The 112875-nt window shown below is 59.6% G+C and carries 108 protein-coding genes and 1 tRNA gene (1 of these 109 only partly in view); 52 read left to right on the top strand and 57 right to left on the bottom strand.

Features of this window, described 5'->3' with window-relative positions:
• Nucleotides 1–310, top strand: the 3' portion of a protein-coding gene (locus U8U01_RS07750) for a ParA family protein (protein ID WP_322173126.1). Its footprint begins 176 nt before the window's first position; 310 of the gene's 486 nt are visible here — the last part of the coding sequence; its start codon lies beyond the left edge, outside the window; it ends in the stop codon at nt 308–310.
• 137 nt (nt 311–447) lie between these two features.
• Here U8U01_RS07750 and U8U01_RS07745 read toward each other — a convergent pair whose 3' ends face one another.
• Nucleotides 448–1485, bottom strand: coding sequence for a lipid II:glycine glycyltransferase FemX (locus U8U01_RS07745; RefSeq protein ID WP_322173107.1), 1038 nt, complete (start codon nt 1483–1485; stop codon nt 448–450).
• A gap of 180 nt (nt 1486–1665) precedes the next feature.
• Entirely contained in the window at nt 1666–2532 is an 867-nt protein-coding gene (locus U8U01_RS07740) for a helix-turn-helix transcriptional regulator (protein ID WP_322173105.1), read from the bottom strand.
• Between the two features lie 109 nt (nt 2533–2641).
• Here U8U01_RS07740 and U8U01_RS07735 point away from each other — a divergent pair, with 109 nt between their 5' ends.
• Nucleotides 2642–4888: a pyruvate formate lyase family protein gene (locus U8U01_RS07735; RefSeq protein ID WP_322173104.1), complete on the top strand. Its 2247-nt coding sequence runs from the start codon at nt 2642–2644 to the stop codon at nt 4886–4888.
• Nucleotides 4878–5771 carry a glycyl-radical enzyme activating protein gene (locus tag U8U01_RS07730; protein ID WP_322173103.1) on the top strand — a complete coding sequence of 298 codons (894 nt, stop codon included), beginning with the start codon at nt 4878–4880 and terminating at the stop codon, nt 5769–5771. The genes U8U01_RS07735 and U8U01_RS07730 overlap by 11 nt, the downstream gene beginning before the upstream one ends.
• An 85-nt stretch (nt 5772–5856) precedes the next feature.
• Here U8U01_RS07730 and U8U01_RS07725 read toward each other — a convergent pair whose 3' ends face one another.
• The 4 genes from U8U01_RS07725 to U8U01_RS07710 form a co-directional block, all read right to left on the bottom strand.
• On the bottom strand, nt 5857–6456 hold the full coding sequence (locus U8U01_RS07725; protein ID WP_322173124.1) for a DUF3502 domain-containing protein: 600 nt from the start codon (nt 6454–6456) through the stop codon (nt 5857–5859).
• Between the two features lie 6 nt (nt 6457–6462).
• Nucleotides 6463–7530 (bottom strand): ABC transporter substrate-binding protein, encoded by a 1068-nt coding sequence (locus U8U01_RS07720; RefSeq protein WP_322173101.1) that lies wholly within the window; start codon nt 7528–7530, stop codon nt 6463–6465.
• A 320-nt stretch (nt 7531–7850) separates the two neighbouring features.
• On the bottom strand, nt 7851–8765 hold the full coding sequence (locus U8U01_RS07715; RefSeq protein WP_322173099.1) for a carbohydrate ABC transporter permease: 915 nt from the start codon (nt 8763–8765) through the stop codon (nt 7851–7853).
• A 171-nt stretch (nt 8766–8936) separates the two neighbouring features.
• A complete protein-coding gene (locus tag U8U01_RS07710; RefSeq protein ID WP_322173097.1) occupies nt 8937–9881 on the bottom strand; it encodes an ABC transporter permease in 945 nt (314 codons plus the stop codon).
• A gap of 411 nt (nt 9882–10292) precedes the next feature.
• Here U8U01_RS07710 and U8U01_RS07705 point away from each other — a divergent pair, with 411 nt between their 5' ends.
• Nucleotides 10293–12593: a helix-turn-helix domain-containing protein gene (locus tag U8U01_RS07705; protein ID WP_322173095.1), complete on the top strand. Its 2301-nt coding sequence runs from the start codon at nt 10293–10295 to the stop codon at nt 12591–12593.
• A 240-nt stretch (nt 12594–12833) separates the two neighbouring features.
• Here U8U01_RS07705 and U8U01_RS07700 read toward each other — a convergent pair whose 3' ends face one another.
• The 7 genes from U8U01_RS07700 to acpP all read right to left on the bottom strand — a co-directional run bounded on the left by U8U01_RS07700 (nt 12834) and on the right by acpP (nt 20917).
• A complete protein-coding gene (locus U8U01_RS07700) occupies nt 12834–13859 on the bottom strand; it encodes an NAD(P)H-dependent amine dehydrogenase family protein (protein WP_322173094.1) in 1026 nt (341 codons plus the stop codon).
• A gap of 226 nt (nt 13860–14085) precedes the next feature.
• Complete coding sequence (locus U8U01_RS07695) at nt 14086–14400, bottom strand: RNA polymerase sigma factor (protein WP_322173092.1); 315 nt, start codon at nt 14398–14400, stop codon at nt 14086–14088.
• Nucleotides 14401–14558: 158 nt separating this feature from the next.
• Nucleotides 14559–16163 carry a peptide ABC transporter substrate-binding protein gene (locus U8U01_RS07690; protein ID WP_322173090.1) on the bottom strand — a complete coding sequence of 535 codons (1605 nt, stop codon included), beginning with the start codon at nt 16161–16163 and terminating at the stop codon, nt 14559–14561.
• Between the two features lie 180 nt (nt 16164–16343).
• Nucleotides 16344–17195, bottom strand: coding sequence for a sugar phosphate isomerase/epimerase family protein (locus U8U01_RS07685; RefSeq protein WP_322173088.1), 852 nt, complete (start codon nt 17193–17195; stop codon nt 16344–16346).
• 21 nt (nt 17196–17216) lie between these two features.
• Nucleotides 17217–18335 (bottom strand): Gfo/Idh/MocA family protein, encoded by a 1119-nt coding sequence (locus U8U01_RS07680; RefSeq protein WP_322173086.1) that lies wholly within the window; start codon nt 18333–18335, stop codon nt 17217–17219.
• Between the two features lie 724 nt (nt 18336–19059).
• Nucleotides 19060–20514, bottom strand: a complete 1455-nt coding sequence (proS, locus tag U8U01_RS07675) for a proline--tRNA ligase (protein WP_322173084.1) — start codon at nt 20512–20514, stop codon at nt 19060–19062.
• 169 nt (nt 20515–20683) lie between these two features.
• Entirely contained in the window at nt 20684–20917 is a 234-nt protein-coding gene (acpP, locus tag U8U01_RS07670) for an acyl carrier protein (RefSeq protein ID WP_322173082.1), read from the bottom strand.
• 227 nt (nt 20918–21144) lie between these two features.
• On the opposite strand from acpP, the gene U8U01_RS07665 reads away from it, so the two are divergent.
• The 9 genes from U8U01_RS07665 to U8U01_RS07625 all read left to right on the top strand — a co-directional run bounded on the left by U8U01_RS07665 (nt 21145) and on the right by U8U01_RS07625 (nt 30652).
• Nucleotides 21145–22026: a shikimate dehydrogenase family protein gene (locus U8U01_RS07665; protein WP_322173080.1), complete on the top strand. Its 882-nt coding sequence runs from the start codon at nt 21145–21147 to the stop codon at nt 22024–22026.
• Nucleotides 22023–22541 (top strand): shikimate kinase, encoded by a 519-nt coding sequence (locus tag U8U01_RS07660; protein ID WP_322173078.1) that lies wholly within the window; start codon nt 22023–22025, stop codon nt 22539–22541. Before U8U01_RS07665 ends, U8U01_RS07660 begins: the two co-directional genes overlap by 4 nt.
• A 584-nt stretch (nt 22542–23125) precedes the next feature.
• Nucleotides 23126–24139 carry a 3-deoxy-7-phosphoheptulonate synthase gene (aroF, locus tag U8U01_RS07655; protein ID WP_322173076.1) on the top strand — a complete coding sequence of 338 codons (1014 nt, stop codon included), beginning with the start codon at nt 23126–23128 and terminating at the stop codon, nt 24137–24139.
• A complete protein-coding gene (locus U8U01_RS07650) occupies nt 24136–24975 on the top strand; it encodes a prephenate dehydrogenase (protein WP_322173074.1) in 840 nt (279 codons plus the stop codon). The genes aroF and U8U01_RS07650 overlap by 4 nt, the downstream gene beginning before the upstream one ends.
• Nucleotides 24976–25657: 682 nt before the next feature.
• On the top strand, nt 25658–26704 hold the full coding sequence (aroB, locus tag U8U01_RS07645; RefSeq protein WP_322173072.1) for a 3-dehydroquinate synthase: 1047 nt from the start codon (nt 25658–25660) through the stop codon (nt 26702–26704).
• A 12-nt stretch (nt 26705–26716) separates the two neighbouring features.
• Nucleotides 26717–27406: a response regulator transcription factor gene (locus tag U8U01_RS07640; protein ID WP_322173071.1), complete on the top strand. Its 690-nt coding sequence runs from the start codon at nt 26717–26719 to the stop codon at nt 27404–27406.
• Between the two features lie 300 nt (nt 27407–27706).
• Nucleotides 27707–28633, top strand: coding sequence for an ATP-binding cassette domain-containing protein (locus U8U01_RS07635; protein ID WP_322173069.1), 927 nt, complete (start codon nt 27707–27709; stop codon nt 28631–28633).
• Nucleotides 28626–29540 carry an ABC transporter permease gene (locus tag U8U01_RS07630; RefSeq protein WP_322173067.1) on the top strand — a complete coding sequence of 305 codons (915 nt, stop codon included), beginning with the start codon at nt 28626–28628 and terminating at the stop codon, nt 29538–29540. Before U8U01_RS07635 ends, U8U01_RS07630 begins: the two co-directional genes overlap by 8 nt.
• A gap of 203 nt (nt 29541–29743) precedes the next feature.
• Entirely contained in the window at nt 29744–30652 is a 909-nt protein-coding gene (locus U8U01_RS07625; protein WP_322173065.1) for a sensor histidine kinase, read from the top strand.
• 203 nt (nt 30653–30855) lie between these two features.
• On the opposite strand, the gene U8U01_RS07620 is transcribed toward U8U01_RS07625, so the two are convergent.
• The 18 genes from U8U01_RS07620 to nusB form a co-directional block, all read right to left on the bottom strand.
• Nucleotides 30856–33729, bottom strand: coding sequence for an InlB B-repeat-containing protein (locus U8U01_RS07620; RefSeq protein ID WP_322173064.1), 2874 nt, complete (start codon nt 33727–33729; stop codon nt 30856–30858).
• Between the two features lie 111 nt (nt 33730–33840).
• Nucleotides 33841–35040, bottom strand: a complete 1200-nt coding sequence (locus U8U01_RS07615) for an ATP-binding protein (protein ID WP_322173062.1) — start codon at nt 35038–35040, stop codon at nt 33841–33843.
• On the bottom strand, nt 35040–36695 hold the full coding sequence (ilvD, locus tag U8U01_RS07610) for a dihydroxy-acid dehydratase (protein ID WP_322173060.1): 1656 nt from the start codon (nt 36693–36695) through the stop codon (nt 35040–35042). Before ilvD ends, U8U01_RS07615 begins: the two co-directional genes overlap by 1 nt.
• An 83-nt stretch (nt 36696–36778) precedes the next feature.
• Nucleotides 36779–37462, bottom strand: a complete 684-nt coding sequence (locus tag U8U01_RS07605; protein WP_322173058.1) for a hypothetical protein — start codon at nt 37460–37462, stop codon at nt 36779–36781.
• A 16-nt stretch (nt 37463–37478) separates the two neighbouring features.
• Nucleotides 37479–38498, bottom strand: a complete 1020-nt coding sequence (ilvC, locus tag U8U01_RS07600) for a ketol-acid reductoisomerase (RefSeq protein WP_322173123.1) — start codon at nt 38496–38498, stop codon at nt 37479–37481.
• Nucleotides 38499–38526: 28 nt separating this feature from the next.
• Nucleotides 38527–39042 (bottom strand): GNAT family N-acetyltransferase, encoded by a 516-nt coding sequence (locus U8U01_RS07595; RefSeq protein ID WP_322173056.1) that lies wholly within the window; start codon nt 39040–39042, stop codon nt 38527–38529.
• Entirely contained in the window at nt 39042–39656 is a 615-nt protein-coding gene (locus U8U01_RS07590) for an MBL fold metallo-hydrolase (protein WP_322173055.1), read from the bottom strand. Before U8U01_RS07590 ends, U8U01_RS07595 begins: the two co-directional genes overlap by 1 nt.
• A gap of 268 nt (nt 39657–39924) precedes the next feature.
• Complete coding sequence (gene ilvN / locus U8U01_RS07585; protein ID WP_322173053.1) at nt 39925–40434, bottom strand: acetolactate synthase small subunit; 510 nt, start codon at nt 40432–40434, stop codon at nt 39925–39927.
• A gap of 1 nt (nt 40435) precedes the next feature.
• Entirely contained in the window at nt 40436–42103 is a 1668-nt protein-coding gene (gene ilvB, locus U8U01_RS07580) for a biosynthetic-type acetolactate synthase large subunit (protein WP_322173051.1), read from the bottom strand.
• Nucleotides 42100–42774: a GNAT family N-acetyltransferase gene (locus U8U01_RS07575; RefSeq protein ID WP_322173049.1), complete on the bottom strand. Its 675-nt coding sequence runs from the start codon at nt 42772–42774 to the stop codon at nt 42100–42102. Before U8U01_RS07575 ends, ilvB begins: the two co-directional genes overlap by 4 nt.
• 40 nt (nt 42775–42814) lie before the next feature.
• Nucleotides 42815–44038, bottom strand: a complete 1224-nt coding sequence (gene ilvA, locus U8U01_RS07570) for a threonine ammonia-lyase (protein WP_322173048.1) — start codon at nt 44036–44038, stop codon at nt 42815–42817.
• Nucleotides 44039–44265: 227 nt separating this feature from the next.
• Nucleotides 44266–45138, bottom strand: a complete 873-nt coding sequence (locus U8U01_RS07565) for a zinc dependent phospholipase C family protein (RefSeq protein ID WP_322173046.1) — start codon at nt 45136–45138, stop codon at nt 44266–44268.
• Nucleotides 45139–45215: 77 nt separating this feature from the next.
• Nucleotides 45216–46115, bottom strand: a complete 900-nt coding sequence (locus U8U01_RS07560) for an RluA family pseudouridine synthase (RefSeq protein ID WP_322173044.1) — start codon at nt 46113–46115, stop codon at nt 45216–45218.
• 4 nt (nt 46116–46119) lie between these two features.
• On the bottom strand, nt 46120–46986 hold the full coding sequence (locus U8U01_RS07555; RefSeq protein ID WP_322173042.1) for a polyprenyl synthetase family protein: 867 nt from the start codon (nt 46984–46986) through the stop codon (nt 46120–46122).
• Complete coding sequence (gene xseB / locus U8U01_RS07550; RefSeq protein ID WP_322173040.1) at nt 46979–47212, bottom strand: exodeoxyribonuclease VII small subunit; 234 nt, start codon at nt 47210–47212, stop codon at nt 46979–46981. The genes U8U01_RS07555 and xseB overlap by 8 nt, the downstream gene beginning before the upstream one ends.
• A 74-nt stretch (nt 47213–47286) precedes the next feature.
• On the bottom strand, nt 47287–48477 hold the full coding sequence (gene xseA, locus U8U01_RS07545) for an exodeoxyribonuclease VII large subunit (RefSeq protein ID WP_322173038.1): 1191 nt from the start codon (nt 48475–48477) through the stop codon (nt 47287–47289).
• Nucleotides 48478–48583: 106 nt separating this feature from the next.
• Nucleotides 48584–49537, bottom strand: coding sequence for a Kae1-like domain-containing protein (locus tag U8U01_RS07540; protein WP_322173036.1), 954 nt, complete (start codon nt 49535–49537; stop codon nt 48584–48586).
• Nucleotides 49534–49977, bottom strand: coding sequence for a transcription antitermination factor NusB (gene nusB, locus U8U01_RS07535; protein ID WP_322173034.1), 444 nt, complete (start codon nt 49975–49977; stop codon nt 49534–49536). The genes U8U01_RS07540 and nusB overlap by 4 nt, the downstream gene beginning before the upstream one ends.
• Before the next feature lie 242 nt (nt 49978–50219).
• On the opposite strand from nusB, the gene U8U01_RS07530 reads away from it, so the two are divergent.
• Complete coding sequence (locus tag U8U01_RS07530; protein ID WP_322173032.1) at nt 50220–50399, top strand: hypothetical protein; 180 nt, start codon at nt 50220–50222, stop codon at nt 50397–50399.
• 67 nt (nt 50400–50466) lie between these two features.
• Here U8U01_RS07530 and U8U01_RS07525 read toward each other — a convergent pair whose 3' ends face one another.
• On the bottom strand, nt 50467–51237 hold the full coding sequence (locus U8U01_RS07525; protein WP_322173030.1) for a type III pantothenate kinase: 771 nt from the start codon (nt 51235–51237) through the stop codon (nt 50467–50469).
• A gap of 88 nt (nt 51238–51325) precedes the next feature.
• Complete coding sequence (locus tag U8U01_RS07520) at nt 51326–52000, bottom strand: ECF transporter S component (protein WP_322173028.1); 675 nt, start codon at nt 51998–52000, stop codon at nt 51326–51328.
• A 267-nt stretch (nt 52001–52267) separates the two neighbouring features.
• Here U8U01_RS07520 and coaBC point away from each other — a divergent pair, with 267 nt between their 5' ends.
• The 7 genes from coaBC (at nt 52268) to U8U01_RS07485 (ending at nt 57796) form a co-directional block, all read left to right on the top strand.
• Nucleotides 52268–53482 carry a bifunctional phosphopantothenoylcysteine decarboxylase/phosphopantothenate--cysteine ligase CoaBC gene (coaBC, locus tag U8U01_RS07515; protein ID WP_322173026.1) on the top strand — a complete coding sequence of 405 codons (1215 nt, stop codon included), beginning with the start codon at nt 52268–52270 and terminating at the stop codon, nt 53480–53482.
• A gap of 2 nt (nt 53483–53484) precedes the next feature.
• The gene (locus U8U01_RS07510) at nt 53485–53916 is read left to right on the top strand and encodes a hypothetical protein (RefSeq protein ID WP_322173024.1); all 432 of its coding nucleotides are present in this window, start codon (nt 53485–53487) and stop codon (nt 53914–53916) included.
• Between the two features lie 76 nt (nt 53917–53992).
• Entirely contained in the window at nt 53993–55249 is a 1257-nt protein-coding gene (gene glyA / locus U8U01_RS07505) for a serine hydroxymethyltransferase (RefSeq protein ID WP_322173022.1), read from the top strand.
• Between the two features lie 122 nt (nt 55250–55371).
• A complete protein-coding gene (locus U8U01_RS07500) occupies nt 55372–56073 on the top strand; it encodes a flavin reductase (protein WP_322173021.1) in 702 nt (233 codons plus the stop codon).
• Nucleotides 56074–56088: 15 nt separating this feature from the next.
• Entirely contained in the window at nt 56089–56265 is a 177-nt protein-coding gene (locus tag U8U01_RS07495; RefSeq protein ID WP_322173020.1) for a hypothetical protein, read from the top strand.
• An 8-nt stretch (nt 56266–56273) separates the two neighbouring features.
• Nucleotides 56274–56978: a tRNA threonylcarbamoyladenosine dehydratase gene (locus U8U01_RS07490; protein WP_437124386.1), complete on the top strand. Its 705-nt coding sequence runs from the start codon at nt 56274–56276 to the stop codon at nt 56976–56978.
• Nucleotides 56978–57796: a tRNA 2-thiocytidine biosynthesis TtcA family protein gene (locus tag U8U01_RS07485; RefSeq protein ID WP_322173017.1), complete on the top strand. Its 819-nt coding sequence runs from the start codon at nt 56978–56980 to the stop codon at nt 57794–57796. The genes U8U01_RS07490 and U8U01_RS07485 overlap by 1 nt, the downstream gene beginning before the upstream one ends.
• 61 nt (nt 57797–57857) lie before the next feature.
• On the opposite strand, the gene U8U01_RS07480 is transcribed toward U8U01_RS07485, so the two are convergent.
• Nucleotides 57858–58439, bottom strand: coding sequence for a TetR/AcrR family transcriptional regulator (locus tag U8U01_RS07480; RefSeq protein WP_322173015.1), 582 nt, complete (start codon nt 58437–58439; stop codon nt 57858–57860).
• A gap of 193 nt (nt 58440–58632) precedes the next feature.
• Between U8U01_RS07480 and U8U01_RS07475 the strand changes: the two genes are divergently transcribed.
• The 7 genes from U8U01_RS07475 (at nt 58633) to U8U01_RS07445 (ending at nt 66098) form a co-directional block, all read left to right on the top strand.
• Entirely contained in the window at nt 58633–59994 is a 1362-nt protein-coding gene (locus U8U01_RS07475) for an MATE family efflux transporter (protein WP_322173013.1), read from the top strand.
• 237 nt (nt 59995–60231) lie between these two features.
• Nucleotides 60232–60897 (top strand): redox-sensing transcriptional repressor Rex, encoded by a 666-nt coding sequence (locus U8U01_RS07470; RefSeq protein ID WP_322173011.1) that lies wholly within the window; start codon nt 60232–60234, stop codon nt 60895–60897.
• Nucleotides 60898–60952: 55 nt separating this feature from the next.
• Nucleotides 60953–63553: a bifunctional acetaldehyde-CoA/alcohol dehydrogenase gene (adhE, locus tag U8U01_RS07465; protein ID WP_322173009.1), complete on the top strand. Its 2601-nt coding sequence runs from the start codon at nt 60953–60955 to the stop codon at nt 63551–63553.
• 18 nt (nt 63554–63571) lie between these two features.
• A complete protein-coding gene (locus U8U01_RS07460; protein ID WP_322173008.1) occupies nt 63572–64327 on the top strand; it encodes a phosphotransferase family protein in 756 nt (251 codons plus the stop codon).
• 96 nt (nt 64328–64423) lie between these two features.
• Complete coding sequence (locus U8U01_RS07455; RefSeq protein WP_322173007.1) at nt 64424–64819, top strand: SdpI family protein; 396 nt, start codon at nt 64424–64426, stop codon at nt 64817–64819.
• Between the two features lie 4 nt (nt 64820–64823).
• Nucleotides 64824–65837: a zinc-dependent alcohol dehydrogenase family protein gene (locus tag U8U01_RS07450; RefSeq protein WP_322173005.1), complete on the top strand. Its 1014-nt coding sequence runs from the start codon at nt 64824–64826 to the stop codon at nt 65835–65837.
• 3 nt (nt 65838–65840) lie between these two features.
• Nucleotides 65841–66098: a Smr/MutS family protein gene (locus tag U8U01_RS07445; protein WP_322173003.1), complete on the top strand. Its 258-nt coding sequence runs from the start codon at nt 65841–65843 to the stop codon at nt 66096–66098.
• A 39-nt stretch (nt 66099–66137) separates the two neighbouring features.
• Here the strand turns inward: U8U01_RS07445 and U8U01_RS07440 are convergent, their stop codons facing one another.
• The 3 genes from U8U01_RS07440 to U8U01_RS07430 form a co-directional block, all read right to left on the bottom strand.
• Entirely contained in the window at nt 66138–66653 is a 516-nt protein-coding gene (locus tag U8U01_RS07440) for an SLOG family protein (RefSeq protein ID WP_322173001.1), read from the bottom strand.
• 252 nt (nt 66654–66905) lie between these two features.
• Nucleotides 66906–67424, bottom strand: coding sequence for a spore maturation protein (locus U8U01_RS07435; protein WP_322172999.1), 519 nt, complete (start codon nt 67422–67424; stop codon nt 66906–66908).
• Nucleotides 67412–68029 carry a nucleoside recognition domain-containing protein gene (locus U8U01_RS07430; RefSeq protein ID WP_322172998.1) on the bottom strand — a complete coding sequence of 206 codons (618 nt, stop codon included), beginning with the start codon at nt 68027–68029 and terminating at the stop codon, nt 67412–67414. Before U8U01_RS07430 ends, U8U01_RS07435 begins: the two co-directional genes overlap by 13 nt.
• Nucleotides 68030–68973: 944 nt before the next feature.
• Here U8U01_RS07430 and U8U01_RS07425 point away from each other — a divergent pair.
• Nucleotides 68974–70350, top strand: a complete 1377-nt coding sequence (locus U8U01_RS07425; protein ID WP_322172997.1) for a Sapep family Mn(2+)-dependent dipeptidase — start codon at nt 68974–68976, stop codon at nt 70348–70350.
• Between the two features lie 208 nt (nt 70351–70558).
• On the opposite strand, the gene U8U01_RS07420 is transcribed toward U8U01_RS07425, so the two are convergent.
• The 6 genes from U8U01_RS07420 to U8U01_RS07395 all read right to left on the bottom strand — a co-directional run bounded on the left by U8U01_RS07420 (nt 70559) and on the right by U8U01_RS07395 (nt 77043).
• The gene (locus tag U8U01_RS07420; RefSeq protein WP_322172996.1) at nt 70559–71401 is read right to left on the bottom strand and encodes a MurR/RpiR family transcriptional regulator; all 843 of its coding nucleotides are present in this window, start codon (nt 71399–71401) and stop codon (nt 70559–70561) included.
• Nucleotides 71402–72029: 628 nt separating this feature from the next.
• A complete protein-coding gene (locus tag U8U01_RS07415) occupies nt 72030–72422 on the bottom strand; it encodes a DUF2752 domain-containing protein (protein ID WP_322172995.1) in 393 nt (130 codons plus the stop codon).
• On the bottom strand, nt 72419–73255 hold the full coding sequence (locus tag U8U01_RS07410; protein ID WP_322172993.1) for a DegV family protein: 837 nt from the start codon (nt 73253–73255) through the stop codon (nt 72419–72421). The genes U8U01_RS07415 and U8U01_RS07410 overlap by 4 nt, the downstream gene beginning before the upstream one ends.
• A gap of 191 nt (nt 73256–73446) precedes the next feature.
• The gene (locus U8U01_RS07405; protein WP_322172992.1) at nt 73447–74115 is read right to left on the bottom strand and encodes a hypothetical protein; all 669 of its coding nucleotides are present in this window, start codon (nt 74113–74115) and stop codon (nt 73447–73449) included.
• Nucleotides 74116–74191: 76 nt separating this feature from the next.
• The gene (locus U8U01_RS07400) at nt 74192–74818 is read right to left on the bottom strand and encodes a hypothetical protein (RefSeq protein ID WP_322172990.1); all 627 of its coding nucleotides are present in this window, start codon (nt 74816–74818) and stop codon (nt 74192–74194) included.
• Complete coding sequence (locus tag U8U01_RS07395; RefSeq protein ID WP_322172988.1) at nt 74815–77043, bottom strand: glycoside hydrolase family 3 protein; 2229 nt, start codon at nt 77041–77043, stop codon at nt 74815–74817. Before U8U01_RS07395 ends, U8U01_RS07400 begins: the two co-directional genes overlap by 4 nt.
• A 286-nt stretch (nt 77044–77329) precedes the next feature.
• Between U8U01_RS07395 and U8U01_RS07390 the strand changes: the two genes are divergently transcribed.
• Together U8U01_RS07390 and U8U01_RS07385 are read left to right on the top strand one after the other, a co-directional pair.
• Entirely contained in the window at nt 77330–79342 is a 2013-nt protein-coding gene (locus tag U8U01_RS07390) for a DUF5054 domain-containing protein (RefSeq protein WP_322172986.1), read from the top strand.
• Nucleotides 79343–79395: 53 nt separating this feature from the next.
• A complete protein-coding gene (locus tag U8U01_RS07385; protein ID WP_322172984.1) occupies nt 79396–81024 on the top strand; it encodes a DUF4091 domain-containing protein in 1629 nt (542 codons plus the stop codon).
• Between the two features lie 83 nt (nt 81025–81107).
• Here the strand turns inward: U8U01_RS07385 and U8U01_RS07380 are convergent, their stop codons facing one another.
• Nucleotides 81108–82040, bottom strand: coding sequence for a DNA-processing protein DprA (locus tag U8U01_RS07380; protein WP_322172982.1), 933 nt, complete (start codon nt 82038–82040; stop codon nt 81108–81110).
• A gap of 221 nt (nt 82041–82261) precedes the next feature.
• Between U8U01_RS07380 and U8U01_RS07375 the strand changes: the two genes are divergently transcribed.
• The 4 genes from U8U01_RS07375 (at nt 82262) to U8U01_RS07360 (ending at nt 86409) form a co-directional block, all read left to right on the top strand.
• A complete protein-coding gene (locus tag U8U01_RS07375) occupies nt 82262–84529 on the top strand; it encodes a glycoside hydrolase family 3 C-terminal domain-containing protein (protein ID WP_322172980.1) in 2268 nt (755 codons plus the stop codon).
• A gap of 40 nt (nt 84530–84569) precedes the next feature.
• The gene (locus U8U01_RS07370) at nt 84570–85031 is read left to right on the top strand and encodes an S-ribosylhomocysteine lyase (protein ID WP_322172978.1); all 462 of its coding nucleotides are present in this window, start codon (nt 84570–84572) and stop codon (nt 85029–85031) included.
• A 270-nt stretch (nt 85032–85301) separates the two neighbouring features.
• Entirely contained in the window at nt 85302–85991 is a 690-nt protein-coding gene (locus U8U01_RS07365; protein WP_322172976.1) for a cell wall hydrolase, read from the top strand.
• 226 nt (nt 85992–86217) lie between these two features.
• The gene (locus tag U8U01_RS07360) at nt 86218–86409 is read left to right on the top strand and encodes an alpha/beta-type small acid-soluble spore protein (RefSeq protein ID WP_322172974.1); all 192 of its coding nucleotides are present in this window, start codon (nt 86218–86220) and stop codon (nt 86407–86409) included.
• A 78-nt stretch (nt 86410–86487) separates the two neighbouring features.
• Here U8U01_RS07360 and U8U01_RS07355 read toward each other — a convergent pair whose 3' ends face one another.
• Nucleotides 86488–86907, bottom strand: coding sequence for a hypothetical protein (locus tag U8U01_RS07355; protein ID WP_322172972.1), 420 nt, complete (start codon nt 86905–86907; stop codon nt 86488–86490).
• An 85-nt stretch (nt 86908–86992) separates the two neighbouring features.
• On the opposite strand from U8U01_RS07355, the gene U8U01_RS07350 reads away from it, so the two are divergent.
• The 7 genes from U8U01_RS07350 to U8U01_RS07320 all read left to right on the top strand — a co-directional run bounded on the left by U8U01_RS07350 (nt 86993) and on the right by U8U01_RS07320 (nt 93839).
• The gene (locus U8U01_RS07350) at nt 86993–89545 is read left to right on the top strand and encodes a transglycosylase domain-containing protein (RefSeq protein WP_322172970.1); all 2553 of its coding nucleotides are present in this window, start codon (nt 86993–86995) and stop codon (nt 89543–89545) included.
• Between the two features lie 131 nt (nt 89546–89676).
• Nucleotides 89677–90924, top strand: coding sequence for a homoserine dehydrogenase (locus U8U01_RS07345; RefSeq protein ID WP_322172969.1), 1248 nt, complete (start codon nt 89677–89679; stop codon nt 90922–90924).
• A 72-nt stretch (nt 90925–90996) separates the two neighbouring features.
• Entirely contained in the window at nt 90997–91893 is an 897-nt protein-coding gene (gene thrB, locus U8U01_RS07340; protein WP_322172968.1) for a homoserine kinase, read from the top strand.
• Between the two features lie 88 nt (nt 91894–91981).
• Nucleotides 91982–93190, top strand: coding sequence for an aspartate kinase (locus tag U8U01_RS07335; protein WP_322172966.1), 1209 nt, complete (start codon nt 91982–91984; stop codon nt 93188–93190).
• 97 nt (nt 93191–93287) lie between these two features.
• A complete protein-coding gene (locus U8U01_RS07330; RefSeq protein WP_322172964.1) occupies nt 93288–93431 on the top strand; it encodes a hypothetical protein in 144 nt (47 codons plus the stop codon).
• 16 nt (nt 93432–93447) lie between these two features.
• Nucleotides 93448–93642: a hypothetical protein gene (locus U8U01_RS07325; protein WP_322172962.1), complete on the top strand. Its 195-nt coding sequence runs from the start codon at nt 93448–93450 to the stop codon at nt 93640–93642.
• 121 nt (nt 93643–93763) lie between these two features.
• Nucleotides 93764–93839: transfer RNA gene (locus U8U01_RS07320), tRNA-Pro, on the top strand.
• 226 nt (nt 93840–94065) lie between these two features.
• Here the strand turns inward: U8U01_RS07320 and U8U01_RS07315 are convergent.
• Both U8U01_RS07315 and U8U01_RS07310 read right to left on the bottom strand, forming a co-directional pair.
• Entirely contained in the window at nt 94066–94212 is a 147-nt protein-coding gene (locus U8U01_RS07315; RefSeq protein ID WP_322172960.1) for a hypothetical protein, read from the bottom strand.
• 324 nt (nt 94213–94536) lie between these two features.
• The gene (locus U8U01_RS07310; protein ID WP_322172958.1) at nt 94537–94965 is read right to left on the bottom strand and encodes a BlaI/MecI/CopY family transcriptional regulator; all 429 of its coding nucleotides are present in this window, start codon (nt 94963–94965) and stop codon (nt 94537–94539) included.
• A gap of 214 nt (nt 94966–95179) precedes the next feature.
• On the opposite strand from U8U01_RS07310, the gene U8U01_RS07305 reads away from it, so the two are divergent.
• The 4 genes from U8U01_RS07305 (at nt 95180) to U8U01_RS07290 (ending at nt 99617) form a co-directional block, all read left to right on the top strand.
• Nucleotides 95180–95860: an ABC transporter ATP-binding protein gene (locus U8U01_RS07305; RefSeq protein ID WP_322172957.1), complete on the top strand. Its 681-nt coding sequence runs from the start codon at nt 95180–95182 to the stop codon at nt 95858–95860.
• Nucleotides 95854–97059, top strand: a complete 1206-nt coding sequence (locus U8U01_RS07300) for a hypothetical protein (RefSeq protein ID WP_322172955.1) — start codon at nt 95854–95856, stop codon at nt 97057–97059. The genes U8U01_RS07305 and U8U01_RS07300 overlap by 7 nt, the downstream gene beginning before the upstream one ends.
• Nucleotides 97060–97069: 10 nt before the next feature.
• Nucleotides 97070–99001: an FtsX-like permease family protein gene (locus U8U01_RS07295; RefSeq protein ID WP_322172954.1), complete on the top strand. Its 1932-nt coding sequence runs from the start codon at nt 97070–97072 to the stop codon at nt 98999–99001.
• Nucleotides 99002–99146: 145 nt separating this feature from the next.
• Entirely contained in the window at nt 99147–99617 is a 471-nt protein-coding gene (locus U8U01_RS07290; RefSeq protein WP_322172952.1) for a DUF3879 family protein, read from the top strand.
• 144 nt (nt 99618–99761) lie between these two features.
• On the opposite strand, the gene U8U01_RS07285 is transcribed toward U8U01_RS07290, so the two are convergent.
• Both U8U01_RS07285 and U8U01_RS07280 read right to left on the bottom strand, forming a co-directional pair.
• Nucleotides 99762–100613, bottom strand: coding sequence for an AraC family transcriptional regulator (locus U8U01_RS07285; protein WP_322172950.1), 852 nt, complete (start codon nt 100611–100613; stop codon nt 99762–99764).
• Nucleotides 100614–100839: 226 nt separating this feature from the next.
• Complete coding sequence (locus tag U8U01_RS07280) at nt 100840–101544, bottom strand: AraC family transcriptional regulator (RefSeq protein ID WP_322172949.1); 705 nt, start codon at nt 101542–101544, stop codon at nt 100840–100842.
• 103 nt (nt 101545–101647) lie between these two features.
• Here U8U01_RS07280 and U8U01_RS07275 point away from each other — a divergent pair, with 103 nt between their 5' ends.
• The 6 genes from U8U01_RS07275 (at nt 101648) to U8U01_RS07250 (ending at nt 107514) form a co-directional block, all read left to right on the top strand.
• Nucleotides 101648–102967 carry a glycoside hydrolase family 1 protein gene (locus U8U01_RS07275; RefSeq protein ID WP_322172947.1) on the top strand — a complete coding sequence of 440 codons (1320 nt, stop codon included), beginning with the start codon at nt 101648–101650 and terminating at the stop codon, nt 102965–102967.
• On the top strand, nt 102960–103901 hold the full coding sequence (locus tag U8U01_RS07270; RefSeq protein WP_322172946.1) for an ROK family protein: 942 nt from the start codon (nt 102960–102962) through the stop codon (nt 103899–103901). The genes U8U01_RS07275 and U8U01_RS07270 overlap by 8 nt, the downstream gene beginning before the upstream one ends.
• A 725-nt stretch (nt 103902–104626) precedes the next feature.
• On the top strand, nt 104627–105091 hold the full coding sequence (locus tag U8U01_RS07265; protein WP_322172944.1) for a hypothetical protein: 465 nt from the start codon (nt 104627–104629) through the stop codon (nt 105089–105091).
• A 16-nt stretch (nt 105092–105107) separates the two neighbouring features.
• Nucleotides 105108–105800 (top strand): sugar transferase, encoded by a 693-nt coding sequence (locus U8U01_RS07260; RefSeq protein WP_322172942.1) that lies wholly within the window; start codon nt 105108–105110, stop codon nt 105798–105800.
• Between the two features lie 39 nt (nt 105801–105839).
• Nucleotides 105840–106739: a metallophosphoesterase gene (locus U8U01_RS07255; RefSeq protein ID WP_322172940.1), complete on the top strand. Its 900-nt coding sequence runs from the start codon at nt 105840–105842 to the stop codon at nt 106737–106739.
• A 25-nt stretch (nt 106740–106764) separates the two neighbouring features.
• Complete coding sequence (locus U8U01_RS07250) at nt 106765–107514, top strand: YveK family protein (RefSeq protein ID WP_322172939.1); 750 nt, start codon at nt 106765–106767, stop codon at nt 107512–107514.
• Here U8U01_RS07250 and U8U01_RS17440 read toward each other — a convergent pair.
• The 8 genes from U8U01_RS17440 to U8U01_RS07210 form a co-directional block, all read right to left on the bottom strand.
• On the bottom strand, nt 107397–108098 hold the full coding sequence (locus tag U8U01_RS17440; RefSeq protein ID WP_367575609.1) for a hypothetical protein: 702 nt from the start codon (nt 108096–108098) through the stop codon (nt 107397–107399). The genes U8U01_RS07250 and U8U01_RS17440 overlap by 118 nt on opposite strands.
• Nucleotides 108099–108124: 26 nt before the next feature.
• Complete coding sequence (locus U8U01_RS07240; RefSeq protein WP_322172937.1) at nt 108125–109603, bottom strand: DNA cytosine methyltransferase; 1479 nt, start codon at nt 109601–109603, stop codon at nt 108125–108127.
• Nucleotides 109600–109869, bottom strand: a complete 270-nt coding sequence (locus U8U01_RS07235; RefSeq protein ID WP_322172935.1) for a hypothetical protein — start codon at nt 109867–109869, stop codon at nt 109600–109602. The genes U8U01_RS07240 and U8U01_RS07235 overlap by 4 nt, the downstream gene beginning before the upstream one ends.
• A gap of 8 nt (nt 109870–109877) precedes the next feature.
• Entirely contained in the window at nt 109878–110129 is a 252-nt protein-coding gene (locus U8U01_RS07230) for a hypothetical protein (RefSeq protein WP_322172933.1), read from the bottom strand.
• On the bottom strand, nt 110126–110320 hold the full coding sequence (locus U8U01_RS07225; protein ID WP_322172931.1) for a hypothetical protein: 195 nt from the start codon (nt 110318–110320) through the stop codon (nt 110126–110128). Before U8U01_RS07225 ends, U8U01_RS07230 begins: the two co-directional genes overlap by 4 nt.
• A gap of 72 nt (nt 110321–110392) precedes the next feature.
• Nucleotides 110393–110902: a hypothetical protein gene (locus U8U01_RS07220; protein WP_322172929.1), complete on the bottom strand. Its 510-nt coding sequence runs from the start codon at nt 110900–110902 to the stop codon at nt 110393–110395.
• On the bottom strand, nt 110886–111824 hold the full coding sequence (locus U8U01_RS07215; RefSeq protein ID WP_322172927.1) for a ParB/RepB/Spo0J family partition protein: 939 nt from the start codon (nt 111822–111824) through the stop codon (nt 110886–110888). The genes U8U01_RS07220 and U8U01_RS07215 overlap by 17 nt, the downstream gene beginning before the upstream one ends.
• Nucleotides 111821–112597, bottom strand: a complete 777-nt coding sequence (locus tag U8U01_RS07210; RefSeq protein ID WP_322172925.1) for a ParA family protein — start codon at nt 112595–112597, stop codon at nt 111821–111823. The genes U8U01_RS07215 and U8U01_RS07210 overlap by 4 nt, the downstream gene beginning before the upstream one ends.
• Nucleotides 112598–112875 lie beyond the last annotated feature (278 nt).

The raw sequence follows: 112875 nt of genomic DNA, 5'->3' as shown, positions 1-112875 counted from the left end.
TGATGTGATTCTTCTGGACTGCTGCCCCTCGTTGGGGATGCTTACCATCAATGCCCTGTCTGCGGCAGATGAAGTCCTGATACCCATGCAGGCCCACTTCTTGTCATTGAAAGGCATGGAACAGCTCATGGGAACGATCGGGAGAGTGAAACGGCAGATCAACCCCACTCTCACGATCAGTAGTATTTTAATCACCATGGCGGATATGAGAACCACCTATTCGCAAGGAATCTTGGAACTGCTGCGGGGTACATACGGCGATCGGCTAAGAATTTTCGACACCACTATCCCTCGCTCCATTTGCGCTTAATAGTTAACGATACTATGATATCGTTAACTATAAAACCAGCGCCGAGGACTGCAACCAAAATGGCCGGCGCTTGCTTAATCAGCGCACCGGCCCTTTTCATAATATGCTTTTTCCAACAAGAAAACCCACATAGCCCATTATACCAACTTCTGATACCCTACGCACTTAAGCGCCCGGTCAAACGCGGCCTTATACCGCTGATGGTATACCTGGGTGAATTCCCCGGCATAGATAGCCAGACGGCCGTTGAACCCGGTTTTGAACCGGTAAACCCCGTAGTTGGGGTGGTTGGCGTCATACCAATAGGGCACGCCCTGGAAGTCGTAAATGCTGCACCCAGACTGCACAGCCCAGCGGATCATCTCCCACTGCATCAGGTAGTTGGGCATGACCTCCCGGTGGGCAGAGGTAGAGGCCCCATACACATAGCAGGTGCGGCCTCCATACTGCACGCATATGGCCCCGGATAGGGGCTGGCCCTGGTACTCGCACAGGTACAGGCGGCAATGGTCCCCCAGTGCGTCCATCATACGGGCAAAGTATTCCCGCTTGCGCCCCTGGAAACCGTCGCGGATATGGGTTTCCTCCATAAGCCGCTGAAAATCGCCCAGACGCTCTTTGCCGTAAGCCCGGCAAGTAACGCCCTTGCGCTGGGCCAGCCGGATATTATACCGGCACTTGCTCTTAAAGGACTGCATCAGTTCATCTTCGCTGCGGCCACCTAGTTCCAAAATATAGTTGCTCCGGCACTGGATGGTCAGGTCGTCCGGCTGCCAGGGGATGAACTGTAGCCCGGCCCTGCGCATGGCGAACACTTTTCCGCTTTCCGATTCCTCTACCATAGGATCCAGCTTGCAGGAGTAGGCGTGGTATTTCTTTGCCAACTCCTCCAGCCCTGCCAGGATGTCCTGGAGGACATAGGGATCGCTATAGTCGCACACAGGCCCACGGGGCGCGTATAGGAAAGACTTGAACGGTGGCGGGAACTTTTTCACCAGTACCAGGGCGGTGCCCTGTATTTCTCCCCGGCCGTCCCGGGAAATAATGGCCTCATGGTACCAGCCCCGTTTTACGCCACACCACCGTACCGACTGGGTAAAGTTGCCGCCATGGCTTTCCACAAATCTTTCATATTCATAAACCGCCGTCAGGTTCGTAAAATCTAAGAATTCCATCGTATCACCCTTTCGCTGTTCTGCCTATTAGACGGGCTCCCCTGCGAAAAGGTAAGCTGCCGGGAAATTTTTTTAATCCCGGCAACAGATATCAATATAGTAGAAATACTGGTCAAAAGAAGGGTAGAAATAGAGGCCCACAGGCGTATATAATGGTATATAGCGGGGCCCCCGGTAAGGCTATACGCCGTCCCGGAAGGTCTGTCGGAAAGCTTTGGGCGGGCAGCCATACCGTTGGGTGAACAGCCGGTAAAACAGGCTGGGGCTGTTGAAACCGCACAGGGCGCTCACTTCCAGCACAGGGATGTCCTGGGCCAGCAGCAGGTCTACCGCATGGCTTAAGCGCTTGGCATTGACAAACGCCGTGGGCGTAACCCCCAGGTACCGCCGGAAGGAACGGTTCAAGTGCTCTTGGGAGAGGTTGGCCAGCGCCAGCATCCGGGGCAGGCCGGGCACAAAATTTTCTGGCCGGTCCATCTGGTCCAGCAGTTGGGACAGCCACTGGGGCAGGCGTTGCTCTTCCTCCGGCATGGCCAGGAACAGCCCTACCAGATAGGGAAATACGCTCAGCATATGCAGGTAAGAGATGTCCGGGTTGGCAATGCTTTGGTTTTCCAGCAGCTTTCTCCGGGCGTCCCGCAGGGCACTGCCGGAGAGCACCCGTAGCGGGGACACCGGCGGCGCGTCAAAGGGCTGGGGGCTAACCCCCAGGTACTGGCACAGGCGCAGAAACACCGGGTAGGGTATGCCGATGTTAATGATCTCAAAGTCACTGTCATTGAGCAGTTCGTACTTGTGGGCATCGCTGGGGCGTATCAGTGCCAAAGAGCCTTCTGTCAGCAGTTGGGTCTGGCCGTTTACCACATGGACAGCGCTACCCTGGGGAACCAGGAACAGTTCATAAAAGTCATGGGTGTGCAGCCGGTAGGTAGAGTGTACCCCAAACTGGTGCAGGGCCTTGCCCCCTGCCTGGCGCATATCCTCCTCGGTTTGACGCAATAGGACGGGTTCGTCGGGTAGGGGCTGTAGATCGGCTGGGAGCGGCATGGTGGGGCCTCCTTCTTTCAGGATGCGGGAGCGGCTTATGCCCCCATTATACGGTCAACAGGGCTAAAGCGCAAGAGGTAATATCAATAAAAAAGAAAGGGAGAGTACGATGGCAAGAACCGATATAGAGAAACTGCGGGAAGTACTGGAGTTCACCCGCATTTACAGGGAGAACGAGGACATCTGCCTGCGGGAGGCCAGATGCCTTGGCTACCAGTTGGCGCATATCATGGTGCCTATGGATGAAACGGACGGTATTGCCGGCCGGTACGAGCACGGTTTTGTGGGGTTTAGTTCCCAGGCCGGAGGCTACTCGGCCTTAGGGGCAGGGTATACCTATTACTTCAAAGACTTCGAGTTTGTCAACGCTATGCAGCATTGTGCCGGGGAATTGACCGCCGCTGAGAATGCGGACCTGCAAGCGGCCCAACTTTTCTGGCGGGAGGAGAACACCTCCCGTAAGCTGGACCTGGCCTTTGCCCACCGGCACGGCTATGTCCCGGCCAAAGGCTACCCTGCCCCCGGCGTGGGTAACTGTGATTGCCGGGTAGCAGGTACCAACCTGGATTTTGAAAAGCTGATCACCCTGGGCTTTGACGGCCTGGAGGAGGAAATTGACGGGAAGGTGGCGGAGAATGGGCCCTCTACCTTTTACCAGGCGCTGAAAATGTGGATAGAAAGCCTGCGCCAGGTCTGTGCCCGCTACCGCCGCCAAGCCCTGGAGTTAGCGGCCCACAGCAGTTCTGGGGAGGCCCGGCGGCGGTTCCTGGCTTTGGCCGATGCCCTGGAGCATATCCAGCACCAGCCCCCGCAGACCTTCTTGGAGGGCGTACAGTTGATGTGGATCTACTCTGTCTGCTGCGACCTGATGAACTATGGCCGCATGGATGACTACCTGGGCCCCCTGTACGCTGCCGGGCTGGACAAAGGCACCCTGACAGAGGAGGAAGGCATTGCCATCATCCTGGCCCTATATAAGCATTTCCGAGAAATCAACAAAATCCACGACTGCCGGGTGATCATCGGCGGCGTAGGCCGTAAGCACCCCCAGGCAGCCGACCGGCTGGCAATGGCTATTATGGAGGCTACCCGGCGTTTCCGGGAAGCGGTACCCCAGCTAACCCTGCGCTACTATACCGGCATGGACGAGGCGGTTTTTGAAAAGGCAATGCAGGTCAACGCCGAGGGGGTCACTTTCCCCATCCTCTACTCGGACGACACCAATGTGCCCGCTGTGCAACAGGTGTATGGCGTTACCCTGGAGGAGGCCCAGCAGTACGTGCCCTTTGGCTGCGGCGAGTATGTGTTGGCCGGGTACAGCGTGGGCACCCCCAATAACGGCATCAACGCGCTGAAAGCTTTGGACCTGGCCCTGCACAATGGGCGCGATTCCTTCCACAACGTGGCCTGCGGCCCCCATACAGGAGAGTTGGCCGGGCTGGACAGCTTTGAAAAGCTGTACCAGGCGGTATTGGATCAGCTACAGCCCGTGATAGAGCGGTTTGCAGAGCATAAGTTCCTGAACTACCAGGTGGCGGGGGAGAACGCCCCCTACCTGCACCTGAGCCTGCTGCTCAACGATTGTGTGGGGCGGGGCAAGCCGGTATTCCAGGGGGGCGTGCGGTACCTTAATGCCTCCAGCGAAACCTTTGGGGTTATTAGCTGCGCGGACAGCCTCACCGCCATACAGGAACTGGTGTTCCGGCAGGGCCGGTTGACGCTGGAGGAGCTGGTGCAGGCTTTGGACAGTAATTTTGAGGGCTATGAAGAAGTACACCGCCTTTGCCTGGACGCGCCCAAATACGGGAACGACAATGACCTGGCGGACGGCATGGCCCAGCGGCTGTTCAACGATATGGCCCGCATGACCATAGAGGCCGGGGAAAAGGCAGGGTTGCACCGCTATAACATCGTCAGCGTCAACAACTCCATGAGCGCGGAGTGGGGGAATTTCTGTGCAGCCTCAGCCTGTGGGCGCAAAAAAGGCAGCCCAATGGCCAATGCCAACGGCCCCTCTCTGGGCGCCGATAAGTGCGGTATTACCGCCCTGCTGAACTCCATGTCCAAGTTTGACAACACCTGCCATGTGGGGGTTATCAACAATGTGCGCTTTACCAAAGAACTCTTTGCACAGGCCGGGGATAAGGTCGCGGCGATACTGAAGGCTTTCTTCCAGAATGGCGGTGTGCAGGCCAACCTGTGTGTGGTGGGGCGTGAGGATTTAGAAAACGCCATGGTACACCCGGAGAACTACCAGAACCTGATGGTGCGCATCGGCGGGTTCAGTGCCCGGTTTGTCACTCTGAGCCCCATTGTGCAGCGGGAGATTTTGGAGAGGACCACCTATGACGCATAAGGACAACGCCCTGATTTTTGATATCCAGCGCTTTTGCGTGTACGATGGGCCGGGTATCCGCAGTACGGTGTTCTTTAAGGGCTGCAATATGCGCTGTGCCTGGTGCCATAACCCGGAGAGTTTTTCCGACCAGCCGGAACTGCTGTTCCGCCGGGAAAAATGCACCCTTTGCGGCGCCTGTACTGTGTGCCCAAACGGCGCCCAGCAGGTGCAGGGCTCGCAGCGGCATTTCCTGCGGGAAAACTGCACGGCCTGTGGCCAGTGCGCTGCCCGCTGCCCAAACGGGGCACTGGAACTTTCCGGCCAGGAGATGACAGTGGAGCAGGTCATGGAGGTTTTACGGAAGGATGCGAAGTATTACGTCTCCTCCGGGGGCGGCATCACCCTTTCCGGCGGCGAGGCCTCCCTTTGGTTTGATTTTGTTTGCCGGCTGCTGTCTGTCTGCCGGGAGGAAGGGTTCCATACGGCCCTAGAAACCAACGGGCTTATCCCACCCCAGCGGTTGCAGGCCCTGATCCCCCTGACCGGGCTGTTCCTCTTTGACTGCAAGCATACAGACCCCCAGCAACACCGCCGCTGGACTGGCGCGCCCTTGGAACCGGTACTGGAAACCCTGAACGCCCTGGATGCCGCGGGGGCACAGGTTATCCTGCGCTGCCCCATCATCCCCGGCGTAAATGACACCCATGCCCATTTTGATGCCTTGCGGGCCCTGCGGGGCCGGCACCCCTGCATCCGGCAGGCGGAGGTCATGGCCTACCATGACATTGGCAAAAGCAAATGGGAAGCTTTAGGCAAGCCCTACTCCTTGGAGGAGTTAAAGACTGTCCCCCCGGATCAGAAACGCCGGTGGCAGGCACAGTTGGACAGTGAAGGAACATAGAAAAGGTATAGCAAAGGGCAGGACCCCTGATACTTTCAGGGGTCCTGCCCTTTTTGGTAGCCAGCTAAATAGCGGCTATTGCCATTTATTTGGTGCTGCCCTTAGCAATTTCCATTACATCGGGGTTCTCTTCCAGATACTTGGCAAACTGGGTACGGTACTCTTCCAGGTACTTATCCAGGCCGGCGGCCTTCAGTTTCTCAATGGCCGCGTCAATGTTCTCCTCGTAGGGGATCATGCCGATCTTGATGGGGTAGATGGAGGCAATGATCTCGGTCTGCAAGTTGGTCAACTCGGTGGTCACATTGCTGGAGTCAAACAGGAACCCGGCAATGGGGGAAACCACATAGTTGTCAGCCTTGTAGTTCATGTAGTCCAGGTACTCGTCGGTAGCAACGGCCGAGTCATAACGCATATAGGGCATATAGCCGGTCATCCAGGTATCCAGTTGGTACAGGGCGTCACCGTTCTCGTTCTTCATCTCGTCAGAGCGGGAGAACATACCGGTGCCCTCATCCGTAAAGTATACGCCCTCGGTGCCCAGGTGGAACAGGTCATGGTTCTCCTGGCTGGCATACAGCCAATCCAGGAACTTCAGGCCAGATTCCGGGTTCTCGGAGGTAGCGGAGATAGCGTTCAGGTTCTGCACAAAGGTGTAGACCATTTCGGGCTTGTCAGGGCACATCTTCACTCAGTCGGCGGTAACGTCCTTCAGGTCGGTGTTCTGCATGATGATCTTGGACTCAGAGGGGTCGAAGGTCTGGGAGGGCAGGAAAGCGCCCAGCTTGGCCTCGTCATACATGGCAGAGTGGTCGATGTTCAGCACGTCGGGGTTCACCAGGCCGTCCTGGTACATCTTGTAGTAAGTTTCGCAGTCCTTCTTGAACTCCTCGCTCTCGTAGAAGGAGTCGATGGTGCCGTCCTGCCGGGCGATAATCAGGCCCAGGCTGTTCTCCACGTAGAAGGGGTAGGTGTCATAGGTCCTGTGCAGCCAGTGGGCGGTATCCTGGTTCTGGTGGAACCAGTTGTAGGCCTTAATGCCGGTTTCCTCCAGGATGTAGTCCTGGCTCTTCTTCATCAGGTCCAGCACATCGTCCACGCTCTCGGCGGGGAACTCTTCATAGCCTACCGCCTTCATGACGTCGGTACGCAGGTTCATGTAGGACATGGTGTTGTCAAAACTCCGCCAGGAGCAGGGCACGGCATAGTGGTCGCCGGCATAAACAGCGCCCAGCCACTCGTTTTCGGTGAAACGGCCCACCAGGTCGGGGTATTTCTCCAGCAGGTCATCCAGGGGGATAATGGCCCCCATGCCGGCAATAGAGGACAGGTTCTTTACGTCCTGCATCACGTGCAGCAGCTCGAATTCCTCACCGGTGGTCAGCATCAGGTTCAGTTTCTCGGCATAGGAATCCCAGGGGATACGCTGCACGGAAACCTCAATGTTCACACCGTCAGCCTGCAGCTTTTCGTTAACGGCTGCGATACCCTGCTCGTACTCGTCAGGCAGGTTGCCGGGCTGCACAATGCGCATGGGGTGGATCTCCCCGTCGTCCCCGTCTGTGCCAGCCTCGGAACTCTCCGGGGACTCTTCCGAACTGTCCGGGGTGCTCTCGCTACTGCCGGAACTTTCCGGCGCAGAGCTGGTAGAACTGCCACTGTCATTGCCGCAGGCAGCGAACAGGGACAGAACCAGGGCCATCGCCAGCAGCAGGGCGGCGATCTTCTTCACGTTCTTCATAGCTTTCGTCTCCTTCATATAGGATAGTATATTGTTTCAACAGGCCAACGCCTGGTAAAACCAAAGGGATATTACGTCAGGGTAAGGGGCGGCCGTTTCACGGCCGAGGATAACTCTGTGGCTTGGCCCAAAGGGCCAACGTGCCGCCAGGGCAGGAGTTATCCGATACGCCTGCGCAGCAGGTGGCGGCCGTTTCACGGCCGAGGAAAACTCCGTGACTTGGCCCAAAGGGCCAACGTGCCGCCAGGGCAGGAGTTTTCCGATACGCCTGCGCAGAAGGCGGCGGCCGTTTTACGGCCGAGGAAAACTCCATGACTTGGCCCAAAGGGCCAATGTCATCAGCCCTTTACCGCGCCAATCACCATACCCTTCACAAAGTATTTTTGTAGGAAGGGGTACAGCAAAATGATGGGCCCCATGGTGATGACCGAGGTGGCCATCTTAAAGCTTTCCTTAGGGGGCGCACTCCGGGTAGCGCCCTGGGCCACCTTCTGCATAGCGGTGATCTCCGACTGGATCTTCAAGAGCATCATTTGCAGGTTGTAGTACTTCTGGTCATTGATAAGCATGACGCAGTTAAAGTAGTTGTTCCAGTAGCCTATGGCGTAAAACAGGGCGATGGTGGCCAACACAGGCATACACAGGGGCAGGTAGATCGTAAAGGCGATGCGTACCTCCCCGGCCCCGTCGATACGGGCAGATTCATTCAGGGCGTCCGGGATGCCCCGCACAAAGTTGCGCACCAGGAACATATTAAAGGGGGAGAATAGCAACGAGGGCACGATCAGGGCCCATATATTGTCATAACAGCCCACCATCTTAGAGATCATATACCAGGGCACCATGCCCGCGGAGAACACCATGGTGATGTAGAAGTAAAGGGCCAGCCCGTTGCGGTAGCGGCACTGCTTGTTGGCCAGGGTATACCCCGCGCCAAAGGTGACAAGCGACGCGATCAGGGTGCCTACCACCGTGGCAAAGCCTGTTACTTGGTAGGCCCTGGGCACATTGGAGGACTTGGAAAACAGGCGCTGGTAGGCGTCAAGGGACCACTGGGCAGGGAAGAAGGAATAGCCGTTGATGGTGATGGACTTCTCCTCGGTGAAGGACACAATGATAACGAGGATGAAGGGGACCAGGCAGGCCAGGGCGAACAGTACCACAAAAAAGTAGATGAGGAACTGGCCCAGCTTTTCCCCGTTGCTGGTCTGTATTTTATTCCGGGTTTTTGCACCGGCCGGATTGGCAGACATAGGGCAAAACTCCTTTCAAAGTTTCCGTTTTTATGCAGATAGGGGGGCTTGTTTTGGCGTTTCGGCATGGTTGGTGGCGCTACCGGTAGCGCCACACAGGGAAACCGTACGGTTTCCCTTATGCTTTCCTGATGGGCAGAAAGATAGCCTGTTGGCAGGGCCGTAGAGGGCTTAGAACAGCGCCCCGTCCGGAAAATGCCTGCGCACGATCCAGTTAGAGGTGAACACCAAAATAAAGCCCACAATGGACTGGTACAGCCCTACAGCCATAGAGAGGCTGGGATCGCCGGTGTTTTTAAAGGTGCGGTACACATAGGTGTCAATGACCTCGGCAATGGGCATCAGGGAACTGTTGTCCCGGATGATGGCGTACATCATGCCAAAGTCCCCGTAGAAGATACGGCCCACAGACATCAAGGTTAAAATGCAGATGGTGGGCATCAGCAAGGGCAGGGTAATGTAGCGGATCCGTTTCCAGCGGGTGGCCCCGTCGATGTAAGCCGCCTCATACAGCCCTTCATCAATGCCGGTGATAGCCGCCAGGTAAACAATGGCGTTGTAGCCGGTGGTTTTCCAGATGTTCAAAATCAACAGGATAGGGTACCAGTAGCCTGGATCGGCGTAGAAGTTGATCTTCTGCCCGCCCATGCTAATGATGATGTTGTTGATGAGCCCGTTGTCTGTGCCCAAAATGCCCTGCAACATATAGCTGACAATGACCCAGGAAATAAAGTAAGGGAACAGCATAAAGGACTGGGAGGTCTTTAGCAGCTTTTTGGCGTGTACCTCGTTCAGGGCAATAGCCAGGGCCACGGCGCAGACAGTGCCCACAGCCAAAAACAGCACGTTGATGACCAGCGTGTTGCGGGTGATGGTCCAGGCCCAACTGGATTTGAAGAAGTACTCAAAATTCCGTAGGCCCACAAAGGGGCTGCAAATGCCGGTCTTGTAGTTGAACTTCTCAAAAGCAATGGCCATGTAGGGCAGGGACATATACGAGAAGATGAAGGTGTATATCATCGCGGGCAAGACCAGCAGATAGAGGAATTTGTTCCTCCACAGTTCTTTTAGCGGGTTGACCCGCCGGTGCGGCGCGGCCGCCGGTTTTTTGCTCATGGCTCCTTATCATCCTTTCCTGTCAGCCGGGCCCCCCAAGCGGTGTGTAAACCACCGCTTGGCAGATATCCGGCCGGCACTTTTGACTGCTTATTTTATAACACAAAAATATAGCTAATGTAAACTTTTACTATTTGCTTTTTCTCCACTTTTTTCGGTTATGAGTAAAAATTGCAGTTTTTCACTACTCAATTTTGGAGCAAAAACTCCACTTTTTTGCACAAACGCCTTTTTAGAGTATAAAAATTGTTCCGATTCGAAAAAAACGGGCATAAAGTTCTTGCCGCAGGAGGCGCGCTGCTACAGAAGGGTTGACTTTTTTTGAAATGCTGATATACTGACTAATATATGCTATAGGGGCCTATCGTATGGCCAAGACCATGAGGCCTGCCGTCTGAGGGGGTAGATGGGATGAAAGTGAAACTGCAAAGGAAAGAGATGCTCAGCCGGACCTACCTGTGGTCCTTTTTTGCACTGGTTATTATAATCGACTCCCTGATTACCGTGGCCCTGTTTTCTGTTTACAGTGCAGCCCAGCTCTCTACGGCCACCAACAACTCTGTTGGCCAACTGGAGCAGGTATGTACCTCCACGGACATCCTGTTCGAGTCAATGGAGGCCGTGGTCAACCAGTTGGCGAATGATTCGGACACAGCCACGTTCCTGCTGGATTCTTCGACCAACCGCCTGCGGGAAGCGGCGGTAGGGCAGAAGATACGCACCATCTGCACGGCAAACCCCTATTTGCGGTATATTACCCTATATAATGATACCAGCAAGCGCTTTGTTTCCAGCGCTTACGCGGGGGATGACATCAAACTGAACGCCCAGGAGTTCTACGCGCACCTGGGCGATCAAGCCTATGCCTGTTATTTTAGGCCCATTGGCGATTCTTATAATGTGCAGCCTAACAAAAACGCGATGGCCTATACCTTTGTATTCCGCATCCGGCTTAAGCCCAATAACACCTCCTCGGATCTGGTGATCATCGACGTGAACGACAGCTACTTCAGCAATGCGCTGGCGCCTATCCGCATGGAAGAGCAGGAGCAAAGGGTGCTGCTACAGGGCGCCCAGGGGAACTATGTGGCGGAAATGTCCGCAGCCCCGGCCCAGCGGCTGTTCTCTGTAAAGGCCGGCAGCCAGGAGGTGGATTTCCCCGGCGCCAGCGGGGCGGGTACTTCCGGCTCGCTGACATACCGTTCGGCGGGGCGCTACTGGTTTACCACCTATGTGCGCAGCGAGAAGGTGGGCTGGACTTTCTACAATATTCTACCCTATCAGACAGTGCTGGCGGGGTTGGTAACGCCCGCGGTCCTTACCCTCACCATGACACTTTTGACCCTGGCTTTTGGCTATATGCTCTCCTGCAAGCTTAGCGCCCATCTCTATCAGCCGATTAAGGCCCTGTATGAGGACTTTGTAGACGGCACCAGTGGCAAGAAAGGCAACGAGCTGGAACTGCTGAGCCGGGCTTTCTCCGAGATGTACTCAAAGGTAGATGAACTGGAACGGGGCCTGATTGCCTCATTCCACGAGTCAAAAAACCTTTATTTACGGGCCCTGCTCCATGGCGAAGAGGAGCGGGTGCGGGCGGCCGGGCCGGCCTACCAGCGGTTGGGTATTGATTTGCAGTCGCCCTATTATGGGGTGGTTTGCCTGGAGTGCGTGCCCCAACAGGCTGCCGCCGAAGAGGAAGGACGGAAGGAGAACCTGTTTATCTCCTACTACGCGCTGGAAAACATTACCCGGGAGCTGATGGCCCCGGCGAAGGGCATTGAGTTTTTGCGTACCGGCGAAAACCACTTTGCCGTGCTCCTTTTTTTGCAGGAAAACCAACTCAATGCCCAGTTGCACAAGGGGTTGGACACCATTGCCGAACTGATGCCCAGGGAGTTCCATATTGACGTGAGTATTTGTGTGGGGCAGGTGGTGGATTCCTGGACGGACATTAACCTGGTGTATGAGCAGGAGCAGATTGCCCTGCACGCCCGGACAGCCAGCCACTATGGGCGGGTATTCTCTACCTGGGATGTGCCGGAGGCCATGAGCAGCAACCTATATGATAGCAGCCTGCACGCCCGCCTGGCTGACCATGTGCGAAGTGGCGACATGGATGCCTGCGCAGGGGAGTTTGACCAGGCGCTGGCAGCCATGAAAGAGATCAGTTTTAAGTCGGCGCGCACCTATTTCCGCCATGTGCTTATGTCCGTGCTGGATGTGTTTTTTGCCGCCCTGGAGCGGGATGACGGGCTTTTTACCCAAATGATGGAGCGCCTGGACAGCCTGGATGGATGCGAGAATGTGCGGGCCCTGCGTACGGTCTTTCTGGGGCTGCTGTCCTCGCTGAGCCACCAGCTATCTGTAGAGCGGAAAAACAGCAACCAGGACGCTGCCCTGCGGGCAAAAGAGTACATTGACCACCACTTTGCCGACCCAAGCCTTTCCCTGCGTATGCTGGCAGAGTATGTCCAGCTCTCCCCGGCCTACTTGGGCAAGGTGTTTGCTGCCGTGACCACCTTTACCTTCAATGATTATGTCAACCACATACGCCTGACCAAAGCCGCGCAGATGTTGCAAGAAACCCGGCTACCGGTAGGGAAAATCAGCGAAGAAGTGGGCATATTGAACACCAATTATTTCTATGCCCTGTTCAAAAAGCGCTATGGGATGACGCCCTCCGCGTACCGCAAGGCGGGGCCGGGCACTTAAACCGGGGGGCTGGAGCAAAAGGAAAAAGTCTTCTGTCCCAATCGGAAACTTGTTTGAAAATGAGAGAAAATGACGGAAATTGCCCATAATTGGCCAAATTTTGAGGGAGATTCCCGTCAACCTGACGGTTGACAGGGGTTTTCCACACAGAAGATGGCCAATTATAGGCAAAAAACGCGTTCTCAGTTTTTCAAGTAAGCGTGGGGGCGGAGGGCTTTTCATCTGCCCGGAAGGGCTGGCTCAGCAGTAGAATTCCATAGGATAGGTGGGGAATTGGAGGGGTTCCAGGGCATCGACCGTAACAAGCCCTGCCGGGGCCAGCAGCACGCTGGGGATGCGGTTGACCACGGTGGCACAGGTATGCTCTACGGTGGCGGGCTTGACTACGTGGAATTCGGTGGCGGGCTCACCGGTGATGGTCCAGTCGCACATATCGCCGTCGCCGGGAGCGTAGACTTTGCCGATGCACTGGGTTTCGATCACCGGGCCCTGGAAGGTTTCGGTGGTGACGACGGCGGCCATGCCGATGCAGTTGCCTTTGGGGATGGTGGCGCCCATAGTAGTTGAGTACAAGTCGCTGTGGTGGAAATAGGGCACGCATTTCTGGGTTTGGCGCTTGATGGTCCAGCCCAGTTTGGCGGCGAGGGCCTCGTTGGAGTTCCAGACGTAAGAGGGCTCCAGCACCTGGGGGTGGGCGATCTGCGCCTCGAACTCGCCGGGGGTGAGCATGACGCCGTGGGCCTTGGCCAGGGCCAGGCCGTAGTCCTCCACATTATAGCTGACCGCACCCTGGATTTTGTGGATATGGTGGCAACTGGCCGCTACCAACCCCACCATATTGACCCAGAAGGTATCCTCCATGCCGCTGCCCACCAGGGTGCAGTTATGGGCTTTGGCCAGCACATCCAGGGCGTTGGCGCGCACCGGGTCGGTGGTCCAGCAGTAGGTGGCCTCTTCACAGGTGGTGATTACGTTGATGCCCCGTGAGAGGCACTTGACATAGTGGTCATAGCAGTCGCTAACCAGGCTGAACAGGGTGACAATGGCCACGTCCGCGTCGCAACTGTCCAGCACCGCGTCGGCATCGCTGCTGATGAGCACCCCGGTTTTCATGCCCAGGCCGGCATAGTCGCCTATGTCCATGCCCACGATGTTGGGGTCTACGTCAATAGCCCCCACAATTTGTACCCCGTGCTCATACATATAGCGCAGGGTGAACTTGCTCATTTTGCCGCAGCCGTACTGTACGGCCCTGATCTTTTCCATACGAATAGACCTCCTGTCGTCCGGTTATTGCCCCCCCCCTGTGCATGAGGGCCCGGCGGGCCCTACCCCTAGTATGGGACGGGCAGGGGGGAATCATGCACAGGGGGCCGGAAAAGAGGGGACCGGGCGGGAGGCCGCTTTTGGGCGGGAAAATACCTGTATATAGGCGCGGAAGGTGGAAAATCAACCAAATACGGTGGTTTTGGCGTGTGGTAAGCAGCGGCCGTTACGGCAGCCGGGCCTGCTCTTGGAGGGCCTGGGCGTACTGAAGGGCCCGGCGGATGCGCCCGGCGGCCTTTTGCAGGTGCTTGTAAACGGTGGATTTGCCGATGCCCAGTTTTTCCCCTACCTGCTCCATGGTCAGGCCCTCAAAAAAGTAGGATTGTACACATTCCCGCTGCCGGGGCGTAAGGTCCTGCTGGATGGCCAGGCGGACAACAGCCTGGGCTGCCTGCAAATTTGGGCGGTTGCCGGCGGGGTTTTGGGGCTGGCTGCCCAGGTAATTTTGGGCCTCTTCGATACTGAGAATGTGGGTGCGCATGGGTTTCAACTCCTTAAAACGGGCAAAATACAGGCAGATACCAAGGGGGTTAGGGGCAACTATTAGGGGGATAGGAGGGGGATATTGGAAGGGTTAGGCGGGGGTAATGGGCAGGTAGGAACAGCAGTATTTTTCCAAATCAGAAAAAAGAGGGGTGCCTACTCTTTTTTCTTTGCCTGGGAAAAGTCAATGCTCAGGTCCGGGGCGGCGGTGATGCCCTGACTGTTGGGGCTGGTGACGTAATAGGTTTTATCGCTGAACAGGGGGTAGAAGATGTGGCGGTTTAAAAGGTAGGTTTCCAGGTTGCGGTACTCGGACAGGCCGAACTGGATGGAGTGGAGCAGGTTGTCGTATTCGGCGTCATTGAGCAGGGTGGGGGAGGAGGTGCTTTCGAATGCCTTGAGCACCTGGTAGGGGGTGGTGCCCCCGGCCCGCAGGGTGTACAGGGCGGCCTGGAAGTTTCCGGAGGCGATACGGCTTTGGAATTCCTCGTCGGACAGGGGGGAGATGTTGAAGGCGTTGTTCAGCTTGCTGTTCCAGGAAACCAGCAGGCCGTTGGCAATGTTGATGGACTCCTCGTCATTGGGGCAGATGACGGTGATCTCCGGCAGGCGGTCGGTTTCCAGCTCTGTCAGCAGGGCGGGCAGGAGGCTTTGCAGCACCCCGTCATCCTGGCTGGGGAACATGGTGGCCCCGTCGTCATAATACCCGCCGCCACCCCAGCGGACACAGTTGGCCATGATGCCCATGGCCTCGGTGCTGTTTTTGTCCGTGCGGCGGTCCAGCAGGCTCTGGCGGTCCAGGGTGCGGACGAATATCTCCCGTGCCTGGGGATACTTGAGCACGCCGGCCTCCGGGTTCAGCAGCAGGCCGGTAACGGCATCGTCCAGCATCTGGATGCCGCAGCCCTGCTCGGCCGCGGCTTTAGCGGCGGTTTCCGGCAGGGTGGTGATGTCGATGCTGCCGCTGGCCAGGGCGGCTACAGGCTCTTTGGCCAGGGCTTCGTCGTAATCGACCAGATAGGTCAGCTTGCCGGGGGTGACTTCATCGGCCCGGTGGTACAGGCTGGAGGGGGAGAGCTCTACCTTGCGGCTGCCGTAGTCGGTGTTCCAACTGTAGACGGTGGACAGGGTAAAGGGGCCGTTGGTGATCAGGTACTCGCCGGACAGGCCGTAGTGGCCGGAGCAGCTCTCAAAATAGGCCCGGTTACAGGGCATATAGTGGGTGCCAGCGGTGAGGGCGGGGAAATCGGCATAGCTGCGCTCTAACTGGACCACCAGGGTGTGGGCATCCTGCGCCCACACGCCTAGCTGGTCCTCGGTGGCCTCGCCCTTATAGATGGCCCGTGCCCCCTGGATGATGAACAGGTCATCCACCGAGGGGGTGGCGGTTTCGGGGCGGAGGGCGCGCTGGATGGCGAACAGGAAGTCATCGGCGGTGACAGGGTCGCCGTTGCTCCACTGGGCCTCTGGGTAGAGGTGGAAGGTGAAACGGGTGTCGTTATCGGCGGACTCCCACTTGCGGGCCGCGCCGGGGAGGACATCGCCCTGGGGACCGATACGGCAGAGCCCCTCGAACACAGAGGCGATGACCTGGTAGGAGGACTGGTTGGCGGCGGTTTGGGGGTCCAGGCTGTCGATATTTTGGGGCAGGGCGTAGGTGAACGCCATGCCGTCTGCGTAGCCGCTGCCGCAGCCGGAAAGGGTGGCGGGCAGGAGCAGAATGAGGACAGCGCACAGGGCGCGGGCAATGGCTGGTTTCATGGTGGGCCTCCTGGGGGGGGGAACTGAGGGCGCCGGGGCACCCCCGCTCTTTTAAGTATACACAGGGGGACGGGGGATATAATTCCTTTGGAGAAATTCATAAAGCTTTAATAAGCCATGGGAAAAGGCCCCCCGCCGGTGCGGAGGGCCTTTCTATTCGCCTTGGGAATGGGCGTGGTTTTAGACGTTGGCCTTCAGCCAGGCGACATCTTCTTTCAGGCAGTCGATGCGGCTTTTGCCGCCGTAGCTGGCTTCGCGCTCTACCACATAGATGACGCCGTCCCGCTGGGCGTCTGCGGCGGCTTTGACGGCTTTCCAGTCGACAATGCCGCTGCCGGTAGGTACATTCAGCTTGTCCCGCTCCTGCATCTTGGCGATGAACTCAGGGGGGAAGATGGGCTTGCCGTTTTCGTCCAGCTCGAACTTAGGCCACTTCGGCGGGTTCTTCCGGGAAGAGGCCGGGTCCGGGCCGATGACCGCGCCGTTCTCTTTGATATGGATAGCGGCGATGCGGCCGGCGTGCTGGTTGATGTAGGCCACCGGGTCAATGCCCGCAGCAGAGGCCCAACCGCAGTCGATCTCAAAGGCCACGGTTTCGGGGTCGGTGTTCTCGATGACCCAGTCAAAGAGGTACTTGTCCTGGTCCTTGTTGAACTCCTGGGTGTGGTTGTGGTAGCCGATGGTGATGCCGTACTGTTTGGCCTCGGCACCCCACTTGTTCAACTCGGCGGCCACCTCTTTGGCCTCTTCCACATCGCAGAAGGAGGTCATGGGGCAGGCCACGAACTTGACGCCCAGTTGGGCCAGGTAGGGCAGGTGCTCGCCCATCATCTCAAAGGGCACATGGGCGGAAACGGCCTTTACGCCGGCCTCCTCCAGGGCCTTTTTGATGTCCTCGACGGGCACGTCTTTATAGTCTTGGGCAAACTCTACCCCGGCATAACCCATCTCGCCGGCTGTTTTGATCTTCTCTCCACAGCGGAGAGGGGGCTCATGGCCAAAGGAGTACAGTTGCAGATTGATGTTTTCCATGATTTTTACCTCGTGCCGGCCTTAAAACTTGATGGCTTGGCCGGTCTTGGAGGACTGGTAGATGGCATCCAGGATCTTGGTGACTACGAAAGCCTGGTCAGCGGTGACGAACAGCTCGCCCTCGCCGCGCAGAGCCTTGACCCAGATGTCATGCTCTTTGGAGATGGGGGCGGGGCCGGTGCTGAAACCGGGGATGTAGCCCATGATCTTGTCGCCGACCCAGGAGATGGTCTGCTCGTTGGCCACAATGTGGTTCAGGCGGACACGGCCCTCCAGGGTGTCCAGGCCGCCCTTGGTGCCGCACAGCAGGGTGTGGGCCTGGTTGTCGCAGCCGGCCTTCTCGGCCATGTTCAAGGCCCAGGAGGCGCGCAGGTTGATAACGGCACCGTTCTTCATCTTGATCTGGCCGACAGCGGAATCTTCCACGTCATAGGTTTCGTTGTTCCAGTGGTCGGGGTCGCCCATCCAGTTGTTCTGGCCCTGTACATCGGGGGTGAGCAGGCGGCCCAGCTTCTCGAAGGAAGTGCCGACTACGTAGTCCACGTCGTAATTGTTCATCAGGAACAGGGTGTTGTCCAGAGCATGGGTGCCGATGTCGATCAGCGGGCCGCCACCCTGCTTGGATTTGTCGGTGAACACACCCCAGGTGGGCACGCCACGGCGGCGCAGATAGGTGGCCTCGGCGTAGTAGATATCGCCCAGCCAGCCGTCGGCTACAACCTTGCGGGCCACGGCGTTCTCATGGAAATGGCGGTACTGGTAGCCGATGGTCAGCATCTTGCCGGTGCGGTCCCGTGCGTCCAGCATCTTCTGGGCATCCTCCGGGGTAGCAGCCATGGGCTTTTCGCACAGGACGTGCTTGCCGGCCTCCAGCGCGGCCACGGTGATCTCGCAGTGGGCGATGTTGGGGGTCAGCACGTGCACGGCATCGATGGTGGGGTCGGCCAGCAGCTCGTGGTAGTCGGTGTAAACTTTCGCGTCAGGGGTGCCGTACTCTTTGGCGGCTTTCTCGGCGCGCTCGGGGATCAGGTCGCAGAATGCGCACAGATCAACATACTCGGTCTGCTGGGACATACCGGGCAGGTGTTTCTGGTTGGCAATGCCGCCGCAGCCAATAAAACCAATCTTTAACTTAGCCATGGGAATCATCCTCCTAATAATATATGCCGCCTACCGGCGCGAAAACACGCCAGCGGTTTTGCATATGGATTACAACCCTATTGTACCGCAAGTGGAAGAAAATGTAAAGGGCTTTTTTATGAATTTTATAGAAATAAATTTATTGACAACCTGAATTATTGGAAATATAGCTTGTACTCCGCTTTTTTCTACAGTCAGTTTACATAAAGCCCGGAAAGGCCGTGGGGCGCTGCCCCACACCCTGCCAGAGAAACTTTTTGTAAAAAGTTTCTCTGGACTCTTCCAAAACTTTTACGGGGGCCGGGGCAATGCGCAGGGGGGGGCGGGAGGGGGAGAAGAGGCTTTGGGTAGGGACTTTTTTTCTTTTTTGGGAAGGGCCGGGGCAATCAGGCTGAAAAAACGGGGTAAAGAAATTATAAAAAATTATAAAAATTTTTTGTTATGGATTGTAAACGGCGCGGGCAGTACCTGCAAGAAAGCACTGCCCGAAACGCGAAACGAAAAGTTTTGGTCCACCTTTTTTAAAAGGTGGCAGGGGTGTGGGGACAGCGTCCCCACGGCCTGGGAGAGGGTAAGGAAGAGAGGGGGAAACGGCGCGGGCAGTGCCTGCAAGAAAGCACTGCCCGAAACGCGAAACGAAAAGTTTTGGTCCACCTTTTTTAAAAGGTGGCAGGGGTGTGGGGACGGTGTCCCCACGGCCTTAGGGGGGAGAGAAGGGGGGAGCTTAGTACTGGCGGCCCCAATAGACCATGTGCTTGGCGGGCTTGCCGCAGCAGGCGCAGACGCCGGAGAGCTGCTCCTCCTCAAAGGGGATGCAGCGGGACTTGACGCCGCCGGTTTCCTCCTTTAGGCGGTCTTCGCAGGCGCTGCCGCCACACCACATGGCCTTGATAAAGCCGGGCTTGTTTTGGGCGATATCCAAAAACTCCGCATGGTTGTGGGCCACGTAGGTTTTGGACCGGAGGTTCTCTTGGGCTTTGTGGAGCATACTGTCGTGGATGACATCCAGCATACCCTTTATTAGCTGGGACAGGCTGTGCCCGCCGTCCCCTGCCAGGGGCATGGGGCATTTCTCTCCGGTGTCGCGGCGGACGAACATACACTGGCCCTGCTCGATGTCTTTGGGGCCCAACTCGATGCGCAGGGGCACGCCCTGCATCTCGTACTGGGCGAACTTCCAGCCGGGGGAATTGTCGCTCTCGTCCAGCTTGACCCGGAAGTCCTGGCTGAGGCTTTCCGCCAGCGCCTGGGCCTTTTCCAGCACGCCGGGCTTGTGCTGGGCGATGGGCACGATGACCACCTGGGTGGGGGCGATGCGGGGGGGCAGCACCAGGCCGTTGTCATCGCCGTGGACCATGATGACCGCGCCGATGAGCCGGGTGCTCATGCCCCAGGAGGTTTGGAAGGGGGCGTGTAGCTGGTTGTCCCGGCCGGTGAAGGTGATGCCGAAGGCGTTGGCGAAACCATCGCCAAAGAAATGGGTGGTGCCGCCTTGCAGGGCCACGCCGTTGTGCATCATGGGCTCCAGCGTATAGGTGGCCACGGCACCGGCGAACTTCTCTTTCTCGGTTTTTTTGCCCACTACCGGGGGGATGGCCAAAGCGTCCCGGTAGACTTCCTCGTAGACGCGCAGCATTTTCAGGGTGAATGCCTCGGCCTCCTGGGCGGTTTCGTGCATGGTGTGGCCCTCTTGCCACAGGAACTCCATGCCCCGCAGGAAGGGGCGGGTGGTTTTTTCCCAGCGCACCACGGAGCACCACTGGTTATACAGCTTGGGAAGGTCCCGGTAGGAGTGGATCTTTTTCTGGTAGTGCTCGCAGAAGAGCACCTCGCTGGTGGGGCGGATGTAGAGCTTTTCGGCCAGGGCCTCGCCGCCGCCCTGGGTGACGACCGCGCACTCGGGGGCAAAGCCGTCGATGTGGTCTTTCTCCTTTTGCAGCAGGCTTTCGGGGATGAGCATGGGCATGGCCACGTTTTGTACCCCCAGCTTTTTGAAACGGGTATCCATCTCCCGCTGGATGTTCTCCCAGATGGCGTAGCCGTAGGGCTCGTACACGATGCAGCCCTTTACGCTGGAATAATCGGCCAATTCGGCCTTTTTTACCACGTCGGTGTACCATTGGGCGAAGTCTACGTCCATGGAGGTGATGGCCTCCACCGCTTTTTTCTGTTGCGCCATAGTGATATCGTCCTCTCCTTTTGACTTTCCCCTTATTATAGCGGCATTGGGCGGTTTTTGCAAGGAATTTGCGGAAAAAAACAGGCGCCGGGGGCAAATGGCGCCTTGGCTGGCCGGCCGCAAACAAAAAGCCCGGGCAGGGGGCCTGCCGCAGGCTTAAAAGCTTGCCTTACTCCTGAGAGTGGCTTTCGATGTACTCTACCAGAGCGCCGACGGTTTTGATGTTCTCCACTTCCTCGTCCGGGATCTCTACCTCGAAGTCATCCTCAATGGTCATCAGCAGGTCGACCACGTCCAGGGAGTCGGCCCCCAGGTCGTCCTCCAGCAGGGTATCGGGGGTGATGCTGTCCGCCTCTACGCTGAATTGTTCACTGAGTATGCCTTTGATTTTTTCCAGTACCATCTTTAACAGCCTCCTAAAAAATTTCAGTTTTCGCCTTCCGAAAAGCCCGCGCCTTCGGATATGGACAAAGCCGGCCCGGATGTGTTATAATAATAGCCCGGCGAACAGCGTGGGCCAAAAAGGGCTGGCCGGATCCTTCCCTTTCATTGTATTGACTGGGCCCCGCTTTGTCAACTATGAAATGAAAAAAACTTGCCAAACCTGCTAAAAAAAGGAGTAGACCCCCTATGAGAACCCAAAAAGCAGCCGTGATCGGCCACCCCCTTGGCCACACCATGTCCCCGTTTATTCAGGAAAGGCTATTTAGGCTAGCGGGCATACCCATGGAGTACCAGGTGCTGGACCTGCCCGGCCTGGAAGAGGCCCTGCCCGCCCTGCGGCAACTGGACTGCTTTAACGTAACGATCCCCTATAAAACGGCGATCATCCCCTACCTGGAGGACCTGTGCGGCCAGGCCAGGCGGTGCGGCTCGGTGAACACCGTAAAGGTGGCGGACGGGAAACTGTACGGCTACACCACCGACGGCCCCGGTGCGGCGGTGGCCCTGGCCATCCACGGCCTGCACTTTGCCGGGGAGGTGCTGATTTTGGGCAACGGCGGCGCGGCCAAGGCCATTGCCTTTCAGGCGGCGGAGCAGCAGCGGGATTTTCACATCACCCTGGCACACCGGGAGGGATCCCAGGAAAAGGCCATGGCGCTGGCCGAAAGGCTGGGGGCCTTTGGCCGGGAGCGGGGGGACCGGGGGTTTTTGGTGACGGTGCGCAGCTACCGGGAACTGGAGGACTGCCGGGACAGGTTTGACCTGCTGGTGAACGCCACCAGCGTGGGGATGTACCCCCACCCGGACGCCTGCCCGGTGGGCGAGGGGGTTATTGCCCGGTGCGGCGCCGTGTTTGACGCGGTGTACAACCCGACGGACACCCGGCTGCTGCAGACGGCCCGGCGGCTGGGGATCCGGACGGTGGAAGGCATGGGTATGCTGGTGTGCCAGGCGGCCTACTCGCACAAAATATGGTATGATACGGAGTTTCCGCAGGAGGGTTTGCACCGGTTGACCGCGGACGCCCAGGCGGAGATGGAACGGTTGTTCGGGGGGCGGGGGCAATGAGGGGGAACATTGTCCTTTGCGGGTTTATGGGCTGCGGGAAAACCAGCGTAGGCCGGCGGGCTGCCCGGCTGCTGGAACGGGAACTTTGCGACCTGGACCAGTACATTGAGGGCAAAGAGGGGCTGACGGTGGCGGAGATCTTTGCCCGGTACGGGGAGGTGGGGTTCCGGCAGCGGGAGGCCCAGGCTGTGCGGGAGGTGGCGGCGCGGCCGGGGCTGATTATTGCAAGCGGCGGGGGCACGGTGCTGAGCGGGGACAATGTGCGGGCCTTCCACGAGGGCGGCGGGGTGATCGTGTTTTTGGACACGCCCCTGGCCGCTTTGCAGGAGCGGCTGAAAAACGACCGGCGGCGGCCGCTGTTGCAGGTGCCTGACCGGCGGCGGGTGATTGCCGAACTGTATAAAAAGCGCTGCCCCCTGTACCGGGCGGCGGCGGACATTACCGTGGACGCGGGCGCGCCCCCGCTGGCTGTGGCGCACCGGATTGTGAAAGCGGTGGAGGGGAACCAGGCATAGAGGCGCGCCAAGGATGGGGTTCCAAAGGGCCGGTGGCACTTTGGCGGGGATCCTGAAGGGGCGGGGCCCCTTTGGCCGCCGGAGGCCAGAAATATCCCCCCAAAAAGATATAAGCAAATAGCCCGGCCGGGGGAAGAGGGCCGGAACCATGCACAAAGGCGGGAAAAGTTGGGTTTCCAAAGGGCCGGTGGCACTTTGGCGGGGATCCTGAAGGGGCGGGGCCCCTTTGGCGGCCGGAGGCCAAGGGGAAGGGCACGGCGGAAAAAAGACTTGACAGCACGGGGAGAAAAGGGTAAAATAGACGCAAACCAGCGAATTAGGAGCGTATAACATGAAAGCCGACCACGCGCAGCAATTTTATTACTGCTTTAGCCTGCGATTTACGACGCGGGCTTTTTCCGCGTGGGAGGACAGGGATGGCTGCGCTTTTTCACCGGCCCGGCGGGGGTGTGCCCCTGGGGGCAGGTGAATGGGGTTTGCGCGGGGATACCCGCGGAAGGGAGCGGAGCCGGAGGGCTCCGTTTTTTGTGCTTATTTGGCCCCCTGATGGGGGGAAAATCAACCGAAAGAGAGGACGAGATAGCATGATCATTGTACTGAAACCCTGCCAGGAACCGGAGCGGGTGGAGCGTTTTATCAGCAAACTGACGGACAACTACGACGTGAAGGTGAACACCTGGGTGGGCGCCCACAGCACGGTGCTGGGCCTGCTGGGGGACACCACGGCCATTGACGAGGAGTATATCGCGGCCCAGGACGTGGTGGAGTCTGTGCGGCGGGTGCAGGAGCCCTATAAGAAGGCCAACCGGAAGTTCCACCCGGAGGACACGGTGGTTATGCTGCCGGGTGGGCAGCAGATTGGCGGGGGGAAACTGGCGCTGATCGCCGGGCCCTGCTCGGTGGAGAGCGAGGGGCAGATCTGCCAGGTGGCCCAGTGTGTGAAACAGGCGGGGGCGGCGTTTTTGCGGGGGGGCGCCTTTAAGCCCCGGACATCGCCCTATGCTTTTCAGGGCATGAAGGCGGAGGGGCTGGCGCTGCTGGCACAGGCCAAGAAAAAGACGGGGTTGCCGGTGGTTACGGAGATTATGAGCGTGGAGCATCTGCCGCTGTTTGAGGATGTGGACATTATACAGGTGGGGGCCAGGAATATGCAGAACTTTGAACTGCTGAAACGCCTGGGCAAGGTGGACAAGCCTATTTTGCTGAAACGGGGGCTGGCAAACACCATTGAGGAGCTGCTGATGAGCGCCGAATATATTATGGCCGGGGGCAACGAGCGGGTGATTTTGTGCGAGCGGGGCATACGCACCTATGAAACCATGACCCGCAACACCCTGGATATCTCGGCGGTGCCGGTGATCAAAAAGCTGTCCCATCTGCCGGTGGTGGTGGACCCCAGCCATGCCAGCGGCATCAACTGGCTGATAGAGCCCCTGGCCATTGCCGCGGCGGCGGTGGGGGCCGACGGGCTGATCATTGAGGTGCACAACGACCCGCCCCACGCCCTGTGCGACGGCGCCCAGTCCATTACCCCGGAGCAGTTTGCGGCTTTGGCCCGGAAGGTGGCCCACGTGCACGACACGGTGCAGGCCCTATGACCGGCGGGAAAAAGGTGGTCGTGGTAGGGCTGGGGCTGATTGGGGGATCGATTGCCAAGGCCCTTAAGCAGAACACCGGGCATCAGGTGCTGGGGATGGACCGGGATGAGGACGCGCTGCTGGACGCCTGCTCTTGCGGGGCCATTGACGGGAAGGCGGGCCGGGACGACCTGTGCGGCGCGGATGTGGTGTACCTGTGCGTGTACCCGGAAGGGGCTTTGGCCTTTGCCAGGGAATACGGGCCTTTGTTGCAGGAGGGCTGCGTTTTGACCGACACCTGCGGGGTGAAGGCCGGGCTGTGCCGGGGCATGGAGGCGCTGCGGGGGACGGGCCGGTATGCCTTTGTGGCCGGGCACCCTATGGCGGGCAAGGAACGCAGCGGCTTTGCCGCCAGCGACCCCAGCATCTTTGTGGGGGCCTCTTATATTCTGGTGGAAACAGGGGCCCCGGCGGAGGCGGTGGACCTGGTGGAAAGCCTGGCCCGGAGCATGGGCTTTGGGCGGATCGTCCGCACCACGCCGGAGCGGCATGACCAACTGATCGCTTTTACCTCGCAACTGCCCCACGCGTTGGCCTGCGCCTATGTGCTGAGCCCCCGGTGCCGGGAGCACCAGGGGTTTTCGGCGGGGAGTTACCGGGATGTGTCCAGGGTGGCGAACATCAACGACACCCTGTGGAGCCGGCTTTTTTTGGACAACCGGGAGGCGCTGGTGGCGGAACTGGACGAACTGGGGCGCAACCTGCGGCTGATACGGGACGCGGTGGGGCAAGGGGATGAACCGGCCCTGGGGGCCCTGCTGCGGGAGGCGGCGCGGATTAAGGGGGAAGTGGGTTAATGGGGGCAAACGTATAGGCAAACGCTTGTGGGCATCGCCAACAGAAAGAAAGAAACGCGCCCAACCGCCGGTTGAGCGAATGGCCCGATTTTCTGAGCGCGGCGGTGGACGGCACGAAAGTCTTTGGGGGATCCTTAACCCCCTTTCTACAGAAAGAGGTTTAAGCGGATAGTCGCCGAAAGGAAAAAAGAGAAAAGGAGAAACAGCCCCGCGCCGGGCTGGCGGTCGAGCGAATGGCCCGATTTTCAGAGCGCGGCGGTGGACGGCACGAAAGTCTTTGGGGATTCTTAAACCCCTTTCTATAGAAAGGGGTTTAAGCGGATAGTCGCCGAAAGAGAATAAAGAAAAAAGGAAAAACAGCCCTGCGCCGGGCTGGCGGTCGAGCGAATGGCCCGATTTTCTGAGCGCGGCGGTGGACGGCACGAAAGTCTTTGGGGGATCCTTAAACCCCTTTCTACAGAAAGAGGTTTAAGCGGATAGTCGCCGAAAGAGAATAAAGAAAAAAGGAAAAACAGCCCTGCGCCGGGCTGGCGGTCGAGCGGATGGCCCGATTTTCTGAGCGCGGCGGTGGACGGCACGAAAGTCTTTGGGGATTCTTAAACCCCTTTCTACAGAAAGGGGTTTAAGCCGCCGGAGGCAAACCGGATAGAACGCAATAGAACGAAAAAAAGGAGGAAAGCAAATGGAGATCCAAGTAAACACGACGGCTCCCTACACGGTTACGGTGGAGCGGGGGGCGATGGGCCGGGTGGGGGAGATACTCGGCCAGAGGAAAAAGCCGGGGGCCAGGGTGATGGTGATCAGCGACAGCCATGTGGCGCCCCTGTATGGGCCTTTGGTGCGGGCCTCGCTGGAGGGGGCGGGGTTCCGGGTGAGCGGGTACACCTTTCCGGCCGGGGAGGAACACAAGCTGATGGACACGGTTTGCGGGATGTACCAGGCTTTGGCCGAGGAGGGCTTTACCCGCACGGACCTGGTGGTTACGCTGGGGGGCGGCGTGGCCGGGGACATGGGGGGCTTTGCGGCGGCTACCTTTTTGCGGGGGATGGACTTTGCCCAGGTACCCACCAGCCTGGTGGCGCAGGCCGATGCCAGCGTGGGGGGCAAGACCGGGGTGGACTTGCCCTTTGGCAAAAACCTGGTGGGGGCGTTCCATCAGCCGGTGGCGGTGATTACCGACCCGGACGCCCTGGGCACCCTGCCCCGGCACTATTTTAACGACGGGCTGGGGGAGGTTATTAAGCACGGCTGCATTGCCGACCCGGCGCTTTTTGCGGCGCTGGAGCAGGGGGCCGCCCTGGCGGACATGGAGCAGGTGGTGGGACGGTCCATCGCCATAAAACGGGATTTTGTGGAGGCCGATACCAGGGACACCGGGCGGCGGATGATCTTGAACTTTGGCCACACTTGCGGGCACGCCCTGGAAAAGCTGCACCGGTTTAAGGGGCTATCCCACGGGGAGGCGGTGGGCATTGGCATGGTGCTGGCCTGCCGGGCCGGGGAAAAGCTGGGCATCACCAAACCGGGCACGGGGGCGCGGGTGGCCGCCGTGCTCAGGCAATACGGCCTGCCGGACACCACGGGCTTTACCCCGGAGGAGATTGTGGCGGCTACGGCTTTGGACAAAAAAAGCGACGGGGACAGCCTGCGGTTTATCTTTATAAAGGACGTGGGCGAGAGCGTGATTTACCCCATGGGCCGGCAGGAACTTTTGCAGGCGCTTTTGTAAGGGGGCGGGGACTTGTACAGCATACTGGTGGTGGAGGACGACCTGCCTATTGGCAACCTGCTGGAAGAGATACTGGGACAGGCCGGGTACCGGGTGGAGCGGGCTTATTCCGGCACGGAGGCGCTGTTGCGGCTGGACAGCGCCCAGCCGGACCTGGTGCTGCTGGACCTGATGCTGCCGGGGCTTTCCGGGGAAGAACTGCTGCCGCGTATGGACGGGGCGCCGGTGATTGTGCTGAGCGCGAAGGCAGGGGTGGACAGTAAGGTGGAACTGCTGATGGCCGGCGCGGCGGACTATGTGACCAAACCCTTTGACATCCAGGAACTGTTGGCCAGGGTGGCCGTGCAACTGCGGGGCGGGGCCCGGCGGGAGAAGGGGCGGCTCTCTTATGGGGGGTTGGCGCTGCATACGGACGCCCACTGCGCGTTTGTGGGGGCGGTGCAGGTACACCTGACCCCCACGGAGTACGCGGTTTTGTGGCAACTGATGCGCAACCCCAATCAGGTGGTGACCAAGTCGCAGCTACTGGACCGGATTGCGCGGGACACGCCGGACTGCACGGAGAGCTCGCTGAAAACCCACATGAGCAACCTGCGGAAAAAGCTGCGGGCCGCCGGGGGCCGGGAGTATGTGGAGGCGGTGTGGGGCATTGGGTTTAAGATGGCGGGGCCCGGCCCGGACCATGCCGGTAGGAAACCCTAGCGTCTGTTTTAAAACCGGAGAAATGGGGGAGTTTTTGTCCAAAAGTGAGGGCTTTCAAGGGAAAAACCAAGAAAAGCTTGCCACCTTTCGAGGATTTTTGACGCGGAAAGCGCTGTTTGGGGGCAAAATAGACGGCGTTCCGGCGTTATAAAGCGGGCTTAAGGGCAGTGGAAACGGCACCGCCTGGCGCGGGGGCTTGGCCGGGGGGAATCTTGACAAAATCTTAACTGTTTTCTTAACCGCTCTCTTAACCTTTATGGGTTATACTGTCCGTATCCCAACAGAAAGGACAGATTGCGCATGGAATATGTGTTGCAGACCAGCGCCCTTGGCAAGAGCTACCGCCACTGTAAGGCGCTGGAGAATTTTAACATCGCGGTACCCAAGGGGGCTATTTACGGCATTGTGGGCAAAAACGGGGCGGGCAAGACCACCCTGCTGCGGCTGATTTGCGGCTTGCAGATGCCAAGCTACGGGACCTACTCCCTTTACGGCGTCAACAACGAGAGCCCGGACATCAGCCGGGCACGCCGCCGGATGGGCGCGGTGGTGGAAACGCCCTCGATTGCCCTGGATATGACGGCCGAGGACAACCTAAAACAGCAGTGCCGGATACTGGGGCTGCCGGATTTTTCCTGTGTGGGGGAGCTTTTGGAACTGGTGGGGCTGCCCGGCACAGGGAAGAAGAAGGCCAGGAACTTTTCGCTGGGGATGCGCCAGCGGCTGGGCATTGCCGTGGCCCTGTGCGGCGACCCGGATTTCTTGGTGCTGGATGAGCCGGTTAACGGCCTGGACCCACAGGGGATTGTGGAGATACGGGAACTGATTTTGCAACTGAACCGGGAGCGGGATATTACCGTGCTGATCTCCAGCCATATTTTGGAGGAGATGCACAAGCTGGCGACCCACTATGGGTTTATTGACGGCGGGCGGATGCTGCGGGAGGTCAGCGCCGGGGAACTGGAGGCCACCTGCCGCAAGTGCGTGCGGGCCGATGTTTCTGACACCCAGGCAACGGCCCTGGCTCTGGACGGCATGGGGCTGGAATACCGGATTTTGGACGGCAAGCAGGTGGATATTTACGACGCGGTGAACATCAGCAAGCTGGTTAAGGCCCTTTCGGACAAGGGCTGCGAGGTATACAATGTGCAGAACCATGACGAGAGCCTGGAAAGCTACTTCCTGAGCCTGGTGGGTACCGGGAAAGGGGGTGAGGGCCATGCGTAAGCTGCTTTCGGCCAATTTCTTCGCGCTGTCCCACTCCAAGCGGTTTTGGCTGGGGGGCGCCGTCCTAGTGGTGGCGGCCGCCCTGGATGTGCTGGGCCTGTACAAGATGCAGGCCCATGGCGAGGCGGTATCGCTGGACAATACCATTGTGAGCTGCGCGCCCTGGCAGTTTATCCTGCTGCCCTGCCTGTGCGGCCTGTTCATCAACACCGACTATAACGACGGCACCATCCGCAATAAGCTGGCCGTAGGGCACAGCCGGACGGCGGTGTATATGAGCAACTTTATCACGGTTTACGCCATGGAACTGTTCTATATGGCCCTGGCCCTTTCCACCATCTTCCTGGTGGGGATAGGGCTGCCGGTGGATGAACCCGGACACGTGGCCCAGGGGCTGGGGGTGCTTTTGCTGTCCATTTTGGCGCTGACGGCTATTTCGGTGTTTTTGGCCACGCTGATTGCCAACCGCTCGGCACTGGTGGTGTGCGCGATGGTGGGCCTGGCGTTGATGTTTGGGGGGCAGATAATCAACGGGATACTGGAAAACCCCAAGATGGTCGCGGACTATGGCGGGGTGGTCTTTGTCACCGATGAGGAGGGGGAGCAGAAAATGCAGTACCTGGACCGGGAGGGGAACCCCATTGACGCGGAGGACATCCCCATGGTCCGCAACCCCCATTATGTGGAAGAACCCCAGCGCACCATGCTGCGGCAGTTTAACGAGATGCATCCAGGTGGGCAGCTATGGGAAATTATGTGGAATGGCCACCGGGAGTATAACGAGGACGGCAGCGAGGCGATTGTGGTGCAGACCCCCCGCTGGCTGCTGGCAACCTATGCCCTGGCGGTAACGGCCCTGTTTACGGGGGCGGGGATCCTGCTGTTTAGGCGCAAAGACCTAAAGTAAGGAGCGGCCAATCCTGGACACCGGCAAAAAAAGAACCAGGGACAAGAAAGAGGGAAAACGCTGGATAACCACTGTGCTGCCGGTAGAGTAAACAGTATAGGCCGGTAGTAAAGGGCACAAAAGTTTTTGAAGAGTGCAGGGAAACTTTTTTTAAAAAGTTTCCCTGCCCGCCGGAGGCGGCCTTAAAAAAGGAGGCACAAGGGGTGGAGGTCACATGGCTGGCCCTGACGGGAGGAATAGCCCTGATGGGAGGAATGGCGCTGGTAATAGCCGCGCTGGGGATAAAAATATACCTGATGCGCAAAGCGGCGGGGGAGATTGCCAGGGGTTTTGCGGAAAAGTTGCAGACGGACACCAACACGCTGGTGGATATCTCCAGCCGGGACAGGGCCATGCGGGCGCTGGCCGGGGAGATCAACCGGGAACTGCGCCGCCTGCGGGCCCAGCGGCGGCGGTATCAGCAGGGGGACCTGGAACTGAAGGCGGCTGTTACCAATATCTCCCACGACCTGCGCACGCCCCTGACGGCTATATGCGGCTATCTGGACTTGCTGGGGCAACAGGAGAATACCTCCCAGGCCAGGGAATACCTGGGCATTATGGAGGAGCGGACGGTGCTTTTGCGCCAGTTGACAGAGGAGCTGTTCCGCTACTGCGTGGTGCTTAGCGACCCGGGGGGGCTGGGGGCGGAGGAGATCGCCCTGAACACGGTGCTGGAGGGGAGTTTGGCGGCTTTTTATACCGAACTGACCGGCCGGGGTATACGCCCGCAGGTTACGATGCCGGAGGAGGTGGTGGTGCGCAGGGTGGACAGGGCGGCGCTTTCCAGGGTGTTTTCGAACCTGCTGAGCAACGCGGTGAAGTACAGCAGCGGCGACCTGACGGTGGAACTGGCCACCGACGGTAGGGTTATCTTTACCAACCACTGCCGCGGCCTTTCGGAGGTGGAGGTGGAAAAGCTGTTTGACCGGTTCTATACCGTGGAGGCGGCCAGGAAGTCTACGGGACTGGGGCTGTCCATTGCCAGGGCGCTGGCGGAACGGATGGGCGGCGGGCTGACCGCCGAATTCTCGGACGGGCAGCTTAGGGTGACGGCTTTTTTCCCTGGGTAGGGGGAGTTGCCGGGGACCCTTCGCCCCTTTTAAGAACCCCCGCCAGCGCTATGGCCGCGCCGGCGGGGGTGGGGTTCATCATGAAGTGAAAAAGGCAGACCCCATGGTTGTGTGGGGGCTGCCTTTTTTGTTTGGGTTTACCTTTTATAGGGGGAGAACCTTTGCCTATAGGGGGCGTAAAACCCTTTGGGCGGGACAGGGGCTTAGGAGAAAGCCTCGGCGTAGGCCATCATGACCTGGGCGACCTGGGCGCGGGTGGCGTAGCCTTTGGGGCTGAGCATATTGTTGCCCATGCCGGAGATGAGGTTGTTCTCGGTGGCCCAGACCATGGCGTTGCGGGCATAGCCGCTGACGTTCCAACTGTCAAAGAAGGGCAGGCGGTTGGAGGAGGGGGCTGGCTGGCCGGCGTAGTTCCACAGCATGAACACCATCTGTTCACGGGTGATGAGGTCTTTGGGGCCGTAGTTGCCGTTGGTGTAGCCGCTGACAATGCCGGATTTGGCCGCCCAGGTGACCGCCTTATAGTACCAGGCTTTGGGGGATACATCTTTAAAGGGGCGGTCTACGGAGCCGACACCTACCAGGTCAGGGCAGCCCTCCCGCTGCCAGAGGACGGTGGCGAAGGTGCTGCGGTCGGCATAGGCATTGGGGGTGTAGGTGCCGTTGCCATTGCCGTTCATGATGACCTCATCCAGGCAATAGTGCACGGCGTCATGGTACCAGGCGGTGGTGCTCAGATCCCGGAACTTGGCCAGGGGGCAGTCATACCCGTGGCTACAGGTGAGGTAGGAGGCGGGGGGGATGGGCCGGAACACCGCGTGGATGGTGTGGTCCTCGACCAGGTCGCGGAAGGTGTAGCTTTCCATAGAATAGCAACTGACGCCGTCCACGATCAGGTCTTCCAGCTCATAGCCGTAGTGGGGGCGGGCCACAAAGGTCACGTCTGAGCCCCGGTCCAGGGTGACGTCATTGCTGGCGCCGCTGGTAGTGGTGAGGGAGCCGCCGGTGGAGCAAGTGGCGTAGATGTGCACCGGGGCCTCTTTCCAGATGGCATAGAGGGTGGTGTTGCGGTTGATGGACACCCGGACACCCGCAGGCTGCTGCTCGCCCCGCAGGGTACCGATGGCCCAGCGGTGGAAGGAGAGGCCGTCCGGGGCGGTGAACTCGCACTCGGGCAGGACAAAGTCTTCGCCCACAATGGCGGTGGCGTCGTCCATATCGCCAAAGCCGGAACCGGGCTCAAAGCTGATCTTAAAGCCCCAGCGGGCGTAGAGGGTGTGGTGGTCTGGGGTGGTAAGGAGGGTATCACGGGTGACCTGGGTGCCGCCGGAAGCCTCGGTGTACCAGCCAAGGAAGGTGTGTCCGGCCCAGAAAGCGTTGGTGGGCAGGGTGCCGTAGGCCTCGCCAAAGGTGATGGGCTTGGGGTCCCGGCTGCCGGAGCCGCCGTTATAGTTGAAGGTGACGGTGTACTTATTGGCCACCCAGCGGGCGTACAGGCGGGTGGGTACATACTCGCCTACCGCGGTGCCGGAACTGACCTGGGTGCCGTCGGTTTCGGCCGTGTACCAGCCAAGGAAGGTGTAGCCGGGCCGGGTGATGGTGCCGTTGACATCGGTGGGCAGGGTGGGGTACTGGCCACCGGCGCTGGCGACGATGCTGTTGGGTACATTTTTGCCGAAGGTGCCGCCGTTGGGCTCCAGGGAAACGGTGCCGCTGGCCACCCAGTGGGCGTAGAGGGTGACGGGGTTTGTCACCTTGTTGGAGCCGGTAACCAGAGATGAGTTGTCATCCTGATCGGCCGTAAAGTACCAGCCCAGGAAGGTGTACCCGGCCCGTGTAGGCTCCGGGCTGGGGAGGACGGAGTTGAGGGCAGTGTTATGGGCGGCCTTTACCGGCTTGGGGTCGGCGGGGGCATTGGGGTAATTCAGCTTGAAGGTGACGGTGTACTTTTCGGGCTCCCAAACGGCGTAGAGGGTGTGGTCGGCTTTTACCTCGGTGGTAAGGGGCACGGGGTCGGCGCCGGCGGCGGGGCTGGCTGTGGTGTACCAGCCTTTGAAAACATAGCCGGGTTGGGTGGGGGTGGGCAGCTTGGGGGTGCAGTCCCCGTAGGTTTTATAGGTGGTGACTGTGCTGCCCGTGCTTGTATCGACGGTTTCGATGGGGCAGAGGACATGGGCGGGGCGGTTGCTGTCACTGTCATTGCCGGGGGTGGTGATGCTGCCGTAGTCCAGGGTGACTACGTAGTTTTCCCGCGTCCACTGGGCGTAGAGGGTGTGGTTGGAAACGGATGAAACCTTTGTGTTGGCATCAACGGTATCTTTGCCGTCGCTTTGCTTGTTAGAAGTCCACTGGTCAAACTGATAGCCCAAGGGCGAAACGGCCCTTTGAGGGGCGGTAAGGCCGGTGTAGGTGCCGTCGTATTGGACAGACAGGGTGGGGTTGGGGTCGGGCGCAGGCGTGTCCGGCAGGGTGGGCAGGATGTATTTGTCTGGGTAGTTGTAGTCCAGGGTGACGGTTAGGGTGAGAGGGGTCCAGTGGGCGTATAGGGTGGCGGCCGCAGTGATTTTGACGGTATCGGAAGTGGTGATCTTATCGCCGTCGGTTGCCTCTGTATACCAGCCGTCAAAGGTATAGCCGTCACGGGAAACGGTGGGGAGGTCGGCGTACTTGCCGTCGTAGGTAACGCTAATTGCAGCAGGGGCAGAAGGAGCAGACGAATAGTTGAGGTTAAAAGAAACTGTATATGTGTTTGCTGTCCAGTGGGCGGTCAGGGTTTGCTTATCATATGAGGATAGTGGTGAACTATCAGCAACCTGTGCGGAAGATACATTAAACCAACCTGCGAAGGTATAGCCTTCACGTGTTGGGTCAAGGTTGAGGCTGGCAATGGTTTCTGTAGGTGCCACAGTTTTTTTGAGCGGGGCCGTGGTTGTGGCAGGCGTTCCGCCGGTAGAGATGCTACCGCCTTTCGGGTCAAATGTAACGGTAACATCAGGGGCGGCCGCCCAGGCGGGCACGCAGGTGCCCAGTACTAGAATAACACCCAGCAGGAGGCTGAGTAGACGTTTGCGCATCATAAATTCTGCCCTCCGTTTGATTGATAATATATACCACAATTATAGCGGGATTGGATGGGAAAGTCAACCAGAAAAGGGCGGTGGAAAAAATTTCCATCGCCCTTTGGGTGGCTATTCGGCCTGGGAGAGCAGCTCGTCGATATACTGCCGGGCGGCCCGGGCGGAACGGCTACTGCGGCCCAGGGCAAAGCGTTCGGCCCCAGCGCACAGGGCCTCGTCCTCCAGGGGGAGGGAGCAACCGGCGGCCAGTTGCCGCACGATGCTGAGATAGGTGGCTTTGTCCGGCCGCTGGAAGGTGACCCGCAGGCCGAAACGCTCGGAAAGAGAGATGATCTCCTGCATGGCGTCCTGCCGGTGCACCTCGTCGCCCTCCCGGTCGGAGAATTTCTCCTTGACCAGGTGGCGGCGGTTGCTGGTGGCGTAAATGGCCACGTTCCGGCTTTTGGCGGACACCGAGCCCTCCAGCATGGCTTTGAGGGCGCTGAAATCGTCGTCATCCTGCTGGAAACTCAGGTCGTCGATAAAGAGGATGAACTTGAGGGGGTTCTCGTTAAGCTGGCCCAGCACGGCGGGCAGCAGGTGCAACTGCTCTTTGCGTACCTCCAGAATGCGCAGGCCCTGCTGCCAGAGCTCGTTGGCCACGGCCTTTACCGTGGAGGATTTGCCGGTGCCGGCGTCGCCGGTAAGGAGCATATTGGCGGCGGGCTTGCCCTTAAGCAGGGCCAGGGTGTTGCCCATGATGGCCGCTTTTTCCCGCTGGTAGCCGGCCAGGGAGGAGAGCCGCACCGGGTCCGGGGACTGGACCGGCCGGATGTGCCCGGCGCTATCCAGGCAGAACATGGGGTGGCCGGCGTAGATGCCGTAGCCGAACTTGGCCACCTCTTTGGCGCGCTCGCCGTACTCGTTGGTCAGGTTGACCTTTTTCCCCTCGAACCGGGCCAGGGGCAGGGTGCAGTTGGCCTCGGCCAGCAGCCGGGCGGCGTCCAGGGCAGCGGCGTCGCTGAGGGTTTCCAGGTCCAGCACGGTGCCGTCCAGCAGCAGCTTGTCCGGCAGGCGGCCCGCGCCCATTTCCCGGATGTAGACATTGTCGCTTTCAAACACCCGGTCCCGGATGTAGCAGGTGAGGTTTACGTACCCGGCCTGGTACAGCCGGGCGACCAACTCGCCGTAGGCGGGCACAAAGCGCTCCGGGCCCCCCGAAAGCCGCTCCAGGCAGCGGATGAGGGAGGCGATGACGGGGTCCTCCAGCAGGCCCCGGAACACGGTCATAGACCGCAGCCGCAGGGCCAGCTTGGAAAGCTTTTTGGCCATCAGTTCAGCACCGCGCCTTTGGCCCCGCTGGAAACCAGGGCCGCGTAGCGTTTTAAGTAGCCGGAAAGCGCCTTCTGCCTGGGGGTGAAGGCGGCCATACGGCGGTCAAATTCTTCGGGGCTGATTTGCAGTTCGATCCGGTTGGCGGGGATGTCGATACGGATGGGGTCGCCCTCCTGCACAATACCGATGGGCCCGCCGCTGGCGGCCTCGGGGGAGATATGCCCTACGCAGGCCCCCCGGGTGGCCCCGGAGAACCGGCCGTCGGTAATCAGCGCCACGGAATTGCCCAGCCCCATGCCCATAATGGCGGAGGTGGGGTTGAGCATCTCCCGCATACCGGGGCCGCCCTTGGGGCCCTCGTAGCGGATGACCACCACGTCGCCGGGGCGGATCTGCCCGGCGTTGATGGCTGCCTGGGCGTCCTCCTCGCACTCGAAGATACGGGCGGGGCCCTCGTGCACCAGCATTTCCGGGGCCACGGCGGAGCGCTTGACCACCGAGCCTTCGGGGGCCAGGTTGCCCTTGAGCACGGCGATACCGCCGGTTTCGCTGTAGGGGTTCTCAATGGGCCGGATGACCGAGGGGTCCCGGTTGGGGGTGTGGGCGATGTTCTCGCCCACGGTTTTGCCGGTTACGGTCATACAGCCGGTGTGCAGGAGGCCCTTTTTGTTTAACTCGTGCATAATGGCGTACACGCCGCCGGCCTCGTCCAGGTCCTCTACATAGGTGCGCCCGGCGGGGGCCAGGTGGCACAGGTTGGGGGTTTTTTCGCTGATGGCGTTGGCGATGTCCAGGTCGATATCAATGCCGCACTCGTGGGCGATGGCCGGCAGGTGCAGCATGGAGTTGGTGGAGCAGCCCAGGGCCATATCTACCGTGAGGGCGTTTTGGAAAGCCTCTTCGGTCAGAATGTCCAGGGGGCGGATGTCTTTTTTGAGCATATCCATCACGGTCATGCCGGCGTGCTTGGCCAGCTCGATACGGGCGGCGTACACTGCGGGGATGGTGCCGTTGCCCCGCAGGCCCATGCCCAGCACCTCGGTAAGGCAGTTCATGGAGTTGGCGGTGTACATACCGGAGCAGGAGCCGCAGCCGGGGCAGGTTTTGCACTCGTACTCCCGGAGTTTTTCCTCGGTGATCTTCCCGGCGTTAAAGGCCCCTACGGCCTCGGAGATGGAAGAAAAGCTGGTCTTTTCCCCGTCTACATGGCCGGCCAGCATGGGCCCGCCGCTGACGAACACCGTGGGCAGGTTTAGCCGGGCGGCGGCCATGAGCAGGCCGGGCACGTTTTTGTCGCAGTTGGGCACCATCACCAGGGCGTCAAAGCCGTGGGCCAGGGCCATGGCCTCGGTGGAATCGGCGATCAAGTCCCGTGTGACCAGGGAGTATTTCATCCCCACATGGCCCATGGCAATGCCGTCGCACACGGCAATGGCGGGGAACACAATGGGCGTGCCCCCGGCCATGGCTACCCCCAGCTTGACCGCGTCCACCACCTTGTCCAGGTTTATGTGGCCGGGGACGATCTCGTTATAGGAACTGACAATGCCCACCAGCGGCCGGGCGATCTCCTCCTCGGTGAGGCCCAGGGCGTGGTACAGCGCCCGGTGGGGGGCGTTCTGGGGAGTCAGCTTGATGTTGTCGCTTACCATGTTGATTTCTCCTTATAAAAAGTACAGGGCAGGGCAGAGGCCCTACCCTGATTTGGTCAGTTTAGTCAGTTTGGTCAGTTTGCTTAGTCATGACCGGTTTCCAGTTTTCGGACTTCGATACCCTTGATGCCCAGGGAATCAAACAGCCCGGACAGGCCCTGTAGGGCGTCCTCCTCCAGGGTGGCGCCGATGAGCATGGTGGCGGCGCCCTCCACAAGCCCCTCTCCGCCGCAGAAGGAAACCATGACCGGGCAGGCATGGGGGTAGTGGAGCACCACGTAGCAGCCCTGCTCCAGGGTTTCCCCGGCCCAGGCTTTGGAGGCGGTAAGGATACTGGCTGCGGCAAGGGTTTCGGCCCCGGCCTGGGCGTTGAGGATGCTGGGTACCGCGTTGAGCATCCGGCGTTGCAGGAATGCCTGTAGCCCGCCAGAGAACTGGTCCAGATCTACTTCGGCCGCAGCCATCAGCCGTGGCAGCGCGTCCGGGGGCAGGCTGACCAGATAGGCGCCCGCAGGCTCGGACAGGCCGGCACGCATCAGCGGGGTGATCACCTCGTGCAGGTTGTCAGCGTCGCTCATCAGCGTAAAGTACGCCGGCGATTGGAGCATTTCCTCCAGCAGCCCGGCCAGTTCCAGGCTGTGCCCATAGAGGGATGTACCGTCAACCGGTACGGATTCTATTTTGGTAACGGTGCTGCTTTTAGGCAAACACCCGTACAGGCCCAGCGCAAGGAGCAGGGCCAAAGCCAAAGCGGCAAACCTTTTCACGGTATAGCCCCCGTTCTCAGTTGTTGATCAGCTTGTCCTCGTCGCTCCAACTGTACAGCTTGCGGATGTCCTCGCCCACCACCTCGGAGGGGTGTTCGCCGGCCAGCTTGCGCATGGCGTTGAAGTGCACCTGGGCGCCGGCATCGGACATATCCAGCAGGAAGTCTTTGGCAAAGGTGCCGTCCTGGATATTCTTCAGGATCTGTTTCATGGATTTTTTGGTTTCTTCGGTGATGATCTTGGGGCCGGTGATGTAGTCGCCGTACTCGGCGGTGTTGCTGATGGAGTAGCGCATACCGGCAAAGCCGCTTTGATAGATCAGGTCTACGATGAGTTTCATTTCATGGATGCACTCGAAGTAGGCGTTGCGGGGGTCATAGCCGGCCTCTACCAGGGTTTCGTAGCCGGCCTGCATCAGGGCGCACACGCCGCCGCACAGCACGGCCTGCTCGCCGAACAGGTCGGTTTCGGTTTCGGTGCGGAAGGTGGTTTCCAGCACGCCGGCCCGGGCGCCGCCAATGCCCAGGGCGTAGGCAAGGCCCAGGTCCCAGGCGTCGCCGGTGGCGTCCTGCTCTACGGCAATGAGGCAGGGCACGCCTTTACCGGCCTGGTACTCGCTGCGCACGGTGTGGCCGGGGCCCTTGGGGGCAACCATGATGACGTTGACATTTTTTGGGGGCTTGATGCACCCGAAATGGATGTTGAAACCGTGGGCGAAGGCCAGGGTCTTGCCCTCGGTGAGGTTGGGTTCGATGCTCTCTTTATAAAGCTTGGCCTGTTTCTCATCGTTAATGAGGATCATGATGATATCGGCGGCTTTGGCGGCCTGGGCGGAGGTCATCACCGTAAGGCCCTGGCTTTCGGCTTTCTGCCAGCTTTTGCTGCCCTCGTACAGGCCGACGATCACGTTGACGCCGCTGTCCTTCAGGTTCAGGGCGTGGGCATGGCCCTGGGAGCCGTAGCCGATGATGGCCACGGTTTTGCCGCTGAGCCGTTGGAGGTCGCAGTCCTGCTGATAGAAAATTCTTGCCATGATAAAAACCTCTTTTCAATAATATAAGTAATTAAGATATGGGATACCTTTCGGTATTGGGCGGATCAAAAAACTTTAGGTAGTAGAAGTCGTCCCCTTCCATGTACCGGGTCTGTACAAAGCCGTGGCGGCGGTAGAATTGCCCGGCGCGCAGGTTATCCCGGTGTACGCCCAGGGCAATGGACCGGGGGCCGAAGTCCCGGAAACAGCGGGCTATGGCCATCTCCAGTACCTGCCCGCCAAGGCCCCGGCCCCGGTAGCGGCGGTCCAGCACAAAGCCCATCAGCCGGTAAAAGGGCCGGGCGGCCATTTCCGGCGGGTCGGAGGCCCAGGGGATGGCCTCGCCCAGCAAGATCAGGCCGATACAGCGGCCTGTGTACATCACCAGAAAGGTGTGGCCCACACAGCCGTGGGCCTGCCCCCAGCGGGTCAGTTCCCATATGGCGTCTGCGGAGTCCACAAAGGCCCCGCTCACATCGCCCCGGTCTATGGCCTGGGCCAGGGGCAGGTTTTCCTCCGTCAGGGGCACAAGGGCAAGGCCGTCCATTAGGCCTGGGGGTACCGGAGCACCACCGTGCCCGGCTCCATGTCTTGGGTGATCTCCACCCGGTCCCCTTCGGCCTGGCGCCAACTGCCGCACAGGGAGAGGAAATCTTCCACAGGCCCCAGCACGTCAAAGCCGAAGTCCGGGGAGCGGTAATGCATGGGGACTACGACCAGGGGGCCGATGGCCTTTACGATCTCCATGGCCTGCTGGGGGCCTACGGTGTAGTGGCCGCCTACGGGGAGGAGCAGGGCCTCTACGCCCCGGAGCTGCTCCAGGACCTCCGGAGCGGGCATGGAGCCGATATCGCCCATATGGGCAACCCGCACGCCGCTATCCTCCAGGACGTGGATCTGGTTGGGGCCCCGCTGGGCACCCTGGCAGTCGTCGTGGAAGGAGGGGTAAGCCCGGTAGGGGATAGGGGCGCCGCCGGTGAGGCGGACACCCTCCCGGTAGTTGTGGTCAAAGTGCTCGTGGCTGCAGAGCACCAGTTGGGCCTCTTCGTGGATATCCCGCAGCCCGGGGACGCTGCCGGGGGCGAAGGGGTCAAGGATGACGGTATGGGGGCCGCAAACGGCCCGGAAACAGGAATGGCCCAGCCAGGTCAAGGTAATCATTCGGAACCTACCTTTCAAGCAAATAGGGAAAATCAACGGTGATAGGGGCAATATACACGATACAGGGCCTGTACCACAGGCGGTATCCGGCCGGGATGTAGCGGGCCTAGGGCTTGTTTGAAAATAGAGGAAATGACGGATTTTGACCAGAAACGGTCAGATTCAAGGAGAAAACCGCAAGTAATACTTGCGTATTACGAGGATTTTCGACGCAGAAGATGGTTGTTTCTGGGTAAAAATACGGCGTTTTCGATTTTTCAAACAAGCCCTAGTAGATCTCCGTGCGTTTTTCCATGGGGATGCTGCCACGCTCCAGGGAGATTACCCCGGTGCGGCAGATCTCCAGCACGGTGTAGTCCTGCATGACCTCGATAAAGGCGTCGATGCTGCGGGCACTGCCCACCATTTGCAGCACAACGGAATCCCGTGTGTAGTCGACGATCTTGGCCCCGAAGGCCTCGGCGGCGGCGTGGATGTCACTGCGCAACTCGGAGCGGTTCTCTACCTTTAGCAACAACAGCTCGCTGGTAATGCACTCTTCTTCCTTGATCTCCATAATGGAGATGACCACGGGCAGCTTGTACAACTGGTCGATCAGTTGGCTTTTCTCCCGGCCGCCCCCGTCGGAAACAATGGTGATGCGGGATTTGGCCGTGGACTCGGTTTCGCTGACGCTAAGGCTTTTGATGCTGAACCGGCGGCGGCGGAACATACTGGTTACCCGGTTCAGCACGCCGAACTCGTTTTTTACCAGTACGGCTATGGTAAAGTTCTGCATATCAGTCACCCACCTTTACGATGATATCGTCCATGCTCCCTCCGGGGGGCAGCATGGGCAGCACGAATTCGTCCTTATCGATCACGCAGTCAATGAGGAAGGGGCCTTCTGCGGCAAAAGCCTGTTTGAGGGCGGCCTCCAGCGTTTCGAGGCTTTCCACCCGCACGCCGTCCGCGCCAAAAGCCTTGCTCAGGGCGATGAAGTCTGTCTGGCGGTCCAGCACGGTATTGGAGTAGTGTTTGTCAAAGAACAGGGTCTGCCACTGGCGCACCATGCCCAATACGCCGTTGTTCATCAGCAGGATGACCAGGGGGATGCGCTCATGCACGGCGGTGGCCAGCTCGTTGAGGCACATACCGAAACTGCCGTCGCCGGTGACCAGTACCGTGCGCTGGCCGGTGGCGATTTGCGCCCCGATGGCGGCCCCCAGCCCAAAGCCCATGGTGCCCAGCCCGCCGCTGGAGATGAACCGCCGGCTTTGGGAAAAACTGAGGGTCTGGGCGGCCCACATCTGGTGCTGGCCCACGTCGGTGGCCACGGGCAGGGAGCCGCCGGTGTAGCGGTCCAGGGCCTGCAAGGCGTTGCGGGGGGTCAGGCCCTCCCGGCGGTCCAGGGACCAGCGCTCGTCATTCCTCAACTGCTCTACGGCCTGGTTCCAACTGCTATGCTGGCGGGGCTCGATGAGGGGCAGCAGCTTTTGCAAGGTAAGCTTTAAGTCGCCCCGCAGGGCATGGGTCGAGGGGATGTTTTTGGAAAGCTCAGCCCCGTCCACATCAATGTGGACGATTTGGGCCTTGGTGGCGAATTTCTCCCGGTTGCCAGTGACCCGGTCATTGAAACGCACGCCCAGGGCAATGATGCAGTCGGCGTGGTGCATGGCCATGGAGGAGGCGTAGTGCCCGTGCATCCCTTGCATCCCCAAAAACCGGGGGTGGCTGGTGGGCACCCCGGAGATGCCCATGAAGGAGCAGCCTATGGGCGCGGAGATCCGGTCGGACAGGGCTAGGAGTTCTTCCTGGGCCCCGGAATTCAGCAAACCGCCCCCGAAGTAGATGAAGGGCTTGCGGGCGCTGTTGATGCACGCGGCCGCAGCTTGGATGCGCACGTCCTTGGCCGGGAATTTTTCGTCCGGCAGGGCAGGGGGCTGGGGCTGGTAGTCGCACTGGGCGATCTGGATATTCTTGGGCACATCCACCAGCACGGGGCCGGGGCGGTCGGACATGGCCAGTTGGAAGGCCTCCCGGATGGTAGCGGCCAGTTCCTCCACCGAGCCCACAATGTAGTTGTGCTTGGTGATGGGGAGGGTAAGGCCGGTGATGTCGATTTCCTGGAAACTGTCCGTGCCCAGCTGGGCGGTGGGTACATTGCCGGTGATGGCCACCAGGGGCACGGAGTCCAGATAGGCTGTGGCAATGCCGGTGATCAGGTTGGTGGCCCCCGGCCCGCTGGTAGCAATGACTACACCGGGCTTGCCGCTGGCCCGGGCGTAGCCGTCGGCGGCATGGGCGGCGCCCTGCTCGTGGGCGGTGAGTACATGGCGCAACTGGTCCCGGTACTTGTACAGGGAGTCGTACACGTTGATGATCTGCCCGCCGGGGTAGCCGAACACCACCTCCACGCCCTGCTCGATAATGGTCCTCACAATAATATCCGCGCCGCAAAGCCTCATTGGCTGCCACCTCCTGTGTATTCCCCGGCCAAAATGGAGTAGAAACAGGCGTCGCAGTAGCCCTGGTTGTTCCAGTCGTAGTTGCGCAGGGTGCCCTCATACTGCATACCGCACTTTTTCATCACGTCGCCGGAATGGGGGTTCCGGGGGTCGTGGCGGCTGTCAATGCGCTGGTAGCCTTCGCTGAAGAGATACCGGATGACGGCGCCCAGGGCCTCGGTCATAATGCCCTGGCGCCACCATTTTTTGCCGATGCAGTAGCCGATATGGGCTTTTTTCAGGTCGTCCTTCTGCTCCACCACGCTGATGGAGCCAATGGGCTCGCCCAGTTCTTTGAGGACAATGGCCCAGTTGTAATAGGAGCCCTGCTCGTAGCTGCCCTCCCAGTCCTCCAGCAGCTCGGCAGTGGCCTCGGCGCTGACATGGGGCTGCCAGGTCAGGTATTTCGTAACCTCCGGGTCGCTGGCCCAGTTGTCATACATGGACTGGGCATCCTCCACCTTAAAACGGCGCAGGATCAGCCGCCTGGTTTCGATGGTACGGGTGCCGGAGTGACGGAGCACCTGGCCGCCGGCCTCCTGCTGCCGGCATTTTTTGGACAGATGATGGTATCCTACCCCTGCCGCGGCGCCGGCGGCGACCCAGACCAGGGTGCGAATGAATCGGTTCATGCTGTATTCCTCCTGTTAAATGATAGAGTATGCCATAGGGTCAGGGCAGGATGGACCTGTCGCCGGAGGGCTGGATCAGCTTAAAGCCGCTGCCGGTCAAGGCGCCTGCGATCTCCTGTACGTGCTGGTAGTTTTTGGTTTCCATCCCGATCTTCAAATAGCAGCCGTTGATGCTCTCGATCTCCCCTGCCCGCTCGTACTGCACGCTGGTGACGTTGCCGCCCTGCTCGGCAATGATGCGGGAAACGGTTTGCAACTGGCCGGGCTTGTCGATCAACTCAATGACCAGCGAACTGGAACGCCCGGATTTCATCAGGCCCCGCTCAATCACCCGGGAGAGGATGGTCACGTCGATATTGCCCCCGGATACCAGGCTGACCACCCGCTTGCCCGCCAGAGGGAACTTATTGAACATGGCTGCCGCCACGGATACGGCCCCGGCCCCCTCGGCGATCATCTTCTGTTTTTCGATGAGCGCCAGGATGGCGGAGGAGATCTCGTCCTCTGTGACCAGGGCGATGTCGTCCACATAGCGCTGCACCAACTGGAAGGTGTGCTCGCCCGGCTGTTTGACGGCAATGCCGTCCGCGATGGTGGAAACGCTGTCCAGGCAGCCGATACTGCCTGCCCGCAAGGAGTGGAACATACTGGGCGCGCCCGCGGCCTGTACGCCGTACACCTTTACCGAGGGGTTTAGGGACTTGATGGCACAGGCCACGCCGGAGATCAGCCCGCCCCCGCCAATGGGGACGATCACCGCGTCGATGTTGTCCAACTCCTGCACAATCTCCAGGCCGATGGTGCCCTGGCCGGCGATTACGTCCTCGTCATCGAAGGGGTGCACAAAGGTATAACCCCGCTCTTCCCGGAGTTCCAGGGCCCGGTTGTAGGCGTCGTCGTAGACGCCGTCTACCAGGCAGACTTTGGCACCGTACTTTTTGGTGGCCTCGATTTTGGAGATGGGCGCGCTGTCCGGCAGGCAGATGACGGACTCGACCCCGCTTTTGGTAGCGGCCAGGGCGACCCCCTGGGCATGGTTGCCCGCCGAGCAGGCAATGACGCCCCGGCCTTTCTCCTCCGCGGAGAGCATGGAGATTTTGTACCCGGAGCCCCGCAGCTTAAAGGAGCCGGTCTTTTGCAGGCATTCCGGCTTGAGGAAGAGGGAGCAGTTTTCGGTGACACCCTCGGTATGTATAATGGCGGTGGGCCGGATTATATTTTTCAGCACCACGGAGGCGTGAAAGATTTTGTCGATAGTAAGCATATGCATTTCCCCAATCTGAAAAACTCCCGGCGTATATATACAAATAAGAATCAAGCACCCGCTCCGAAAGGCTGGGAGGGGTGCCAGATGCCGGAAAGCGTAAGGCGGCTGGTGATGCACTTTTGTGTGCTAGTATAAAATAATATACCACCGATAGGGGGTGTTTGTCAAGTTCCCGGCAAGATAAACCGGAATTTACCTGGGACGGGCCGGGGGAAGGGGGCGGCTCAACCGAAGGGGCGCTCGCCGGTAAGGGCGGCAAAGTCGGCATGGGGAAAGGTTTCTATCAACTGCACAGCCAGTTCCAGGGCCTGGGCGTACAGCTCGAAAAAGGTTTCGTTGCCGGAAACCTCCCCCCAGCGCCAGGACGCCCGGCCCTCATTGGCAAAGTCCGGCTCCGGGTCCTCGGTAATGGGCACCAGGTGGGAGGTGACCCAGCCCGGTTTCCCTTGCTCCAGCCGCCGGAACAGGGCGCGTTTCAGCCCGGTGCGGTCGGTACAGGCGGTAAAGATCAGATGGGCGTCCCGTGTGGCTTTATACAGCTCCGTTTCCGGCACATCGGTACCGTACAGGGTAAAGAGGATTTCCCGGTACAGGCAGGCGATCTGCCGTTGGACGCTTTCGTTTTTGGGGAACATGGCGCCCAGTTTTACCTCTGAGGGCAGGGCGCCGGTTTTCCAGCGCAGCACGATGGCATCCAAGGCGGCCTCGACCTCCCCGTGCATGGTGGAGGTGTTTTCCCAGGGGCGCTCCTGGGCCAGGGCCTCGGCCCGGGCATTTACATAGGGGTGGGCGGTGGAATCCAGCGCGTAGTGGCATAAAAAGCCCATGATATAAGAGCGGTAGGCGGGATTTTCACGCCCGTTTAGGAAAGCCCGCAGGGCGTTCAGCGTTAAGGAGGGCTGGGTTTTGTGCAGGGCCGAGCCGTACGCCTTGAGGGAACGCACGCCTTTTTTGGTGGCCGACCGCAGGTAGCGGTGGCAGAAGAGAAAATCGGGCCCCTGGGCACCCCAGGCATAGGCGCAGGGGTTCGGGACGGGCTGTGCCAGGCGGGTGCGTACCTCCTGGGCAAATTGGTGGTGGGTTAGACATGCGGGCATCGTGCCGCCTCCTTCTCGAATAGGGTCAGCCGGGGCGGTGCCCGGCCGCGGGGGATGGATGAGGGGATATAGGGGCGCTAAAGGGCCCACGGCCCGGTCACCCAGGGGAAAGCGTGGAGCAGGTCCGCCGGGAGCGGGGCGGTGAAAGCCCGGCACATACCCACGGCCCGGCAGTTGACCCGCAGCCGGGCGCAGTGCAGGGCCTGTCGGGCAACCACCCGGCGGCTGCCGCCGTAAAGGTCATCCCCTGCCAGCGGGTGGCCGATATGCGCCATATGGGCCCGTATCTGGTGGGTGCGCCCGGTCAGCAGCCGGAGGGCCAGCAGCGTGTGGCCGGGCCCGTGGCACAGGGCCCGCCAGCGGGTGGCAGCCTGCTGCGCGCCCTCTACCGCCCCGCAAACCCGGCGTATTTTGCTGCCGCTTGCCAGCCCGATGGGTACATCCACCACCCCGCTGCCGGTGAGGGCGCCCTCACATACTGCCAGATAAAGCTTTTCCAGCCGGGCGCCGGCCGCGACCCGGTGCTTGGCCAGAGGCAGTACGCCGCTGGTGTCCTTATCCAGCCGGTAGAGGGGCCGCACCCGCCACTGCCGGCCCGGCAGGCCCGCCAGGAGGGTCAGCAGGCTGTCGGCGTCATGGCCGGGGGAGGGGTGCACGGGCATACCCGGCGGCTTGTGGATGATAAGGAAGTCGCTGTCCTCAAAGAGGACGTCCAGCCGGGAGGCGCAGGTTTCCGAAAGGGCAGGGTACTCGACGGCCTCCGTGGGCAGGGGGAAAGCCAGCACATCCCCTGCCCGCAGGACGGCGTTGGCGTGGCAGGGTACGCCGTTGACCAGGATGCCGCCTTCGAATTTCTGCCCGGCCAGGGCCCGGCCGGAAAACCCTAAAAAGCCTTTGGCGAACCGGCTGACCGCGACGCCGTCCCATGGGGAGGGGACTACATAGGACAGGATGCGCCCGGAGCCTTGCCCGGCCACAGGGTCAGTGCTCCCGCCCGGCCAGGTCCAGGGCCAGCCGGCGCAGGAAGTCCCTGTCCCCGGCAAAGGCATCCAGGGCCTCTACCGCTTGGGCCGTGTAGGTTTCGGCCAGGGACTGGGCGGCCGGAACGCCCAGCAGGCTTACATAATTGCGCTTATCCCGGCTGGCATCCATGCCGGTATTTTTGCCCAGCTTGGCGGCATCCCCCTGTACGTCCAGAATATCGTCCCGGATCTGGAACGCCATGCCCACCCCCTGGGCGTACCGGCCGGCGGCGTCCAGCTCCGCTTGCCCGGCCCCGGCGGCGATGCAGCCCATCCGGCAGGCGGCCTCGATCAGGGCCACGGTTTTGCCGCTGTCCATGGTGCGGAGCAGCTCCATGTCAACTTCCCGGCCCGCAGCGGCCAGATCTACACACTGCCCGCCGACCATGCCCGTATGCCCGGCCAGCAGGGCCAGTGCCGCCGCCGCTTTCGCGCCCTGGACCGGATCCGGGAAGGAAAGGGCCACCTCGAAGGCTTTGGTCAGCAAGCCGTCCCCGGCCAGCAGGGCCATGGCCTCACCGTAGGCCTTGTGGCAGGTGGGCCGCCCCCGGCGCAGGTCGTCGTCGTCCATGCAGGGCAGGTCGTCGTGGATGAGGGAATAGGTGTGCACCATCTCTACGGCACAGGCAAAGGGCAGGGCTGCCTGCCAGTTGCCGCCGCACAGGGCGCAGAAGGCCAGCGCCAGCACGGGCCGTATCCGTTTGCCCCCGGCCAGCAGGCTGTACCGCATGGCCTCTGTTACCACAGCGGCCGGGCCGCCGGCAGGGGGCGGGGGCAGGGCCTCCTCCAAAGCGGCCTCGACGGCCCGGCGGTAGGTTTCAAGCATGGCCGTCCTCCTCCTCTTTATCCTCCCCCTCGCCGGGCTGGGCGGCCAGTTCGCGCATCCGCAGCTCGGCCCGGTCCAGGGTATTGTAACACAGGGCCGAAAGCTTGGCCCCCTCTTCAAACAGTGCCATAGACTCTTCCAAGGTGGCGTCCCCCTGTTCCAGGCGGTTGGCGATCTCCTGTAGGCGGGCGATGGCGTTTTCAAAATTCAGCTTTTTAGCGGGCATACTTGCTCTTCCTTTCCGTATCTATCTCATATATTGTCTGCGTTTCATGCCGTTCCATGCACCGGTTTTACGCTTTACAGCAGCTTTGCTTGCCGCCGGCCCTTTTCGGCCTGTAAAAGGACTTCGCTCCCGGCGGGCAGGGCGTCCAGGTCGCGGACAGCCTGGCCCTGGTGGTAGATGACCCCGTACCCCCGTGCCAGCACCTTCAGGGGGCTTAGGGCGTCCAGCTTGCCGGCGAGCAGGGCCAATTCGTTGCGGCGGCTTTCCAGGCTGGTTTTTGCCAGCCTATTTACCTGGGCGGCCAGGGCGTCCAGCGCCTTGCGGCGGGGCCGTATACAGGACCAGGGGTGGCCCAGTGGGGAGGTTTGAAGCAGGATATCCACGCTTTGGCGCAGATCGGCAAGGAGTTGCTGGGCATTCTGGTCAAAATACTGCTGGCAGCGCCAAAGCCTGGCCCGGATATCCTCCATGTCCGGGGTGCACATCTCGGCAGCCACACTGGGGGTGGAGGCCCGCCGGTCAGCGGCCAGATCACACAGGGTGAAGTCCGTTTCGTGGCCCACGGCGGACACCACGGGGATCTTCGACCAGGCTACGGTGCGGGCCAGGCTCTCGTTATTAAAGGGCCACAGGTCCTCCAGGCTGCCCCCGCCCCGGCCGATGATGATAACGTCGCAGGCGCTTTGGTGGTTCAACTCTTCCAGGGCGTGGATAAGCTGGGGCACCGCCGCGTCGCCCTGTACCAGCGTGGGGCATAGGACCAACTCGGCCAAAGGCCAGCGCCGGGCCACGACCCGGTAAATGTCTTGCAGTACCGCCCCGGTGGGGGAGGTGATGACCCCGATGCGCTGGGGATAGGGGGGGAGGGGGCGTTTGCGCGCCTCGTCGAACAGGCCCTCATGGGCCAGGCGCTCCTTTAGCTGCTCGTAGGCCAGGGCCAGGGCGCCGACGCCGTCGGGCTGCATGGTTTCGGCCCGTAGCTGGTACTCCCCCCGGAACTCGTACACCACGATCCGGCCCCGGACAATGACCTTCATCCCGTCGGCGGGAGAAAACTTCAGGCTCCGGGCGGTGGCCGAGAACATCATGCCCCGAAGCAGCGAGGTATCATCCTTTAAGGAAAAGTACAGGTGGCCGGATTTCCCGTTGCGGGAGAAGTTGGACAACTCCCCTGTCACCGTCACATCCGCCAGCCGCGGGTCTGCGTCGAACTGCATCTTCAAGTACCGGTTGATCTGTGAAACTGTAAGAACACTGGTCCCCATTGCCATATATCCTCCTTCATATCTGCCCCGGAACTATGCCAAAGTGGCTGTGGCATAGCGGGGGCGTAAAAAATCAGCGCCAACAGGAAAAGGGGCGCCAAACGGCCTATTGCCGGGAACAGCCACAGGCCGGTGGCCCGGCCTGTCCGGCCAGCACCGCGACCCCGGCAGCGTTGTCGGCGGAAAATGCCGCCGGGGCAAAAGTAGCGGACGGGAAACGTGCCGTGAGCCGGGCGCGCAGGAGGGAGTTGGCGCACACGCCGCCGGAAAAGACAACAGGCAGCGGCCCCAGTTCCGCCAGCAGGCGGGCGCACATTTCCTCAATGGCCACGGTGATGGACTCCAGGCAGAACCGGGCGATCTCCTCCGGGGGGTGGGCGGCCTTTAACAGGGCGGCACACTGGTTCTCTATGCCGGAGAGGGAACAGTCCGCCCCTTTCATGACAGGCCTGGCCCGGACCGGCCCCTGCCAGCGCAGGGCCAGTTCTTCCAGTTGGGGCCCGCAGGGGAAGGCCAGCCCCAGCGAAACCCCGACCCGGTCCACGGCCTGCCCGGCTTTTAAATCCAGGGACTGGGCCAGCAGCCGGGCATGGGGCCCGGCCGCACCGCCAGGGGAGGCCAACAATGCCTCGGTGGTGCCCCCGGAGATGTGGAAGGCCAGGAACTCCTGTTTTAGCAGGCCCAGTTGCCCGGTAGCGTACAGCGCGGCGGCAATATGCCCCTGCTGATGGGAGAAATGCCATACCGGCACCCCCAAGGCGGCCCCCAGCACACTGGCGTGGCCCTTGCCGGCCAGAAAGCAGGGCATATAAGAGCCCTCTGCCCAGCGGGGAACCACCGAAACCCCGATACCGGCAAGGGAGATGCCCGCCAGCAGGCCGGTAAGCAGCTCCGGCAGTTGCCGGGTGTGGTGGAACACCGCGTCGCTTTGGCGCAGGCCCCGGTGGCCCGGCGCTACCGGCAGGGGCAGCTTGCGGTTTTCTATCACGGTTTGCCCGTCGAACAGGGCGGCAGAGGTGGTATAGTTGCTGGTGTCAATGCCCAAAAAGGCCGGCGTCATGGGGCAGCCGGCCCTTCGGGGGGCGTTTCCGCCGGGGCCTCGGCGGGGCGGCAGGCCTTGGCCACCGAGCCCAGCACCCCGTTGATGTAGGCGGGATCCCCCTGGCTGCCGTAAGCCTTAGCCAGTTCCACGGCCTCGTTGATGGCCACGCCGGCCGGGGTGGCAGGCTCAAACAGCAATTCATACACGGCCAGGCGCAACAGGCTTAAGGCCACTTTGGAGATGCGCCGCAGGCTCCAGCCCCGCAGGTGCTCCGCAATGGCCGGATCCAGCCGGGCCAGGTTTTCCTCAACGCCATAGGCCAACTGCTCGGCAAAGGTGTCCGGTATCAGGCCACGGGCTTCGTGGGCAGCCTGGATGATATCCTCCACCGCCTCGCCGGTGACGGCCTGCTCAAACAGCAGGCAAAAGGCCAGCTCCCTGGATTCTCTTCTCGTCATAAATCTTCCTCCCGATTCCCCCGCAAAAGTTTGTGTTGTATGGCCTTTTGCGCCCCCAGGCCCCGCAGGCGGGGAAGGGCTTTGGCGCAGGCCGGGCAGACAAAGAACGAACCTATTTTACCACAAATTTGAAAAAACTACAACCGCCGCGGGGATTTTCACCTGGGAAATTTTAGGCGGGCACATGAAACCGGCGCAGGCTGGGCAGACTGATAGGGAACACGCGGGAAGAGGTGAATAGTATGCAGGAAAAGCATGGGCAAAAACCGGGCTTTGATATGCAGGCCCAAACGTATTTTGACAGGCTGCCCCAGGTGCTGAAGGCGCAGATTATCGAAAGCGGCGTCAGCCTGACCACCAGGGAGGAACTGGAGCAGTATTGCCGCAACGCCCTGGAGAAAAAGCCGGGGGAGCAAGCGTAAAACAGCCGGGGGCTTTCCTTGCGGAAGGCCCCCGGCCGTTTTCTTAAACAATGCCGGGAAAAACGGGTTAGCCCCGGGCGTTTTTCTTATAAAGGATATACAGCCCTTCCAGCAGCAGGTTTTCGTCATAGTGCAGTTCCCGGCGGCAATAGGGGTGGATCAGGGCCATAAGCCCGCCGGTGGCCACAGCCGTTACCGGCCGGCCCAACTCCTCTTCCGTGCGGGTGATAAGCCCGTCCACCATCAGGGCGCTGCCGTATACGGCCCCGGCCTGCATACAGTCAATGGTGTTGCTGCCAATGAACCGCTCCGGCTTGCCCAGATGGATGTAAGGCAACTGGGCCGCCCGGGCGGAGAGGGCATCTACCGAGAGCCGCAGCCCGGGGATGATGAGCCCGCCCCGGTAAGCGCCCTTCCCGTCGATGACCGACATGGTGGTGGCAGTGCCCATGTCAAAAATCACCAACGGGGGCGCGTATTTGGCCAGGGCTGCCACCGCGTCCACCACCAGGTCCGCGCCCAGTTGGGCGGGGTTTTCCATGCGGATGTCCAGCCCGGTTTTTAGCCCCGCCCCTACGCACAGGAAAGCTTTGCCGGTCATCAACTCCATAGCCGTACGCATCACCATGCGCAACTCCGGCACCACGCTGGAGAGGATGCCGCCCGACAGTTCCCCCGGCTCTACCCCCCGGCTCTTTAGCAGTTGGCTGACCAGCAGGCAGTATTCGTCGGCGGTCTGGTCGCGGTTTGTGTGCAGGCGCAGGGTGAGCAGCAGCTTATCCTGCCGCCAGCAGCCCAGTACGGTGTTGGTGTTACCGATATCTATAGTCAGTATCATGGCCTGTGGCCTCCTTTAGTTGTGGATGTCCCATATGCATAGTGTTAGAACTGCCCCACAGGGCGTGTAAAGCAAGTGCACGGCCCGCTTAGCCGGCCCTTTTTACCCCCAGACGGGCCAGTATCCCCTGTAGTGCCAGGCATACCGGCGGGGTGAGTACTGCCGCGCCGATGGCCTCCGGTACGCCGTTGGCCAGCACAATGGCCAGAATGCCGCCCCATACCCCGCTGGGGGAGATGCCCTGGGCCGCGGCGAAGGCGTCGCCCAAAACCAGACCCATCAGGCCCATTACCAGCAGGGTATTTATGGCCGAGCCCAAAGCCCCGGCCGCCACACAGCCCACAAACCCCAAGGCGTGCCGGTTGCCGGGTAGCCGCTGGAACAGCTTAACCACGAACCAGGGCACGACCCCTACCAGTATACGGGGGATAAAGCAGATCAACAGCGCCCAAGGGCTGCCCTGGCCCTGGCCCGGCAGGGGCACAAAGGGGGAGAAAGCAAAGCTTAGCAGGCTGGGGGCCATGGTGTTTTTCCACAGGCTGATGGCGCCAAATACCGCCCCCAGGAACGCCCCCTTTTTGGGGCCAAGTGCCACCGAGGCGATGATTACCGGCACGTGGAGGATGGTGGCTTTGATGACGAACAGGTCGATGAGCCCCAGGGGCGTAAAGCCCAGAAGGAGCAAAACAGCCGTAAACAGGGCGGTGAGGACAAGGCCCTGTATATCGGCGCGGCGGTGGGATGGGGATGTTAGGTTTGTCATAATCATTACCTCCTGTCGCCCGGCCCGCGGCCGGTGCAACGAATTTTGGGTTTGCCCCGGCGGGCAACGGTTCCCCGGTCCCATCCGCTGGGGTATGGGCCGGGAGATGCCTTGCCGGGCCCGTTTATTATACCCCCTTTGCCGTTGTTTTGCAAGTGCGGAGGTAAAAAATGCAGGGCAGCTTTCAAATATCTTGCGTGTACACTTTACATTGGCCCAATCTTTTGTTATACTGAGGGGGAACCAGTCTAAAAAGGAGGGAAACCCGTGGAAGAGAAAACCCAAAAGACCGTGGTGCTGGGTGTGACCGGGGGCATAGCCTGCTATAAGTCGGCGGCGCTAGCCTCCAAACTCACCCAGGCGGGCTACCATGTGGAGGTGGTGCTTACCAAAAACGCCACCGAGTTCATCGGCCCCCATACCTTTGAATCTCTTACCCACAGCCGGGCCATGGTGGATACCTTTGACCGGAACTTCCAAAGCCATGTGGAGCACGTGGCTTTGGCCGATCAGGCTGACCTGCTGATCGTCGCCCCGGCTACGGCCAATATCATCGCCAAAGTGGCCCATGGTATTGCGGACGATATGCTCTCCACCACCATCCTGGCCTGCGACTGCCCTAAGCTGATCGCCCCGGCCATGAATACCCGGATGTACCAAAACCCTGTTACCCAGGACAACCTGGCGAAGTTGCGCCACTATGGCTGGCAGGTGATAGAGCCCGCCACCGGGCGCCTGGCCTGCGGGGCGGTAGGCGCGGGCAAAATGCCGGAGCCGGAGGACCTGCTGGAGGCTGTCCATCAGGCCATCCGCTATGAGAAAGACATGGCGGGGCTGCGGGTGCTGGTGACGGCCGGGCCTACCAGGGAGGCCCTGGACCCGGTACGGTTTTTGACCAACCGCTCTACCGGGAAGATGGGCTATGCCGTTGCCAAGGCCGCGGCCCAGCGGGGGGCGCAAGTCACCCTGGTGAGCGGGCCGGTGGAGCTGAAAAAATACCCCTACCTAAAAAACGTGGATGTGACCACCGCCCAGGAGATGTTCCAGGCTGTAACAGAGCGGGCGGGGGAGCAGGATATCATCATAAAGGCTGCCGCGGTGGCCGATTACCGCCCGGCACAGGTTGCCGGGGATAAGATCAAGAAAGGCGCGGGGGAAGGCATGGCCCTGGCTTTGGAGCGCACCCAGGATATTTTGGCCTATTTAGGCCAGCATAAGGGGCCGGGGCAGTTCCTGTGCGGATTCAGCATGGAAACGGAAAACCTGCTGGAGAACAGCTGGGCCAAGCTGGTAAAGAAGAACCTGGACATGGTAGCGGCCAATTCCCTGCGGCAGGAGGGGGCCGGCTTTGGGGTGGACACCAATGTGCTGACCCTGATTACCCGTGAAGGGGAGGAATCCCTGCCCCTGCTGGGCAAGGAGGAGGCGGCCCACCGCCTGCTGGACAGCATTCTGGGCATTAGGCTGGGGAAGAAGGCATAAAGATGGACACTGGGAAAAAAGCCTGGCAGTTTTTGGCCCGTATGCTGGTATCGGTGGCCCTGACTGTGGTGGTGACGGCAGTCCTGTTTGTCCTGCTGCACGGTATGCCTATATGGGGAGTACCAAGCCCGGAGGAAGTGGAACTTGTGCGGGTGGAGTTTTTGGGGACAGGCAAAACCACCGAAGTGACTGGCCGGGAGGACATCGGGCTGGCAGTAAAACTGCTGAACCACCTGAATTACCAGCCCTTTACGCCGGTTTCGGAGGATTCGGAAGAAGTTGGGCCGGACGTGGCCGTTACCTATGTGTTGCGGGACGGCCGGGAACTGACCGCCGGGGCCAACTGGATTACCGGCTGGTGGGGCGGGGAGGCCCACGCCTTGAAGGAGCCGGATGTGTTTGTAAATGTGGCGGAGGGGCTTTTTGGCCAATAACTGTTTTGCCGGGGAACGGCTTTACGGGACAGGTAAACGGAAAGATTAATATATAATGGATAACAGGAGGCAATGTATGTACAAGGAACTGATGGACGCAATAGAGTTTGTAGGGGCGAGCGACCCCGACACCGCCGCGGCAATGAACCGGGAACTCTCCCGCCAGCGGCGCAACCTGGAACTGATCGCCTCGGAGAATATCGTTTCCCCGGCGGTAATGGCTGCTATGGGCACGGTGCTTACCAACAAGTACGCCGAGGGCTACCCTGCCCACCGCTACTACGGCGGCTGCGTCCATGTGGATGAGGTGGAGGACATAGCCAGGGAACGGGCCTGTAAGCTTTTTGGCGCCGAGCACGCCAACGTGCAGCCCCACTCCGGGGCCCAGGCCAATCTGGCCGTATATTTTGCCTTTTTGCAGCCCGGCGACACGGTGCTGGGTATGGACCTCTCCCAGGGTGGGCACCTGACCCATGGCTCGCCGGTGAATATGTCCGGGGCGCTGTACCGGTTCGTGCCCTATGGGGTGGATGCGGAAACGGGTTGCATCGACTACGATAAGGTGATGGAACTGGCCTTAAAGGAGCAGCCCAAGCTGATCGTAGCAGGGGCCAGCGCCTACCCCCGGGCCATTGACTTCGCCCGGTTCCGGGAGATTGCCGACGCCTGCGGCGCCAAGCTTATGGTAGATATGGCCCATATCGCCGGGCTGGTAGCCGCGGGGTGCCACCAGAACCCTGTACCCTACTGCGACGTGGTGACGACCACCACCCACAAGACCCTCCGGGGCCCCCGGGGCGGGCTGATCCTCTGCCGGGAGGCGTACGCCAAGCAGATCGACAAGGCCATTTTTCCGGGCACCCAGGGCGGGCCGCTGATGCATATTATTGCCGCGAAAGCCGTATGCTTGGGTGAGGCCTTGCAGCCTGCCTTTAAGGAGTATGGCCGACAGGTGGTGGCAAACGCCGCAGCCTTGGCGGATGGCCTCCTAAAACGGGGGGTAAAGCTGGTGTCCGGCGGCACGGATAACCACTTGATGCTGGTGGATTTGACAGACCGGGAACTGACAGGCAAGGAGTTGGAGCGGCGGCTGGACGAGGTGTACATCACCGCCAACAAGAACACCGTGCCAGGAGAAAAGCGCAGCCCCTTTGTCACCAGCGGCGTGCGCCTGGGCACCCCTGCTGTGACCACCCGCGGGATGAAAGAGCCGGAGATGGACGAAATAGCCGCCTGCATCGCGGCGTGCATGGAAGATGGTTTCGAGGGGAAGATAGATAGCCTACGCCAGAAGGTGGAGGGTATCTGCGGCAGGTTCCCGCTGTACGAGTAAGGAAAGCCTAAAGGCCGGGCCAACGGCTTTTGGAGCCTCCGGCGGCTTGGGAACCTTTGAAAGCTTTTAAGACAGGTTACTTGTTTGCTTTTTAAATATAAATTTCGAAAGAGGTGTTGCATATGAAACCCCTGGTATTGGGCAATTTTTCTTACGGTATGTACGCCATCGGTGTAAAAGGGGAGCACGGCCCCAGCGCCTGCATTGTCAACACGGTGATGCAGGTGACAAAGACCTCCCCTTCTGCCCCGCCCCTGGTGGCCCTCTCTATGAACGCCGAAAATTATAGCTGCCATTGCATAGAGGAAAGCGGGGTGTTCAGCATCTCCGTGCTCTCCGAGGAAACCCCGGCCACTGTCATCGGGGCCCTGGGTTTTACCAGCGGGCGCTGTGGTGGCAAGCTGGAAAACATACGCCACAAGGTGCTGATGGAAGGTGTGCCGGTCATTAAGGAGAATACCTGCTGCTGGTTCCTGTGCCAGGTCAAGGCAAAGCTGCCGGCAGGGGGGCAGGTGCTGTTTTTGGCGGAGATCGTGGCCGGCAGCGACATCACCGGCGGCCGTGAGTGCGCCGGTAAGTTTGAGCCCTACAAGCCCATGACCTACCAGTACTATGTGGAAAAGCTGGGGGGCGTATCCCCCAAAAAGGCCCCCACCTACCTTGCCAGCCAGCAGGCAGGCGAACGGCTTTCCGGCGAGCGGTTTGTGTGCTCGGTGTGCGGGTACGAGTACCACGACCCCAACTTCGGCTTTGAGGAGTTGCCCGCCGACTGGTGCTGCCCCATCTGCAAAATGCCCAAAAAGGCCTTTGTGCGCAAAAAATAAGGAGAAGTGGATAGCATGGAACGGAAACTCAAAGGAATTGCCATTCTCCTGTTCAGTATCCTGCTGACGCTGGGATTCCAGGTTATGGGCATAGGAGGGTTTACCTTCGCGTTCTTTGATATCTGGTGGGCGGGCGTGTTTATCCTGCTGGGGGCCGTTGGCCTGGCGATGGCGCTATGGCCGGAACGCTAGGGGCCCCCATGGACGGGATGCTGGAACGGGAGGAACTCCTCCTGGGCCGGGCCGGGGTGGAGCGCCTGCAAAGGGCCCGGGTGGCGGTGTTCGGCCTGGGGGGCGTGGGGGGCTATGCCGCCGAGGCCCTGGTGCGCTGCGGTGTGGGGGTTGTGGCCCTCATCGATGGAGATACGTATAGCCTTACCAACCTGAACCGGCAGCTATTCGCCACCACCGCCACTTTGGGGATGCCCAAAGTGCAGGCAGCGGGGGAGAGGCTGCGTTCCATTGCGCCGGAGGCGGAGATAGAAGAGCACCCTTTTTTCTACACGGCGGAAACAGCCGGGCGGTTGGACTTTGCCCGGTACGACTATATTGTGGATGCCATCGATATGGTGACAGCCAAGCTGGCTATGATTGAGCGGGCCTGCCGGGAGGGCGTGCCCATTATCAGCGCTATGGGGGCGGGCAATAAGCTGGACCCCACCGCGTTCCGGGTGGGGGATATCTACGAAACCAGTGTGTGCCCCCTGGCCCGGGTCATGCGCCGGGAGTTGCGCCGCCGGGGTATAGAACGGCTGAAAGTGGTCTACTCCACCGAGCCGCCTTTATTCCCCGGTGGGGAAGGGGACAGGCCCCTGCCCGGCAGCGTGGCCTTTGTTCCCCCGGCGGCAGGGCTGGCACTGGCCGGGGAAGTGATAAAAGACCTGATAGGATGGGGTAAAGGATAATGGAACTTTGGGAGCAGGCGGAACGGAGCCTCACAAAAAAATACCGCAAGCAGATATGGGCCCCTTTTATCGCGGGGGTCAAAACTTACCAGTTGCTGCGGCCGGGGGACCGGGTGGCGGTGTGTATTTCCGGGGGAAAGGACTCTATGGTGCTGGCAAAGCTGATGCAGCTTTTGCAGAAGTACTCGGAGTTCCCCTTTGAACTGGTATTTTTGGCCATGGACCCCGGCTATAGCCCGGAGAACCGGGCCAGGCTGATGGAGAACGCCCGGCTGCTCCATGTCCCCCTGACGGTGTTTGAAACCAATGTGTTTGACGTGGCGGACTGGGGCGATAAAAACGCCTGCTACCTCTGCGCCCGGATGCGCCGGGGGCACCTGTACCGGCAGGCCCAGGATCGGGGCTGCAATAAGATCGCCCTGGGGCACCACTTTAACGATGTGATCGAAACCACGGTGATGGCCATGTTCTACGGCGCCCAGTTGCAGTGTATGCCCCCCAAACTCCACAGCAAGAACTTCCCCGGTATGGAACTAATACGCCCCCTGTACCGGGTGCATGAGGAGGCCATCTTGTCCTGGCAGCGGTATAACGGCCTAGCGTTCCTCCGCTGTGCCTGCAGGTTTACCCAGCAGGCGGCGGCCTGCGGAGGCTCCAAGCGGCAGGAGGTCAAGGAGCTGTTGGCGGGCCTGCGCAAGGCCAACCCCAATGTGGAGAAGAACATCTTTACCAGCCTGCACAGCCTGTGCGCCGGTACCTTCCCCGGCTATAAGGAAGGCGGCCAGGCCCACAGCTTTTTAGAGCGGTATGACGGTTAAATAGGCATAAAAAGACAGCGCAAGGGGAGCGCTGCTTTTTTATGCCCAAAATGGTGCGCTGTTATTGCTCCACCCAGGTGCGCAGTAGAGAATGGGGGCCGTATTCCCGCACCAGAATCTCAAATAGCTGGTGGGGCGTTTCCTTACAGCCGGTGTCCAGCCAGCGCTCCAACATAGAGCCCATACCCGCTGTAAAAAAGTCGAAGTGGTAGGCCATTTCTCCCGGTATGCCGTAGCCCAAATCTTTTGCCAAGATCCTGTCTACCTGATTTTTAAAGGGGGAGGCAAGGATCTCGACCAGATAGGGGAGCCGGTTGGTTTCCTTGTAGACCTGATAAAACTCCCGATAGCCCAGCACAAAGGCAAACACGCCCTCGATGGCGGCCTGTATGCCCCCGCTCTGTATGTGGGTAAGGATGGTATCGGCGCACATCTGGGCAATTTGCCGTTCCACCTTTTCAAACAGGTCATAGACGTCTGTGTAATGGGCGTAAAAGGTAGAGCGGTTGATCTCTGCCATCTCACAGATCTCCCGCACGGTGATCTTACTGACAGGCTTGTTCTTGTCCACCATAATCGCAAAAGCTGCCCGGATGATGGCGTCGTCCGTGTCACGGGAGCGCTTGTTGTTTGGCTTATTCATAGTTCCCCTCCTGGATAGGTATTAAATCAACAATAGTTGATATATTGATGGTTGAAACCAACATATGTCTGTATTATACTATAGGCACAAAGAAAAAACAAGTGTTGGGATAAAAGTTTTGCAGCTTTTTGGGATGGGACTGCCCGCAGGGGCCTATCGCTCCCAGCGCTATATAAGGAAAGGGGTAATCTCTGTGCAAAACGAGAAAATGATGAAAGAGGCCTCCGTCTGGAAACTGCTGTTTACGATGGGCCTGCCGGTCATTGTCGTTATGATCGTCAACGTGCTCTACAATATGGCCGACGTGTTCTTTATGGGGCAGACAGGGGAAACCATGCAGGTGGCGGCTATTTCTCTGTGCGGGCCGGCATTCAACATCTTCCAGGGCGTAGGCACGCTGTTTGGGGCCGGGGCTTGCACGGCCATTGCCCTGGCCCTGGGCCAGGGGGACCGGGAAAAGGTGAAGTACTACACCGCCTTTTGCACCTGGGCGGCGGTGGGGACCGGGGTAGTGCTGTCCGCGGCCATGCTGCTCTTTATGGCCCCCCTTTTGGGCCTGATGGGCGCCAATGCCGAAACCGCCGGGGCGGCGAAAACCTACCTGTCCATTGTGGCGCTGTGTTCGCCGTTTATGATGTTCTGTGGGGCACTGGGCAATGCCCTGCGGGCAGACGGCTCTTCGGCCAAAATGATGATGATCTCTCTGGTGGGCACCGGGGTGAACATCCTGCTGGATCCGCTGTTCATTTTGGCTTTTGGCTGGGGGATTGCAGGGGCAGCGGCAGCTACCGTGCTGGGCAATGTGGTCAGTTGCGTGCTGGTCATCCTCCATGTGCACCAGTCAGACTGTTTCACCTTTTCGCCCAGATACTTCACCCTAAAACGGGATATCTCCCTGCGGGTAATGGGCTTGGGCGTGCCCATGGCCCTGGGCACAGTGCTGATGTGCTTTTCCTCCATGTTCAGCAACCAACTGCTGGTAAAGTACGGCAATGTGGCTGTGGCGGCCAATGGGGTGGCCGGTAAGGCCGGTATGCTGGTGGGCATGATCGTTATGGGCGTGTGTATGGGGATGCAGCCTGTGATCTCCTATGCCTTTGGGATGGGGGACCGGCAGCGCCTGCGGCAGATTGTATGGGTGACCGGTGCGGCCACCACCCTGCTGAGCACCTTGCTGGGAGGCGGGTTCCTGCTGGGGCGGGAAGGCTTTGTGCGGGCTTTCCTGGATGACCAGCAGGTGTTGGAGATCGGCCAATTTATGATGCTAAGCTTGGTGGCCGCACCGGTAGGGGGCATCTACCAGCTATGTTCAGCCTACTTGCAGGGTACCGGCAAGGTAAGCTATGCCACGGTCACATCCCTGCTCAGTAAAGGGATCGTGTTCATCCCGGTGGTGTTTGCGGGCGAGGCACTACTTGGTTTGCCTGGGCTGGTATTCGCCGGTGCTGTAACCGATTTGATTTCTACGGCGATTGGCGTTGCGCTTTGTATCAAATGGTCCCGGCAATCCGCCGGGGGGATGGGCCTGTCCCAGCCCACCGCGCAGGCCGCGTGACCACCTTTGGGCGCGTCTTTTTGTAGGGCATTCCCGAAGGGGATAGCGGGGGCAGGAAGAGAAAGGCTGGGGGTATCCCCGGCCTTTTCTGTGGGGAAATGCTGGTGGAAAATCCACAAATATTCCGGTGGGGCCTATCGATATTTCTTTATCGATAATAAAAATTAATACTTCCCTTTTAGCACGGAATGTGCTATATTATAAGCAGTAAGAGAATATGACCAGAGCAAAGCGGGAATGGAGGTGATAATCGTGCCGGACCGGTGTGTTTCCAAGCAGACCCTGCAAAGGCTGCCGGCCTACCTGAACTACCTGCGCAGCCTTTCCGGCGCTGGCAAAAAGTTCGTTTCCGCCACGGCTGTGGCTGAGGCGCTGGGCCTCAACGATGTGGTGGTGCGCAAAGACCTGGCCTCGGTCAGCAGCATTGGGCGGCCCAAAGTGGGCTATGCCCGGTTAGAACTGATCAAGGAGTTGGAGGTCTTTTTGGGCTATGACAACAGCCAGGACGCCGTGCTGGTAGGCGCGGGCAAACTGGGGCAGGCGCTGCTTGCCTACAGCGGCTTTCCCCAATATGGGCTGAACATTTTGGCAGGCTTTGACGCGGACCCGGCCCTTTCCGGCCGGGAGGTGGCCGGAAAGCGGATCATGCCCATGAACAAGCTGCCAGACCTGTGCCGCAGGGTGGGCATACACATCGGGATCATCACGGTGCCGGGGGAGCACGCCCAGGCGGTGTGCGACCAACTGATAGATAGCGGCATCCTGGCGGTATGGAACTTCGCCAACGCGCATCTGCAAGTGCCGGAGGGCATTTTGGTGCAAAACGAGAACATGGCAGTGTCGCTGGCGCTGCTTTCCAACCACCTGAAAGAACGATTCAGCACGAAGGGAAACCCGGTATAGGCAAGGGGCCTTGCCCGGTGTTCCCCCAAATAAACAGCAAAGGATGGGCAATTTCATGGAGACAAATTACGAAATCGTGGAAAACGTGGAAACCTTTGAAAAAATGCTGGCAAGGGTGCGTGAGGCGCAGAAAAAGTACGCCACCTTTACCCAGCAGCAGGTGGACGAGATTTTCCGCGCCGCGGCTATGGCCGCCAACCTTCAGCGTATCCCGCTGGCCAGGATGGCCGTTGAGGAAACCGGCATGGGCATTGTGGAGGACAAGGTCATTAAGAACCACTATGCGGCCGAGTATATCTATAACGCCTACAAAAATACCAAGACCTGCGGCGTGATTGAGGAGGACAAGGCGTTCGGCACCCGTAAAATTGCCGAGCCCATCGGCGTGATTGCCGCCGTTATCCCCACCACAAACCCCACCTCCACCGCCATCTTTAAGACCTTGCTGGCCCTGAAAACCCGCAACGGCATTATCATCAGCCCCCACCCCCGTGCCAAAAAGTGCACCATTGCCGCTGCCAAGGTTGTGCTGGACGCAGCCGTAAAGGCCGGTGCGCCCGAAGGCCTCTTCGGCTGGATCGACGCCCCCTCCCTGGAGTTGACCAACCTGGTCATGGCGGAGGCTGACATCATCCTGGCCACCGGCGGCCCCGGCATGGTAAAGTCTGCTTACTCCTCCGGTACCCCGGCTTTGGGCGTGGGCGCCGGCAACGTGCCCGCTATTATTGACGACACGGCCGACCCGATTTTGGCCGTCAACTCCATCATCCACTCCAAGACCTTTGATAACGGCATGATCTGCGCCTCCGAGCAGTCCGTTATCACCCTGGAGCCTCTGTATGACCAGGTCAAGGCTGAGTTCGTCCGCCGCGGGTGCCATATCCTATCTAAGGCCGAACTGAACAAGGTGCGCAAGACCATCATCATCAACGGCGCCCTGAACGCCAAGATCGTGGGCCAGTCCGCTTTCAAGATCGCCCAGTTGGCCGGCGTTACCGTGCCGGAGAGTACCAAGATCCTTATCGGCGAGGTAGAGAGCGTGGATATCTCCGAGGAGTTTGCCCACGAGAAACTCTCCCCCGTGCTGGCCATGTACAAGGCCACCAGCTTTGAGGACGCCATCCAGAAGGCTGAGCGCCTGATTGAGGACGGCGGCTACGGCCACACGGCCTCCCTGTATATCGACGTGACCCAGCAGGAGAAACTGGCTGCCCATCAGGCTGCCATGAAAACCTGCCGCATCGTGGTCAACACCCCCTCCTCCTTTGGCGGCATCGGCGACCTGTACAACTTCAAGCTGGCCCCCTCCCTGACTTTGGGCTGCGGCTCCTGGGGCGGCAACTCCGTTTCGGAGAACGTAGGCGTCAAGCACCTGATCAACATTAAGACCGTGGCCGAGAGGAGAGAGAATATGCTGTGGTTCCGTACGCCTGAGAAGGTGTTCTTTAAGAAGGGCTGTATGCCCGTAGCCCTGGAAGAGCTTAAGACCGATTACGCCCGGAAGAAGGCGTTCATCGTTACCGACAGTTTCCTGTATCAGAACGGCTACACCAAGCCCCTGACCGATAAGCTGGACGAACTGGGCATCCAGTACGCCGTATTTGCCGACGTGGCCCCGGACCCGACCCTGGCCTGCGCGATGGAGGGTGTAAAGCAGATCCGCTCCTTCCAGCCCGACGTGATCATCGCCTTGGGCGGCGGCTCCCCCATGGACGCTGCCAAGATCATGTGGGTGCTCTATGAGCATCCGGACGCGGACTTCCAGGCCATGAGCATGGACTTTATGGATATCCGCAAGCGTATCTACCGGTTCCCTAAAATGGGCGGCAAGGCCATGATGGTGGCGATCCCCACCTCCTCCGGTACCGGCTCTGAGGTTACGCCCTTTGCCATTATCACCGATGAAAAGACCGGCACCAAGTGGCCCCTGGCAGACTATGAGCTGCTGCCCACCATGGCCATTGTGGACGTGGACAACATGATGAACCAGCCCAAGGGCCTGACCAGCGCCTCCGGTATTGACGCCATGACCCACGCCATCGAGGCGTATGTGTCCATCATGGCCTCCCAGTTCACCGACGGCCTGGCTTTGCAGGCGATCAAGGCGGTGTTCCAGTACCTGCCCTCTGCCTATGAGAACGGCGCCAAGGATCCCATTGCCCGCGAGAAGATGGCCGAGGCTAGCTGCATCGCCGGTATGGCCTTTGCCAATGCGTTCCTGGGCTTGAACCACTCCATGGCCCACAAACTGGGCGCGTACCATCACCTGCCCCACGGCGTAGCCAACGCGGTAATCCTCACGGATGTCATCCGCTACAACGCCGTTGAAGTCCCCACCAAGATGGGCACCTTCTCCCAGTACCAGTACCCCCATGCCAAAGCCCGCTATGCCGAGATCGCCCGCGCCTGCGGCTTTGCCGGTAATAACGATGACGAGCTGCTGGAGAGCCTGATCAACGAGTTGGAGAAACTCAAGGAGATCATCGGCATTAAGAAGACCATTAAGGACTACGGCATCACCGAGGAGGCCTTTAAGGCTACCCTGGACGAGATGGTGGAGAACGCCTTCAACGACCAGTGCACCGGGGCCAACCCCCGCTACCCATTGATGAGCGAGATCAAGGACATCTACCTCAAGTGCTACTACGGCAAATAATTAGGGAGGAGTATACACATGAATCTGGAAAATGCAAGAGTGATCGCGGCGCGCACCTCCAAGACCGTATATCGTGAAGGAGACCGGGTGGTCAAGGTTTTTGACGAGGGTTTTTCCAAGGCGGACATCCTGAACGAGGCGCTGAACATCGCCCGTGTAGAGGAAACCGGCGTATCCATGCCCCGCGTACAGGGCGTGGAGATGGTAGACGGCAAGTGGGCTATTGTCACCGATTACATTGAGGGCAAGACCATGGACCGGCTGATCGCCGAGAACCCGGAGAAGAAGGAAGAGTATCTGGCACGCCTGGTGGACATCCAGTTGGAGCTGCACCAGCATACCGCCCCCATGCTGACCCTGTTGCAGGACAAGATGCGCAGGAAGATCAGCCAGACCGGGCTGGACGCCACCACCCGTTATGAGTTGGACGCCCGCCTGGACAGCCTGCCCAAGCACCGCAAGCTGTGCCACGGGGATTTCAACCCCTCCAACGTGATCATTAAGCCTGACGGCGGCTATGCCGTGCTGGACTGGGCCCACGCTACCCAGGGCAACGCCAGCGCCGACGCGGCCCGTACCTACCTGCTGTTCTGGCTGAACGGCGATATGGACGGCGCGGAGAAGTACCTGGACATCTTCTGCAAAAAGTCTGACACTGCCAAGCAGTATGTGCAGAAATGGCTGCCCATCGTAGCGGCCAGCCAGTCTGTAAAGGGCAAGCCTGAGGAGAAGGAATTCCTGATGGGCTGGGTGAACGTGGTCGAGTACGAATAAGCCCCGCGGGTCTTATATATGCAAGAGTAAGGGAAGGGAGGCACTGAGCCTCCCTTTTCCGCCATGACGGAAAAACTAGAGAAAGGGGTACTTGCTATGGGATGGTATTGGGTGTTTTCGCTGGTGGTATGCCTGTTGGTTCCCGGCACAATGGTCCTTTTTGGCTGGATGTTCCGCCGGGGCACGCCCGATAAGATCAACGGCCTGATTGGCTACCGCTCGGCCCGCTCTATGAAAAACGAAGATACCTGGGCCTTTGCCCACCAGTATTGCGGCCGGTTGTGGTGGCGTATGGGGCTGGCGCTTTTGCCCCTGACGGTTGTAGGCTTGCTGCTGGTGTTTGGCCGGGACGGGGACAAGGTAGGCGCGGTATGCGGCCTGGTTTCCGGGGTGCAGATGGTGCCGATGTTGGGTTCTGTTTGGCTGACAGAACGGGCGCTAAAACGCACCTTTGACAAGGACGGGAACAGGAAAAATAAACCAGAGGAGTGATACCATGAAGGCGCATTTCTTTATAGGCGATGGCGCGTTTGCGTTTCGTGAAACGGAGCTGCCCGCGCCGGGGCCTGGCGAAGTGGCCATAAAAAATATGGCCTGCGGTGTGTGCGGCACGGATGTGCACATCAAAAACGGCGAGCCGGGCTCTGCGGAGGTAAACCCGCCGGTGGTGCTGGGGCACGAATACGCCGGGGAAGTGGTAGCCGTAGGGCAAGGGGTTACCGGGCTGGCTGTAGGCGACCATGTGACCGTTGACCCTAACATCTACTGTGGCCAGTGCCAGCACTGCCGCAACGGCAAAAAGCAGCTTTGCACGGCTATGGAGGCGGTAGGCGTTACCAGGGATGGGGGCTTTGCCCAGTACAGCCTGGTGCCCGCTGCCCAAGCTTTTCGGCTGGCCCCGGAAGTGCCCTATGAGGCGGGGGCGATGGCCGAGCCGCTGGCCTGCTGCCTCCATGGTATAGACCTGGCAGGCATCAAGCCCGGCCAGACGGTGTGCGTGGTAGGCGGCGGGGCGATTGGGCTGATCATGCTACAGCTATGCAGGCTGTCCGGCGCGGCCCGGCTTATCCTCAGCGAGCCCAATGCCGCCCGCCGCCAGGCAGCGGAAATCCTGGGCGCCGATTGGGCCTTAGACCCCACCGACCCGGCCCAGTTCGCCCGGGCCGAAGGGGCAGCCGATGTGGTCATCGAATGCGTGGGCAATAACCCGGCGGTGGCCAGCGCGTTTGCCTTTGCCAACAAAGGGGCTACGGTGGTGCTGTTCAGTGTGCCAAAGCCGGAAGCGGAATTCCCTTTACGCTTGTTTGATGTGTATAAGAAAGAGTTGACTGTTAAGGGATCCTTTGTGAACCCTGACACCCATGCCAGGGCTGTGGCGCTGATCAACGCCGGTAAGCTGGACTTTGGGCCCATCATCACCCACCGCTACCCGCTAAAGGAACTGCCCGCTGCCATTGCCGCCCAAAGCGGGGCAGAGTCCATCAAGGTGCTGGTGATGCCCCAGCAGTAAGCCATGCGGTTTAGGCGCACAGGCGATGTGATGACGGCAGACCTGCACGGCCTTTATGAGGCTGACGCCAGGGAATTGCTGCTAAACTGGCTGGATCACGCCCCTGCCGGCATAAAGGAACTGCGGGTGATCCACGGTTCCAACCAGGGTACCGTGCTGAAAGAGATGGTGCGGCAGGGGCTGCATCACCCCAAAATAAAAGCGGTGCTCCCCACCCTGAACCCGGGGGAAACCCGCCTGCTCTTACGTAAAAAAGGCTAAAAAGCAAGGCCGTTGCATTCCAGCGACGGGCCTTGCTTTTTATGTTGTGGAAACGGTTGGACGGTCAAGCGCGGCCATTGCCGAGGGCGGCAGGGCCGGCTGCATGGCCGGGCAGCGGCCGAAAAGGTTGCTGACCTGCAAGCCGGAACGGCGGGCAAAATTGACGGTATACAGGGTGCCCCCCCGCACCTGGCCGGGCCGGAGGTAGCAGATGCAGTGGGCACTTTTTTCTACCATATATCGATCCCGCTGAAACATACACCCCTTTGTATAGGGGCCACTGGTATAGATCACATCACTGGCCTGGCGGAGGATCTCCCGGTAGGCCAACTGGTCCCGGATGGGCCAGTTTTTTTCCTGCTCCAGGCAGGGCAGCACCAGTACCAGCCGGATGCCGGGGAGCAGCCCCTGTTGCAGGCGTAGGGTTTCCTGGGCGGCCAGGGTATCGAACCCCAGGGCGCCGCCGGCCAAAAAGACCTGTACTCCTTGCCGCCAAAGGCGGACGACCTCCAGCCCTACGCGGCGGCGAAGCCAGGGGAGGTCATTTTTCGGCAAAAAGCGATGGCCTGTAAAGCAACCACATTGCTCTTTGGCCCAATCTACCATAAACCCACGCCCCTTTCGCTGCGAACATAATTTCTTTTTTATAGTATAGCACATCAGAAGGGGCTTGTCAAAGGATATTAGGGGCTGGGGAGAAAAATGCCTGCCTGGGCCGGTTGGCAAGGAGAAACCTTTACAATCAAGAGAAATGGGAAAAGGGGTATACAGATGTTTTTGTGCGATTTTACCAAATGTAAGGGGCGGCTATCCAAACAAGCGTACGGTCAGCACCGAGAGGACGACCGCTACCATATCACCCAGCAAGGCCGCGGGCACGGTGTACCGCAGCTTTTTACACTGCACCGCGCCGAAGTACACGGTGATGGCATAGAAGGTGGTTTCGGTGGAGGAGGACAGCACGGAGGCGATTTTCCCGGTGGGGCTGTCAGGGCCGAACTGCTCCAGCAGGGAGAGGGTGTAGGCGGAAGAGCCGCTGCCGGAAATAGGCCGCAGCAAGGCCAGGGGAACCAACTCGCCCGGCAGGCCCAGGGCTTGGGTCAGGGGGGCGGCCAGTTGGCAGACCATGTCCAGCAGCCCGGAGGCCCGTACCATGTTGACCGCCACGATCAGCCCGATAAGCGTGGGCAAAATGCCCAGAGAGGTGCGGATGCCCTCCTTTGCCCCGGCCAGGAAGGCGTCAAAAACCGCCACACCCTGGCTGAAACCATACAGTACAATCAGGCCCACAATCAGGGGGAGGGCCATGGCCCCTAGCTGTTCCATCCAGATCCCCTCCTTTTTGGGGGCTGCAGGGGGGCATCCCGGTGCTCCATTAGCTTACAACAGAGCACTACGGCGCACAGGGCGCACAGGGAGGTGGCCCAGACCTGGGGCAAAATGCCGAAGGGGGCCGCGCTGCCGCAGGAGGCACGCATGGCGGCCATATTCACGGGCAAAAGCTGTAAAGAGGCCGTATTGATGGCCACAAACAGCACCATGCCCCGGCTGGGTAGGGGGCCTGGTTGCTGCTTTGCCATGGCCTCCATAGCGGAAAGGCCTAGGGGGGTGGCGGCATTGCCTAGACCCAGCAGGTTGGCGGAAAGGTTCATGCAGATTTTGCCTTTGATCTCGGAGGAGTCCCGGAAATCGGGGAAAAGGCGGTTGATGAGGGGGGCAAAACCCCGCGCCAGCAGGCCGGTAAGGCCGCTTTCTTCGGCGATGCGCAGGAAACCTAGCCAGGCGCACATACTGCCCAGCAGGAAGATGGACAGCTCTACCGCGTCTTGGGCGCCGTCCATGACGGCGGCGGAAAGGGCCCCAAGGCGGCCGTTTGCGGCGGCACAGACGACGCTGAGGGCGATCATGCCGAACCAGATGGTGTTGATCATAGGGTATCTCCTTTTCGGATGGGGCGGGGTGATGGGGCGGCCGGGAGGGGGTGGGAAGGGGAAAATTGGGCAATTTAGGGGGAGATCGTAGGGGGTTCTTAGCAGGATAGTAGGGGGATAGGAGGGCGGTCTTAGGGGGATAGGGAGGGGGTATTATGGGGGTCTTGGAGGGGGTTTTATTTGGTACAATGATGTGCTAATGGGATGTTGTGAAAAAGTATAGGGGTTGCGGTGAAATGCGCAGGGTTGTGGTGTTGGGGGAGGTGTGTTGGGATTTTGGTTTGGTGAAGTGGGGAGGTTGGAGGAAGAAGGGCGATTTATCGAGATGAAGTGAAGGGGGAGGGGCGAGGATGGGAGAGGAGAGGGGGGCGTTTGGGTTGGTGAGGTGAGAGTGGTGGGAGGGGGTGGGCGGTTTATCAAGATGAAGTGAAGGGGAAGGGGCGAGGGTGGGAGAGGTGGGGGTTTGGGTTGGTGAGGTGAGAATGGTGGGAGGGGGTGGGCGGTTTATCAAGATGAAGTGAAGGGAGAGGGGCGAGGATGGGAGAGGTGGGCGTTTGGGTTGGTGTGGTGGGGTTGGTGGGAGGAGGAAGGGCAGCGGGCGGTTTATCGAGATGAAGTGAAGGGAGAGGGGTGAGAGCGGGAGAGGAGAGGGGGGAGTTTGGGTTGGTGAGGTAGGAGTGGTGGGAGGAGGAAGGGTGGCGGGCGGTTTATCAAGATGAAGTGAAGGGGGAGGGGCGAGGATGGGGGAGGGTGGGAGTTTGGGGTGGTGAGGGGGGAGGAGGGATTTAGTTTGAGGAAGTGGGTGGCTGGTAGAAGGGGGCGGATGGTTTACCGAGGGGAAGTGGGGCGGTTGGCGGAGGGGGGCGGGGCGGAAAATAAAGTTGACTTCGGGTTCAAAAGGGTATATCATAGGCTTGTAGCGTATTTTAGAAAGGACGGAGCGTATGTTTGGAGAGAAAATTCTGGATTACTGGGACGACATTGTAAGCGACCTGGGCAAGCTGGTGGCGATCCCCTCGGTGGCGGTGCCGGCCCAGGGGGAGCACCCCTTTGGGGACCAGTGCGCCAAGGCCATTGACACAGTGGTGGAGATGGCCAAGGGCTACGGCCTGGCCGCCAAAAACGTGGACTACTACGCCGCCCACGCCGAGTACGGCCAGAGCGAGGGCAACGCGGTGGTGATGGCCCACCTGGACGTGGTGCCTGCCGGGGAGGGCTGGGACACCGACCCCTTTACCCTGACCCTGCGGGACGGCAAGGCCATTGGCAGGGGCGTTTCGGATGACAAGGGCGCGGCGGTGGTGGCCCTGCACTGCCTGCGGGCCCTGAAAGACGCCGGCGTAAAGGGCAACCGCAAGCTGCGGGTGGTGTTCGGCTCGGCGGAGGAGATCGGCATGGCGGATATGCCCTACTACTTCTCGAAAGAGCAGCACCCGGACATGGGCTTTACCCCGGACTCGGGCTATGGCATTTGCCACTGCGAGAAGGGGATTATTGACTTGCAGGTAAAGGGGGAGAACGACTCGCCGCTGATTAGGAGCTTTGCCGCGGGCACGGTGCCCAACGCGGTGCCCGCCAAGGCGGAGTGCCAGGTGGTGTGCACCGGCGAGGAGTACCAGCGGCTGGCGGACGCGGCCAGGGAGGGGGACATTGCCTTTACAATCACCCGGACAGAGGACGGGGCGAAGATACTGGCCAAGGGCAAGGCCTCTCACGCCGCGGCACCGGAGCACGGCAAGAACGCCGCCGCCTACACGGTGGAACTGCTGGCAAAGGTCTTTGGGGCCCAACGGCTGGGCGGGTTCTTCCGGTTTATCCACGAGAAGATTGGCCTGTGCACCGACGGCAGCCCCTTGGGGGTGGCCATCAGCGACGAGCCCAGCGGCCCGTTGACCTTCAACCTGGGCCTGGTGAGCGCCAACAGCCAGGGTTGCAGCCTGACGGTGGATATCCGCTACCCGGCTACCAAGGACGGGGCATGGGTATCGGACACCATTGCGAAGGCCGCGGCAGAGGCCGGGTTGGAATATACCCTGCTTTCGGACGCGAAACCCCTGTACCTGCCCAAGGAGAGCCAGTTGGTGACGCTGCTTTCGGAGGCGTACAAGGCTGTGGCCGGGGAGGCGTGCAGCATCTATTCCATGGGCGGCGGCACCTATGCCCGGCAGATGTTCGGCAAGGGTGTGGGCTTTGGGCCCGGATTCCCGGACGAGGAGCCCACCCATGCCCATGACGTGAACGAGCAGATCGACCTGCGGCGGTTTAAGCTGCACGCGCAGATCTGCCTGGAGGCCATGTACCGGATGCTGACCGCGGAGTAAGCCCGTGTGACCGCAAACGCGGTTCCAAAGAGGCGATGCCTCTTTGGAACCGGGTGGGGAGGCTATGGCCTCCCCCCGGCTTGCCAACCGGCGCGCCGGTTGGCAAGTGCGTTTGCTATATCCATATGAGGGCCGGCGGTTGGTTATGCGGCACGGCAAAAAAGCCCGGCAGCGGGGATGCTGTCGGGCTTGCCTTGTATACGGGGCTTTACTGGTTGGCACGGGTGACTTGCCGGGTGCGCTCCAGATAGGGGACGGTTTCTTTATAATGGCGGCTGACCACGCAGGAGAAGAGGATATCCACCATGGTCATTTGGGCGATGCGGGAACTCATGGCGCCGCTACGGATGGCCATTTCTGGGGCGCTGAGGCCGAAGTGTACGTCAGCCAGGGAGGCCAGCGTGACCTTGCCGAACCGGGTGACGGCGATTACAAAGGCACCGTTGAGCCGGGCCAGTTCTACGGACTCCAGCACCTCGCGGGTTTCCCCGGACCAGGAGAGGGCGATGGCTACATCGGCGGGGGTGAGGGTGGAGGCGGAGGAAAGCTGGAGGTGGGGGTCCGCGTAAGCGGTGACCCGCTTGTTGATGCGCATAAGCTTTTGCTGGGCATCCTGGGCCACCAGGTTGGAGGCGGCCATGGCGTATACGTCGATGCGCTGGGCCAGGAAGAGCTTGTCGGCGGCCAACTCCACCCGTTCGGGCTCTACCAGGGAGAAGGTGTCCTCGATGGCCTGTATGTTGTGGTGGCAGACTTTGCGGATGATATTGCCCGCGTTTTCGCCTGCCCGGATGTCGCTATAGCCGGAACGCTGCACATTGGCCCGCTGGGCCACGGCCAGCTCACTGACCAACTGGATGGAAAAATCCCGGTAGCCGTGGTAGCCCAGCTTTTTGCAAAAGCGTACCACCGCCGCCTGGCTGGAGCCGCTGCGGCCGGCCAGTTCCTCTACCGAAAGGCCCACCATGTGGTCCAGGTTTTGGGAAACGTAGCGGGCCACCTTCCGCTCTGAAACCGGAAGGTCCTCCAGCATCTGATTTAATTTTAACACTACTCCTGCCACTTATCAGCACCTGCCTATGAAAATCTAGTCCCCGGAAGGCTTTTCCGGGCTGTTATTCTCTGTTGCCATAAGCCGCAAACGTGCCGCCAAAAAGGCTGTCCGCGTGCGCTGGCGCACGGCCCGGAAAGCGGTTTTGCCGTTGCCGGTCAAAGGGCCTGCTCGAACTTTTTTGACTTTTTTTGCCATTTTCTATTATAGAATTATTTTGGCCGGTAGTCAAGAGGAAATTTGCATAATTTTTTCATACATTAATAGTAAATGCGCCCATAATGAGAAAGTTATTGTGTGATAAAAGTAAAAGAGAAGGTATGAAAAATTATTTTACAACTAACGTGTGCCGTTTGGTGGTTTATTTTACTTTATCATAGCACGTTTAAAAGGGAAATGCAAGAGGGATTTTTGGTATTTTTGATAAGTTTTTTCAAGAATTTTTGGGCTGCAAATGTTATTTATACAAATACTTTCACATAAAGAATAATAAATATAAAAAAGCCCGTTCGCTTTGGAGTACAAAACGAACGGACAATAAAGATTTTATGTTAACTAAATATGCTAAAAAAGCATTATAAACAGCCGGAAAATTGTCGAATCATGATGAAAAAATACGGGGGAGGGGTCAGCCGGCAGCCCAGGCGGGGGCTAGCCAGGAAAAACCCGGCAGGTTGCGCAGCACGGTGAACAGGGCCGCCAGCAACAACAGGACGCCAAATACCGGGCGGGCCCAGCGCCCCCGGCAAAGGGGGGGCTTGCCCAAAACGTAGCGGGCGGCCTCTGCCAGCAGCCAGAGGGCGCACAGGGGCAGGGCCAGGAGCATGAAGGGATTTTGGGCGGCGGCCCCGGGCAGGTCCCCCCGCAGCAACGCGGCCACCATGTGGGTGACGCCGCAGCCGGTGCAGTAAAGGCCGGTGTATTGCAGGATCAGGCAGGGGGGGCGCAGCCAGAGCATCAGCAGGCAGAGCAGGGCCAGGCCCAGCAGCACGGCGGCGGCTTGGAGGAGACGGCGTTTCACTTGCGGATATAGGCCAGCCCGCAGGCGCCGGGGCCGGTGTGGGTGCCCACAATGCTGCCGATATCCAGCTTGTGCACCTGGCGCTTTTTCAACTCGGCGTCCATGTATTCCATGAAGTCATCGCGGACCTTGGGCACGGCGGCGTGGCCTACCGTTACGGAAAAGTCCCCGGAGATGGGCTCTTTTTCCACCATGCCCTGGATGTACTTGAAGGCGGCCTTGCGGCCCCGTGCCTTGCCTACCACCTCCACCAGGCCGCCGGACAGGGTGATAATGGGGCAGATGCCCAGAATGCTGGCCACCAGGGCGCTGGTGGCGGAGAGGCGGCCGCCCATCTTCAGGTATTTCAGGTCGTCGATGAGGGCCCAGAGCCGGACCCGGGGCACCAGCTTTTCCACCTCGGCGGCAATATCAGCGGCGGAGAGGCCCCGATCCCGCATTTTGGCGGCTTCCTCTACCAGCAGGCCCAGGGCGAAGGTGACGTTGAGGGTATCGGGCAGGTGGATGTTGTCGGCGCCCAGCAGGTTTTTGGCCAGGCGGGCGGATTGGAGGGTGCCGCTCATCATGGAGGAGATGAACAGGCATACCACCTGGTCGCCGCTTTCCTGGTACTGTTTGAACTTGTCCTCAAAGAAGGCGGGGGGGATCTGGGCGGTTTTGGGCAGCTCGGTGGCCGCCGCCAGCTTTTGGTAGAAGGCTTCGTTGCTCAGGTCCACATGGGCCCGGTAGCTTTCGGCCCCAAAGTTTACGGTGATGGGCAGCATTTCTACGCCCAGCTCTTCGCAGCGGGCCGGGGAGAGGTCACAGGAACTGTCGGTGAGGATCTTTACCATTGTATCCACATTCCTTTCGGGGATGATTCTGTACAGACATCATGATTATACACCAGAGTGGGGGGCGGGTCAACCGGTTTTGGGCTTTTGGGGTAATAATGGGGGGATTTTTTGAAAAGGGGAGGGCCCCGGCGGCCATAACAAAAGGGCAGCCCCGCCGGCGGGACCGCCCTTTTTATGTTTTGGATGCTTTAGGCTTCGGTTTTTCCGGTTTCTTCGGTCTTTTCGCCGGCAAAGTAGTCTTCGAACATCTTGTTTACCGCGTCGATGGTCTGGCCGGCGATGTCGGGCAGGTCGCCGCCCCAAGCCTTGCCGGCAGCCGCGTAGCCCTTGGCTACGGCGTCCTGCATCTCCTTCATCTTCTCCGGGTCATCCCCCGCCAGGGCCTGGGCCATCTGGAAGATGCGCTGGGAGGTCTGCTTGACGCCCCAATAGCCGTCCTCGGAAATGGCCTCCTGGGCGGCCTGCTTGGTTTCCAGGTCCACATTCAGGTTGCCGGAGGCGAACATACGCCAAAAGCTGTCATCCTCGGCGGACTTGGCGGTCATGCCCTGCTTTTGGAAGGTCTGGGTCATCATGTTGATGAACCGGTTCATCTGGTTGTCCAGGTCGGCCTTCAGGCTTTTGACCAGGGCGGCCCGGTCGCTGTCGCTCATTTTATTGATGCTTTTGGCGTCGCTGCTGAGCTCTACGCTGTCAGGGGCCTGTTCGACTTTACCCGCAGCCGCGCCGGACCCGGCGGTCTTTTCCGCTTCTTTGGCGGGTTCGGCGGGCTTGCCGGCCCCGGTGGCCTGGGTGGTTTTGGTGTAATTGGAAACAGCCTGGTAACGGTTTACACTGGGATCAAATTCTAATGCCATGGGATGGTTCCTCCTTCTATACTATGTCAATCGCCGTCTATTTACTATATCGGTTAAAAGCTGGAAAAAATTACCCCTATATAGCGGATGGGACGGAATTTATTTGGGGTCCGCCCTCCAGCCGGCCGGTAACGGGGACGTACATCCAGCAGCCGGTGATGCTGCCGTCCGCCGCGTGGCGGTAGTACTCGGTGATGGGCAGGCCGCTGTCTTCGCAGGCAAAGCCCAGCCGGGGGCCAAAGCTTTGGCAGATCCACTGGTAGGGGGGGACGCCCCCTTGCCAGGGCTCTTTTTCCAGGGCGCGGGCGGTCTGTTCGTTGATCTCCACCCGCAGGTACTGGCCACCGGGCAGCCAGCGGAGGTCAAACCCCTGGGGCTGGGCCCGGCTTTCTACCCGGAAACCGAAAAACACGCCGCTGGGCCGCTGGCCGGAAAGGTAGTTGAAACTCATGCACACATCCCAGCCGGGCTCCGGGCCTACAGGGGACAGGTCCGCGTCGCCCAGGGCCACGAACTCCTCCATCAACTTTTCCACGTCCGGCTCGCCGGTATTGCCGGGGGCGTAGCGGATTTTGCCGCACCAGAGGGACTCCTGCCACTCTACCAGGTCCACGGCCGCGCCGTCCACCTGGAACCGGGCCAGGGCTTTTTCGTGGGGGTGCATGGAATCGGGCAGGGTAGGCGTGGGGTTTATCTTGTTCATTTGGTGTACCGTTTTGTCCTTTCGTCCTGGATGGGGCCGCTCCAGTCCATGCCAAAGCCGAAGTCGTAGCAATGGCCGGCGGCGTCGGTGTAGGGCTCCATATCAAAGGGCACGTCCTCGCAGTGGCGCTCGACGGTTTCCATATTGGCGGGCATCTGCACGGGCAGCAGGCCGCTGGGCTCGGCCCGGCCGCTGACCAGGTCGAAGATGGCCTGGGCCTGCACGCCGAAGTCGATGAGGATGCCGTCGGCGCTCTGCTCAAACTCGGCGGGGACAGTGGGCTTGTGCATCCGCAGCACGGCGATAACGGGCTTTTGGCCCATGGCCGCTTTGGTATCCAGCAGCAGGTCCAGGTCGCCCTCATTGGCGGCAAAGCCGGTTTTGCCCTGATAGCCCCGGTTGGTGAAAGCCTCCCGGAAGTCGCCGCCGGCAATGCTCTCCGGCCGGGCGGCCTGGGCCGTGTAGGGACGGTATTGCAGGGAGATGGGCACATAGCCGTTGCCTCCGGCCTCCCGGTCCTCTTTGGAGTAGCCGTCGGAGAGGGGGCTCTCCATAAACACCAGGGCGAAGTCCGCCTCTTGGGGGGTGCTTACCCGGTCATAGTATTTCTCCACCAGCTCGGTAGCGGCGGGGTCGATATCCTGGGCGGGCAGGCTGCTGCGGAAGAAAGACTGCATGGGGCCGATGTGCCGGGTGGGGATGTACACCTTTTTGCGGTCCCGCTGGGGCAGGGCGCCCTGGTTTTTTACCATGACCACGGATTTAAGCTGGGCCTCGTAGCCGGCCCGGCAGAATTCCTCGCAGCCGGCCACCCTGGCGCTTTCGGCGGGGTCCAGGTAGGGGTTCTCGAACAGGCCGCAGCGGAAGATGTTCTTCAGCAGGCGCACGGCGGACTGCTCCATCCGGGCGCGCATGGCCGCCTCCCCGTGGCGCTGGCAGCCGATTTGGTAGGCCTCCAGGATGGGCGCGATGGCGGAGTTGCCCCCGAACTGGTCCACGCCGTTCTCAATGGCCAGCAGGTGCCGCTGGGCCTCGGTCAGGTCCTCCACCCCGTAGCAGCGGCTGGAGAAGGAGTCGACCTCCGGTTCCGGGTCCGCGGTGATGCCCCAGTCGGTGCAGACGATGCCGTCGTAGCCGTATTTTTCCCGGAGCAGGTCGTGGATGATGTACCGGCTGTAGGAGTTGCCCACGTTTTTGCCGTCCTTTTGGTCCACGCCCCAACTGACGGTGTAGTAGGGCATAATGGCGGAGGCCGCGCCGGTGGGGCCGTCCAGTTTGAACACGCCCTCCAGGAAGGGCTTCAGGTGGTCGCTCAGGTTATCCCCCGGATACACGGCGAACTTGCCGAAGGGGTAGTGGGCGTCCCGGCCGCCCTCGCAGGGGCCGCCGCCGGGCCAGTGCTTGGCCATGCCGCAGAGGCTGTCCTTGCCCCAGCCGTCCGGGGCGCCCTGGGTGGTTTGCAGGCTGTCGCAGTAGGCTTTGCCAAAGTCCGTGACCAACTGGGGGTGGGGGCCGAAGGTGTCCTCCAGGCGCATCCACCGGGGCTCGGTGGCCACATCCACCTGGGGGAACAGGGCGGTGGTGATGCCCAGGGCCCGGCACTCTTTGGACACCGCGTCGCCAAAAGCCCGGCAGGTTTCCGGGGAGAAGGTGGCGGCCATGCCCAGGCCCTCGGGCCACTTGGACACGTCCCCGGCGCCGGACTTGTACTCGGCCCCGGCCTGGCTGGAGCCGTGCCGGGGGTCGCTGGAGATGTTCACCGGGATGCCCCAGGGGAGGCTTTCGGCAAAGCTTTGCAGGCGGTTGCTCCACCGAGCGGCCACCTGGGGGTTTTCCATCACCGTGGCCAGCACGTGGCGCACATGGTCCTTTTCCACAAACTGCCTTTGCTGGTCGGTCAGCTCCCAGTGGGGGGCGCCGCTTTCGGCCAGGGCCTTGCCCCCGTAGGTGCCGGGGAAGGGGCCGTGGGGCCCGGCGGGCACCATCTGGTGGGGGGAGTAGAGCATGAGCCCGGCGATCTCCTCCACGGACAGCCGGGCGGCCAGGTCCTTGGCCCGCGCCTCTACCGGCAGCCGCCAGTCCTCGTAGGGCAGCAGTTGGCCGGCGCCGGCCAGATCTTTAAAGTACAGCCCGTCCTGCTCTATGATCTTGGCCCCGGCGGTGCCGATGGCGGGGCCGTTGGGGTTTTGGTAGACCTGATAGGCCTGTTCCTGCTTGTTTTCCATTTGCTGGATCGCCTCCTGGGTTTTGTTTGCGCTGCCGCCGCGCCGGATGGGTGCGCGGGACGCGCAGGCTTATACATCCTTATTATATCGGATGAGGCTGTCAGTGTCAACACAAAAGGGAGGGGGGAAGCGGAATTTTCATGCGCTTTGCCGGGCGGCGGGGGGCGGGAAGAAATTTTAAGGAAATGCGGTTTTGCTGTTCCGTTTTGGGGGGACTTGTGTTATAATGGGGCCGTCTGAACAGGCCGGGTAGCTGGCCATCAACACAACCATTAGGAGAAACGGTATGAACAACATCAAAAAAGTCCTTGTGATCCACAAGACCCATTTGGACATCGGCTTTACCGATTCCGCCCAGGCGGTTTTGCACCGTTACCTGGAAACCTTTATCCCCGGAGCCATTGCCACGGCCAGGGCCTGCAACCAGGACGGCAAGAAGAACTTTGTGTGGACGGTGGGCTCGTTCCTGATTGAACTCTACCTGGAGCAGGGGGGCGACCCCGGCCTGCTGGAACAGGCCATCCGGGACGGGGTGATTGCCTGGCACGGCCTGCCTTTGACCACCCACACCGAGTTGATGGACGGCAAGCTGTTCCAGTACGGGCTGAGCATCTCCCGGCGGCTGGACCAGCGGTTTGGCAAGCAGACCATTGCCGCCAAAATGACCGATGTGCCCAGCCACACCCACGCGATGGTGCCGTACCTGGCAAAGGCGGGCATCAAGTACCTGCATATTGGCATCAACGGCTCCTCGAAGATGGTGAAACTGCCGCCTTTGTGCCGCCTGCGCTATGGGGAGGACGAGGTGATTTTGGACTATGCCGCCCTGTACGGGGCCTCCAGCGTATGCGGGGAGGTGGCCATGGAGTTTGCCCATACCCCGGACAACAGCGGGCCGCCCTCGCCGGAGAGCGTGGCCGCGGAGATGGCCCGGCTGCGGGAGAAGTACCCGGAGGCGGAGATCGTTTCGGGCACCATGGACGAGTTTGCCCAGGTGGTGCTGGCCCACCGGGAGGAACTGCCGGTGGTGACGGAGGAACTGGGGGACACCTGGATACACGGCGTGGCCACGGACCCGTATAAATCGGCGGCTTATTACGAACTGCTGCGCTTGCGGGACGAATGGGAGCAGACCAACCCGGCCGCGGTTGACTCGCCGGCCTGGCGGGCCTTTTGCCGGGGGCTGCTGCTGGTGGTGGAGCACAGTTGGGGCCGGGACGTGAAACGCTGGCTTTCCGACTGGCGGAACTGGGAGAAAGAGGACTTCTACGCCGCCCGGCAGCGGGACCATATTACCCCGGAGGACGTGATGCCCGCGGGCAAGGAACTGCGGGAATTTACCCTGGCCCATGAGCCCACCTTTGTGGCGGGGCTTTGCAGCTATAAGAAGATGGAGGACTCCTGGGAGGAACAGCGCCAGTATGTAGAGGACGCGGTAAGCGCCCTGCCCGCCCCCTGGCAGGCCGAGGCCCGACGGCGGCTGGCGGCCCTGCGGCCCCAGGAGGCCCCGGTGTGCGGGGAAAACACGGCCCAGCGGGAGTTTACGGCCCATGGCTGGCACGTGCGGGTGGAAGAGGACGGCAGTTTACAGGTGCTGGATAAGGACGGCAGGGCCTATGAAAACCTTTGGCTGGGGCGGCTGGTGTACCAGGTGTACAGCGCCCAAACCGTGTTTGACAACCTGGAGCGCTATAACCGGGAACTGCGGTATACCAGGGTGTGGGCCGAGGGGGACTTTGCCAAACCGGGCCTGGACAAGGTGCCCAACCTGCCGGACAGGACCTATGCCTACCAGGTGGACCAGGTGGAACAGGCGGACGGCCGGCTGCGGCTGTGGCTCTCTACCGGGCAGGAGGCGGCGGAACGGTTCGGCGCACCCCGGCTGGCGGTGGTGACGTATACCTTTGGGCAGGAGCTTGGCATAGAGCTGGCATGGTACCAGAAAGACGCCAGCCGTATCCCGGAGGGGCTGTTCTTCGGCATGAACCTGGGGTACCGGGAGGGGGAGAAGATCACCCTGACCAAGCTGAGCCTGCCGGTAGACCCCTACCATGTGCGGGAGGGCGGCAACCGAAAGCTGCACGTTTCCCCGGCGGTGGAGAGCGGGCAGGGGGTGATCCGCAGCCTGCACGCCCCGCTGGTGTCGGTAGGGGGGCGGCATCTGTACGACGAGAACGAGGACTACGGCAGCGCGGCGGAGGGGATGTACTACCTGCTGTGCAACAACCGCTGGGGGACCAACTTCCCCTTGTGGTATGGGGAGAACGCGCGGTTCGCGTTTAGCGTCAGCCTGCAATAGGGCGCCTATAGGAAACTTTGGGGAAACCCATCAGAAAAGAAAGAGAGGGAAGTATGGACTTTCAGTATAAGCTGGTATCGCCGATGTGTAAGGTGTTCCCGGACCGGGAGCCGGTTTCTGCCTGGGAGGGGCAGGGGCTGGCAGGGCTACAGGGGGAAACCCTGTCTTTCCAACTGGCCTATTATTGGGGCGGGTGGGGCAAGGCCCTGGCCGGGGTGGAGGTGGTTTCCCCCCTGCCGGTGCGGGTGCGCACCGTGGAACTGGCGCCCTGCGCCTACCCCTGCCACCCGGAGGCAGACCAGGGCTACCTGGCCACTGCCCCCGGCCTGTACCCTGACCTGCTACAGGATATGACGGAATGGGGCGCGCCGCTGATTACCGGCCAATGGCGCAGCCTTTGGGTGGACGTGGAGCCGGGGGCGGACACGCCTGCCGGGGAACACCCGGTGGAGGTGAAACTGACCACCGGCGGGGAAACCCTTTGCCAGTGCCGGGTGGCCTGCAAGGTACTGGGCCTGGCGCTGCCCAAGCTGGGCATCCCCCATACGGAGTGGTTCCACAGCGACTGCCTGGCGGACTACTACCAGGTAGAGGTGTTCTCGGAGCGGTACTGGGAGATCGTGGAGAATTTTGTGCGCACCGCGGCCCGGCGCAAGTGCAATATGCTGCTGACCCCGGTGTTTACCCCGCCTTTGGACACCGCGGTGGGCGGCGAGCGCCGTACCGTACAACTGGTGGATGTGGCCGTGGAGGACGGGCAATACCGCTTTGGCTTTGAGAAGTTCCGCCGCTGGGTGAAAATGGCCCTGGACTGTGGCATGGAGTATATCGAGATCTCCCACCTGTTCAGCCAGTGGGGGGCCGTGGCGGCGCCCAAGGTGATGGGCACGAAGGACGGGCAGTATCAACTGTTGTTCGGCTGGGACACCGACGGGGGCGGCCAGGCCTATGGGGACTTCCTGCGGGCGTTCCTGACGGCCCTGAAGGGGGAATTGCAGGCCCTGGGCATCGAAAAGAGGACCTACTTCCATATCTCTGACGAGCCCTCCCATGACCAGTTGGACAGCTACCGCCGGGCCTGGGAGATCGTGGCCCCCCTGCTGGAAGGGTATGCCATGATGGACGCTTTGTCCGACTATGCCTTTTACCAGCAGGGGCTGGTACAGCAGCCGGTATGCGCGGTGGACCACATTAAGCCCTTCCTGGAACAGCGGCCGCCCTATTTGTGGGGGTACTACTGCACCAGCCAGAGCAAGGATGTGCCCAACCGGTTTATTGTGCAGGCGGGGCAGCGCACCCGGGCGCTGGGGGCGCTGCTGTATAGGCATCAACTGGACGGGTTTTTGCATTGGGGGTATAATTTTTATAATGCGCAGTACTCCCTGTACCCCATTGACCCCTACCGGTGCACGGACGCGGGCGGGGCGTTCCCCAGCGGCGACCCGTTTTTGGTGTACCCCGGCAAGGACGGCAAGCCGGAGGAATCGGTGCGGATGATGCTGATGGACGAGGCCATGAGCGACTATTGCGCCCTGGTGGCGCTGGAGGGCCTGGTGGGCCGGGAAAAGGTGCTGGGGCTGCTGCCCGATGTGGCCGCCTTTGACGATTACCCCCAGGATGAAAGCTGGCTGCTCCGTTTGCGGGAGGAACTGGCGGAGGCGCTGGAAAAGGCCCTGGGCTGACCGGCAGGAGGGTCCAATCAACCAAAAAAGGCACGCTCTCCGGGGAGGGCGTGCCTTTCTCTGTGCAGGGGGTCGGCAGGCGGCTAGGGGGATCGGCCGGGCAGGGGGTAGAGGTACCGGGTGTGGCTGCCGCCCCGGCAGTAGGCGGGCAGGTCCCGCAGCACCGCCAGGCCGGTTTCCGCCGGGCGGGCGCCGTCCTCCAGCAGGAGGCGGCTGCCTGCAAAGGCCGGGCTACCGGCAGGGCCGGGGTAAACATAGACGTCGCGGCCCTGGTCGGCGGCACAGGTGGCGTAGATCATGGTGCCGCTATGGATGTCGGCCTGCACCAGCACCACGGCCTGGCTGAGCCCGGTGACAATACGGTTGCGCCAGTGGAAGGCACCGGGCACAGGGGCCCGCTGGGAGAAGTGCTCGGTTACAAGGGCGCCGCCCCGGCTTATGATGCGGCGGCGCAGAGGGCGGGTGGCGGTGGGGTAGGGGCTGTGCAGGTCAACGGGGAGGACGCTGACCACCTGCCCACCGGCCCGGAGGGCGGCGGCCAGGGCACAGGCGTCTACCCCGGCGGCACTGCCGCTGACAAGGGTGGCGCCGCCGGCTGCCAGTTGGTAGCTGATCTTGCAGGCGGCCTTCTGGCTGGCGGGCAGGGGCTTGCGGGCGCCTGCAACAGCCACTGCCGGGGCGGAAAAGGCCGGCCAGCAGCCCTGCACGTACAGGACGGCCGGGGGATTGGCCGTGTGCCGCAGGGCCGGGGGATAGCCGGGGCTTTCCGGCACCAGCACCTGCCAGCCAAAGGACAGGGCCTGTTGCAGGCGGCTTTGGGCCTGGCTGAGGGTGAAACGCCGCAGCGCCTGGACGTGCCGGGGGGATAAATAGGGCAGGCTCCGCCAGGCCACTGGGCCGGCCTGGGCAAACCCCGGCACGCCGCCGGGGAAGTTCTCGTGGATATACAGGGGGAGGGGGCTGCCGGGCCCAAAGGCCTCCTGGCACCAGATCCAGTAAATATGGGGGCCGGACACGGGCAGCCCTCCTTTGCTATGGGCGGTTTACCGGCGCGGGGCGCGCTGGGGGGCTGGTAGCGCGCCCTGGGCCAATACTTTATAACCATTATAGCGCCCACAATTTTGAAAAGCAAGGATAAAAAATTTTTGGCAGGGTGCAGGATATGGTGGACTTTTTCGTTTTTTCGTGCTAGAATAATCTGTACATAGTTTTTAACAGAAAGGGGTTCGTTTTAGCAATGGATATAAAACAACTGGTAGCGCAGATGACGCTGGAAGAAAAGGCGCGGTTCTGCTCCGGCGCGGATTTCTGGCACGTGGAGGGCCTGGAGCGGCTGGGCATCCCTTCGGTGATGGTGACGGACGGCCCCTGCGGCCTGCGCAAGCAGGCCGGGGATACGGACCACCTGGGGCTGAACGCCTCGGTGACGGCCATCAGCTACCCCACCGGCTCCTGTGTGGCCTGCTCTTTTGACCGGGACCTGCTCCGGGAGTCCGGGGAGGTGCTGGGGGAGGAGTGCCAGGCCGAGGACGTGGCCGTGCTGCTGGGCCCGGCGGTGAACATCAAGCGCAGCCCCCTGTGCGGCCGGAACTTCGAGTACTTCTCCGAGGACCCCTACCTGGCCGGGGAGCTGTCCGCGGCGTACATCAAGGGCGTGCAGAGCAAAAACGTGGGCACCAGCCTCAAGCACTTTGCCGCCAACAGCATGGAGCACCGCCGCATGACCAGCGACAGCCTGGTGGACGAACGCACCCTGCGGGAGATCTACCTGCCCGCCTTTGAGAAGTCGGTGAAGGAGGCAAAGCCCTGGACGGTGATGTGCTCCTACAACAAGCTCAACGGGGACTTCGCCTCGGAAAGCCACCGGCTGCTGACGGAGATTTTGCGGGACGAGTGGGGCTTTGAGGGGGCCGTGATGAGCGACTGGGGCGCGGTGAACGACCGGGTGAAGGGCGTGCCCGCGGGCATGGACCTGGAGATGCCCGGCCCCGGCAGCGGCAACACCGAAAAGCTGGTTGCCGCCGTACAGGAGGGCCGTATGCAGGAGAGCGACCTGGACACGGCCGTGGAACGCATTTTGGGCTTTGTGTACAAGTATGTGGAGAACCGGCAGCCCGGCACCCGGTTCGACTACGAGCGGGACCACCAGAAGGCCCGGCAGATGGCGGCGGAGTCTATGGTGCTGCTGAAGAATGACGGGATGCTGCCTTTGGACAAATCGGCCAAGGTGGCCTTTATCGGCAAGTTTGCGGACGAGCCCCGGTTCCAGGGGGGCGGCAGCTCCCATGTAAGCTGTTACAAGGTGTCCGGCTCGGTAGAGGCGGCCAAGGGCTACGGCGTGACCTATGCCCAGGGCTACGGCACCAAAACCCAGGAGCCGGACGAGAACCTGATTGCCCAGGCTGTGGAAACCGCCGGGGCGGCGGAGTGTGCGGTGGTGTTCATCGGCATTACCGACGCCATGGAGAGCGAGGGCTTTGACCGCAAGGATATGCAGATACCCGCCTGCCAGCAAAAGCTGCTGGAAGAGGTGCTGAAGGTGCAGCCCAACACCGCCGTGGTGGTGGAGTGCGGCAGCGCCATTGAGATGCCCTGGATCGGCGGGGTAAAGGCCGTGCTGTACGCCTACCTGGGCGGCGAAGCAGTGGGCCCGGCCATTGTGGACCTCCTGTATGGGGACGTGAACCCCAGCGGCAAGCTGGCGGAAACCTTCCCCATGCGGCTGGAGGATAACCCCTCTTACCTGTACTACTTTGGCGAGGGCGACCGGGCCGAGTACCGGGAGGGTATCTTTGTGGGGTACCGCTATTATGACAAGAAAAAGCTGCCGGTGCTGTTCCCCTTTGGCCACGGCCTCAGCTATACCCAGTTTGCCTACAGCGGCCTGACCCTGGACAAGGCGGAGATGCAGGACACCGATACCCTGCACGTCAGCGTAAAGGTGAAAAATACCGGCAGCCGGGCAGGCAAGGAGATCGTGCAGTTGTATGTGGGGGACGACGAGAGCACGGTGATCCGCCCGGTGAAGGAACTGAAAGGCTTTGAGAAGGTGGAATTGCAGCCAGGCGAGGAAAAGGTGGTGGCATTCACCCTGGATAAACGGGCCTTTGCCTATTACAACGTGGATATGGCCGGCTGGCACGTGGAGAGCGGGGACTTTACCATTATGGTGGGCCGCTCCAGCGCCGGGATAGAGCAGTGTGCAAAAGTTAAAGTGGAAAGCACCGTGGCCCTGAAAAAGGTGTGGAGCCTGAACAGCACCGTGGGCGACGTAATGGCCGACCCCAAGGGCGCGCAGATTATGGGCCAGATGATGCAGGCCATGAACCCCCTGGCCGGGGCCGGCCCCCAGGAGGGCCAGGACGAGAGCGAGGCCATTATGGCCGGGGACGCCATGGCGGCCATGATGAACTATATGCCGCTGCGGGGGCTGATCATGTTTGCGGGGGGTGCGCCGGAGGTGGCGGAGAGCCTGCAAAAGCTGATCGACAGCCTGAACGCCTGAGGGCCCGGCCGGACAAATAAGGTTAAAAAGGAGTGGGACTATGGAAAAAATCGCAAGCTTTACCGTAAACCATGACAAGCTGGACAAGGGGATGTACCTTTCCCGGACGGACGGCGATGTGGTGACGTATGACATCCGCATGAAAAAGCCCAATGGGGGCGATTACCTGCACGACGGCGCCATGCATACCTTTGAGCACCTGTTTGCCACCTACGCCCGGAACTCCGGGCTGTCCGGCCAGGTGGTCTATGTGGGCCCCATGGGCTGCCGCACAGGCTTTTACCTGCTGGTGCGGGACAGCGTTACCAAGGAGCAGGCCATTGGGCTGGTGCAGGAAACCTTCCGCTTTATTGCGGGGTTTGACGGCGAGATACCCGGCAACAAGCGGGAGGAATGCGGCAATTACCTGGACCATGACCTGCCCGGCGCCAGGGCGGTGGCCCAGGATATGTGCGCCGTGCTGGCCGGGTGGACCCCGGAACAGATGGCGTACCGGACCTGACCGCTTCCCCCGCAATGGCGGCATAGCTGCCCCCAGACGGCAAAAAGGGGCGGGGTTTCGACGGCGGGTTATGCGGTTTTGCGTTGGGGGCGGGTGATACAATATAAGCCGTGGGTTTGCCGAAAGGCGGCCCTGCGTTGCGCGGCGGTTTTTGGTGCGTTGGTATAATTAACCAAAAGGCCGGGTATACTGGTTACTGTTGCGTGACGTATACCAAGCCGGGCGGCGGCCCTGGGGCCGTGCCGGCAAGAAAGGAACGTGCTTATATTGATGAAACGACTGATCGCGGTGCTGCTGGCCCTGGCGCTGGCCGTTACCGGCGGGCTGGGGGCCTCGGCTGCCAGCCAGAGCCTGTTGGACTATGTGACGGTGACGGGCTATGACCCCAAGGCGGATTATACCGCGCTGATCCAGCGGGTGCTACAGGACGGCGGGCCCTATGCCATGATGATGGGGTCTGTCTATGAGCGCCAGCGGAACCTGAAGATCGACGACCTGCGGCTGGATTACCCCAAGACCACGTATTTTAGCGATTACTCCACCGCCGCGGAGATACTGAAGGCCATTGAGGAGGCCAAAAAGCCCAAGCCCACCTATACGGAGGAGGATTTGGACCTGCTGGCGCGGATCATCAACGCGGAGGCAGGCTGCGATTGGATGCCCGACTGGGTGCAGCGGATGGTGGGCAGCGTGGTGTTGAACCGGGTAAACAGCGTGCACTTCCCCAATACCATCCGGGATGTGATCTATCAGCCGGGGCAGTATGGGCCGGTGTATAACGGCTCCATCCACAAAACGCCCAGCGCAAAGGTGATCGCCAACGCCCGCTACCTGCTGGAGAACGGCAGCATCTGCCCGGCCAATGTAACGGGGCAGAGCGGCTATATCACCGGCAGCGGGCTGTACACCAGCTATTATGATTCGGTGCTGGGTACGACCATCTACTTCTGTTATACCTGACGGAGAAGGACGTGCAAAAATAACAAATTAAAAAGAAAGCCTGCGGCAATGCGCCGCGGGCTTTCTTTTTAATAGGATCCTGGCGGGCCGGGCTAGCGGCGGCCGGGAAATATGCGGGCGGGGTTGCGCAAAGCTTGCAAAAATTGACAATCATAAAGGCCGGGCGGCGAGTCACAATAGTTAATGCAAACGCGAAAAAAACTTTTTGCAGAGGAGAGCGAGAATCATGAAAAACAATTCTGTTATGGTCCCCGAGGCTAAAGAGGCTATGGAGCGTTTTAAGATGGAGTCCGCTTCTGAGGTGGGCGTAAACCTCAAGCAGGGCTACAACGGCGATATCACTGCCCGGCAGGCCGGTTCTGTGGGCGGCCAGATGGTGAAGAAGATGATCGAGAGCTACGAAAAGGGCCTGAAGTAAGATAGGCCAACAGGCTGGCAAGGCCAGCAAAGGACGCTCTGCCGGGGCCGGCGGGGCGTCCTTTTTTATGGGCTGGGTTCAGTCGTAGTCCTCCAAAATGCGCCGGGCCTCGTGGAGGGTATTGGCCGGGATGCCCTTTTTCAGCAGCTCGATGTCCGCCTCAGGCAGCAGGTAAACCTCTGTGTCCGCCGTAAGCACCGGCGTGGTGCGGCCCTCCTGGAACACCCCGATATGCCCCCGGTACAGCGTGACCAGGTACCTTGTTTTGCCGCTTTCCCCGGCGGCCCCCGCCTCCCCGTTGTTTTCGCTGTTTCCTTGACTTGGAGCCGGGTTTGGGGTATAATAGGCACTACCAGGTTCTTCCGGGGCATTGGCCGGCGCGGCCTGGGACGCCGCGGCGCTGCGCTTAAGGGAAAGCATGGCCGCCGTAAGCACCAGGGCCGTTACGGTAATGATCAGCAGCCAGAGGGTCCAGGCCTTGTACTGTTTATGCGTCATTATAAACCACCTCGGCCATTAGTCTGCCCTGTTTTCTGGGTTTTATTCCCATAAATTTACTGAAAATAACGGAGGATCATGACCCGTGAGAAAAGAAGACATCAACCAATACGCCACCACCTCCACCCAAGTCCCCAGCCAGCACACAGAGGGGGAGTTTACCAAGTCTGCCGGGGCCACGGCGGCAACCCTGGGCGGTATGGTGTGGAAAGCTTTTAAAACGGTGTTCTGGGTGCTGGCCATTACCGGGCTGCTGGTGTTTTTGTCAGTGGCCTCCTTTATCCTGAGTTTCCGCAATGTGGAGCCCCCGGATATCGGCCAGGGCGGGCTGAACTATTCCAGCGAAATCTACCTGGACGACGGCAACGGCACCGTTACCCCTTATATGACCCTGTTTAAGGACGAGAACCGGGTGTGGGTGAGCTTGTCCGATATACCGGACTATATGCAGACCGCCCAGATCGCCATTGAGGACCACCGGTTCTACCAGCACCAGGGGGTGGACTGGAAGGGTACCGCCGGCGCGGTGCTGAGCCTGCTGACCGGCCAGCCGGGCCGTGGGGGCTCTACCCTCACCCAGCAGTTGATCAAGAACATTACCGGCGAGAACCAGTACAGCATCATGCGCAAGGTGACGGAGATATTTACCGCCCTGAACCTGGAAAAGGACAAGTATACCAAAGAGCAGATTTTGGAAGCCTACCTGAACATCGTCAACTACGGCGGTATGTGCCAGGGGGTGGAGGCCGCCGCCCAGTGCTACTTTGAAAAGAGCATTGCGGAATGCGACCTGGCCGAATGCGCCCTGATTGCGGGCATTACCCAGAACCCCTACCAGTTTAACCCCCTGCTCTTCCCTGAAAAGAGCAAGGAAAAGGCGGAAGTGGTGCTGGACCGTATGCTGGAGCTCTCCCAAAGCGGGGAGCTGGACACCGAGCACCTGGTGCCCATTACCCAGGCCGAGTACAATGCCGCCCTACAGGAACTGGCCGGCATGGACTTTGTCGGCGCGGATATTGAGGAAGAAAGCGTAGAGGACAACCAGGACGAGGCCAAGTGGAACTGGTACATTGACTATATGTTTGACCAGATCGTAAGCGACCTGATGGAGCGGTACAGCTACTCGCGGGAATACGCCACCCGTATGATGTATAACGGCGGCCTGGAAATCCACAGCGCCATGGACCAGAAACTGCAAAGCGACATGGAGCACTATTTCCTTACCAATACGGATATGCTGCCAGCCGACGAGGACATCCAGGTGGGGTTCTTTATGATGAACCCCTACAACGGCCAGGTGATGGCCACCATCGGCGACCGGTACGAGCGGGACGGCGTGCGGCTGGAGAGCAACGCCAGCGACGCCACCCGGCCCTGCGGCTCCTCCATGAAGACCATCAGCCCCTATGCGTTGGGGCTGAATAACGGGGTCATTACCTACGGTTCCCTGCTGAAGGACCAGCCCCTGCCCAACTACTTTGGCCCCGGCCAGCCCGGGCCCAAAAACTGGAACGGCAAGTATACCAATTATATGTGCGTGGACACGGCCATCGAAATGTCCATCAACGCCCCGGCGGTGCAGCTTTGCAATGACCTGACCCCTGAGGCGTGTTATGAGTGGCTGACCCAGTCGCTGCACTACAAGACCTTGACCAGCGAGGAGGACGCCCATAGCCTTTCCGCCATGGCGCTGGGTACCCAGACCTGGGGCACCACGGTGGCGGATATGACCGCCGGCTACCAGATTTATGCCAACGGGGGCGTATACCACCGGCCCATCTCCTACTGGTATGTGAAAGACCATAACGGCAACGTGATTTTGGACAACCGGGACGACCCCGGCACCCAGGTGATGAGCCCGGAGAACGCCACCATCATGAACAAGCTGCTGCAAAGGCCCATTTACGGCTCCCAGGGCACCGGCGGCTACCTGGCCGACCTGCCTGTGACCATCTACGGCAAAACGGGCACCACGGACAATGACTTTGACCTGTACTTTGTGGGGGCCACCCCCTTCTGCGTGGCGGGCATCTGGAACGGCTACACCTACAGCCAGGAGCTGGGCGACGGCCTTATGCACCTGCGCACCTGGAAGTCGGTGATGCAGCACCTGATCGACAACTATGACTGGTCGGGCCGGCAGTGGGTCATCAGCGAGAACGTGGGCCAGCGCACCTTCTGCCGCAGCAGCGGCAAGCTGGCAGGGCCGGGCTGCTTTAATACCGCCACCGGCTGGTATTCCAGCGGCAACACCCCCGGCACCTGCAACGGCGGCTCCGACCACATTGCCGGGCCCGCGGTATCGCCCTCCGCGTCGCCCAGTGCATCGCCGTCGGCCTCGCCCAGCGTGTCGCCGTCGCCTTCGGTGTCCCCCTCGCCCAGCGTGTCCCCGGACGCCAGCCCCACCCCTGGGGAATCGGTAGAGCCTACGGATACGCCCAACCCGCCCCCCGGCCCCACGGATGAGCCTACGCCTACGCCGCCGGTGTTCCCCAGTTTCCCGCCGGCAACCTACACGCCGGAGCCCACCGAGGAGCCTACCGAAGAGCCTACGGAGGAGCCCACCGATACGCCCCCGGACACCCCGGACGATAACCCGGACGTGGGGACCCACACGCCGGATGTGCCGGTAGGGTAAGCCAAACTGCGGGCAGGGCGCAAAACGCCCCTTACAGGCAAAACACAGACAAGCAACGATCCAACGCGCGGGCCGGGGAGGCAGGACGCCCCTGCCCGGCGCCGCTTAAAAAAGAGAGAGAAGGGATGGAAATGGCGGAAATAGCCGTACTGGGCCACGGGGTCGTGGGATCAGGGGTGCTGGAGGTGCTGCGGTCCCACCGGGACAGCATCACCCGGCGCGCCAAAGAGGAGATCAACGTAAAATATATACTGGACCTGCGGGACTTTCCGGGCCTGCCCTATGCGGGCAGCTTTACCAAGGATTTTTCCCGGATTTTGAACGACCCGGAGATCAAAATCGTGGCGGAGTGTATGGGGGGCCTGGAGCCGGCCTTTACCTTTGCCAAGCAGTGCCTGCAAGGGGGCAAGTCGGTGGTCACCTCCAACAAGGAACTGGTGGCCGCCAAGGGCGCGGAGCTGCTGGCTTTGGCCCAGAAGAACAACTTGAATTTCCTGTTTGAGGCCAGCGTAGGCGGGGGTATCCCTATTATACGGCCGATCAGCCAGTGCCTGGCCGCCAATGAGGTGGGGGAGATCGCCGGGATCCTCAACGGCACCACCAACTTCATCCTGACCAAGATGATCCGGGAGCATATGGCTTTTGACGGGGCCCTGGCCCTGGCCCAGCAGTTGGGCTACGCAGAGCGGGACCCCTCCGCCGATGTGGAGGGGGCGGACGCCTGCCGGAAGATCTGCATACTGGCCAGCCTGGCCTTTGGCTCCCATGTGTACCCGGAGCAGGTGCATACCGAGGGCATCACCGGGATCACCCTGGAGGACGTGGCCTATGCCGGCGCCTGGGGGGGCGTGATCAAGCTGATCGGCCAGGTGAAAATGCTGGAAAGCGGGAAGATCACCATTATGGTGGCGCCCATGTTCATCAGCCGGGAAAGCCAGTTGGCCAATGTGGACGATGTGTTCAACGGCATTTTGGTGCGGGGTGACGCCACCGGCGACGTGATGTTCTACGGCAAAGGGGCGGGCAAGCTGCCCACAGCCAGCGCTATGGTGGCGGATGTGATCGACTGTGTAAAACACTTCAAAGCCCGGAAATACCTGTTCTGGGAGGACGCCAAGCCCGGTTATGTGGAGCCCTTCGGCACGGTGCCGGACGACTTTTTCGTGCATATCCAGGGGGGCGGCAGTTCGGAGGAGGCCTTTGCCCAGGCCGAGGCGGCGTTCCCCGGTGCGGCCCGGATCATCCGCAAGGACGAGGGACCGGGGGAGGCCGGGTTCTGCGTGGGCGGCGTTACGGACGACCGGCTACAGGAAAAGCTGGCAGGGCTGGCCGCCGGGGGTATCACGGTGCTGAACCGGATACGGATCTCTGATTTTTAGCGGCGCCACACAAAAATAGCGCCCAAAGCCGCGGGGGCAGCCTGCGCGGCAACGCTTGAAGGGGGAATACGGATGATACGGATCGACGTGCCGGCAACCAGCGCCAACCTGGGCTCCGGCTTTGACTCGCTGGGCATTGCCCTGACCATGCAGAACCGGGTGTGGGTAGAGGAGTATGACGGCCTGGACATTACCTGCACCGACGGGCTGCCGGTACCCAAAGACGAGAGCAACCTGATTTTCTGGGCGGCCAGGCATCTGTACCAGGTATGCGGCAAAAAGCTGCCCGGACTGCGGATCATACAGGAAAACAACATACCCATGGCACGGGGGCTGGGCAGCAGTTCGGCCTGTATTGTAGCAGGGATTTTGGCGGCCAACCGCTTTATGGGCAACCCCCTCTCCAAAACCGACCTGATCAACCTGGCGGCCAAGATAGAGGGCCACCCGGACAACACCAGCCCGGCCCTCTCCGGGGGGCTGGTGGCCTCGGCCATGGAGGGGGAGCGGGTGTACAGCGTCAGCGTGCCGGTCAGCGGCAAGATCCGGTTTGCGCTGCTGATCCCCCCTTTTGAACTGAAAACCGAAGAGGCCAGGGCCGCCCTGCCCAAGTCCTACAGCCGGGAGGACGCGGTATACAACCTGTCCCGCTCCGGGCTGATGACCGCGTCGCTGTTTTCCGGCGAACTGCATAACCTACGGGTGGCGGTACAGGACCGCATCCACCAGCCCTACCGTTCGGGGCTCATTGAGAATTACGACAATGTGTTCCGCATGAGTTATGAGCTGGGGAGCCTTGGCACCTATGTCAGCGGGGCGGGGCCCACCATCATCGCCATGATCGACACGGAGAACGCCCAAGCTTTCGGCGACAACTGCGTCAGCCACCTGGCCGACAAGGGCATCACCGGCTGGCGGGTGGAGATCCTGCAAGCGGACCAGGAAGGGGCGAAGGTGGTCATCGAGTAACAGGGCGCCTGTCCGGCAAGGGGGGCAGGGCTCCCGCCGGGGACCTACCGCCGGCGCACGTGAATATAACAATACAGAGGGGTTGACTATGGCACTTATTGTACAGAAATTCGGGGGGACTTCCGTCCGGGACGCCCAGCGCATTGACAATGTGGCGGACATCATTACCTCCGCCTACAAGGACGGCAACGACGTGGTGGCAGTGGTTTCCGCCCAGGGGGACACCACCGACGACCTGACCGCCAAAGCCGCGGAGGTAAACCAGCGGCCCAGCAAGCGGGAGATGGATATGCTGCTCTCTTCGGGAGAGCAGGTTTCCGCCGCGCTGCTGGCCATGGCCATCGAGCGCATGGGTTTCCCGGTGGTATCCCTGCTGGGCTGGCAGGCCGGGTTCAATACCACCTCAGACTACGGCAGCGCGCGCATCAAGAAGATTGATACCTCGCGGGTAAAGAAGGAGCTGGATAAGCACCGCATTGTGGTGATAGCCGGTTTCCAGGGAGTAAACCGGTACGGCGACGTGACGACCATCGGCCGGGGCGGCAGCGACACCAGCGCCGTGGCCTATGCCGCCGCCATGCACGCGGACCTGTGCCAGATCTACACAGACGTGGACGGCGTATACACCGCTGACCCCCGGAAGATACCCGGCGCGAGAAAGCTGGCCTGCATCACCTATGACGAAATGCTGGAGCTGGCCTCGCTGGGGGCCCAGGTGCTGCACAACCGCTCGGTGGAAATGGCGAAAAAGTATAACATAGAACTGGAAGTCCTCTCAAGCCTGACCAGGGCCAGGGGCACCATTGTCAAGGAGGAAAACAGCGTGGAACAGATGCTTATTAGCGGCGTGGCAAAGGATGACAACATTGCGCGGATCTCGATTATCGGCGTGCCGGATAAGCCCGGCCTGGCCTTTAAGATATTCTCCAAGCTGTCCTCCAAGGGGACCAATGTGGACATCATTTTGCAGTCCATTGGCCGCAACGGCACAAAGGACATCAGCTTTACCGTGGAAAAGGAGCGGATGGAGGACACCATCGAACTGCTGCGGGAATACACGGAAAAGCTGGGCGCTACCAGCCTGGTGGCAGACGACAACGTGTCCAAGGTGTCCATTGTGGGCGCGGGCATGGAGAGCCACCCCGGCGTGGCCGCGGAGATGTTCGAGGCCCTGTTCAGCCGGAACGTGAACATCCAGATGATCTCCACCAGCGAGATCAAGATCTCCGTGCTGGTGCATAAAGCGGACAGCGACCGGGCAGTGGAGGCCATCCACGCCAAGTTTTTCGAGAGCTGACCCCACCGGGCCCCTGCCTTCTGGCGGGGGCCATCCTGTTTTCCCGGCGGGTACATCGCGGTAGGGGCGTTGCCCGCCCTGTACGGGGGGCTGGCAGTTGGCGCATCACGCGGCGGGCTTTTTCAGCACAGCCATCCGGGGGGATATCCACCACGGGCACGCCTTTGCGCGGGTGATCGCCCGGCGCACCGCAGGCGGCAAATATTTCCGCGGTTGCGCGCCCCCTGGCCGGGCATACTAGGCCTGGGGGTGATGGAATGTTTCCGTATCAGTATGGCAACGAGCCGATGGGCACGCCCGGCGGCCTGGGCATGGGGATCGTGCCCCTTATCTTTGGCGGCCGGCATGACCTGCCTGAAGAAGTGCGGGCAGCGCTGGAAGAGCGGCAGAATGAGATCCACAGCGAAGAGGATATGCGCCGCATTGTCAACGAGTTGATGATGCGCCAGTAGCGCGGCCCAGGGGAAGAGCGGGTAGGGGGAACCTGCCCGCTCTTTTTCTGAAAATTTTTTTGGAAATTTGTAAAAAAACACTTGCTTTTTTTGCGGGAATGGGGTATAATATCGTTGTTGTCCGGGTGTGGCGCAGTTGGTAGCGCGCTTGACTGGGGGTCAAGAGGCCGTGAGTTCAAGTCTCGCCACTCGGACCATGTTTACGCATCTTAAAAGATGCCACCCGCAAAATTCCCCGGCATTCCGGGGAATTTTTGCGTTCAGAGGCCCCAAAAGGGCCGTCAGATTACGGCGTATTTTAAGAGGATACCCAAAGCATTGCCTGCGGCAAGCCGCCAAGATGCAGAAACGTTCCGGTTTCTGCATCTTTTACTTTTTTAAAATAAATCGGGATCTTTGCCTTTTGCCAGGATATTCCGGCAGTCATTTCCAGCAGTACCGCACATATTCTGTAAATCTCAGGTTTATCCCCAGTGAACGGGCCAGGGAAGCGATGCCGCTGTCGTCGTCATCGGTGTCTGCATAACCGCTGAGGTGGTTGCAAAAGGCGCTGCCCAATGGAAGGGCCATAATCCGTCCGCACACCAACTACAAACAGCCAGTGCCAAGAGCCTTCCGAAAAACGGAAGGCTCTTTTTTACGCGTGCCTTTACCCTTTACAAAAAACAGTAGGCATACGAACAAATGGCAAGGGGCAAACGGGCCGGCCTTTGGCAGGGCACTGAAATGCCGGCAGGCAGAGGCGTAGAAACCCAGCGCCCAGGGTAGGCGCCCATGCTTGCCATCAACAGAACGGCCGCCAGAACAAGCGCCACAGAACGTCCGGCCGTGGGAGCCAGACGGTGGTTTATCCCGGTGAAAACGGACAGGGAAAGCCCTTCTCTCCAACCCCAGTCAGGCCGGGTTGTTTGCCTCTTTTTCTTGCCGCCTTCTGGTGATGACCTGCTCAATACCCGCAAGCACCGGCTCCAGGTCCATGCCTGCGGAAAGATCCAAAAGGGAGGTGAGAATATCCGGGATGTCCGAAGGCTTATAGGTCTGGGCGGAGAAAACCTGCATGGCCAGGAATTCGTTGCAGGATACCGTGGGGGCGTAGCGGCGGGCATTTTTCCGGCCCCTGCCGCCGTTGTCAATGGGGAGCAGGTAGCCTTTGGCGATCAGCTCGTTGGCCAGGAGGTGGAAGGAGTTCTTTGCGAACATGGGCTCGTCGGCGCTGGCCTTTTCCAGAATCTCCTGCTTGTTCAGGGGGCGGGACGCCTCCCAGAGGATTTGCAGCAGGGCCAGTTCGGACGCGGTGACCGGAGGATGGTTCTTTTTTGGCATGGAAAGCCCTCCTTTTGGAAGATATAATCATACTATATTCCAAGTTCCGCAAAAAGTCAATGAAAAAACAGTAGAAATAAATTATTCTATTTGTTGACAGATTGCCGGGAGTATGCTATAGTAAAAGACAAGATTTGCGGGGCACAGAACCCGCGCATTCTGGAAATAGAATATCTCCAAAATATCAATTGGGTTTTTACCAGGAGGGCCTGCCATGAGCATACTCAGCGCCGAAAAACTATCTTTTACGTATCAGAGCAAATACCAGAAGGTCCACGCTCTGGACGAAGTCAGTTGCGACTTCGAGTTGGGGAAGTTCTACGCCATTGTGGGCCAGTCGGGCAGCGGCAAGACCACGCTCCTGTCTATGCTGGCGGGCTTGGGCGACCCGGACGAGGGCCAGGTGATCTCCGACGGGCGCACCGTCCGGGAAATCGGCAGGGAACGGCACCGGCGGAAGAATGTGTCCGTCATCTACCAGTCTTTCAACCTGTTCCCCCATCTCACCATCCTGGAGAATGTGGCCTACCCCATGCGGGTGGTGCGGGTGCCCATGCGGGAGGCCATCCCCAGGGCCCAGGAACTGCTGGCGGCGGTGGGGCTGGAGGACGTGGATCCCCGCAAGCGCCCTGCCATGCTCTCCGGCGGGCAGCAGCAAAGGGTGGCAATCGCACGGGCGCTTGCCAGCGAAACCAAGGTGCTCTTGGCGGATGAGCCCACGGGCAACCTGGACAGCGAAAATGGCCAGAACATCATCACCCTGCTGAAGTACCTGGCGGGCGAGGAAAACCGCTGCATCATCGTCGTTACCCACGACCGGGATATCGCCGCCCAGGCTGACGTGGTCTACCGTATGCGGGACGGCAAAATAGAGAGGGAGGTGTGCGTATGCTGACCCTGCAGGAAACCCTGTGGCAGCTTGTCCGCAACAAGGGCCGCACTCTAATACTGGTGATGGCATCAGCCATGCTCGCCGGGTGTGTGGCGTTCTATGTAAGCAACATTACCGCCAATGAGGAGGCCATAGAGCGGCTGGCGGCCAGTATACCTGTCACCGTAAACGTGGCCAATCCCTCCGCCGACCGCACCTATGGGCTCAATATCAACGCCTTCAGGCAGGAGAACTTTCTTTCAAGCCCGTACCTGGAGGACTTCCACTACGTTATATACGGCGAGGGGGCCTACAGCGAGGAGAACCGGGAGCTGGAGCCCTTCCAGAAGGACTGCAATGTTTATGCCGTCAGCGATTTGGGCTGTTTGTGGATGCCCGACGGGGAGTTCACCTACTCGCAGGGCTATGACGAGTCCATGTTCCAGTCGGAGGAGGCCGTGTGCCTTGTGGAAACCATGTTCGCCGAGCGCTATGACATAGAGGTGGGGGACGAGGTCACCTTTCCCGTTTACACCCTGACCTATGACCTATATAAGGACAGCATCTACACGCCCCTTGGGGAGCAGACCCTTAGGGTGGTGGGCACCAGCCACTCCAGGGATAACCCCAAGGAGTTCCTTGTCCCGGTGAACTGGATGCGCAAGGCCATGGAGTCCAAGGGCGCAGAGGTAAACTATAACGAGATGTGGGCCTCCATGAAAGACCCACGGCAGATAAGCGCCTTTAAGGACAGCATTAAAGATATAAGCTTTCTTGAGCCCAACCCCGATACCATGATGGATTTCACCGGGGCGACCATAACCGTGGACGACCAGCAGTACATTACCTCCGCCGAAACTTTGGGCCAGACCGTGGTTCTTTTCAAACGTTTCCAAGGCCCCTTCTTCGCGCTGTTAATAGGCATGATAATCCTGGCCATATTTCTCATCATGCGCGGTTCCCGGCGGGTGATGGCCATATCCATCTCCCTGGGGCGGCCCAGGTTCCTGTGCGCCGCAGGCTGTTTTTTAGCCGCGCTCCTGGCGGAACTTGCAGGTTGCGCGCTGGTATTCCCGGCCATGTTGCTGCTGGCAGGGCTGTCCATCCAGGGTGCGTTGACAATATGCGGGGCGTTCCTGCTTTGCGCCTGCATAGGGGACGTGGTGGCGCTGGCCCTGCTACTGCGTTTCAACGCGTTCACACTGCTGGCGGCTGTAGAATAGGGGGTAAAATATGTTTAGTTTCAGCATAAAACAGTTGCTCCGGCAGCCGTGGAAAGCGCTGCTGTTCTTCCTGCTCATGGCGGCCAGCACCGCGCTGGTCGTTACCGGGGCCGTGCTTACCGTAGAGAATCATGTGCGTATACAGATCGTGGAGGACACCTACGCCACGGTTGGCTATATCGAGCAGATGCCCGTCAGCAACGATAAGGTGCACGTGCCCAACCCCTGTATGGAAACGTCGTCTGCCCAAAAGACCGGCTACGGCGGGTACATACACCCGGAAGATCTGGATTTTCCCGGGGCCAACTACGTTGTAAAGCCGGAGAGCCGGCCCTACTATGTGTTCCATGAACCGTCGTTTTCCCATTATGGCTATGATGACACGTTCCATGTGGTGGAGTTTTCTCCCTTTGCGGCAGTGGGGGAGGACGGCGCGCCGGTGGAAGTAGAGGTAACCAAAGTCCTGTTCAGCAAGGACAACCAGAGCCAGGGGACCTGTACGACGCCGGACCTTGCCCTGCATGAGGGCGACCGTATTACCGTGTGCCAGTGCTGGGGCGAAACCCGCTATCCCATGGAACCCGGGGAAAAGTATGTGGCCGAACTGGCCAAGCGGTGGAACTGTCCGGAGCACCAGGTGGACGAGTATGTGGTGTATAGCCGCCCCCACACAGGCCGTACGGACCGGGAGGGGAACTATATCGGCCAAGAGAATTTCCCGGACGATATAGACTGGGGCAATGAATCTCCCGTTTATCCCCAAATCGCCCAAGTTACCGGCGCCGGTTTCTATGAGAAGGGCAACCCCGGATACGTGTTCGCCCAGTGGGCCAAGAACGTGGAGCAGCGGACGCACTGTTTCTGCGCCCTGGCTACCAATGCCCTGGAAGTCCTGCCCAGTTGGCACGAAAAGAATATCGTCCTGCTGGACGGCAGGGAGATAACCCAGGAGGAGTTTGCGTCCGGTGCGCCGGTGTGCATGGTATCGCTGGATTTTGCCCGCAGGAACAGGCTCACGGTGGGCAGCAAGGTAAATATGCCCTTTGTCTGCGCGATGTATAGGGACCTGAGTTCATTGGGCGGCATACCCCACGCGGCGTTCAGCCTTCTGGACGAGGACGGCGCGTTCTATGAGCCCTTCTTTGAGCAGGAATACGAGATCGTGGGGCTGGTGGGCTGCCAGAAACAGTACGAGATCGAGGCAGGCCAGGATACCTTCATCATCCCGGCAAAATCCGTCACGGCCGGGGATGAAAGCCATATAACCTATTGTAGGCCCATGACCCGGTACACCGCCTCCTTCCAGATACCCAACGGCTCCATCCAGCAGTTTGACGCGGCCCTAAAGGCGCACGTGCCCCAAGCCCAACGGCTGCAAATCACCTACGATGACCGGGGCTATTCGGAGATAAGGAAGTCCCTTGACAACAGCCGGGCCATGGCCTTCCTGCTGCTGATGGGCGGCATCATGGCGGCGCTGTCCATTATGGCCCTGCTATTGTACTTCTTCGTCGTGAAGGAGAAAAAGCGCACGGCAATCGAGCGCAGCCTGGGCATGACAAAACGCCAGTGCCGGGCGTCGCTTTTGTTGGCGCTGATGATGCTGACCGTGCTTTCCGCCTCGGTTGGCGGCGTATGCGGCACACTGGCCCTGGATAAGGTAAGCGGGCTCCAGGTGGTGGCCGCAACCCCGGAGGAGCGGGACAGCCTATATGACTACGACACCCGCTACAGCACCTGGGCCGCGGGCCGGGAGCTGGCGGAAAAAGCCCAAATAGAGGTGGATGTGCCGGAGTATGTAAGTTATGCCGTGCCGCTGTGTATAAGTTTCGCCGTGCCGCTGTGTATAAGTTTCCTGACGCTGGTTTTGGCTTTGCTGCTGATGGCGCTGGGTTTCCGTACCGACCCCATCTATCTGCTGAGCACCAGGGAGAAAGAGTAGCGCCGCAAGGGGGGTCATGAAAAGCCCCCTTCGGAAAATTCCTGGAATCCCCCATGCAGTTTGAAAATATGCCTTTATTTTTTCCTGAATCTGCCGATATACTTAAAGAGCGGATTTGTGGGCGGCATAAAGAGGAGGCAGCGCTATGACAATCAACGATATTGCCAGAATGATGATCAGCAGGGACCGGTACCAGAACCAGATGTCCCAGCCAAAGCTGCAAAATGGCTCCCTGCCCCCGGAAGGCCATGTCAACCCATATTGCCCGGAAGGCATGAACATCACCGGGATGAAAGAGTCCGATTTTAAGATTATTCCGGTTTCGAAGGAAATAGAAACAAAAATGAAGGATATGGCGTTCCAGAACATGAAGAAATATTACGGAATGACTGCATCCAGCGGGAATGAATACGGCGATAGCATTTTCGCATATGCCTTGACAATCCCGCCCCAGGACCGGGCCCATGCAGCATACACACTGCATCAAATCCATCGTGAGGAGGCCAATAGATTGCAGGATTTTGTAAAATCCCGTGTTCCCGGCTGGCAGGTGGGGCAGCCCTTTGACACCGGCATCCTGGATGCGTACAGGCAGGGCATAGACGTGAAAGCATAAAAAACCGGTCTGGAGTGATATCTCCAGGCCGGTTTTTGTTTTGCCTTTACACCCCTGCGCAAACAAGCCGTTATACAAAATCAAGAAAGCACGGGGCAGCGGTTCCCCTAAACAAGCAAACCGTTTCTTTCCTATGGCCCCCCGTTACGGCTGTTTCTTTCTTACGGGTATCCACACCTCATACTGGGCGTTTTGAGGGTCAGGGTTCAGGTAAACCTCTATATCCGGCGCATCCGCATATTCGTAGCCGGAGGCCGGCAGCCATTCTGTAACAACACGTTGTTCCAGTTCCTGTATGGATTGGTTTGTGCCCGATCCAGGGAAAATTGCCCAGGTAGATGCAGGCACCGTGTACGCCTCAAATGCACCGGGCTCCTTTGTGCTGGAAACGGCGATGAAGTATTTCCACGGTTCATCATCATTACACAGGCTTACACCTAATAAGCCCATGGGGGGCGCATCCATCATGCCGGCCAGTTCCTGGATGGTCCCGTGCACAGCCGCCTCTTGCCACATTTGCGGAACGGCCGTAAAGTTTTGCGCCAGATCCCTGTGCAGCGGCGCGGATATGCCCACGATCCGAAAAGCGTCTTTGGTTTCTATTCGATACTGCATCTCTTCAGCCCCTTTAACAGCAATCGTAAATGTAATGGGAGGGAATGATTTTACGGGTGCGCCATCATGTCTAGCCGCCGACGGCGCTATGCCATGAACGCTTTGGAAAGCCCTGTTAAACGCAGTGGGGGAACGGTACCCGTATTTTTCAGCAATATCAATGATCTTTTCATGGCTGCCCTGCAAGTCCACCGCGGCCAATGACATCTTTCTTCGCCGGATATATTCCGACAGGGTAATACCGGCCATATAGGTGAACATCCTTTGGTAGTGATAGGCGGAACAACAGGCAATCTGCCCCAGCCGCCCATAATCCATCTCGCCTGTTAAGTGCTCTTCCATATAAGCGATACTCTGGTTGAGCCTTTCAACCCATTCCATTGCTATACCTCCGTCACCGATGATAGTTACCTCTATGATTATACAGCATTTGAAAAATTTTTCCTCGCAATACCTGCACAAAAAAGAGAGGCTGAAACCGGCGTTTCTTTTCATTTCCCCCGGCAACCGCACCACGCCAATCATTCCGAAAGGTAGATGGGCCGTCAAAACTGCTGAGAAGTTGCAGCCTGCAAAACAAAGGGGAAACCGGCCAAGCGCCATGCCCCTATTGCCCCCTCTCCGAGGAAGGCGTCACCCCGTACCGGCGTTTATACCGCCTGGCAAAGTAAGAGGCGCTGCAAAACCCCAGGGCCTCCGCAATCTCCAGCACGCCGGCCTGCCCCTGGCCGAGCATCCGGCGTGCTTCTTCCAGCCGGCAGTTCTCCATAAAAGCCTGGGGCGGTATGCCCACCTCTTTCTTAAAAAGCTTGGAGAAATATGGCCCGCAGAACCCCGCTTCATCTGCCAGTTCGGCCACCGTAAAGCGGCCGTACAAATGCCGCCGGATATACCGCACAGCCTTGGCTATAGGCGGGGAATACCCCAGGCAGACGCCGTCATCCGCCAGTTCCTGGTAGTTTTGGATAATCTCCTCAAACAGCTTATCCAACGTTTCTTTGCTCGGCGAACGCTCGATCTCCCACAGGTAATAGTCGCTCATGGCAAAGCTGTATTCGCTGTCCGCCCCATACTCAATGGCTGCCCGGCTCAGTACCGTCAAAAAACAGGCAAACCCGGTCTTAAGCAGCCGCAGGCCCCCCGGCTCCAGCCAGTCCCCATAAGAGGCCCATATTTCCCGCTTTACCATCTCCAGGCTGATGTCCCGGACCAGCACGCCGCGCAGCAATCCCTTTTCGTCCTCATACGCGTGGTGGCGGAAACCGCTCCGTAAAATCTTCCCAACCGCCAGCTCCGCTTTCAAATTGGCCATAGCCATGCCTCCCATGCGTTAAATAAATATCCAAAAAGCTAAATAAATGATAGCACAAAGCCGCCTGATATGCAATAATGAAGGGGAAAGGAGGTATTCTATCATGTTCAAAAAGGGTTTTTTATGGGGCGGCTCGGTTTCCAGTATGCAGACCGAGGGCGCATGGAACGAGGACGGCAAGGGTCCCAGCGTCTACGACGTGATGCCCGCCAGAGCGGGCTGCTCCGACTGGAAGACAGCCATTGACTTTTACCACCGCTACCAGGAGGACATCGGCCTTTTGGCCGGGATGCACTTCAACTGCTACCGTTTTTCTGTCAGTTGGAGCCGGGTGTTCCCGGAAGGGGAGGGGGAAGTCAACCAAGCCGGCCTGGATTTCTACGACCGGGTGGTGGACGAACTGCTTGCCAAAGGCATCGAGCCCATGATCTGCCTGTTCCATTTCGATATGCCCCTGGCCCTGCAAAAGAAGTACGGCGGCTGGCAGGGCCGGCAAACGGTGGACGCGTTTTGCGCCTATGCAGAAACGGTCGTCAGGCACTTTGCAGGGCGGGTAAAGTATTACATTCCCTTTAACGAGCAGAACGTCTACCCGCTGGTGTCCGGCGCCGCGCCGGAAAAGTGGGGGACCGTGTCCCATCATCTGTTCCTGGGCGGGGCAGGGCTGGTGCGGGCGGTACGCCGGTTTGCCCCTAGCGCGAAAGTGGGGGGCATGGTAAATTATATGCCCATGTACCCGGCCACCTGCCATCCCGCGGACATACTGGCCGCTAAAAAATGCGCCCGGGAATATGTGCTGCAAACGGTAGACGTACTGGCCCAGGGCGCTTACCCCTCTGACATGGCAGAGCCCCCCATGGAACCGGGTGACGCGGCAATTTTAAAGGCCGCAAACTATGACTTTATCGCCCACAGCTATTACTGTTCCCTAACGGTAAAGAACGGCGCGTCCGTAACGGAAATGCTGCTGGACGCCTACACCGGCAAAGGGGAGGGGAACCCCTACCTGGAAAAGACCCAGTGGGGCTGGACCATTGACCCGGCCGGGCTGCGGGTCAGCGTGGGGGAGATCTGGCGGGAGAGCCGTCTGCCCGTGTTCACCATCGAGTGTGGCTTGGGCGTGGACGAACAGGCCGGCGAGGACGGCTACGTGGACGACCTGTACCGTATCGAGTACCTACGCCAGCACTTGAAGGCCCTGCAAGCCGCTGTAGACGAGGACGGCGTGGACCTGATGGGCTTTCTCACATGGGGGCCCATGGATATCCTCAGCTCCAAAGGGGAAATGCGCAAACGGTACGGTTTCATCTACGTCAACCGCACAGACACCGACCTACGGGACCTGAAACGGAGCAAAAAGCGCAGCTACGGCTGGTTCCGGAAAGTCATCGATTCCAACGGGGAGGACTTGGGTCATGCATAAGCTGGTGTATGATATTGGTGGCAGCAACATCAAATTCGCCCTTATGACAACGGAAGGGGATATTCTGGAGCGGCGCACCCTGCCCACGCCCAAGGACAGCCGGGAGGGTTACTTTAACGCACTGGTAAGCCTGTCAGACGGCCTGCTTGGCCAAGCGGACGGTATCGCGGTTTCCGCCAACGGCCGGATGTTCCCGGACGGGGAAACGTACCGGGCCTATACCATGGATTTCCTGATAGGCGTAAACCTCCGCGCAGAGCTGGAAAAGCGGCTGGGCCTGCCGGCCGTGGTAGAAAATGACGGCATCGCCGCCACGGTGGGCGAGTGGTGGAAGGGCGCGGCCAAGGGTGCGGATACCGTGCTGGGGATCGTGCTGGGCTCCGGCATGGGCGGCGGTATGGTGGTAAACGGCAAGCCCATGCGGGGCGTCAAAAACAACAGCGCCATGGTGTTTGGTATGCTGTCCGCGTCCGATACAGCACAGGGCAAGTACAGCGCCGGCTGCCTGGATACGGTGTTCCCCCTGCTGCCGTACAAGCTGGCAGCGGCGAAGGGGATGCAGCCCGGGGCGGTCAGCGGAGAAGAGTTTTTTGGGTATGTAGCCTCCGGCGACCCTGTGGCCAAAGCCTTACTTGTGCCCTATTGCCGGGCAGTGGCCGTTGTTATTTTCAACGCCGCCCTGCTGCTGGACCCGGACTGCGTGGTGGTAACCGGGGGCCTTGCCCGCCAGCCTGCTCTTATAGCAGGCGTCCGCCAAAGCCTTGGGGAAATACAGGAAGGCTGCCTGGACTTCCCCGGCGTCGACCTGGCCCAGATCGGGATAAAAGTGGAAAGGGAAGACTTTGCGGTGGACCTGCGGGCCGGAGCCCTTTGCTTGGACGCGAATGTATACGGCGCGCTCAAAGCCAGTACCGCCGGCACAGGGAAAAGCTAGGCAGGTGCAAGCCGGCGCCCCCTTTGTTTTACCCAGGTAAAGGCCCTGCCGGGCAATTTGTGGCGGCTGTAATGGGCGGCCCCAGGCAAAAAACGCCGTGTGCGGGCATCTGCACACGGCGTTCGCTTTATTACTGCGCGCCTTCGCTGTCCCCAGCATTACAGCCTCCCTCGTGGGCCAGCTTTACAATATAGTAGGCCAGGTCTTTATCGGCCAGAGCGTAGGGTATCTGGAGAACGCCCCACAGTGAGAACCAAACAACCGCGCGAAGCGCCCCCTAAAGTTTTTAGGGATCCTTTTAAGCAGGGTTTGGGGCAGCGCCCCAAAAAAGCGCCAAGCGCGCCGCCCCCCGTTTAAGACCCCCGCAAGACCGGCCCATTACCGGGGTAAGAAGGCAGGAATATCGGGGGAACATCCCCGCAATACCGGCCGATTAGTTGCGAATAACTCTGGCAAAAAAAGCACCCAGGAGGGGTTTTTATTCCTCCTGGGAAATTTTTTGCTAAAAACCGAAGGGCCAACCCCACAGCCCGCCGCCCTGCATTTCCTTCAAAAATCTTACTTTTTAACAGTTCCCACTGCGTTAATTATTCTAAAACAAAATGCTTGAAATTGCAACCCCATTTTATGATTTTTGTTTCCTTTTTGCCACTAATTTCTCCTCCCGCACCCCTGCCTCTCAGGTATCAAAAAGTAGACTTTATTACAGAAAGCGAGGGTTGACGATGAGCCATTCTAGGCAAAAGCTGGACCTGACAGGCCAGCGGTACGGAAAGCTGACAGTGTTGTACCAAGCTGAAAACATGGGCGGACGTACGGCTTGGCGTTGCCTTTGTGACTGCGGGAACCTGGTAACAGTACGGTCGCAGGGGCTGCGTAGCGGCCACACCAAAAGCTGCGGCTGTATGCGCAAAGGGCCTATCTATGTAGACGGCGCTAGCCCGGATATGCTTTGGGCTGCCAAAATAGCCAGGAAAAACAACACCAGCGGCGTACCCGGGGTGGATTGGCTGCCCAAAAAGGGTTTGTGGCGGGCCACCATCTGTTTTAAGGGGAAACGCCACTATTTAGGCAGCTACCGGAAGTTTGAAGACGCTGTAAAAGCCCGGAAACGGGGCGAGGAAGAGTTCCACGACAGATTTTTAAGAGAGGTACAGAGGAAACAAAAACGCTTTGCCGCTAGATACTGAACGGGATGTGGATGCAATGGAGATTAAAGATTTGGAGAGGGCTTTGGGAATTGAGTATGGGATGAGCCTATCTGCCCGCTGTATTTCACGGGGCTGGCAAAGACGGGTTTATTTGTGGGTGAAGAGGGCACAGGATATAGTGCTGTCAGCATTGGCCTTGGTGCTGCTCTCCCTGTTGATGGCCCTGATTGCCCTGGCCGTGGTGGTAGACGACCCCCACGGCCCGCCGATCTTTTCACAGCTCCGCTGTGGCCGGGGTGGAGAAAAGTTCCGCCTGTACAAATTCCGTACCATGTGTGTAGATGCAGAGAGCCACTTAGATAAATTGCTGCCTTATAACCAAATGACAGGCCCGGTGTTTAAGATACGAGGCGACCCCAGGATCACCCGTTTGGGGCGCTTTTTGCGCGCCACCGGGTTGGATGAGTTGCCCCAGTTGGTGAATATCCTGAAAGGGGATATGTCCATTGTTGGCCCACGCCCCCCATTGCCCCGGGAAGTTGCGCAGTATACGTTTTACCAATGGCAGCGGCTGGCGGTTACGCCAGGCCTTACCTGTTTTTGGCAGGTAAACCCCGCCCGTAACAGCCTGACTTTTGATGCCTGGGTGGAACTGGACTTGTGCTACATACGGGAGCAGGGCTGGCTGCTGGACTGGAAACTGATTTTTCAGACAGCCAGGGTGGTTTTTCGCAGGGAGGGGCTATAGTATGCGGATAAAAACAGAACGGATGGGGAGGCCGGGAGGATGAAAAGGAAAGAGAAAAAGCAGGCCAGCCACGCCAGGCCCCGCCGGAGGTATCCGGCGGGGCGGTTGGCTGTTTTTCTGGCGGTCCTGGCTGTGGGGCTCTTCTTTGGGGGCGGCGCCCTCCTTTCCGAGAAATTGGAGGTGACCTTCTACCATGTGTATTCGCCCAAAATTGCGGCTGGGGAAACGGTGCGGGTAGTGGTCCTGTCAGACCTACATAACCGGGAGTTTGGCCCGGAAAACGCAGAACTGGTGGATCAAATACAGGCACTGGAGCCGGATATCATCGCCATTGCCGGGGACATGGCCAATGCGGATGACGGCAACCTGGATATCGTGCTGGGCCTTTGTGGAAAACTGGTGGGGATCGCCCCGGTCTATTACAGCCCTGGCAACCATGAGAGCAATCTTATGTACGAGCAAGGCGTCCCGGTTGAGAGCCGGCTTTCCGAGCAGGGGGTCCATGTGCTGGTCAACCGGGCAGAGGAAGTGACCATCCATAAAACTTCATTCTTGATTGGCGGGTTGACGACAGCCCCGGAAGGATATGAGGAATATGGTGCAGCTTTCTTTGCGGAGTATGAAAAAAGCCCGGCCTTTAAGCTGCTTATCTCCCATTACCCCAGCCTGTACTATGACGCGCTGGCAGATGGAAAGGTGGATTTAGGCATTTGCGGCCATTACCATGGGGGGCAGGTACGCCTTCCGGGGGTTGGCGGGCTGTACCACGTGGATACCGGCTTTTTCCCCAAATACAGCGGGGGGATGTACCAGCTTGCCAACAGTACGGTGTTTGTCTCCCGCGGCATGGGCGGCCACAACGGGTTCCCCCGGGTAAATAACCGGCCCGAACTGGCGGTAATAGATATAAACAGCCGGCAGGATACGGACCTCTCATAACCATAGTTGAAGGAGTGATAGCGGGATGTTATTTGTAGGGTTGGTTGGCCCTGCCCTGGTACTGTGTGTGGTCATTGCCTACATGGTTCTGGGCTGGCGCTTTTTTCTAATCAAATCCAAGCTGCCTGTCCTTGGGCTGCGGGGGACATTGGGCCGGGCAAAAGGGGCTTGGCGGAAACTGGCTGTCTTTGGGGTGCTGTTTGTGGCGGTATACTTTTCCGCACAGATGGCGGTGGGCTACTGGTCGCCGGATATGATGATGGTGTTCAACTATGAGGAAGCGGCCAGGGGGCAGAACCCAAACGTTACCCGGTTCAATGAGTCCAACATCCTTTCCGACCACGTTTTAGAGCAGGTCATCCAGCGGGGACAGTTACAAACCTCGGTAGACCAGCTTTCCGGGCTGTTGGCACTGTCCACCCCCCTGGACGCGGAAAAACTGGATGTAACCCAGGAGTCAGACCTGAAGATATCCACGGAATACCGGGTATCCTGTTCCCCGCGGGTGGCGTTGTACCATACAGACCCCAAGATGGTGCTAAACCTTTTGGCTGACGTGTATTGGGAGGACTTTGTTCACAACTACGCGGAGAACGACAGCATCCTGGACCTGTCTTTTGAGGGGCTGGAAGGGCTGGAGTACTTGGATGTGAAAGACTACCTACAAATGCAGGCATATAACCTGTGCCGGATAGCTGTACTGCCAAACTTGGTGATACTTTGGAGCACATCCTCGTTTGATTCGCCCTGTTCCAGCAGGGCAAGGCGCACTTGATCCGTGCCGTAAATGGCAAGCAGGTCCCTGATTGCAGATATCGGCTCATTCACCAGCTTTAGCTGGTATTCCTCGCTGGCACGGCAGGCTACAGCCCCCCGGACGGAATAGCTTTCGTCATTCCATAGCAACGCCCATTCCCGTTCCCCGCCGCGAAAGACTGCTGAAACCTTGGTTTTGTCATTGTTGTAGGTCCATGCCTCCAATATGCGCTGTTCAAATTCCTCCTGAGAGATGGGGAGGTAGTCCGGCTTTGGGGAGATTCTGAGCACCTGAAAGCCGCAGATCATGTCAGACTGTTGTATGTCCCTGCTGCTGCCCTCGTTTGGCTCAAAGTATTGGTCCCTGGCCTTTTTGATATAGTACACCACGCCAAGGGGGATGCCCTCGTCCAGCATAGCCTCATAGTCCGGCTTTTTCCAGATGTTATCCTTTTTTACAAACTTGTCGGCCTCGCGCTCGTTCATGGCCTCCAGGTCCTCTACATACAGGCCCCGCTCCTTCCACAAATCTTTTTTCGTGCCGCCGATCTTCTCCCCGAAGTCCTCATGCCGCTCTACAAATCCTTCGTCCCTACGGTTCAATCGCATCATCCTTCCTTATGTGCTATTTAAGATGTAAAACAGGGATGTTCCTCAAAAATAGACCACCAATTATCCTCCCGCACTCCAAAGGTGTCGCCTAACTGGATGGTATCCGGGAAGTTTGTTTGTGTGGTCTTAATGGCGTATTTGTCGATTTCAGTGGCGTAATACCGGTGAATCTTGGCTCCCAGCTTGTCCAGCGCCAGATGCCCGCAGCTCATGCCATCGTACATGGAGAGCACTTCCAGCGGCTTCGTCAAGATACCAGGGTAGTAGGAGAGGATGTGGGCAATCACGTCCACGGTCCAGCCGTTGCCCAGCATTTTATAGGCTTGGGAATTGCTCACAGGGAAAATGTACTCCTCCGGGACTGTTTGCAGGCGCATATACTCCAATACCGTCAGCTTGCGGATGATATAGAGTCCGTCCACCAGCTTGATGGGGTACTGCCGCCCATGGATGGTGATTTGCCCATCCCTGACCTGATAAAGGGGCTTTTCCAGTGTGCCGCAGTATTGGTAATACTGGCAGGCAGTGGTCAGGCAGTTAGACTTTTCCCGCATAGAGCGGCCCCGGCGGGTCTTGCTGTTTGGCTGGGTCATATCCACGCACTCCCCAGGCATGATGTCTGTGTAGCCTTTGGTTGTGGCCTCGGCCACAGGCATAGCCGGACAATTTGCAGGGGTTGTATATAACCCGGTTTTTGCTCCCGCCCCGCCGCCGTTGCCGCAGAGGGTCTTGCTCTTTCCGTCAGCCGAGTATACCCGGTGACCCTGGCCCTCTGAGCCGGTGCTGCTCTCGATCAGGCCGACCCGGACCGGGTACATGGGGATATGCCCGCTGCCCATTCCCGCCGAGGCGGTCAGGCAGGGGCATTTTCCCTCCGCATCGTAGATACCCCACCGGCTATCCTGGCCGTACAGACCGCCCAGGCGTTTGATATCCACCGGCTGCGCTGCACAGGTTTTGCGGTCCCAGGTATTGCCGGCCATGTTGCGGATGCCATCTTTATAATAACTGGACCGCAGGCAGTGAGCTTTACCGTCTGCGGTGATGTTGACTGGCTCCACTGCCATAGTCGCAGGGAAATGCCCGCTGGCATTGGCGGCGTTGGAATTGGCATAATTGGCTTTCAGCGTGTACCCTTTCTCCCGGAGCGGCAGGCCGCTTTCCAGAATATCCCGCAGCACCAGCCCCCGGTCCTTTGGCTGCTCCACGCCGGGGATGTTTGTCCAATACAAGCGCTGGCGGCTCTGCGCTGACATCAGCGCGGAGTTTATGAAAACCGGCTCCACGCCTAATTCTGCCGTGATCTGCTCCCGGATAGCCGGAGCCATACTCTTGTTGTTCTCATACAGGAAGTAATCCGGCTGATACCGCGCCTTGGCAATCAGGTAGTTGCGGAACAGCTCCCAGCCCTGTCCCTCCGGCCTGGTTTCTCTGTGGCGGGACTGCGCGATACTCCAATGGGTGCAGGGCGAGCCGCCCAGCAGGAGTTTCATCATAGGCAAGGCTCCTCCGGCTTTTTCGTGGGTGGCTGTGCCTTATTGATGGCCTTGCTTTCCATACAAAACTCCAATTCCTGTGTGGCTCTTTCCAGCAGGTCTTTTGTGGCTGACAGCAGGTCGGAGTGGTAGTGACCCCAATAGTAGTCCTTGCCATCTTTGCAGGTCCAGGTCACAAACTGCTTGGGAGCGGTGCTATGTACCCCCAGCACAAACTCCACTTCGCCAACATGGACGGAATCCGTAATGATATAACCCGCGTTCATCCTGATATTTATAAATCTCCCTCCTTATCTGCCTTTTCCCGTTCCCTGCGCTCGCCCCGGCGCAGCAAATGCTCCGCTGTTTTCCGGTGCTCCCGTTGAATTCTTCTCAAATCCTGTATCCGATAATAAGTCCCCAGGTCGTGGGTGGCCTTATGCCGGAGTTTCAAATCTTCTATCAGGTTCTCAATATCCTGCGCAAGCCCCAGGTACGTTTTGCCATCCGCAATATCGTCCGCCGGGGCGCGTACATCATCTGTCATGGCTCCACCTCCAAACGCTCATAATGCCGCCAGAGCGTGGGGTTCACACAAAGGCAGCTCTGTATGGTGTCCTTGATACGGGGGACATCCTGCTGAGTTATCCGCTCCGGCAGGCCGCAGCAATGAGCCTTGTCCATATCAAAGTAGCTGCACTCCGGGCAGTTGCAAATATCAAGATAATTGTCTTTCATAGTCGATGCCTCCTAAAAATTCGCATAAAAATAGGGCCAATCTCAAATGAAATTGGCCCGCAAAAAAATATTCTATTGTAATTGGCTTATGGTCTGATAGAGCGCCCGTATATGCTCCATCCATCGCCCACGGTGGGCAGGGTCTTTCCACCTGGCTATCAGGTCATGAGCCGGGTTCTGTGCCTTGTGGAGTACCCGCAGAAGTGCTGCCGTGTCCTCCGGCGTGAGTACCAGCCGCCGGATTTCATGCTCCACATACTCCATGCGGTAGGGGTCCAGCACTGACAGATAAACTTTACCGGTCTGGAAGAACTCCGCCACACACTCTGCCAGCAGAATCCGCACAGAATCGAAGTAGACGGGGTATAGGCAGCGCAACTCCGGCTGGCATAGGCCGGGGTCTATTTTCCACTTCCCATGGCTCAATTTCTTGACAAGGTGCTCCTTTAGGGTTACAATGGATTGGGATACAGCAAGCCCATGGTAAGCGGCTTTTTCTAACTGCCGCTCTGCCAAAACTTCTAGCATATCCTGACCGAAAGCGGTTTCCTTTACGCTGACTGTTTTAGCTCTTGTCGTCATTTGACACGGCTCCTTTCTGCTGGGATTTCCAGTTTTTAAGCAGGGTGAGGATGACTTCCTCCATCTGCTGTTGGGTGTAGTCTTTGGGGAAATATTGATGCAGGCGCGGTCCTTTAAGCGTGACTTGTACCGTGGCAGCTTTCCCATTGGAAAGCAAATCCTCCATTATTTCCCCATTTAACTGTTTATTTTTGCTGTGCTCTTTTAGCTGCTGGGCTTGCCCCAAGGAGGGCGTGACTTCCCACCTGCCCACTGCCTCCCATAATAACTCCTGTTCTTCTCGTGTCAAGTATGACAGTTCCACGGCTGGACGCAGCGCCAATTTGTTTTCATCCACCATTTGGAGCAGGGGAGGAATTAGGTATGTTAGGCGGATGTAGCGGCGTATCTGGTCTTGGCTTTCACCAACCTGCTCCGCAAGAATATCCCGTGATTTCTTTCCGGCTAACTTGTGTGCCACTGGCACACAAGTTAAGTCCCCTCGTTGTCCCTGGTGTTTCATTGCCTCCAGTTTCATCCGATAGGCAAAAGCCTTTTCGCTGGGCAGAATCTTGTCCCTCTGCAAATTGCTGTCTACCATGATAATGGTGGCCTCGTCATTGTCCATCTCCCGGACGATAACCGGCATGGTTTCTTTTCCCGCCAGTTCACTGGCCCTCTTGCGACGGTGGCCCGCCACAATCTCATAGCCGCCCTCTGGCCTGGGACGGACAATTCCCGGCACCAGAACGCCATACTGCGCAACGCTTTCGGTCATTTCCTGCATTTTCTCATCGTCCATCACATGAAAGGGGTGGTCTTTGAACGGATGCAGTTCTGTCAGCGGGATTTCTTGAATTTGGCCGTCATTTACCTGGGGCGAGGCCCCTCCAAACAAGTCATCCAGGCTGGCCATTTGGATTTTTGCCGCGCTGCCTTTCATGACGCGACCTCTAAGGTCAGGGCCTCATATGCCGCTGACACCTTGCCGGAGGGGTCATGCACGAAAATACTTTTGCCCTCGGCGCTGGTTTCAGCCGCACGGATGGAGCGGGGGATGATGGTATCGAAAATTCTTAGCTGGTCGCCGTATGTACCCCGAAGCAGCTCCACGATTCCTTGCGAATAGGTGGTTCTCATATCTGCCATGGTGATTAAAATACCGCTGATTGTGAGAGTGGGGTTGATCTGCCGTTTCACTCTCCCGATTGTTCCCATGAGCTGCTCCATGCCTTTCAATGACAAGAAGTGGGCCTGCATGGGTATCAGGACTTCATCTGCCGCAGACAGAGCGTTGATGGTGAGCATCCCCAACGAGGGGCAGCAGTCCAGGAGAATCACATCGTACTGGTCGCGGACGGTGTTTAGGTATTCCCGAAGGATGGTTTCACGGCTCATAATGTTCACCAATGTGACCTCCATGGCGGCTAGGTCGATGTTGGCGGGGAGCAGGTCTATCCCTTCTTCCTGGTGGAGGATTCCCTCGCCGGTTTCCAGTGGCTTGTCCTCTATGACCTTTCCCAGCACAGTGGCAAGGGTTTCTTCCAGTTGGTCCGGGTGCTGGTAGCCCAGGCTGGCGGTCAAAGAGCCTTGTGCGTCCACGTCTACCAGCAGGACGCGCTTGCCCTGGCGGGCTAGGCCGATGCCTAAGTTTATGGTGGTCATGGTCTTGCCCACACCACCTTTTTGGTTGCAGATTGCGATTATTTTGCTCATTTTTTATCCCTTTCATTTGATATCTTAAAGTATACAATAGGGTTATTTACTTAATTCTATTTTTGTCCTTTATGTGACACGCCTCTTTTGAGCGCTGTCCTTTATGGCCTCCTTTCGCCTCTTCTTTCTTGGAAAAAGAATAAGAACAAATCCGAATCCCCTAGATAGTGTCTACACAAGGTAGAGGAATTGTGATAGAATGGAAGCATCAAAAAAGACAGGAGAGGAAAAGATGGATGCTTCCTATCACAGACACGACATAAGCGATCAAGTGTGGT

Origin of the sequence: Acutalibacter caecimuris, from assembly GCF_034335085.1 — a bacterium.
GTDB classification, from domain to species: Bacteria; Bacillota; Clostridia; order Oscillospirales; family Acutalibacteraceae; genus Acutalibacter; species Acutalibacter caecimuris.
This window is presented reverse-complemented; position numbering and strand designations above follow the sequence as displayed.

Excerpts from the sequence above, each read along its gene's own strand:
- U8U01_RS07680 (WP_322173086.1), bottom strand. The coding sequence starts at position 18,335 with ATGGCTAAGTTAAAGATTGGTTTTATTGGCTGCGGCGGCATTGCCAAC.
- U8U01_RS07260 (WP_322172942.1), top strand. The coding sequence starts at position 105,108 with ATGGAGATTAAAGATTTGGAGAGGGCTTTGGGAATTGAGTATGGGATG.
- thrB (WP_322172968.1), top strand. The coding sequence starts at position 90,997 with ATGATACGGATCGACGTGCCGGCAACCAGCGCCAACCTGGGCTCCGGC.
- proS (WP_322173084.1), bottom strand. The coding sequence starts at position 20,514 with ATGGCGCAACAGAAAAAAGCGGTGGAGGCCATCACCTCCATGGACGTA.
- U8U01_RS07255 (WP_322172940.1), top strand. The coding sequence starts at position 105,840 with ATGAAAAGGAAAGAGAAAAAGCAGGCCAGCCACGCCAGGCCCCGCCGG.
- U8U01_RS07410 (WP_322172993.1), bottom strand. The coding sequence starts at position 73,255 with ATGGTAAAGATCCTCACCGACAGTTCCTGTGACCTCTCCCCGGCCCGC.
- nusB (WP_322173034.1), bottom strand. The coding sequence starts at position 49,977 with ATGACGAGAAGAGAATCCAGGGAGCTGGCCTTTTGCCTGCTGTTTGAG.
- U8U01_RS07360 (WP_322172974.1), top strand. The coding sequence starts at position 86,218 with ATGAAAAACAATTCTGTTATGGTCCCCGAGGCTAAAGAGGCTATGGAG.
- U8U01_RS07635 (WP_322173069.1), top strand. The coding sequence starts at position 27,707 with ATGGAATATGTGTTGCAGACCAGCGCCCTTGGCAAGAGCTACCGCCAC.
- U8U01_RS07310 (WP_322172958.1), bottom strand. The coding sequence starts at position 94,965 with ATGCCAAAAAAGAACCATCCTCCGGTCACCGCGTCCGAACTGGCCCTG.
- U8U01_RS07540 (WP_322173036.1), bottom strand. The coding sequence starts at position 49,537 with ATGACGCCGGCCTTTTTGGGCATTGACACCAGCAACTATACCACCTCT.
- glyA (WP_322173022.1), top strand. The coding sequence starts at position 53,993 with ATGTACAAGGAACTGATGGACGCAATAGAGTTTGTAGGGGCGAGCGAC.
- U8U01_RS07345 (WP_322172969.1), top strand. The coding sequence starts at position 89,677 with ATGGCGGAAATAGCCGTACTGGGCCACGGGGTCGTGGGATCAGGGGTG.
- U8U01_RS07435 (WP_322172999.1), bottom strand. The coding sequence starts at position 67,424 with ATGGAACAGCTAGGGGCCATGGCCCTCCCCCTGATTGTGGGCCTGATT.
- U8U01_RS07375 (WP_322172980.1), top strand. The coding sequence starts at position 82,262 with ATGGATATAAAACAACTGGTAGCGCAGATGACGCTGGAAGAAAAGGCG.
- U8U01_RS07555 (WP_322173042.1), bottom strand. The coding sequence starts at position 46,986 with ATGCTTGAAACCTACCGCCGGGCCGTCGAGGCCGCTTTGGAGGAGGCC.
- U8U01_RS07395 (WP_322172988.1), bottom strand. The coding sequence starts at position 77,043 with ATGGAAAACAAGCAGGAACAGGCCTATCAGGTCTACCAAAACCCCAAC.
- U8U01_RS07745 (WP_322173107.1), bottom strand. The coding sequence starts at position 1,485 with ATGGAATTCTTAGATTTTACGAACCTGACGGCGGTTTATGAATATGAA.
- U8U01_RS07595 (WP_322173056.1), bottom strand. The coding sequence starts at position 39,042 with ATGGACGGCCTTGCCCTTGTGCCCCTGACGGAGGAAAACCTGCCCCTG.
- U8U01_RS07450 (WP_322173005.1), top strand. The coding sequence starts at position 64,824 with ATGAAGGCGCATTTCTTTATAGGCGATGGCGCGTTTGCGTTTCGTGAA.
- U8U01_RS07315 (WP_322172960.1), bottom strand. The coding sequence starts at position 94,212 with ATGGCCCTTCCATTGGGCAGCGCCTTTTGCAACCACCTCAGCGGTTAT.
- U8U01_RS07495 (WP_322173020.1), top strand. The coding sequence starts at position 56,089 with ATGGAACGGAAACTCAAAGGAATTGCCATTCTCCTGTTCAGTATCCTG.
- U8U01_RS07220 (WP_322172929.1), bottom strand. The coding sequence starts at position 110,902 with ATGACGACAAGAGCTAAAACAGTCAGCGTAAAGGAAACCGCTTTCGGT.
- U8U01_RS07520 (WP_322173028.1), bottom strand. The coding sequence starts at position 52,000 with ATGACAAACCTAACATCCCCATCCCACCGCCGCGCCGATATACAGGGC.
- U8U01_RS07565 (WP_322173046.1), bottom strand. The coding sequence starts at position 45,138 with ATGCCCGCATGTCTAACCCACCACCAATTTGCCCAGGAGGTACGCACC.
- U8U01_RS07305 (WP_322172957.1), top strand. The coding sequence starts at position 95,180 with ATGAGCATACTCAGCGCCGAAAAACTATCTTTTACGTATCAGAGCAAA.
- U8U01_RS07445 (WP_322173003.1), top strand. The coding sequence starts at position 65,841 with ATGCGGTTTAGGCGCACAGGCGATGTGATGACGGCAGACCTGCACGGC.
- ilvN (WP_322173053.1), bottom strand. The coding sequence starts at position 40,434 with ATGCAGAACTTTACCATAGCCGTACTGGTAAAAAACGAGTTCGGCGTG.
- U8U01_RS07235 (WP_322172935.1), bottom strand. The coding sequence starts at position 109,869 with ATGAACGCGGGTTATATCATTACGGATTCCGTCCATGTTGGCGAAGTG.
- U8U01_RS07715 (WP_322173099.1), bottom strand. The coding sequence starts at position 8,765 with ATGTCTGCCAATCCGGCCGGTGCAAAAACCCGGAATAAAATACAGACC.
- U8U01_RS07225 (WP_322172931.1), bottom strand. The coding sequence starts at position 110,320 with ATGAAAGACAATTATCTTGATATTTGCAACTGCCCGGAGTGCAGCTAC.
- U8U01_RS07240 (WP_322172937.1), bottom strand. The coding sequence starts at position 109,603 with ATGATGAAACTCCTGCTGGGCGGCTCGCCCTGCACCCATTGGAGTATC.
- U8U01_RS07630 (WP_322173067.1), top strand. The coding sequence starts at position 28,626 with ATGCGTAAGCTGCTTTCGGCCAATTTCTTCGCGCTGTCCCACTCCAAG.
- U8U01_RS07230 (WP_322172933.1), bottom strand. The coding sequence starts at position 110,129 with ATGACAGATGATGTACGCGCCCCGGCGGACGATATTGCGGATGGCAAA.
- ilvB (WP_322173051.1), bottom strand. The coding sequence starts at position 42,103 with ATGAGGCTTTGCGGCGCGGATATTATTGTGAGGACCATTATCGAGCAG.
- U8U01_RS07280 (WP_322172949.1), bottom strand. The coding sequence starts at position 101,544 with ATGGCCAATTTGAAAGCGGAGCTGGCGGTTGGGAAGATTTTACGGAGC.
- U8U01_RS07275 (WP_322172947.1), top strand. The coding sequence starts at position 101,648 with ATGTTCAAAAAGGGTTTTTTATGGGGCGGCTCGGTTTCCAGTATGCAG.
- U8U01_RS07615 (WP_322173062.1), bottom strand. The coding sequence starts at position 35,040 with ATGGCCAAAAAGCTTTCCAAGCTGGCCCTGCGGCTGCGGTCTATGACC.
- U8U01_RS07270 (WP_322172946.1), top strand. The coding sequence starts at position 102,960 with ATGCATAAGCTGGTGTATGATATTGGTGGCAGCAACATCAAATTCGCC.
- U8U01_RS07290 (WP_322172952.1), top strand. The coding sequence starts at position 99,147 with ATGACAATCAACGATATTGCCAGAATGATGATCAGCAGGGACCGGTAC.
- U8U01_RS07285 (WP_322172950.1), bottom strand. The coding sequence starts at position 100,613 with ATGGAATGGGTTGAAAGGCTCAACCAGAGTATCGCTTATATGGAAGAG.
- U8U01_RS07650 (WP_322173074.1), top strand. The coding sequence starts at position 24,136 with ATGACCGGCGGGAAAAAGGTGGTCGTGGTAGGGCTGGGGCTGATTGGG.
- U8U01_RS07700 (WP_322173094.1), bottom strand. The coding sequence starts at position 13,859 with ATGGAAAAGATCAGGGCCGTACAGTACGGCTGCGGCAAAATGAGCAAG.
- U8U01_RS07250 (WP_322172939.1), top strand. The coding sequence starts at position 106,765 with ATGTTATTTGTAGGGTTGGTTGGCCCTGCCCTGGTACTGTGTGTGGTC.
- aroB (WP_322173072.1), top strand. The coding sequence starts at position 25,658 with ATGGAGATCCAAGTAAACACGACGGCTCCCTACACGGTTACGGTGGAG.
- U8U01_RS07720 (WP_322173101.1), bottom strand. The coding sequence starts at position 7,530 with ATGAAGGAGACGAAAGCTATGAAGAACGTGAAGAAGATCGCCGCCCTG.
- U8U01_RS07485 (WP_322173017.1), top strand. The coding sequence starts at position 56,978 with ATGGAACTTTGGGAGCAGGCGGAACGGAGCCTCACAAAAAAATACCGC.
- U8U01_RS07405 (WP_322172992.1), bottom strand. The coding sequence starts at position 74,115 with ATGGCATTAGAATTTGATCCCAGTGTAAACCGTTACCAGGCTGTTTCC.
- U8U01_RS07695 (WP_322173092.1), bottom strand. The coding sequence starts at position 14,400 with ATGCGCACCCACATTCTCAGTATCGAAGAGGCCCAAAATTACCTGGGC.
- U8U01_RS07730 (WP_322173103.1), top strand. The coding sequence starts at position 4,878 with ATGACGCATAAGGACAACGCCCTGATTTTTGATATCCAGCGCTTTTGC.
- U8U01_RS07295 (WP_322172954.1), top strand. The coding sequence starts at position 97,070 with ATGTTTAGTTTCAGCATAAAACAGTTGCTCCGGCAGCCGTGGAAAGCG.
- U8U01_RS07400 (WP_322172990.1), bottom strand. The coding sequence starts at position 74,818 with ATGAACAAGATAAACCCCACGCCTACCCTGCCCGATTCCATGCACCCC.
- U8U01_RS07490 (WP_437124386.1), top strand. The coding sequence starts at position 56,274 with ATGGACGGGATGCTGGAACGGGAGGAACTCCTCCTGGGCCGGGCCGGG.
- U8U01_RS07325 (WP_322172962.1), top strand. The coding sequence starts at position 93,448 with ATGTTTCCGTATCAGTATGGCAACGAGCCGATGGGCACGCCCGGCGGC.
- adhE (WP_322173009.1), top strand. The coding sequence starts at position 60,953 with ATGGAGACAAATTACGAAATCGTGGAAAACGTGGAAACCTTTGAAAAA.
- U8U01_RS07385 (WP_322172984.1), top strand. The coding sequence starts at position 79,396 with ATGGACTTTCAGTATAAGCTGGTATCGCCGATGTGTAAGGTGTTCCCG.
- U8U01_RS07665 (WP_322173080.1), top strand. The coding sequence starts at position 21,145 with ATGAGAACCCAAAAAGCAGCCGTGATCGGCCACCCCCTTGGCCACACC.
- xseA (WP_322173038.1), bottom strand. The coding sequence starts at position 48,477 with ATGGGGACCAGTGTTCTTACAGTTTCACAGATCAACCGGTACTTGAAG.
- U8U01_RS07455 (WP_322173007.1), top strand. The coding sequence starts at position 64,424 with ATGGGATGGTATTGGGTGTTTTCGCTGGTGGTATGCCTGTTGGTTCCC.
- U8U01_RS07620 (WP_322173064.1), bottom strand. The coding sequence starts at position 33,729 with ATGATGCGCAAACGTCTACTCAGCCTCCTGCTGGGTGTTATTCTAGTA.
- U8U01_RS07480 (WP_322173015.1), bottom strand. The coding sequence starts at position 58,439 with ATGAATAAGCCAAACAACAAGCGCTCCCGTGACACGGACGACGCCATC.
- xseB (WP_322173040.1), bottom strand. The coding sequence starts at position 47,212 with ATGCCCGCTAAAAAGCTGAATTTTGAAAACGCCATCGCCCGCCTACAG.
- U8U01_RS07300 (WP_322172955.1), top strand. The coding sequence starts at position 95,854 with ATGCTGACCCTGCAGGAAACCCTGTGGCAGCTTGTCCGCAACAAGGGC.
- U8U01_RS07710 (WP_322173097.1), bottom strand. The coding sequence starts at position 9,881 with ATGAGCAAAAAACCGGCGGCCGCGCCGCACCGGCGGGTCAACCCGCTA.
- U8U01_RS07740 (WP_322173105.1), bottom strand. The coding sequence starts at position 2,532 with ATGCCGCTCCCAGCCGATCTACAGCCCCTACCCGACGAACCCGTCCTA.
- U8U01_RS07470 (WP_322173011.1), top strand. The coding sequence starts at position 60,232 with ATGGAGGTGATAATCGTGCCGGACCGGTGTGTTTCCAAGCAGACCCTG.
- U8U01_RS07365 (WP_322172976.1), top strand. The coding sequence starts at position 85,302 with ATGAAACGACTGATCGCGGTGCTGCTGGCCCTGGCGCTGGCCGTTACC.
- U8U01_RS07215 (WP_322172927.1), bottom strand. The coding sequence starts at position 111,824 with ATGAAAGGCAGCGCGGCAAAAATCCAAATGGCCAGCCTGGATGACTTG.
- U8U01_RS07510 (WP_322173024.1), top strand. The coding sequence starts at position 53,485 with ATGGACACTGGGAAAAAAGCCTGGCAGTTTTTGGCCCGTATGCTGGTA.
- U8U01_RS07725 (WP_322173124.1), bottom strand. The coding sequence starts at position 6,456 with ATGTGCCCTGACAAGCCCGAAATGGTCTACACCTTTGTGCAGAACCTG.
- U8U01_RS07690 (WP_322173090.1), bottom strand. The coding sequence starts at position 16,163 with ATGAAACCAGCCATTGCCCGCGCCCTGTGCGCTGTCCTCATTCTGCTC.
- U8U01_RS07735 (WP_322173104.1), top strand. The coding sequence starts at position 2,642 with ATGGCAAGAACCGATATAGAGAAACTGCGGGAAGTACTGGAGTTCACC.
- U8U01_RS07460 (WP_322173008.1), top strand. The coding sequence starts at position 63,572 with ATGAATCTGGAAAATGCAAGAGTGATCGCGGCGCGCACCTCCAAGACC.
- acpP (WP_322173082.1), bottom strand. The coding sequence starts at position 20,917 with ATGGTACTGGAAAAAATCAAAGGCATACTCAGTGAACAATTCAGCGTA.
- U8U01_RS07210 (WP_322172925.1), bottom strand. The coding sequence starts at position 112,597 with ATGAGCAAAATAATCGCAATCTGCAACCAAAAAGGTGGTGTGGGCAAG.
- U8U01_RS07705 (WP_322173095.1), top strand. The coding sequence starts at position 10,293 with ATGAAAGTGAAACTGCAAAGGAAAGAGATGCTCAGCCGGACCTACCTG.
- U8U01_RS07355 (WP_322172972.1), bottom strand. The coding sequence starts at position 86,907 with ATGACGCATAAACAGTACAAGGCCTGGACCCTCTGGCTGCTGATCATT.
- ilvD (WP_322173060.1), bottom strand. The coding sequence starts at position 36,695 with ATGGTAAGCGACAACATCAAGCTGACTCCCCAGAACGCCCCCCACCGG.
- U8U01_RS07335 (WP_322172966.1), top strand. The coding sequence starts at position 91,982 with ATGGCACTTATTGTACAGAAATTCGGGGGGACTTCCGTCCGGGACGCC.
- U8U01_RS07430 (WP_322172998.1), bottom strand. The coding sequence starts at position 68,029 with ATGATCAACACCATCTGGTTCGGCATGATCGCCCTCAGCGTCGTCTGT.
- U8U01_RS07530 (WP_322173032.1), top strand. The coding sequence starts at position 50,220 with ATGCAGGAAAAGCATGGGCAAAAACCGGGCTTTGATATGCAGGCCCAA.
- aroF (WP_322173076.1), top strand. The coding sequence starts at position 23,126 with ATGATCATTGTACTGAAACCCTGCCAGGAACCGGAGCGGGTGGAGCGT.
- U8U01_RS07575 (WP_322173049.1), bottom strand. The coding sequence starts at position 42,774 with ATGAACCGATTCATTCGCACCCTGGTCTGGGTCGCCGCCGGCGCCGCG.
- U8U01_RS07590 (WP_322173055.1), bottom strand. The coding sequence starts at position 39,656 with ATGATTACCTTGACCTGGCTGGGCCATTCCTGTTTCCGGGCCGTTTGC.
- U8U01_RS07660 (WP_322173078.1), top strand. The coding sequence starts at position 22,023 with ATGAGGGGGAACATTGTCCTTTGCGGGTTTATGGGCTGCGGGAAAACC.
- U8U01_RS07425 (WP_322172997.1), top strand. The coding sequence starts at position 68,974 with ATGTTTGGAGAGAAAATTCTGGATTACTGGGACGACATTGTAAGCGAC.
- U8U01_RS07390 (WP_322172986.1), top strand. The coding sequence starts at position 77,330 with ATGAACAACATCAAAAAAGTCCTTGTGATCCACAAGACCCATTTGGAC.
- U8U01_RS07370 (WP_322172978.1), top strand. The coding sequence starts at position 84,570 with ATGGAAAAAATCGCAAGCTTTACCGTAAACCATGACAAGCTGGACAAG.
- U8U01_RS07265 (WP_322172944.1), top strand. The coding sequence starts at position 104,627 with ATGAGCCATTCTAGGCAAAAGCTGGACCTGACAGGCCAGCGGTACGGA.
- U8U01_RS07500 (WP_322173021.1), top strand. The coding sequence starts at position 55,372 with ATGAAACCCCTGGTATTGGGCAATTTTTCTTACGGTATGTACGCCATC.
- ilvA (WP_322173048.1), bottom strand. The coding sequence starts at position 44,038 with ATGCTTACTATCGACAAAATCTTTCACGCCTCCGTGGTGCTGAAAAAT.
- U8U01_RS07685 (WP_322173088.1), bottom strand. The coding sequence starts at position 17,195 with ATGGAAAACATCAATCTGCAACTGTACTCCTTTGGCCATGAGCCCCCT.
- U8U01_RS07525 (WP_322173030.1), bottom strand. The coding sequence starts at position 51,237 with ATGATACTGACTATAGATATCGGTAACACCAACACCGTACTGGGCTGC.